Raw genomic sequence first — 112,245 nt, 5'->3', positions numbered from 1 at the left:
ATCTGATCGGCGTTGCGCTTCAGCGCCGCGGCCGAGCGCAGGCTCTCGCGCACGCCGGTGACGACGATATCGTCTCCGCTGCCGCCCGCCGGCGCGCCGTCCTGCTGGGCAAAGGCCGGCGCGACCCCGCCGGCAATTGCCAGCGCGAGCGCCGAGACGCCGAGCAACGAAGTACGATGGTGCATTCTCATGACAAACCTCCCCAAATCCGCTGACCCGAAATGCCGCATCTCCGTGCGGTGGCGGCCAGTTGTCTGACAACATATCCTGTCGTATTTGTAAGACAAGTGCTTTTCGCGCGGTGTGATTTGGGCTGGCGCAGCGTCTGAACTGGCTTCAAAATCGCCTCACCACACGGGGGCAAACCATTGATGGAACAGCGAAAGCGCAACCCTGCGCACCAATCGATTGCACGCGAGATCGGGGTAGCGATCGCGACCGGCCGATATTTGCCGGGCGCAATTCTGCCGGGCGAACTCGATCTTGCCGAATCGCGCGGCGTGTCGCGCAGCGTCGTGCGCGAGGCGCTGCGCATGCTCGCGGCGAAGGGACTGATCGAGAGCCGGCCCAAGGCGGGCACGCGGGTCCGCGCGCGGGCGGACTGGAACCTGCTCGATCCGGACCTGCTCGCCTGGATGTTCGAAGGCGAACCGCCAATGACGTTCGTCGAAAGTTTGTTTCAACTCCGTATGATCGTGGAACCTGCTGCCGCCGAGCTGGCGGCGCGCCTGCGCTCGAGCCGGCATGTCGGCCGGCTGGGCCATGCGATGGAAGTGATGGAGGAGTCCGGCTTGTCGAGCCCCGAGGGGCAGGCTGCGGACCAGCAGTTCCACAACATCATTCTGGAGGCGACCGCCAATGATCTGCTGATCAGCCTGTCGGGCAGCATCGGCGCAGCGGTGCGCGCGACCACGCTGTTCAAGCACCGCAAGGCGAAGCAGCTTCGCGATTCGATCCCGCTGCACCGGGACCTGTTCGCAGCAATCACCGACGGCGATCCGGCGGCTGCGCGCGCCGCGACGATCACGCTGATTCTCCAGGCGCAGGAAGACACGGAATCGTCGCTGAAAGGGTAACCGGCAAGCGTTGACGTCATCCTCGGTGCACTTATAGTCAGACAAAACAACGAGGAGACGCCGATGCCTGATACGAGCGAACGCCATGGGGAGATCGGCCGGCGCAGCGTGCTCAAGAGCGCGGCCCTTATAGGAGGCCTTGCAGCAGCTCCCCGAGCCGGCGCCGCGGCAAAGGCGCCGCTGCTTGCCCCCACGCCGCCGATGGGCTGGAACAGCTGGAACAGCTTCGCCACGACGATCACCGAGGCGCAGGCGCTGGAGACCGCCGCGATCCAGGCGCGCGAGCTGCTTCCCTTCGGCTACGACGTCTTCACCATCGACATCCAGTGGTACGAGCCCGAGGCGAGCAGCTACACCTATAACGCAAAGCCGGTGCCGACGCTGGACGGCCACGGCCGCCTGCTACCCGCGCCCAACCGCTTCCCCTCGGCCGCGAACGGCAAGGGTTTCGCGCCGATCGCTGCCAAGGTCCACGCGCTCGGCATGAAGTTCGGCGTGCACCTGATGCGCGGAATCCCCCGGCTGGCGGTGGAGCGCAACCTGCCGGTGCTCGGCATCAGCGGCATCCGCGCGGCCGACATTGCTGACACCGCGAGCATCTGCCCGTGGAACCCGGATATGTACGGCGTCGACATGCGCAAGCCCGGCGCCCAGGCCTATTATGACAGCGTTTTCGCGCTGCTCGCCTCGTGGGGCGTCGACTTCGTCAAGATGGACGACATGAGCCGGCCCTATGACGCGCACGCGCCGGAGATCGAGGCCGCGGCCAAGGCGATCAAGGCAACCGGCCGCCCGATCCTGCTGAGCCTCTCGCCCGGCGAAACCCCGGTACCGCGCGCGGAGCATGTCGCGGCCCATGCACAGATGTGGCGCATCTCGGACGATTTCTGGGACGACTGGAAGCTGCTCGAGGCCCAGTTCACCCGGTTGGAGAACTGGAGCCACTATGCCCGCCCCGGTGCCTGGCCCGATGCCGACATGCTGCCGCTCGGCCGCCTCGCGCTCGGCCAGCGCGACACCAAGTTCACCCCCGACGAGCAGCGGACGCTGATGACGCTGTGGTCGATCGCACGCTCGCCGCTGATCATGGGCGGCGACCTGCGCCACCTGGACGCCCCTACCCGCGCGCTGCTCACCAATCGCGAGGTGATCGCGGTCAATCAGGCGAGCAGCGACAATCGCCCCTGGTTCGTTGCCGACGACCGCCGCGTCTGGACCGCTCGCGCGGCCAAGGGCGGGCATTATGTCGCGCTGTTCAACACCGGCGACAAGCCGGGCGAGGCAGCGTTCGACCTGCGGCTGCTCGGCCTGTCGGGCAGAGCGCAGGTGCGCAACCTGTGGGAGGGCAAGGACGAAGGGCCGAGCCCGCTCCGCCTCGCCCGCACGCTGCCGCCCCATGGTGCCGCCCTTTACCGCGTGATCCCCGCATGATCCGCACGCTCACCCTGTCGCTGCTGCTGGCAGCCTCCCCCGCCGCGTTCGCCCAGACCAGCCTCCCGCCCCCTGCCGCCGAGCCGACGGTGACGCTGACGCTGCGACCCGATCTCCAGCACCCCGGCCAGCCCTTCGAGGGCTGGGGCACCGCGCTTGCCTGGTTCGCGCACGTCACCGGCGGCTATCCCGATCCGGTGCGCGAGAAGCTCGCCGACCTGTTCTACGGCCCGCAAGGGCTCGGCTGGACGATCGCCCGCTACAATATCGGCGGCGGCGACGCGCCCGAGACCAAGCCCTATCTGCGCCCCGGCGCCGACGTGCCGGGCTTCTGGCGCCGTCCGGCAGGCGCGACCGGCACCGACTGGTGGAACCCGGCCGATCCGGCGATGTGGGACTGGTCGGCCGACGCCAACCAGCGCTGGTGGCTGGATGCGATCAAGCGCCGGGTGAAGACGCCGATCTTCGAGGCCTTCTCCAACTCGCCGCCCTGGTTCATGACCGTCAGCGGCAAGGTCTCGGGCGCCGAGAAGGGTACCGACGACAATCTCAGCCCCGGCCAGGAAGCGCACTTCGCCGAGTATCTGGCGATCGTGGTGGACAGGCTGCAACGGGCCCACGGCATCACCTTCCGCACGCTGTCGCCGGTCAACGAGCCGAATACCGACTATTGGTTTGCCAAGAACACCCAGGAAGGCGCGCACTGGAGCCCTGCGCGCCAGGCGATGATGATCGACGCCTCGGACCGCGCGCTCAAGGCGCATGGCCTGAAGACGGTGATCGCCGCGCCCGACGAGACCAACTCCCACCTCTTCGTGCGCGACTGGGAGGGCTATCCGGTGGCGACGCGTGCGCGGATCGGCCAGCTCAACGTCCACAGCTACGGCACCGTCCACCAGACCGCGGTGCGCGACATCGCCCGGGCGCACGGCATCCGCCTGTGGATGAGCGAGAACGACACCCCGCTCGACAAGGATCCGGAAAGCTTCGACGGCATGGCGAGCCCACTCGCCTTCGCCGAGCATGTCGTCCACGATCTCAAGCGGCTGGAGCCGGTCGCCTGGGTGTTCTGGCAGGCGGTGGAGCGCCAGAGCAGCGACAAGGGCGACGGCAGCGCCGGCGGCAGCAACTGGGGCATCGTCAAGATGGCCTACACGCCGGCGAGCGCCGAGCATCCGATCCACGTCACGCGCAAATATTGGGCGATGGCGCAGTTCAGCCGGTACATCCGGCCGGGCTATCGGCTGGTGCCGGTGGACGATGAAGACACGGTCGGCGCGGTCTCGCCGGACGGCACGCGGCTGGTGCTGGTCCACGTCAATGGCGGCGTGGTGCCGCGGCGGCTGACCATCGGCGTGCCGGGGGCGCGGGTGGTCGAGCGGTTCGTCACCGACGCGAGCCGCGATGCCGCGGCAGTCTCGGCAGAGGCGCTGGCGGAACCCAAGGCGGTTACCACGCTGATCGTCGCGCTACGCTGAGGCTTGTCCCTACCGCCGCCCACCTGCCCCCCCTCCCGCTTGCGGGAGGGGACGGGAGAGGGTGAGAGCTGGAGGCAAGGGCGAAGCGTGAAGAAGCGCGGCTGAAGGTTAGAGGCGCACCCCGAACATCTCGCTCGCGACCCTCACGCACCCTCCCCTGATCCCTCCCGCAAGCGGGAGGGGGATTAGAAAGAAAAAGGGCCGGAACTTTCGTCCCGGCCCCTTTCAAATCACTCGGCGTCGGCCTTCTTCTTGGCCGCTGCCTTCTTCGGCTTCGGCGCGGCGTCTTCGCCCTCGCCTTCCGCCTTCGCGGCCTTCTTGGCCGCCGGCTTCTTCACCGGCTCGGCATCACCCTCGGCGGCCGGAGCCTCCTCGGCCTTGGCCTTCTTGGCCGCCGGCTTCTTGGCGGGCTTTTCTTCACCGGCCTCGTCCGAAGCATCGGCCTTCTTGGCGGCCTTCTTCTTCGGCTTGTGGTTGTCGTGGTCGTGGACGTGGGTGCCCGACGAGAAGCCGTCGTCGCTCTCGATCGCGGCTTCCAGCTCTTCCTTGGTCACTTCGCGGTCGGTGATCTCGGCCTTGTCGAACAGGAAGTCGACGACCTTGTCCTCGAACAGCGGCGCGCGCAGCTGGGCAGCCGCCATCGGCTCCTGCTGGACATACTGGATGAAGCGCTGGCGATCCTGCGGGCCGTACTGCTGCGCGGCCTGCGCGATCAGGCGGTTCATTTCCTGCGCGGTCACTTCGACGCCATTGGCGGTGCCGATCTCGCTGAGCAGCAGGCCCAGGCGCACGCGACGCTCGGCGATCGCACGATATTCGTCGCGCTCGCCTTCCAGCTCGGCCAGGGCCGCGGCGGGATCTTCCTCATGCTCGGTCTCGTGGACGAGTTGGTGCCAGATCTGGTCGAACTCGGCTTCCACCATCGACGGCGGGACCGGGAAATCGTGGCCGGCGGCGAGCTGGTCGAGCAGCTTGCGCTTCATGTGGGTGCGGGTCAGGCCGTTGAGCTGCTGCTCGATCTGGCCCTTCAGCAGGCCGGTCAGCTGCTCCAGATCCTGGAGGCCGAACGCCTTCGCCATGTCGTCGTCGATCTTGGTCTCACCGGCAGTCTGCACCGCGGTGATCTTGACGTCGAAGGTCGCGGCCTTGCCGGCCAGATCCTTGGCGCCGTAATCTTCCGGGAAGGTGACGTTGAGCTGCTTCTCGTCGCCGACCTTCACGCCTTCGAGCTGTTCCTCGAAGCCCGGGATCAGGCGGCCCGAGCCGAGCTCGACGGCCATGCCCTCGCCGGTGCCGCCCTCGAAGGCGACGCCGTCGACCTTGCCGGCGAAGTCCATGACGACCTGGTCACCCGTGGTCGCGGCATGGCCCTCGGCCGCGTCTTCCCAGCGCTTCTGCTGGTCGGCGAGCTGCTTCAGCTGCTCCTGCACTTCCGAATCCTGCACCGGCACGGTCAGGCGCTCGAGCTTCAGGCCTTCGATCGACGGAGTCGGGACGTCGGGAAGCACTTCCAGCTCGACCTTCACTTCCGCGTCGCCGCCGGGCGCATATTCGCCCTCGAGGCTGACCGACGGCTGCATGGCCGGGCGCAGCTTGTGATCGGCGATGAGCTTCTGGATGCCTTCCTGGATCGAGCTGTTGAGCGCGTCCTGGGTCAGCGCCTCGCCGTGCATCTTGCGGACCAGGTTGATCGGCACCTTGCCGGGGCGGAAGCCGGGCATGCGAATCTGCGGAGCGACCCGCTTGACCTCGGCATCGACCTTCGAGTCGATGTCCTGGGCGGTGATCTTCAGCGTGAAGGCGCGCTTCAGGCCCTCGTTCAACGTCTCGACAGTCTGCATTCTCACGCTTTCTCAAAGGAATCGGAATTGCGGTGTACCACACAACAGCCGCGAGGACTGGTGCGGGCGAAGGGAGTCGAACCCCCACATCTTTCGATACTGGAACCTAAATCCAGCGCGTCTACCAGTTCCGCCACGCCCGCAGGGGACACCGCCGGTCGGCGGGCTCTATAGCAGTCATGGGGTTGGGGGCAAGTACGAAGCAACGATTGGGTGTCGCAAGGCGTTGGGGCTGAAACGAACAGGAGATGTCCCATGCCGGTAGAGCCCCCCATCCAGCCTACCACGCCGCCGCCCGAAGCCCCGGCGCCCAACCCCGGCCAGCCCGGAGGACCGCCGCCGGAGATCGATCCGCCGGGCCCCGATATCGACGTGCCGGCGCCCGAGACCACGCCGAGCATCGATCCCGGCATCACCCCCGGCCAGCCGGTCGCCTGAACCAGGAGAAGCTTCCATGCCGAACATCACCACCGATCGCGACGATCCCCGCCCCGACATCCAGCAGGCGGTGGAGGCCCGCTCCGACGCCGCCGATGCCGCGGCCAAGGAGGGCACCCCGCGCACCAAGGCGGTGCCGCTGGGCGCCGGCGGCGAGAACGGCGCCGACGGGGTCGTGAAGAACCAGGACCTCAACCAGCAATAACCTCCCTTCCTAACCTGCGATGGCAGCGGCCCGACCCTAGCGTGGTAGAGCCGCTGTCACCTGTTGGAGATACTTGTCGCGATGATCGAACGCCACCTGCTCAAGCTCCGGCTCCGCGACACGATCGACGCGGCTGAAGAAGCTGCGCTGCGCGGGACGGTCGTCGACACGGTGACCCATCCCGCCGGTCGCACCATCGTGCGCGCGGGCGAGGAACTGAACTATTCCACCTTGCTGCTCGACGGGCTGGTCGGCCGGTACAAGGATCTCAAGAACGGCCAGCGCCAGATCACCCATGTGCATGTCGCCGGCGACTTCGCCGATCTGCATGGCTTCACCCTCAAGCGACTCGACCATTCGCTGCTTGCGCTGACACCCTGCACGATCGCACGCGCTTCGCACACGCGGCTCCGCGAGGTCACCGAGACGCTGCCCCACCTCACCCGCGTGATGTGGTTCTCCACCAATGTCGATGCCGCGATCCACCGCGAATGGGAGGTGTCGCTAGGCCGCCGCTCCGCGATCCAGCGGGCGGCGCACCTGTTCTGCGAGTTGCACGTGCGGCTGGGTGTCGTCGGGCTGGCGGAGGAGGACGGATATCGGCTCGCGCTCAGTCAGGCGGAACTCGCCGAGTGCCTGGGCCTGACCCCCGTGCATGTGAACCGCGTGCTGCGCGAACTGCGCGAGCGGGAACTCGTCGAGTTCCGCAATGGCCGGGTGTCCTTCCAGGACCTGCCCGGCCTGAAGCGGCTCGCCGAATTCGATCCGGGCTATCTCTATCTGGAGCGTCACCCGCTCTGAAGCGGCTCAGTCCTTGATGCGGTGCGCCGAGACGATCTTTACCGGCACTTCAGGCACTTCGCCCTTGAAGCTGCCGCCGAGCGTCTTGGTCGGCGAGGTCGGCGCGTCGAGGATCTTGAGCAGCACATCCTTGCCTTCGACCACGCGCCCGAACGCCGCATAGCCGAGATTGTCGCCCGGCTTGCTCGGATCCGCATCGAACGAGGGCTGGTCGCCCACCATGATGGTGAACTCGCCGCGGGCGGTGCCAGGGGCCAGCCGCGGCAGCGAGAGCGTGCCGTCGAGATGCTTGATGCCCGTCTCGGTCGTCGGCTCGTGCTTGATCGGCGGGAACATCTTGGCCGGCGCGTTCTGGATGCCGAACTGGACGAAGCCGAACTTTTCCGCCGGCTTGACGGTACGGTAGAAAACGACGCCGTCGAGCCGCTTGGCATCGACATAGCGCAGGAAGTTGCGCGCGGAGACCGGCGCCTTGTCGAGATAGACCTCGACCACCATCGGCCCCGCGCTGGTCTCGATCGCAACCGTGGGGTTTGCAGGCAAAGGCGGCGCGGAGGCGGTCTGCGCGGCCGCAGGCGACGCGAGCGCGAACATCATCATTCCAACCAGCATCTTGATCGTCATCACGCGTCTCCACCTCGTTCCGCAGACCATGCGAAGCGAAGCCTTGCTTGGCAAGTCACCCGCGCCCGTGCCCCGGCAGTCTATTGTTTCGCGGTTGTAATCACCATAAGGTCCGCCTTGCGGCCGCGAGACCGCCAAGAGGGGATGTCTAGGTGATCGGATTGTGTTTTCGGCGGCTGACGGCTGCCGGAGCCCTGGTGGTTTCGGCGCAGGCGCAGGCGCAGACCGACGCAGCCTGCGAGCTTCATGTCTGGCCGGCATCGACACCCATGAACCTGTATCTCGGGCTAGGGCATGGCGGCATCATCGACGGCAGCACCAAGGGCCGCGAAGGCTATCCGCCAGCGCCGGACAATCCCTTGTCCGCCGAACGACAGGCGCAGCTGCTTTCCGAAGCCGGACTGCCGGATCTGCTGAAACTGCCCGGTTATCGGGTCATGCTGCATCCGCAGCCGCTCGACAGCCGGACGATCCGCACGACGCGCGGTCGCATCGCGGACAGCGCGGCCCCCTGCTATGCCGAGCTGATCGTCGACGATCTGATCCTGAACCAGAACAGTGTGGGCGGCGGCAACGGGCTGCGGGGATCCTTCCGCTTCCGTACCTTCGGCACCGCCCCGGAGCCGATCCGCACGTTCGGAACCTGGACCCTGGTCAAGCTTGCCGCCTTTCCGCCCAAGCCCGACGAGGACCCTGCCAAGGGCACCGCCGAGGTCGTCCAGGCCTTCCGTACCAGCCTCGTCGACTTCGCCGCGGCCGTGACTCGGCCGCCGCGCACCAAGCGCTGACGCGCCGGCGAGAACCGCAGTTCAACGCGTACCAACAGGGAAAGACAACATATGCCGAAGAAGGAAATGCTGGCCGCCGCCGTGGCAGCCAGCCTTTGGATCGGTGCGGGCACCGCCGCAGCGCAGACGACGCCGTGCGAACTGCACGTCTGGCCGGCCGAGCGCATGCTGTCGATGACGAGCGGACTTCTGGGCGGCGGACTGCTCGACGCGGCGCTCCATGGGAAGAAGGATGCCCGCAACAAGGCGCAGATGGCCAGCGCGCTCGACAGCCCTACGCAGCTGGACGACCTCCAGTCGCTCGATCTCAAGACCCTGCTCTCGCTGCCCGCCGACACGCAGATCGTTCGCCATGAGCAGCCGCTCGAGCGGCACAGCATGAACAAGATCAAGACCCGCCGCTCGGATTCCAAGGCGGCCTGCTATTCCGAACTGATCGTCGCCGACGTGTTCTACCAGAAGGCGGCGATTTATGGCCGATCGCTCAAGACGCTGTTCATGGTTCGTGACTTCGGCGCCGACGACAAGATCGACTTCGAATACAAGGCATGGGGCGGCAACGGCCTCAAGCTTTTCCCGCCCAAGGAGGGCGAGGATTCGGTCGCCGCGCTCGACGAACTCGGCACCGTGTTCAAGAAGAACTTTGAGGAATTCGCCAGAAACGAGCGTACGGCCGTCGCCGCACGCCGCAAGGTTGCCGCGAAGTGATCGGGAGGGCATCCGGCGATCGCGCGTCGCCGGGTGCCCTGCCCCTCAGCTGAGCGCCTTCTTCAGCAGTTCGTTGACCACCGCCGGGTTGGCCTTGCCCGCCATCGCCTTCATCGTCTGGCCGACGAAGAAGCCGAACAGCGCCTCCTTGCCGCCGCGATACTGCTCCAGCTGGTTGGGGTTCTTGGCCAGAACCTCCGCGATCACCGCCTCGATCGCCCCGGTGTCGCTGGTCTGCTTCATGCCGCGCTCTTCGACGATCTTGCCCGGCGCATCGCCGGTCTCCAGCATGATCTCGAACACCTGCTTGCCGAGCGTGTTGGAGATGGTGCCGTCGGCGATCAGCGAGAGCAGCTCGGCACCCGCCTCGGGGCTGACCGGGCTTTCCTCGATGCCCTTGCCGAGGCGGTTTAGCGCCCCGTACAGGTCCGAAAGCAGCCAGTTGGCCGCGGCACGCGCGACTTCCTGCTCGCCCTTCTTCTGGATCCGCGCGCTCTCGGCGAGCAGCGCCTCGAACCAGCGCGCCGTCTCCGCCTCGGCGGTCAGCACCGCGGCGTTGTACGGCGTCAGGCCCAGCGACTCCTCGTAGCGGCGGCGCTTGGCGTCGGGCAGCTCGGGCAGGCTCTGGCGGCACTCTTCGAGGAAGCTGTCGTCGAGTTCGAGCGGCAGCAGGTCGGGATCGGGGAAGTAGCGATAGTCGTGCGCATCTTCCTTCGAGCGCATCGAGCGGGTCTCGGCGCGGTCCGGATCGAACAGGCGGGTTTCCTGGACGATGCGGCCGCCGCTCTCCAGCACCTCGACCTGGCGACGCGCCTCGACCTCGATCGCCTGCATCACGAAGCGGACCGAGTTGACGTTCTTGGTCTCGGTGCGCGTGCCGAACGGCTCGCCCGGCTTGCGCACCGAAACATTCACGTCGGCGCGCATCGAGCCCTGGTCCATGTTGCCGTCGCACGAGCCGACATAGCGCAGGATGGCGCGCAGCTTGGACAGATAGGCCCCTGCCTCGGCCGGCGAGCGCATGTCCGGCTTCGACACGATCTCCATTAGCGCCACGCCGGCGCGGTTGAGGTCGACATAGGAGCGGTTCGGGTGCTGGTCGTGGATCAGCTTGCCGGCATCCTGCTCGACATGGATGCGCTCGACACCGATCGTCTTCACCTCGGCCTCGGGATCCTTGTCGTCGAGGCTGATCGTGATCTCGCCCTCACCCACCAGCGGGTGGAAGAGCTGGCTGATCTGATAGCCCTGCGGCAGATCGGCGTAGAAATAGTTCTTGCGATCGAAGCGCGACCATTTGTTGATCACCGCGCCGATCGCCATGCCGGTGCGCACCGCCTGGCGGATGCACTCGCGGTTGGGCGTGGGCAGCATGCCGGGCATCGCCGCGTCGATCAGGCTCACCTGGCTGTTCGGGTCCGCGCCGAACGCCGTCGCCGCGCCCGAGAACAGCTTGGCGTTCGACGTCACCTGCGCATGGACTTCGAGGCCGATCACGACCTCCCATTCGCCGGTCTCGCCCTGGATTCGGTAGCTCGATGCAGTCTTGGTCGCCATGTGCTCTTCACAAGGTAATGGGAATATGCGTGCCTGTGCCTATCGCGCGTCGCGGCGTTCAGGTCCAGCGGGCAATTGGCGAAGACGGTTCGCCCGATTGTGCACCGCAACCAAAGACTGTGCCGCGAGGCGGTCCCGGAACGCGACAGACGGTTGTCGGAAGCATTTTGTTCGGCGTTGCACAACCACGATCGATCCACTACCCCACCGCGGCAATGTCGCAATCCGGCATGCGAGTATACGAGGGTAGCACCATGTCGCCGAATGACGCCCCGGGCGCCGGACGTTTCTCCGGGCTCAAGATCGCCGTGTTGCTTCCTTGCTACAACGAAGAAGTGGCGATCGGCAGGACGGTCGCGGCATTCAAGGCCGCGCTTCCCGAAGCGACCGTCTATGTCTACGACAACAACAGCCGCGACCGGACCTGCGCGGTCGCCGCCGAGGCGGGCGCGGTCGTCCGCTCCGAACGGATGCAGGGCAAGGGCAACGTGGTCCGCCGCATGTTCGCCGACGTCGAGGCCGACATCTACGTCCTCTCCGACGGCGACCTGACCTATGATGCCGATGCCGCCCCCGAGCTGGTGAACCTGCTGGTCGACGAGCAGCTCGACATGGTCGTCGGCGCGCGCAAGTCCGAGGTCGAGCTGGCCTATCGCCGCGGCCACCGCTTCGGCAATGCGATGCTGACGGGCATGCTGGCGCAGCTGTTCGGCCGCAGCTTCACCGACATCCTCTCGGGCTACCGCGTCTTCTCGCGCCGCTTCGTCAAGAGCTTCCCGGTGCTGTCGGCGGGCTTCGAGATCGAGACCGAAATCAGCATCCACGCGCTCGAACTGCGCATGCCGGTTTCCGAGATCGTCACCAACTATGCCGCGCGGCCGGAGGGGTCGACCTCGAAGCTCTCCACCTATCGCGATGGCTGGCGGATCCTGCGCACGATCGTGAACCTGTTCCGAATCGAGCGCCCCGTGCTGTTCTTCGGCATTCTGGGCGCAGTTGCGCTGCTGCTCGCGATCATTCTCGCGATCCCGCTGGCAATCACCTACGCCCAGACCGGCCTGGTGCCGCGCTTCCCGACCGCGGTGCTCGTCACCGGCCTGTCGATCGTCGGCCTGCTGAACATCTTCACCGGCCTGATCCTCGACACCGTGGTGCGCGGGCGGCGGGAGATTCGGCGACTGGCGTATCTGAGCGTGCCGGCGCCGCGCGCGTAAAGGAGCGCTTGCGGCGCGGACGAAACGCAGCCGCAACGGAACCAGGACGCGCGTGAAGGCTTTTCAAGGCAATACCGGAACCCGTGGCGAGTATTGCAGCCAGGGGGGATAAGGACAGAGTACGCCATGACGGTTGCACGATGGAAGCGAACCGACCTTCTCTTCGCGCTCGTCACACTGCTGTTGTTCCTGGTGCCCGCCGCGATCAATCACGGGCCCATTCTCTATCCAGACACGGTCGGATATTTCCAGGCCGGCAAGGCAGCCGCCGGCGCGGCCCATATCCCCCTGCCCTCCCAGGCCAAAGCTGCGCCCGGACAGCACGGCGCGGCCGCGAAGATGGGAATCGACACCGAGGACGGCGTCTCCGATGCCCGCTCGGTCTATTACGGTGCCGCCTTCGTGTTCAGCTGGGCGGCGGCAGGCCTCTGGGCGCTGCCCGTGCTTCAGGCACTGCTCTGCGTCGTCGCGCTCTATGCCGCGCTCCGGCACCTGGCACCCGATGCGCCGCAGCTGCAGCGCTGGGCGGTGGTTGCCGGCGTCGGGCTGATCGGCGGCGTCGGCATCTTCGCCACCACGATCATGCCGGACGTGTTCGCCGGGCTGCTGATCCTCGCGCTTGCGATGATCGCCATCTATCGCCCCGCGCTGTCGCGCCTCGAACTGCTCGGCTGGCTGGCACTCGGCGTCGCGGCGATCCTGTTCCACAAGTCGCACCTGCTGCTCGCGCTGGGCATGTTCTGCGCGCTCCTGCTGCTCGGGCTGGTCACGCGGCGGCCGCGCTGGAACAGCCTGGGGCTGATCGCGCTGCTGATCGCCGTCGGCGGCCTTGGCCAGGTCGCCTTCGGCATGGCTGCGCGGCATGCCGGGCTAACGGTCTATTCGCCGCCTTTCCTGCTGGCCCGCGTGATCGGGGACGGCACCGGTGAGCGCTATCTGCGCGAGACCTGCCCGCAGACCCAATATGCGACCTGCCGTTTCGTGTCGCGCATGCCGATGACGGAGAACGAGTTTCTCTGGAGCGGCGACGGCAGCGCGGTCAGCTTCGCATCGCTGCCCGCTGCCGACAAGGCGCAGATCTGCAGCGAGCAATGGCCGATCGTGCTCGGCACGCTGCGCACCCACGGCATCGAGCAGCTCGGCAGGAGCCTTGCGGGCGTGTTCCGGCAGATCGCCACCGTCGGCGTGACCGAATATGCGGTGATGCCGCGTGACACGACGACGACGCTACTCCACCCCGATATTCATTCGTACCGGCAGGCGAGCGGAGTCGCGACCCGCACCATGCCGTTGCGGCTGTTCAGCGGCCTGATGCTGGCCTGCTACGCACTGGGCGGCGGGGCATTAGCGATCCTGGCGGTGCGCCTGTCCCGCCAGGCGAAGGAGCCGGCCGCGGAAGCCTGGCCGACGCGGCTGCTCGAGGCGACGGTGCTGGTGGTGTTCGCCGTGCTGCTCAACGGCGCGGTCTGCGGCGCGATTTCGGGCGTCTTCGACCGCTATCAGGGCCGCGTCGCCTGGCTGATACCGCTTTTCGCGCTGGCCATCCTGATCCAGGCGCGCGGCACAGCGCCGCGGCGCGCACGTTGAGGTAGGGGGCGGCGGCTCCGGGCCCCCGCCCCCCTTCTCATCTTACCACCAGGCGTTGGGACGGGCGGTGAAGCCCGCGCGCTGCTCGAGCGCGAGGCCGGCGTTGAGGACGCCCTGTTCGTCGAACGGCTTGCCGATGATCTGCAGACCCAGCGGCAGCCCTGCCGCATCCAGACCACCCGGCACGCTCATCGCGGGAACGCCCGCCAGGCTGGCCGGCACGGTGAACACGTCGTTGAGGTACATCGCCAGCGGATCTTCCTGCTTCTCGCCCAGCCCGAACGCCGCGCTCGGCGCGGTGGGGGTGAGCAGCAGGTCGCACTGGCTCCAGGCATTGTCGAAGTCGCGCGCGATCAGCGTGCGGACCTTCTGCGCCTGGGTGTAATAGGCGTCGTAGAAACCTGCCGACAGCACATAGGTGCCGATCAGGATGCGGCGCTTCACCTCGTCGCCGAAGCCGGCGGCGCGGGTGGCGGCGTACATGTCCTGCAGGTTCTGGCCCTCGGCCAGCTCGCGCAGGCCGTAGCGCACGCCGTCATAGCGGGCGAGGTTCGAGGAGGCCTCTGCCGGCGCGATGATGTAATAGGCCGGCAGCGCGTATTTGGTGTGCGGCAGGCTGACGTCGACGATTTCGGCGCCCGCATCCTTCAGCCAGGCGATGCCCTGCTGCCACAGCGCCTCGATCTCGGCCGGGGTGCCGTCCATCCGGTACTCGGCCGGAATGCCGACGCGCTTGCCGCGCAGATCGGCGGAGAGCCCCGCTTCCCAGTGCGGCACCGGCATGTCGAGCGAGGTCGAATCCTTCACGTCGAACCCGGCCATTGCCTCGAGCATGATCGCGCAGTCGCGCACGTCGCGCGCCATCGGGCCCGCCTGGTCGAGCGAGGAGGCGAACGCCACCACACCCCAGCGCGAGCAGCGGCCATAGGTCGGCTTGATGCCCGAGATGCCGGTGAACGCCGCCGGCTGGCGGATCGAGCCGCCGGTGTCGGTACCGGTCGCCGCCGGGCAGAGCCGCGCGGCGATCGCCGCCGAGCTGCCGCCCGAGGAGCCGCCCGGCGCAAGCGGCGTGTTGTCGCCCTCGCCCCGCCGCCAAGGCGAGATCACGTTGCCGAAATAGCTGGTCTCGTTCGACGAGCCCATCGCGAACTGGTCGAGGTTGAGCTTGCCGAGCATGCCGGCGCCCGCTTCCCACAGCTTGTGCGAAACGGTGGACTCGTATTCAGGCTTGAAGCCTTCGAGGATATGGCTGGCGGCGGTGGTCTGCACGCCCTTGGTGGCGAACAGGTCCTTCATGCCGACCGGCACGCCGGCCAGCGGCTTGAGCGTCTCGCCCGCGGCGCGCGCCTTGTCGGCGGCATCGGCGGCCGCGAGCGCATGCTCGGGCGTCTTGACGATGAACGCGTTGAGCGCGTCGGCACCGGCCACGGCGGCGTTGAACGCCTCGGCGACTTCGCGCGCGGAGAATTCGCCGTCGCGCACGCCGTTGCGGATGGCGGCGACGCCCAGATCGGTCAGCGTGCTCATTCCACCACCTTCGGAACCGTAAAGAAGCCAAATTCGCCCTGCGGCGCGTTCGCCAGCACCGCCTCGCGCTGGTTGCCCTCGGTGATCACGTCGGCGCGCAGGCGCAGCGTGTTCGGGATCACGGCGGTCATCGGCGAGACATCCTTGGTGTCGACCTCGCCGAGCTGCTCGATCCAGCCGAGGATGTTGTTGAGTTCGGGCGCCAGGCGCTCGGCGTCGGCGTCGCTGATCGCGATACGCGCCAGGCTCGCCACTTTCTTCACGGTTGCGGTGTCTACGGACATGCGCCTGCGCCTATCAGCCGAGCCGCGCCCCTTCAAGCGCCTGCATCGCCAGATCGGCACTTGCGGTTGCATCCTTCGCACGCAACACTGGCCGGAACGCGATTGCGTCGCCGCCTTTTTATGCTGCATTGCACAATGGAGAGGCCGATTGGCCCGAAAGTTTCTTTATGCGGTTGCGATCCTGATCATGCTCGGCGTTGCGTCCATGTTCGCCTATCGGCTCTATGGCGTGCAGTTGATGCGCCAGTTCATGGTGCCCGCCGGAGACGCCGCGGACCTGCCGCCGGTTTCCCCGCGGGACTATGCCAGGGCCGAGATGTGGATCGCGCGGCCCGACAAGCCGGGCAATCCGGCGCTTTGGACGCCTGCCGGGCATGCGCCCGCGGCCAATCCCCGCGCGGCGCTGTTCTTCATCCACCCCACCTCGTTCCTCGACACCAAGCAGTGGAACGCCCCGCTCGACAACCCGGACGCCAATGCCCGCGCCGAGCTGTTCCTGCGCGGCCAGGCGAGCGCGTTCAACGAAAGCGCCGCGATCTGGGCGCCGCGCTACCGCCAAGCGACCTTCGGCGCCTTCCTGACCAGCAAGGCACAGGCGCAAAAGGCACTCGACCTCGCCTATCGCGATGTGGCCGCGGCGTTCGAGGAGTTCCTCCACGAGGCCGGCGACCGCCCGATCATCCTCGCCGGGCATAGCCAGGGCGCGCTGCACCTCTCGCGCCTCCTCGCCGAGCGAGTCGCCGGCACGCCGATCGCGCGCCGCGTGGTTGCCGCCTATGTGGTAGGCTGGCCCGTATCGCTCACCGCCGACCTGCCCAAGATGGGCCTGCCCGCGTGCACTGGCCCGGACCAGGCCGGGTGCATCCTCTCCTGGCAGAGCTTCGCCGAGCCCGCCGATCCGGCGCTGATCGTCGATACCTTCGATGCGACCAACGGCTTCACCGGACAGCCGCGCGCGGGCACGAAGATGCTCTGCACCAATCCGATCACCGGCAAGCAGAACGACTCGGCGCCGGCCAGCGCCAATCTTGGCGCGCTGATCCCGGACCTGAACCTGCAGTCCGCGCATCTCGAAGCCGGCCGGGTGCCCGCCCGCTGCGACGGGCGCGGCATCCTGACGATCGGCACCGCCCCGCCGGACTTCGGCCAATATGTGCTGCCGGGGAACAACTATCACGTGTTCGACTACAGCCTGTTCTGGGCCAATGTCCGTGCCGATGCGGCGCGCCGGCTGGCGGCCTTCGAGAAGCACGCCGGCTGATCCCGGTCAGGCAAGGACCGGCGTGCGCACGCGGCCTGCGGCGATCGCCGACCGCGCGAGGCTGTCGGCGGCGGCGTGCGGCGCCACGCCCTCGGCTTCGGCATGGTCCAGCACCGCTGCGAGGCGGGTGCCGGTCGCTTCGACACGCGCAGCCACGTCCTCGCGGGCCCAGCCCAGATATTCGCCCGCCACGTTGATGATCCCGCCAGCGTTCACGACGTAATCGGGCGCGTAGAGGATCCCCCGGCGCGCCAGCCGCTCGCCGTCGGCCGCCGTCGCCAGCTGGTTGTTCGCCGCGCCGCACACCACACGCGCTCGGAGAATATCTACCGTGTCGACGTTGAGGACGCCTCCGAGTGCGCACGGCGCGAGGATGTCCGCCTGCGCCGCCAGCACCTGGCGCGTGGAGGCAATCTCGGCCCCGGTCGCAACCGCGACACGCGCCACCCGATCCGAGTCGACGTCCGCCAGGATCAGCCGCGCCCCGACGCCGTGCAGCAGTTGGGCCAGCGCCTCGCCCACATGGCCGACGCCCTGGATGGCCACGGTGCAGTCGCCCAGCTCGCGCCCCAGTCGGCACCGCGCGGCATGCGCCATCGCCACGAACACGCCGAGCGCGGTGTGCGGCGACGGATCCCCGCCCGGCCGACCCGCCCGCTGGGGCAGCCCCGCGACATGCCGCGTCTCGCCCGCCACCGTCTCCATGTCCTCCACGCTGGTACCGACATCCTCGGCGGTAACATAGCGGCCCTCCAGCCGGGCGACGGCGCGGCCGAAAGCACGGAACAGCGCGACCCGGTCGAAATCGCCGTGCGGCCGGCGCAGCACCGCCTTGGCGCCGCCCAGCGGCAGACCCGCCATCGCGTTCTTGTAGCTCATGCCCTCGGCGAGCCGCGCGGCATCCGCGAACGCAGCTTCGCCATCGGCATAGTGCCAAAGCCGGCAACCGCCCGCACCCGGCCCCAGCACCGTGGAGTGGATCGCGATCACGCCGTCTAGGCCCGCGTCGGCGTCCTTCAGCACCATCACTTCGTCGACCATGCTTTCACCCCGCACTCGCAACACCATCTCGAACGCTCCCTTTTTCCGATGGCGGCAATCTCGCAGGGGCGGACCGGTGATGCTTGCCTGATTTGCGCCCTCCAGCGAAAAATCCAGGTTATATCTTCCCCGATATACCCCTATACAGGTTAATATGACCGATCTGGATCCTTATGAGCGAAAGATTGTCCGAGAGCTGCAGCGCGACGCGAGCTTGACCACCGCCGAACTGGCGGAGCGGATCGGCCTGTCCCCCTCCCCGTGCTGGCGCCGAATCGATCGGCTCGAACGGGAGGGCGTGATACGCAAGCGGGTGGCGCTGGTAGATCGACGCAAGGTGGGGCTGAACGCGCACATCTTCGCGCAAGTGAAGCTGAACGCGCACGGGCGCGCCAATCTCGATGAGTTCAGCGCCGCGATCCGCGGCTTCCCCGAGGTGCTGGATGCCTATGTGCTGATGGGGACGGTCGATTTCATGCTGCGTATCGTGGCGGAAGATATCGACGCCTATGAGCGCTTCTTCTTCGAGAAGCTGAGCAAATTGCCCGGCGTGCAGGAAATCAACTCGATCGTCGCGCTGTCGGAGATCAAGTCGACCACCCAATTGCCGATCTGAGGCCTCGCATGGGCGCCGCACACGCCGTATAGCCGCCCGGTGATCACGACCATTCCCAGCGACTTCCGCGCAGCCTTGCCGCAGGGCGGCCGCCTGATCGGCCTCGACGTCGGCACCAAGACGATCGGCACGGCGCTGTGCGATGCCGGCTGGAGCTTCGCCAGCCCCGCACAGCTGATCCGCCGGTCGAAGTTCACCAAGGACAAGGCAGCGTTGATCGAGCTGATCACGGCGCAGCAGGTGGTCGGCATGGTGATCGGCCTGCCGCTTAACCTCGACGGTACCGATAGCCCGCGCACCCAGTCGACTCGCGCCTTCGCCCGCAATTGCGAGGACATGGGCCTCCCGATCCTGATGTGGGACGAGCGCTGGTCCACCGTTGCAGTGGAACGCACCTTGATCGAGCAGGACGCCAGCCGCGCCAAGCGCGCCGAACTGATCGATAAGATGGCTGCCGCCTATATTCTGCAGGGCGCGATCGACGGACTGGTGAACGTCTGACCGGGTTGCGCGCCGCCGCCGCAGGGCTTAGGCGGCGGCTTTAATGCACACTTCCGATCATCGCCCCGGTGCCCAGATTCAGGGCAGCGCCGTTTTCCCGCACCGGCACCTCACCGGCATTTCGGGACTCCAGCCCCACGAGATCATGTTCCTGCTCGACGAAGCGGAACAATGGGTGGAGGCCAATCGCAGCCGCGCCAAGAGCGACAAGCGCCTGGAAGGCCTCACCCAGATCAACGCCTTTTTCGAGAATTCGACGCGCACCTTGTTGTCGTTCGAGATCGCCGGCAAGCGGCTGGGCGCCGACGTCGTCAACATGCACGCCGCGCAGAGCAGCGTGAAAAAGGGCGAGACGCTGATCGACACCGCCGTGACGCTCAACGCCATGCGCGCCGACGTGATCGTGATCCGCCATGCCAGTTCGGGCGCGGTCCGGCTGATCGCCGACAAGGTCGACTGCCCGGTGCTCAACGCCGGCGACGGCTGGCACGAGCACCCGACACAGGCGCTGCTCGACGCGCTCACCATCCGCCGCCGTCGCGGATCGGTGGCAGGGCAGCGCGTGGTGATTTGCGGCGACATCCTCCACAGCCGAGTCGCCCGCTCCAACATTCTCGCCCTCACCGCGCTGGCGGCCGAGGTGCGCGTGGTCGCGCCGTCGACGCTGATGCCGCCGGCGATGGACCGGATGTTCGTCACCCCCTTCACCGATTTCGATGCCGCGCTGGAAGGCGCCGACGTGGTGATGATGCTCCGCGTCCAGAACGAACGCATGGCCGGCGGCTACATCCCCTCCACACGCGAGTTCCACATGCGCTACGGCCTCACCCCCGAACGCCTCGCCCGGGCCAAGCCCGATGCGCTGGTGATGCACCCGGGTCCGATGAACCGCGGGGTCGAGATCGACTCGATCGTCGCCGACCACCCCGAGCGCAGCGCGATCACGGAGCAGGTAGAGATGGGCGTGGCGGTACGCATGGCGTGCCTGGACGTGCTGACCCGACGATCGCGCGGTGTGGAGGGCTGGGCATGAGCAGCATCCTCTTCCGCAACGCCAAGCTGGTCTGCCCGGAGGGCGGGGTTTCCGAAGGCGACCTGCTCGTCCGGGGCGACACCATTGCCGCGGTCGGCACGGTTGATGCGCCGGCCGATGCCGAAGTCGTCGACGTCGCCGGCAAGATGCTCGCCCCAGCGCTGATCGACCTTGGCGTGTTCGCCGTGGACAAAGGCGCCTGCCGCTTCGGCGGGATCGCCCGCGTCGGCCTGATGCCCGACCAGTCGCCGGTGCTCGACGATCCCGGCATTGTCCGCCGCGCCGCCGTCTCCGGCAAACCGCAGCTCTGGGTGCATCCGCTTGCCGCCGCGACGCAGGGGCTGAAAGGCGAGGATCTGGCCGAGATTGCGATTAATGCCTCGGCGGGTGCCCGTGCCATCGCCACCGGGCGGCGCTGGATCGCCAATGCCGGGACGATGCGCAAGGCACTGCTCTACGCGCGCGACCTGAACCTGACGGTGGTCGCCCATGCCGAGGACGGCGGGCTGGCCGACGGCACGGTCGCCACCGCGGGTGAAACCGCCGCGCGCCTGGGCCTGCCGAGCGCCCCCTCGATCGCCGAGCCGCTCGCGATCGCGCGGGACCTGATGCTCGCCGAGGAAACCGGCGCCAAGCTCCACTTCCGCCAGGTGACCACAGCGGCCGGCTTCGACCTGATCCGTGCCGCCAAGCGACGCGGCGTACGGGTCACCTGCGGCATCACGCCCGCGCACCTGCTGCTGTCGGACATCGCGATCAGTGACTTCCGCACCTTCGCCCGCCTTTCGCCGCCCTTGCGCGACGAAAGCGATCGACGGGCGGCGCTGGCGGCGGTTGCGGACGGCACGATCGACGTGATCGCCTCCGGCCATGATCCGCGCGGCCCCGAGGCCAAGCGCCTGCCCTTCGCCGATGCCGAGCCCGGCATGGCGGGTGCGGAGACGCTGCTGGCGCTGTCGCTGACGCTCGTGCGCGACGGCAAGCTGAGCCTCGATCGGCTGTTCGCGCTGCTCGCCGCCAATCCGGCAAAGATCCTCGGGCTGGAGAGCGGTGCGCTCAAGCCGGGGCTGCCGGCCGACCTGATCCTGCTCGATCCGGAAACCCCCTGGGTGATCGACGCGCGCAAGATGAACGCGCGCGCCGGCAACACGCCGTTCGATCGCCTGCCCACCCAGGGCCGGGTCCTGCAGCTCTACAAGGGCGGCGCCCTGGTCTGAAGGCTCAGCGCGCGGCGATGCCGACGCGATTGGCGGGTTTGTACCAGCTCGCCACCGCGTCACCCGCCGCCATGCGCACGAAGCAGCTGCCGCCGCCGGTCTTGACGGCGCGGCACACCCCATCGGCATCGTTGCGTGCAAAGCCGCCGACCGAGAGGCGATAGAGCGTCGCGGTGCCGCCCGGCACGGTGGCGCCCTGGGGCTTGAGCGAGCGAAGCGCTGCGACGCGACCGCTGAGCTTCTGCCAGGCGTCGCGTGCCACGCCGGCATTGGCGAAGGCGCCGAGCTGGACGACATAGGGCCCACTCGCCGCCGTGACCGGTGCGGGCTTGGGCGGCAGCGGCTTGACCGGCTTGGGCTTGGCCATGCGGACGGGCGCCGGCTTGAAGACCGGCACCGGCGCGGGCGCGGGTTCATTGACGGGGATCGGCTCCGGCTGGGGTTCCGGCTCCGCGGAAACCGTGGGCGTCGGCGTGGGCGTAAGGGCCGCAAAGTCTGGCTGCTTGGCGAGCGCGAGCGCGACCGGCTGCCCGCCGTCCTGCACCGCCTGCACGCCGAGGACCGCCGCGACCTGGTCATAGGCATTGGCCGGCCGCGCGAAGCTCGCCCATTGCAGCATGCGCGCGTTGAGCTGATCCGGCGCTACGTCCATCGCCGCGACTGCCTTGGCCTCGCCCCAGCGACCGGCAAGCGCCAGCGCCAGCGCGAGATTCTGCCGGGTGCGTGCGGTCGCGTCGGGCGCCCGCACCGCGGGTGCCAGAATCTCGAGCGCGGCGTTCGGGTCGCCCGCGAGCGCGGTCGCGAGGCCGAGATCGGCGGCGGGGATGCGCGCGGCATGGGCCTGAAGCAGCGTCCGCGCCCCGCCCCAATCGCCGTTGCCGATGCTGGCCAGCGCGAGGTTGAGCGCCGCGCGGCCGTCCTCGGGGTTCAGCGCCAACGCGTCGCGCAGCGCCTGGCCGGCCGAGGTGAAGCGACCCGCGAGCAGATAGGCCTGGCCGAGCAGGGTCCGATAGTCGCCGCGCTGCGGATCGTTCGCCACCGCCTGTTCGGCATGAGCGACGGCGGCTGCCGCCTTGTGCGCGGCGAGCGCCTTCTGCGCGGCCCTCGCCTCGCGCGCGGCCTTCTTGGCGTTGGATGCGACGCTGGCAAAGGCGGCGCCGTGCACCATCACGCCGGTCGCGGCGGTGCCGCCCAGCGCGAGCAGCGCCGCGCCGATCGAGAGGAGTTTGCGGAACTTCATGCGGTTTCTCGTCCTTCGAGCGCGGCGATCCGGCGCGCGAGCGGTTCCAGCTCGGCCATGTCGGCCAGCATCGTGTCGATCGCCTCGGTCACCAGCTGCTGCGCCGAGCGGCCGGTAACCGCCGCCGCCAGCCGCAGCCGCAGCCGGCGTTCGGCATCGAGGCGCAGGGTGAACGCGGCCTTATCCTTGGTTGCCCGCGCGGTGCGGGCAAGCTGCTCGGCCACGGCGTCGCGGTCGGTGAGTGCCAACACGGGTTTGCGCGCCAGTCCCTTGCGGGCGAGCAGACCGGCGCTCAGCGAGGCGATCGGCTTGTCCATCGGGCTCAATTCACCACCCGGCGACCGAAGCCGCCCGCGGGGCGCGCGGCGGCGAACGACGCTGCCGCGGCGGGGGCCGCGAACACGGTGCGGCGGAAATTCTTCTCGAGCCGGTCCGAGACATAGGCCCACAGGCTTTCCACCTCGGCAGCGGACTTGCTGCCGGCATCGACCTCCATCACCGTCCGCCCGTCGATCATCGAACCCGCAAAATCGGTGCGATGGTGGAGCATGATCGGCGCGACGGTGCCGTGCTGCGAGAGCGCCAGCGCCGCCTCGGCGGTGATCCGGGCATTGGCGGTCGCGGCGTTGACCACGAACAGCAGCGGCTTGTGGGCGCGCTCGCACAGCTCGACCGTGGCGCCCACCGCGCGCAGGTCATGCGGGCTGGGCCGCGTCGGGATGACGATCAGCTCGGCGACCTGGATGACGGTGAGGATGGCGGGGGTGATCGCCGGCGGCGTGTCGATCACCACCAGCTTGAAGCCCTGCTGGCGCAACAGCTCGAGATCGGCGGCGAGCCGGGCGATGCTGGTCTGGGCGAGCGCCGGCAGTTCGGCTTCGCGCTCGTTCCACCAGTCGGTCAGCGAGCCCTGCGGATCGAGGTCGATCATCGCCACCGGGCCGGCGCCGCTGCGCTGCGCTTGCACCGCCAGATGGCCGGACAAGGTCGTCTTGCCCGATCCACCTTTTTGTGAAGCCAGCGCCAAAACGCGCATCTACCCTCTCGACGTCGACGGATACTCGCAGCCTGTCTGCCACGACCGCGAATAAGATCGAGTTAACGGGGCCGCCCTAAGCCGCTAAGCCAAGGGCGCCGCGTCCGAACGGCCGCCAAAGAGGGGATTCGCCATGCGCCTGACTGCCGCCTTGTTGCTCCTTGCCAGTCTCGGCCTTTCCGCACCGGCGCTCGCGCAGGACGCGGCCGTCAAGGCCGGCGTCGAAGCCTATAACCGTGGCGACTATGCGGGCGCGCTGCTGGCCTGGCGCCCGGCAGCCGAAAAGGGCGATCCGGACGCGCAATACAATATCGGCCAGATCTACAAGCTGGGGCGCGGCGTGCCGGTCGACATGGTCGAGGCCGAGAAATGGTATCGCCTCGCCGCGCTGCAGGGGCATGATCTGGGCGAGGCCAATTACGGCATGATGCTGTTCGAGAACGGCAAGCGCGAAGCCGCCGTGCCCTGGCTGGAACGCGCCGTCGCGCATGGCGAGCCGCGCGCGCAATATCTGCTCGGCGTGATGCTGTTCAACGGCGACGGCGTCGCGAAGAACTGGGTGCGCGCCTATGCGCTGATGCTGCGGGCCTCGGCCGGCGGACTCGATGCCGCGACGCGCACGCTGGCGCAGATGGACCAGCACATTCCTGCGGCCGATCGTCAGCAGGCGCAGGCCCTGGCGCAGCGTTACGCCCAGGAGACGCGCACGGCGGCAAACCCGCCCGCCAAGAGCCCGTCCGCCCGACAAGCCCCGCTCGCAACCGTTACCCGCGCACCCAAAGCGGCGGTCGCCGCCGCGCCGCCGGAGCGGGCCACCGGCAGCTGGCGCCTCCAGCTCGGCGCTTTCGCGACGCCGAGCAATGCCGAGCGGCTCTGGGGGCAGGTCCGCACCCGCTTCCCCGGCCGCCAACCCGCTTACCCCAAGTCCGGCCAGCTCACGCGCTTACTGATCGGACCCTTCCCCTCACGGGCCGAGGCTGAAAAAGCGTGTGGCACGATCAAGCCCTGCATGGCAGTGCAACGTTGACGGGGAGAAAATACATGCAACGATCGATCTTGTGCCTGGGCTTGATGCTCGCGTTCGTGACGCCTGCCCATGCGCAGTCCGATGCGGGGGACAAGCCGCCGCGCCGCTATCGCATCGCCGTCGGCGCACAGGCCACGCCCAGCTATCCCGGCGCCGATCACAATGCAGTGCGCCCGCTGTTCGACTTCGCCAGTGCCCGCGGCGACGACCAGTTCGAGTTCGAGGCAGCGGACGAAAACCCCAATGTCGCGATCTACGACCGCCACGGCCTGGAGGCCGGCATCGTGGTCGGCTTCCAGAGCGCCCGCACCCGCAACCGCGCCGATGCGGATCTCACCAAGGTCAACTTCACCGTCGAACCCGGCGTGTTCGCAGGCTATTATCTCGCGCCCAAGATTCGCGCCTATGCGGAGCTGCGCAAGGGCGCAGGCGGGCACGAAGGCGTGGTCAGCATGCTTGCGCTTGATTACATTGAGCGCGACGGCGATCGCTGGCTGATATCGATCGGCCCGCGCTTGGGCCTGTCCGACGCCAAATACCGCCGCGCCTATTTCGGCGTGACGCAGCGCGACGCCGCCGCCGCCCGCATCCCGGTCTACCAGGTCGGCGACAATGTCGTGCACAGCGTCGGCCTCGCCGCGACCGGCATCCGCCAGCTCACCACGCGCTGGGGTCTGTACGGCTATCTCGCCTATGACCGGCTGACCGGCGACGCGTCGCGCTCGCCCATCACCGAGCGCTATGGTTCGAAGAACCAGTTCTCCGGCGGGCTCGCGCTCAGCTACACCTTTGGACGCGGGGTCCGCTAAGGCCTCAGCCGGTCACCCAGTCGGCGCGTGCGATGCCCTGGGCGTAGAGCAGCGCCGTCAGGTCGCCATGGTCAACGCGCGCGCCCGCCGCTGCCGCGACGATCGGCTTGGCGTGGTACGCGACGCCCAGCCCGGCCTTGCGGATCATCGCCAGGTCGTTGGCGCCGTCGCCCACCGCCATGGTCTGCTCCGGCGCGAGGCCCAGCTCGGCCATTGCGCCGAGCAGCGTGCTTTCCTTGATGCTGCTGTCGACGATCGGCTTGGTGACGGTGCCGGTGAGCACCCCGCCCTCGATCTCCAGCACATTGGCGATGCGGCGATCGAAGCCGATCCGGGTGCCGACCGGCTCGGCGAAGCGGGTGAAGCCGCCCGAGACGAGGATCGTGTGGGCACCCCGCGCGCGCATGGTCTGCACCAGCGCCTGGGCGCCGGGCATCAGCCGCACGCGCTCTTCGAGACACTGGTCGATGGCGGTCTCGGGCAGGCCCTTGAGCAGCGCGACACGCGCGTCGAGCGCCTCGGCAAAGTCCAGCTCTCCGCGCATGGCCCGTTCGGTCACCTCGGCGATCTGCGGCTTGATGCCGGCATAGTCGGCCAGCTCGTCGATGCACTCGACGGTGATCATCGTCGAATCCATGTCGGCGACGAGCAGCTTCTTCTCGCGGTGTGCAGCAGGCTGAGTGATGACGTCGGTCCGCTCGAAATACGGCGCGAGAACGCCGCTCGCCCAGTCCGGGTCCTCGCGGAATTGGATGTCGGCAGCGCGGCCCTCATCAAGCCAATTCCAGCTGACCACGCCACAAAGTGGGTTCAGCTTCTCAATTGCATCCAAAATATCGCGTTCGACGATCGATTCGGCTGCTATCAGCGTCGCAATGAACATGATTTCCCCTGGGCTGTCGCGCGTCGCGCTCATTGCAGGGCCGACGGCCAGCGGCAAGTCCGCGCTGGCGCTGGCGCTCGCCGAAAAGCATCGCGGCACCGTGATCAATGCGGATTCGATGCAGGTCTATGCCGATCTCCGCATCCTCACCGCCCGCCCTTCCGAGGAAGAAGAAGCCCGCGCCCCGCACCGGCTGTTCGGCCATATCGACGGCGCCGACGCTTGTTCGGCCGCGCGCTGGGCCACCGAGGCCCGTGCCGCCATCGCCGAGGCCCATGCGGAGGGCCGCCTGCCGATCCTGGTCGGCGGCACCGGCCTCTATCTCCGCACGCTGATCGACGGCATCGCCCCGATCCCCGAAATCGACCCCGCCATCCGCGCCGAGGTCCGCGCCCTCCCCGTCGCCGAGGCACATGCCGCGCTCGCCCTTGCCGACCCCGCTGCCGCCGCGCGGCTGCACGCGACCGACACCACCCGCGTCGCGCGCGCGCTCGAAGTGGTGCGCTCCACCGGTCGCACCCTCGCCGACTGGCAGGATCGCCGCGAGGGCGGCATCGGCGACAAGGTCCAGCTCGCCGCGATGATCCTGCTCCCCGATCGCGCCTGGCTGGGCGAGCGGATCGACCGCCGCTTCGCCACCATGCTCGCCACCGCCGAGGGCGAGGTTCGCGCCCTGCTCGCCCGCACCGACATCCCCGCGGATGCACCGGTGCTGCGTGCGATCGGCGTCGACGAGATCGGCAGGATGCTCCGCGGCGAATGGCAGGCCGAACAGGCGCAGGAAGCGGGCGCCACTGCCACCCGCCAATATGCCAAGCGCCAGTACACCTGGTTCCGCCGCCAGCCTCCCGGGGGGTGGGAGGTGACGACGGAGACGGATACGTACAAAAACCTGGAGCAATTTGAAAGGAAATTATTTCCTTAGGGGTTGACGCATCATTTTCGTGCGGCTAGCAGCGCGTCTTCGACGGAATCTTTCCGTACAGTAACCCATTTTCGCGAGTGCGTGGAGGTAAACGTGACCGAGAAGAGCGGCGCAGACATCCTGATCGAGGCTTTGACCGACCTCGCGGTGGAAGTCGTGTTCGGCTATCCGGGCGGTGCCGTGCTCCCGATTTACGACGCCCTGTTCAAGCAGGACCGGATCAAGCACATCCTGGTCCGCCACGAACAGGCCGCGACCCACGCCGCCGAGGGCTATGCGCGCTCGACCGGCAAGCCGGGCGTCGTCCTGGTCACCTCGGGTCCCGGCGCGACCAACGCGATCACCGGCATCACCGATGCGCTGCTCGATTCGATCCCGATGGTCGTCATCACCGGCCAGGTCCCGACGACACTGATCGGCACCGATGCCTTCCAGGAAGCAGACACGGTCGGCATCACGCGCCACTGCACCAAGCATAACTATCTGGTGAAGCGGCCGGAGCTGCTCGGCGCGACCGTCCATGAGGCCTTCCACATCGCCACTTCGGGCCGTCCGGGTCCGGTCGTGATCGACATCCCCAAGGACGTCCAGGTCGCCACCGCGCGCTACGAGGCGCCGGGCCCGATCCAGCACAAGACCTATCGCCCTCAGACCGAGCCCGAAGCGGCGAAGATCCAGGAAGCGGTCGACATGCTGGCGGCGGCCGAGCGCCCGGTCTTCTACACCGGCGGCGGCGTGATCAATTCGGGACCCGAGGCCACGCGCCTGCTGCGCGAACTGGCGGCGCTCACCGGCGCACCGGTCACCTCGACGCTGATGGGCCTGGGCGCCCTGCCCGCCTCGTCGGACCAGTGGCTGGGCATGCTCGGCATGCACGGCACCTATGAAGCCAACATGGCGATGAACCAGGCCGACCTGATCATCGCGGTCGGCTCGCGCTTCGACGATCGCGTCACCGGGCGGCTGGATGCCTTTGCGCCGAACAGCCGCAAGGTGCACATCGATATTGATCGTTCGAGCGTGAACAAGAATGTCCGCGTCGACCTGCCGATCATCGCCGATTGCGCGCGCGCGCTCGACGCGATGGTGGAGAGCTGGAAGTCGCGCGGCCATCCCAAGCCCGATCTCGGCGAGTGGTGGAGCCGCATCCAGGGCTGGCGCGCGCGCCGCTGCCTTGATTTCCCGGAGGCGGGCGAAGCGATCATGCCGCAGCGCGCGATCCGTGCGCTGTACGAGGCGACTAGGCACCGCGCGCCGATCATCACCACCGAGGTCGGCCAGCACCAGATGTGGGCGGCCCAGCATTTCGGCTTCGAGGCGCCGAACAAGTGGCTGACCAGCGGTGGGCTTGGCACGATGGGCTATGGCCTGCCGGCGGCGATCGGCGCGCAGCTGGGCAATCCGGACGAGCTCGTGATCGACATTGCGGGCGAAGCCTCGATCCAGATGAACATCCAGGAGCTTGCGACCGCTACGCAATATCGCCTGCCGGTAAAGATCTTCATCCTCAACAACGAATATATGGGCATGGTCCGCCAGTGGCAGGAGCTGACCTACCAGTCGCGCTACTCCGAGAGCTATTCGGACGCGCTGCCCGATTTCGTGAAGCTGGCCGAGGCCTATGGCTGGAAGGGCATCCGCATCGAGAAGCGCGCCGAGTTGGACGACGGCATCCAGGCGATGCTCGACCATGACGGCCCGGTACTGGTCGATTGCCGCGTGGCCAAGCTGGCCAATTGCTTCCCGATGATCCCGTCGGGCGCCGCCCATACCGAGATGCTGCTCCAGGCGAGCGAAGTCTCCGGCGAGATGGACGACGAGGCCAAGGCGCTGGTTTGACCGGATTTTGGATCCTCCCGGCGCGGGCAGGATCGAAGGGGTAGAAATGCACATCAAGGAAGAAGCCATCGAGCGCCACACGCTGGCAGTCATCGTCGATAACGAGCCCGGAATCCTCGCGCGGATCGCAGGCCTGTTCACGGCGCGCGGCTACAATATCTCGTCGCTCACCGTGTCGGAGATCAGCGACGACGATCTGATCAGCCGGATCACCATCGTCACCTTCGCGTCCGCGCCGGTGATGGAGCAGATCATCGCCCAGCTCGAGCGGCTGGTGCCGGTGCACAAGGTGGTCGACCTCACCACCAAGGGCGAGCATGTCGAGCGCGAGCTGGCGCTGGTGAAGGTGGTTGGCACCGGCGATCACCGGATCGAGGCGCTGCGCCTGGCCGAGGTGTATCGCGCCCGCGTGGTCGATGCGACCATCTCCAGCTTCGTGTTCGAGGTCACCGGCACGATCGACAAGATCGACAAGTTCGTCGAACTGATGCGCGAAGTGGGGCTGATCGAAGTCGCCCGCACCGGCATCGTCGCCATCTCGCGCGGCCGCGAAGCCGCCTGAATTTCTCCGCGCATCCGCGCACCGCAGATTTGAAAGGGAAAAATACCACCATGCGTGTCTATTACGATCGCGACGCCGATCTGAACCTGATCACCGACAAGAAGATCGCCATCCTCGGCTATGGCAGCCAGGGCCATGCCCATGCGCAGAACCTGCGCGACTCGGGCGTCAAGGAAGTCGCGATCGCGCTCCGCCCGGGTTCGGCCTCGGCCGCCAAGGCAGAAGCGGCAGGCTTCAAGGTGCTGCCGAACAAGGAAGCGGCCGCCTGGGCCGACATCCTGATGATCCTCGCGCCCGACGAGCACCAGGCGGCGATCTGGGAGGCCGATCTCAAGGGCAACATGAAGCCGGGTTCGGCGCTCGCCTTCGCCCACGGCCTCAACGTGCATTTCGGCCTGATCGAGCCGCCGGCGGACATCGACGTGATCATGATCGCGCCCAAGGGCCCGGGTCACACCGTGCGCAGCGAATATGTCCGCGGCGGCGGCGTCCCCTGCCTGATCGCGATCCACCAGGACGCCTCGGGCAACGCGCATGACGTGGCGTTGGCCTATGCGTCGGGCGTCGGCGGCGGCCGCTCGGGCATCATCGAGACCAACTTCCGCGAGGAATGCGAGACCGATCTGTTCGGCGAGCAGGCCGTGCTGTGCGGCGGCGCGACGGCGCTGGTCCAAGCCGGCTTCGAGACGCTGGTCGAGGCGGGCTACGCCCCCGAAATGGCCTATTTCGAGTGCCTCCACGAGCTCAAGCTGATTGTCGATCTGATGTACGAAGGCGGCATCGCCAACATGCGCTACTCGATCTCGAACACCGCCGAATATGGCGACATCAAGACCGGCCCGCGCATCATCACCGAAGAGACCAAGAAGGAAATGAAGCGCGTGCTCGCCGACATCCAGTCGGGCCGCTTCGTCAAGGACTTCGTGCTCGACAACCGCGCCGGCCAGCCCGAGCTCAAGGCCAGCCGCATCGCCGCCAAGCGCCACCAGATCGAGCAGGTCGGCAGCGAACTGCGCGCGATGATGCCGTGGATCACCGCCAACAAGCTGGTCGATCAGTCGAAGAACTGATCACAAGCGGAAACACTCGGTTGCCGGCTGCGCACTAGCTTTGCGTGGCCGGCGGCCTCATTACGGGAGCGACGCAACCACCCCGAAGGGAACATCCATGCGCGCTCTCCTTGCTCTCGCTCTTTTCGCGGCCGCCCCGGTCGCCTTCGCTCAGGAACTGCCCGGCCAGGCCGACGCTGCCCGCGTTCCCGCCGGCACCTATGCGGTCGATACCGGCCATACCCAGGTCGACTTCACCGTCAATCACTTCGGCTTCAGCCAGTTCACCGGCCAGGCCGGCGGCGCCACCGGTTCGCTGACGATCGATCCGGCCAAGCCGAACGATGCCAAGCTGGACATCACCATCCCGACCAGCGGCATCGTCACCACCGTCGCGGCGCTCGACAAGCACCTCGCCTCGCCGGACTTCTTCGACGCCGCCAAGTATCCGACGATCCGCTTCGTCTCGACCAAGGTCGTCGTGAGCGGCACCAAGGCGCAGATCACCGGGGACCTGACGCTGCACGGCGTCACCAAGCCCGTCACGCTCGAGACCAGCCTGGTCGGCGCGGGCACCAACCCGATGATGAAGAAGCTGAACTTCGGCTTCGAGGCGACCACCACGATCAGCCGCAGCGCGTTCGGCATGGACAAGTATGTGCCCTTCGTCTCGGACGAAGTGAAGCTGCACATCAACGCGGCGTTCTCGGCCAAGTAAACCCTTGGTTTAGTTGCCCTGCCCTCCTGCCTGCGCCACCACCGGCGCGGGCAGGAGATCAGATATGCAGGACCAGGAAGGCCGCGACGGCGCCAAGCGTGTCGAGGCGTTTTCGGATGGCGTCATTGCCATCATCGTGACCATCATGGTGCTGGAGCTGCACGCGCCGGAGCGACCCGGGTTAGCGGCGCTGGCAGCGCAATGGCCCGTCTTCCTCGCCTATGCGCTCAGCTACGCCTATGTGGCGATCTACTGGGTGAACCACCACAAGCTGTTCCAGTTCGCCACCCGCGCCGGCAACGCGCTGCTCTGGTCGAACATCGTGCTGCTGTTCACCCTGTCGCTGATCCCGTTCGCGACCGCTTATCTGGGCGAACAACATTTCAGCGGCGAGGCCACGCTGATCTACATGGCAGTGATGCTCCTCCCCTCCTTCGCCTATAACTGGCTGCAGCGGGTGATCCGGCGCACCGGCGCGCACTCGGCGGAGGCGGAGCGCTACCACCGCCGAACGCTGCGCAAGAGTACGCTGGCCTGCGGTCTCTACCTCGTCGGACTTGCGCTCGCGGTGGCCTCCCCCGCCGCCGGCCTCGCCTGCGCTGCACTCGTCGCGCTGCTCTGGTGCCTGGCCGACGGCCCGCTCGATCGGCTGTTCGAGCGCTGACCCCGGGTTGCACCGGTAGCCACTTTGCTGTTTCTGCAGTCCGAACCCGCCACGCGCGGCGAAAGGACAGACAGACATGCACGATCCTCACCATGACCCCGTAGACGGTGACATCGTCGCCCCCCCGCCCAAGATCCCCGTGCCCGAGCATGTCGCCGAGGCGATCCGCACGCTGATCCGGTGGACCGGCGACGACCCCGATCGCGAGGGCCTGCTCGACACGCCCCAGCGGGTCGCCCGCGCCTGGAAGGAATATTGCGCGGGCTATGGCGAGGATCCGGCGCACCATCTCGCGCGCGTGTTCGAGGAAGTCGGCGGCTATGACGAGATCGTGCTGCTGAAGGACATTCCCTTCCAGTCACATTGCGAGCACCACATGGCACCGATTACCGGCAAGGCATCGATCGCCTATCTGCCCAGGAATCACGTTGTCGGCATCTCCAAACTCGCGCGCGTCCTCCACGCCTTTGCCCGTCGCCTGCAGGTGCAGGAGCGGCTTACCGCTGAAGTGGCCGACTGCATCTGGAATCACCTGCATCCGCAGGGCGTCGCGGTGGTGATCGAGGCACAGCATGGCTGCATGACCGGCCGCGGCGTGCGCACGCCGGGCGTAGGCATGGTCACCAGCCGGATGATGGGCGTGTTCCGCGAGGACGAGCGCAGCCGGGCCGAAGTGCTCAAGCTGATGGGCTATTGATGCCTGGGCGGGTGCTGGTCACGGGCGGCGCGCGGCGGATCGGCGCGGCGATCAGCCGAGGGCTGGCTGCGCGCGGCTGGGCCGTGGCGATCCACCACCATCACGCGCCCGAGCAAGCCGAGGCCTTTGCCGCCGAACTCCGCGCGGGAGGCGCTACGGTGGTGGTCGTCTGCGCCGAGCTTGCCGACCCGATATCACCCGCCGCGCTCGTGGAGGCGTGCCGCGGCGCGTTCGGCGCCCCCCTCGATGCGGTGGTCAACAACGCTTCGTTGTTCGCCTATGATCAGGCGCCGATCGCCGACTATGCCCTGCTCGACCGGCACATGCATGTGAACCTCGCCGCCCCCGTAGGCCTCGCCATGGCACTCGCCGCACAGGCCGATCTGGCGGAGGGCGCCGTCGTGAACCTGCTCGACCAGAAGGTGGGCAATCTCAACCCCGACTTCTTCAGCTACACCTGCTCGAAGCTTGCGCTGCAGGGCGCCACCCATATGCTGGCGCAGAAGCTCGCGCCGCGCGTGCGGGTGAACGCGGTGTCGCCCGGCCTCACCCTGCCCAGCCTGGACCAGACGGAGGAGGAGTTCGCCCGTACCGGCAACCAGAACCTGCTCCGCCGCCCGGTCGACCCGGCCGATATCGCCGCCACGGTCGCGCACCTGCTCGAATGCCGCAGCATCACCGGGCAGAATGTCTATGTCGATTGCGGCCAGCATTTCCTCACGCGCGACAGCGACGTGATGTTCGAAGGACGCGAGCACCGCCCCGATGCCTGACTATGTGATCCATCTCGAAGCGCTGGAGGTCTCGATGGGCCTCGGCATCCATGCGCATGAGCGCGCCGCCCCGCAGCGCGTGCGCATCGATGTGGCGATGACCTGCCGCTACCCGGCGGTACCCGAGGACCGGATCGACGCCGTGGTCGATTACGACTTTCTCCGCGAGGGCATCCATGCCCTTGTCCGATCGCGTCATTTCGAACTTCAGGAAGTCTTGTGCGAGCAGGTCGCAGCGCTGGCGATGCGCGACCCCCGTGTTGTCGAGGTACGCGTCCGGTCCGCCAAGCAGGATATCTACCCCGATGCCCGGGTCGGCTGCGAGGTGATCCGTATTCTTACGAATATGCAGGAATAATCCCGATTCGGGGCAACCCGCTTCGATCCTCCCCCCTATAATCTACCGAAAGACCCTCCTCGCCGGAGGTCCGCTTGGGGGACGCGTGCGCCTGTCACCAGAGGATCGTGGATGTCGATTGCTAGTTTCGTTCGCAACAGCGCATTGGCCATGATGGCGCTTCTGGTGGTCGGCGGCTCGCTGGCGGCCTGGCGGCTCGATCGCATTCGCATGGGCGGCGACGTGCAGTTGCACCAGCAGGTCAATGCCGACCTGATTGCGGACATCCTTCCTCCCCCCGAATATATCATCGAACCATTTCTCGAAGCGACGCTGATCGCCCGCAACCCGGAGACCTTGGGCACCCACGCCGAGAAACTGGCAGACCTGCGCAAGCTCTATCTGGACCGGAACAAATTCTGGCAGACCGCCCGCGTCGACGAAAGCCTGCGCAGCCAGCTGCTCCAGCAGGCACACCCCGCGGCCGAGGCCTTCTGGAACGAGCTGGAACAGGGCTTCCTCCCCGCGGCGCGCAAAGGCGACCGTGCGGCGCTCGACGCCAGCTACGCGAAACTGAAGGGCTTGTACGACAAGCATCGCGCCGCCGTGGACAGGCTCGTCGCGATGACGCTGGCCGAGCAGCAGCGCGTGGCGGCCAATGGCGTATCCGAATTCTACCTTGCGATCGGTATCGTCGTGGTGCTGGCGCTGATCGTCGGCGGCCAGGCGGCGCATTTCTACATCACCATGTATCGCCGGGTGCTGGAACCGGTCGGCACGCTCTCCGCGCTGACGGATCGCCTCGCCAAAGGTGAAGTAGCGACGATCCCCTACCAGGATCGCACCGACGAAATGGGCCGCATCGCCTCGGGGCTGGAGCATTACCGCGCCGCCGCGGCCGCCCAGAGCGAAGCCGATGCGCGCAAGCTGGAGGAGCAGCGCGAAGTCACCGAAGTGCTCGGCAACGGGCTGCTGGCGCTGCGCGAGGGCGATCTCAGCCGCACGATCGACCAGCGCTTCCCGGCCGAATATGAGGTGCTTCGGCAGAACATCAACGAGGCGATCGCCTCGCTGCGCGCACGCGTGCAGCTGGTCAGCGAGAGCGCCGACAATATCCGCAACACCTCGTCCGAGGTCGCGCACGGCTCCGAGGATCTGGCCCACCGCACCGAGAAGAGCGCGGCCAATCTCGCCCAGGCCACTGAAGCGCTGGCGAAGATCGAGGAGCGCCTGCGCGCGACGATGATCGCCGCCGACAACACGGTGAAGCGGGCCGGCGAGGCGACCACGGCACTCCGCGACGGCCGCGGCACCACCGCCCGCGCCGTGCAGGCGATGGACCGCGCGAGCGGCAGTGCCAAGAATATCGACGGCGTGATCGAGGGCCTCGACAAGATCGCCTTCCAGACGCGCGTGCTCGCGATGAACGCGGCGGTCGAGGCCGGCCGCGCCGGCGAGGCGGGCCGCGGCTTCATGGTCGTCGCCGACCTCGTGGCCGCACTGGCACTCCGCGCCGAGGACCAGGCCAAGCAGGCCCGCGACATGCTCAGCGAGACCCAGGCCGACATCCTCCAGGCCGCCGATGCTGTGCACGACACCGACACGGCACTGGATACGATCTCCGGGGACGTCGAGGCGGTGCACAACCTGATCGCCGCGATCGACCATGACAACCATGCGCAGTCGGCAGCGGTGAGTCAGGTGTCGACCGCAATGAAGGGGATGGACTTGGTGACGCAGCAGAACGCGGCGATGGTCGAGGAAACCTCGGCGGCGATCCGCAACCTGTCGAGCGAGGTCAACGCCCTCGCCCAGCGCGCCGGCGCCTTCCGCTTTAAGCGGACCACCGGCACGCGTGCCGCTGCCCAAATGGGCGAGCTGGCAACGGTGCACTGATAGGAGAGGAAGTCCCTGCCCTTCCGAGGGCAGGGACTTTTACGTCACGCCCGGTTGGCGGCGCTGAGGACCGCGCGCACCGAGGCGGTTGCAATATCGGCGTCGATACCCACGCCGAACACCGTCCGGCCATCCTCGGTGCGGCACTCGACATAGGCCGCCGCCTGCGCGTCCGCGCCTCCGCCGATCGCGTGCTCGCTATAGTCGACCACGTCGAAGCGCGGGCCGGTGGAACCCGCCAGCGCATCGACGACGCCGGAGATCAGACCGTTGCCCCGGCCCGAGATCGACTGCGCGGCACCGTCGATCGAGATGCGACCGACGAACACGCGGCTGCCCGCGCTGCCGGTTTCCTCATAGTCAACCAGCGTGATCCTGTCCTTGTCACCGGGCAGATACACGCGCTCGAACAGCGCCCAGATATCGGCGGCGTTGAGCTCGCGGCTGGTCTCGTCGGCCAGCGCCTGGACGTGCTTGGAGAACTCGGCCTGCATCCGCTTGGGCAGCTTGAGCCCCTTGTCCTGCTCGAGTACCCAGGCGACGCCGCCCTTGCCCGATTGCGAATTCACCCGGATCACCGCCTCGTAATCACGGCCGAGATCCTTGGGATCGATCGGCAGATAGGGGACGTCCCACACCTGGTCGTTGCGCGCCGCCTGCGAGGCGAAGCCCTTCTTGATCGCATCCTGGTGGCTGCCGGAGAAGGCAGTGAACACGAGGTCGCCGGCATAGGGGTGGCGCGGGTGGACGGGCAGCTGGTTGCAATATTCGACCGTCTGGATCACCTCGTCGATGTCCGAGAAGTCGAGCCCGGGATTGAGCCCCTGAGTGTACATGTTGAGCGCGAGTGTCACCAGGTCGACATTGCCGGTGCGCTCGCCATTGCCGAAGAGGCAGCCTTCGACACGGTCGGCACCTGCCAGAAGGCCCAGCTCCGACGCGGCGACGCCGGTGCCCCGATCGTTGTGCGTGTGCAGGCTGATGACCACGCTCTCGCGATTGCGGATGTTGCGGCAGAACCATTCGATCTGGTCGGCATAGATGTTGGGCGTCGCCGCCTCGACCGTCGCAGGCAGGTTGAGGATCAGCGGGCGCTCCGGCGTCGGACGCAGAATGTCCATCACCGCCTCACAGACCTCGACCGAGAAATCGAGCTCGGCGGTGGAGAAGGTCTCCGGGCTATATTCGAAATGCCATTCGGTGTCGGGCTGCTTGGCCGCCTCGTCGCGCAGCACCTTGGCGCCTTCGATGGCGATCTGGCGGACTTCGTCGCGGCTCATGCCGAACACGATGCGGCGCCACGCCGGCGACACCGCGTTGTAGAGGTGGACGATCGCCTGCTTGGCGCCCTTGAGCGATTGGAAACTGGTCTCGATCAGGTCGCGGCGGGACTGGGTGAGCACCTGGACGATCACGTCGTCGGGCACCTTGCCCTCGCGCACCAGCCCGGAGATGAAGTCGAACTCGGTCGCCCCCGCGCTCGGGAAGCCGACTTCGATTTCCTTCAGGCCCACCTTCACCAGCAGCTCGAAGAAGCGGGTCTTCTTCTCGCCGTCCATCGGATCGATCAGCGCCTGGTTGCCGTCGCGCATATCGGTGGAGAGCCAGCGCGGCGCATTGGTGATGGTGCGGCTAGGCCATTGGCGATCGGGCAGATCCACCTGGGGGAAAGGACGATATTTGACGCTGGGGTCGCGCAACATGGGCCGTGTCTCTCTTCAAGGTCTGGCCGCGCCTAGCGCAGCCGTGATGCGATAGGGAAGTTCCAGTTTGCCCTTAGGGGAGACGCGCGCGTGCGAAATCGGCCCCTAAGGGCGGATAAGTCGCAGGGTAAGGCGCAGGGCGTCGATCACGGCCGCCTTGATGCCGGAATTATACGATCTTGTCCAGCTTGGACTAAACACCTGAAAAACAAGCGCGCGCCTGCGTTCTTTATCTGCTATTAACCACGCGACGCTGAAAAAGCGCGCTCGCAGGAGAGGATTTTCATGCTGCAGCTCGTCTATGTCAGTTCCACGAACCCGGCCGCACCCTGCCCGACCCAGGACATCCTGACCGTCTCCCGCCGCAACAATGCGCGCGATCGGATCAGCGGCCTGCTGTACGCGGACGGCGGCCGCTTCCTTCAGGCGCTCGAAGGTCCTGAGGATGCGGTGGAGAGCGCCTATGCCCGTATACGGCGCGATCCGCGGCATCGCGCGATTGTATTGCTCTCGCGCCGCATCGTCGATCGCCGGGAGTTCGGGCACTGGGAGATGGCGCATCGTGCGCCGGGCGCCGACGCCGCGGGCTTCCTGGCGGACGTTCAGCGGCTTACGGCCGACGCGGCGCCGGACGTGCGCGGGACGTTCGAAGGGCTTGTCCAAAGCAGGGTTCTGGCCTGAACGCGCAATATTGCTGCGTCTTTGCCGCAAAGTGTTGCCCGGCTGCACCACCGCAGCGCCGCAAAACAGCGGTTCGCCGCGCTTCGGTGCGGTCTGCGCTGGACAGAAGCCCTTTCCCGCAGTCAAAGGCGTACAGGGGCGTGCATCACCGCACGAACCGCAGTACATCGTTGGTCGCGACAAGGGGGAGGAAGCCTCTCAATCCCGAGGCGCTGACGAAGGAATAGCCCCAATAAGGGGTACGAACAGGAGTTAGACACGATGGCCGAGACCAAAGCACGCGGTGGCATTGCCAAGCCGGTTACCCCGTCGCCCGAACTGGCGAAGATTGTGGGCACCGCCGATCTGCCGCGCAGCGAGATCGTCAGCAAGGTGTGGGAATACATCAAGAAGAACAACCTGCAGAACCCTGCGAACAAGCGCGAAATCCTGGCCGACGACACGCTGAAGCCGATCTTCGGCGGCGACAAGGCCACCATGTTCGAAATGAACAAGCACCTCGCCAAGCACGTCAAGTAAGCGAGGTCGCCGCGGCCGTTTCGAGCCGTGCGAACAAGAAAAGGGGCAGGCATCCAGGGTTGCCTGCCCCTTTTCTTTTGATGACGGGCAAGAGCGCTCGCGATTCGCCCGCGTCAGTGCGCCAGCAGCAGCGGCACCGGGCTTTCCGCGAGCATCCGCCGCGTCACGCCGCCGAACGCCGCTTCGAGGAAGCGGCTGTGGCCGAAGCCGCCCATCACCAGATAGGCTGCCTTGAGCGCCTCCACGACGGCGAGGATCGCGCCGCCCGCCGTATCCGTCTTCGGCACCACCCGCACCTCGGGCCGGATGCCATGCCGCGACAGATATTCCGCCGCCTCTGCCGCCGGCAGCCGCAAGGATCCTTCGTCGACCACCAGGATCGTCACCGTGCCGGCATGCTTGAGCAGCGATACCGTCGCCTGCAGCGCAGCTTCCGCCGTGCGCGAGCCGTCCCATGCCACCACCGCATGGCCGTACAGATCGAAGCCAAGCGCCTTTTCCGGCACGGCAACGATCAGCTTGCCGGTCTTGAGAATAGTGTCGCAGATCAGGTCGCGCATGTCGGGATAGTCGACCTTGTCGAGCTCGCGATTGAGCACCACCAGATCGGCGAGCGCGGTCGCGTCGCGCAGGCATTCGCGGGCGAAGCCGGTCGCATCCACCCAGTCATAGGGCACGTTCTCGCCCTTCAGACGGCCTTCCATCCGCACGCGGTTGGCGGCTTCGCGGGTTTGTTCGTCCGCGAGCAGCGCCGCACCGCCGCCGAATTCGACATAATCGCCGACATAGGCCGGCACCATCGCGATATCGACGCAGCGCAGATGCCCTTCCAGCCCCCGCGTCAAGTCGAGTGCCGCTTGGAACCGCGCCTCCTGTCCGGCGTCGTCATGCATCAGAACGAGTACATTCTTCATGGTCGCCTCCATTTCATCCGGTCTTCTTCGTGGATGAACCCAGGCTAGGCAGATGCACTGCGCGCCGACATGCGGTTAGTTACGGAGTCTCGGCCGCCAGCACGGCGAGCGCCGCGGCATCGAGGATCACGAAGCTGCGCAGATCGGGCAGCGCGATCACGCCGTCGCGCTTCATTGCAGTCAGCTTGCGACTGACAGTCTCGATCGTCAGCCCGAGCAGTTCGGCCATCTGCTGGCGGGTAAGCGGCAGGGCAACCGGAGCGCCAGAGCTGCAGGTACCGCGTGCCGCGAACTGCAACAACAGGCTGGCCACACGTTCCTCGGCAGACTTGCGGCCGAGCAGCAGCATCCATTTCCGCAGCTGGTCTAGCTCGTCATAGGCGCGGGTCAGCAGCGCCTGGCCGATCTCGGGATGCGCCTCGACCAGGCTCGGCAGCGCGCTGCGCGGGAAGACGCAGAGTTCGGTCTCGGTCAGCGCGGTGACGCAGTGGCTCGACGGCCGCTCGCCGATCGCGCCGACGAAATCCGCCGGAAAGGCCAGCCCCAACATCTGCTCGCGACCATCCTCCAGCGACGCAGAGAGCTTGACCAGCCCGTGGTGGAGGATGCCCACTTGCTCGGCGACGTCGCCCTGCCAGATCAGGGCCTCGCCCCGGCGCAGCACGCGCTTTCGGCCGATACGATTGAGCGCCTCGAGCGCGCCCGCCGAGATGCCGCCGCAGAGCGACGCCATCCGCACGCCGCACGCCGCACAGCGCGCCGGCAGGCTCCATTCCGCAGCACCCACGTCCGGCTGGTTTCGATCCATGTACATATCCGCCTCCGCGCGCTGCATGCCTCGCGCGCGGGCGGCGTGTCGTTACGTATTGGTCCCAGGCAGGCGAACGGACCAGCTTGGGAACATTACCTACGCGCAACGTTGCGCCCGATCAAAACCGGGCGAGATGCTTGCCGCTACCCGATGCCTCGTCGAACACGAGGAGAAATGAACCATGCGTACTTCGCTTTTTGTCGGTCTAGCCGCTGCCGGTCTGCTGGCCTCCACCGCGAGCGCCCAGGCACAGGACCGAGCGGGCATCGCGGCCGGCGACTGGCTGGTCCGCCTGCGCGGCATCGTCGTCGCCCCCAATGAATCGTCCACCGGCATCACCCCCGCCCTGCCCACCGCCAAGGTGGGCGTCGGCGACGCGGTGATGCCCGAGGTAGACTTCACCTACATGGCCACCGACCATATCGGCGCCGAGCTGATCGTCTCCAGCACCCGCCACGACCTCCAGGGCCGCGAGGCGATTTCGTCGCTCGGCAAGGTCGGCCACACCTGGGTTCTGCCGCCGACGCTGACGCTGCAATATCACTTCCTGCCCAAGGCAGCGGTGCGCCCCTATCTCGGCGCGGGCATCAACTACACCACCTTCTATTCGGCCAAGACAAGCGCCTCGCTCAACAAGGCGCTGGGCCAGACCAGCCTCTCGCTGAAGGACAGCGTTGGCTATGCGCTGCAGGCGGGCGTGGACATCGATCTGAACAAGAAGTTCTTCCTGAACCTCGACGTGAAGTACATCGACATGAGCACCACGGCGCGGCTGAACACCGGCGGCGCGATCAACCAGACCAAGGTAGACATCAACCCGCTTGTGTTCGGCTTCGGCGTCGGCACCCGCTTCTGATCCAAGCCTTCCCCGCTTGCGATCGCCTATTCTCCGGCGGGGACCTGACTGGGGAGGCGCGTGCTAGGGCGCGCGGCTCCCCTTCTTCGTTCCGAACCGTCTTCGCACCTTCGGGACATCAATCAGGCGCCCGATGCGGCGTGGGGATCCTGGCCCTCGTTGCCGTCGATCCCTTTGAGCCGGCCGAAACGCTCGGTCTCGATCCCGCGGCGCACGATATGGGCCGGGCTACCGACGGCAATGCAGCCGGCTGGGATGTCGTCGTAGACCACGGCACCTGCGCCGATCACGCATCCGTCGCCGATGGTCACTCCGGGCAGGATCGTCGCGCCGCCGCCGATCAAACAGCGCGCGCCGATGCGGATCGGACGGACCCGGCCCGCGCCGTCGCGCGCAAGGAGCAGGGTCTTGAAGGCGATCACCGAATGTTGTCCGACCACAATCGACCCGGGACCGCCAGAGACGATCCGTGCCTGCAGGGAAATACGCGTACTCGGATGGGTTACGACGCCGTAGCGCCGCTGCAGCCACCATCGCCGCAACGCGTAGAGCGGCAGACGGATGAAATCCAGTTGATCGAGCGACCGCAACATGCTGCGGCAGCATATTGCGGGTTGAGGCGAATCGGGAAGAGGCTTACGCACATTCTTGATATTCTGGAGGGGGGCCAGATCACATGTTCGCTCGCAAATGGCGGCGCCTCGTTCAAACGCGTGTCTGGGGGATGGATATTCATCCAAGCGCCGACATTGCGAGCAGCGCGCTCATCGACCGTACCTTTCCCAAGGGAGTCCACATCGCCGCCCGTGCGGTGATCGGCGAACAGGCCGTCGTGCTGACCCATGACATCGCCACCAGGGTCTGGTTGCACACCTATATCGGTGAGGGCGCAACCCTCGGTGCCCGCGCGATCGTCTTGCCCGGACTGAAGGTCGGCAACGGCGCGGTGGTGCTTCCCGGCACCGTTGTCACCGAAGATGTGCCCGACGGCGCGACGGTGCGCGGAAACCCGGGAAAGCTGATCGCGGCAGCCAGCGACGCGGCCTGACCCGGACAGCATTATCAGCTGTCAGCATCCGCCGATGTCCAACGGTCGAGGATCGCTACCCATCTCCTCGCGGTCACAGAAATCCCGACAGCCTATCCAAATAAGTCAACGACCGGGTCGCAATCTCCCCAGTGAATGCATGCACCATTCACCCATTCTCAACATAAAGGGTTTGAAGACATGATCGTTGTGGTCCCATCCAATCGCTCGGTATCCCTGGAATATCTGGCACCCTTGATCGATTCGGGCGCACGCTTCGTCGTCGTCGACGATTCTCCCGGCACGGTCACGGTCGATCATCCGAGCTTCCGCATCTATACGTGGGAAGATCGGAAGCGGATGCTGGGCGACGCCGACGAATGGTTCCCGCGCCGCAATGGTGCCTGCCGCGACTTCGGCTTCTACGTCGCCTGGCACGAGAGCGACGACGACGAAATCATCGTCGCGCTGGACGACGACTGCGAGGTCACGTCGCAGAACTTCTTCGCCGAAGTGACCGACGCCCTCACCGCGAAGCAGCGCCCGGTGCTCGGCGAAGGTCTGCGCCACCTCAACATCCTCGACCTCTACGAAGGCACGCCGGACAATCTGTTCCCGCGCGGCTTCCCCTATGAGTGCCGCGGCGCCTACCAGCGTGCCTCGATCGGCACCGCGACTAATGCAGCGGCGCCGATCTTCAACCTCGGCCTGTGGACAGACGCGTTCGACGTCAACGGCATCGACAAGATCAACGGGCCGCAGTGGCGCTGGCCCGAAGTCGACCTCGCCATCCCCTCCGCCGCGATCGCGCCCGGCGCGCTGGTGTCGGTCTGCTCAATGAACATGCAGTTCCGTCGCAAGGTAACCCCGGCGGTCTACCAGCTGCCGATGCACGTGCCGGTGCTGCCCCACTGGATGATCGACCGCTATGGCGACATCTGGGGCGGCTTCATTCTGAAGATGCTGGTCGACCGCGCGGGTGACACGCTGACCGTCGGCGCCCCGATGATCGGCCACCGCAAGGCCGGGGACATGCAGCGCAACATCTGGCAGGAGCATATCGCGCACATGGTCAACCAGGAGGCGATCGAGATCTTCAGCCTTTCGGCCGAGGTCGCGCCTGCCGACTATCTGACGATGATGGCCGAGTTCACCGAGAATGTGGCGGCACGCGCCGGCGGCGCCAGCGGCATGCTGCGCCCCTATCTCGAGCACCTCGTGCCCTGCCTGCGCACCTGGTGCACCGCGCTGAAGTAAGGTCAGCCAAGCGCCGCTGACAGGTGGCGGCGATAGTCGAGGGCGATGCTGCGTGGCGCAAACCGCGTCAGCGCGCCCTCGGCTTGCAGCCGCGCGATCGATTCCTTCAAGGCCTGCTGGTTCGCCATCACGTGCCGCAGGCCCGCGGCGATATCGGCGGGATCGTCGGCGCGGCAGGCATAGCCGATCCGTTCCGGCGGCAGATAGCCGTCGATCGCCCACCCGGCCGGATAGAGCACGGGAATTCCGGCGAACAGCGCCTCGACGAAGACCATGCCGAACGTCTCCTGCTGGCTCGGCAAGGCCAGCATCGCGCTGGCGGCCAGCAGTTCGCGCACCGATCCGTTCGGCACCGGCCCGCGCAGTTGCACCCGCGCGCGCGCGCCGGCACGCGCGATCAGCCGGTCTACTTCAAGATGGCTCCGAGCGTTGCCCCCGCCGACGATGTCGAGGTGCCAACCTGCGCCTGCGTCGGCGGCCGCCTGCATGGCCGGGATCAACTGGGTGACACCCTTCCGCCGCCAATGCGCAAGGTGGAAGAGCGACACGATGCGATCGCTGGAGACGGTCGACAGGGTCGGCTCCGCCACTCCGCCCATTACCGGCAGCACGGCGATCGCCTGCGGCGGCAGGCGCAGCATTTTCGAGAAGCGCTCAACCGCCCATGGCGCGGTGGCAATGAGCGCGCGCGCCGACACCGCGATTTCGCGCCACTGGCCGTGCAGGTCGGGGCGTCCGCGCCACACCCAGCCGTCGGCATCGCCCCAGATGCTGCACAGGTAGGGCACGCCGAATTGACGGGCGAGCAGGCTCGCGACCATGCCATCGGTTGTCAGCTTGTGCGCGTGGATCAGGTTGATGGCGATACCCTGGCCACGCAGATCGGCGGCGATCCACTGCGCCAGTCGAGCCATCGCGTGGCGCAAGCCCAGCCCCTTGGGCATCGCACGATAGGCGATGGCGACCCGATCGGGTGCGTAGCGCAGGGCAGCGATCTCGCGACCGAGAGTCCCGACCCGCGTCATGCTGTAGACGATGTTGCGAAACCCGTCGGCGCTGTCGACCAGCCGCTCCACCGCACGAGTCATATGGGGAGCTGCCAGGGGGCTGGGAAAATCGAAGCTGATGTGCAGGACCGTAGGCGCGCTCATCTCTTTACCGATCCCCCGACGGCCAGTTTGATGCTCCCAGATCGTCCCCAGCCGACCTGGTCGGGGCGTCGTTGAGAGTGGGCGCCCTGAAGGAAAATGCAACTAGCTGTTCGCGACCGGTCGTCAATAGCCGGGATACGGCGGGCCCGGCCCGTCCTCTGCCACCATTCACAAAGATACGCGTTCAGAGTGCACTTATGCTGAAAAGTGCAATCAACCCTCGCGTCTTCTGGGGCGCCTCGGCGCTCATCCTGGGATTGCTCGGCGTCACCATCGCCATGCCTGGCACCGCCGACCTCGCCTTCAAGGCGGCACAGGCCTGGACGATCGACACGTTCGGCTGGTTCTACATCGCCGCCGTCGCGCTATTTCTCGTCGTCGTTCTCGCGCTCGGCTTCGGGCCAGCGGGCAAGCTGAAGTTGGGGCCGGACGATGCGGAGCCGGACTTTCCCTATCTCTCCTGGCTGGCGATGCTGTTCGCCGCCGGCATGGGGATCGGCCTGATGTATTTCGCGGTAGCCGAGCCGATCCAGCATTACACCTCGCCACCCGAGGCGAAGAGCGGCACGATTGATGCGGCGCGCGAGGCGATGGCGATCACCTTCCACCATTACGGCGTCCATGCCTGGGCGATCTATGCGCTGGTCGGATTGAGCCTCGCCTATTTCACCTATCGCAAGGACCTGCCGCTCACGCTGCGCTCGGGCTTGGCGCCTATCCTGGGCAAACGCATCAACGGGCCGCTCGGCGACGCGATCGACATCTTCGCGGTGTGCGGCACCGTATTCGGCGTGGCAACCTCGCTCGGCTTCGGCGTATCGCAGATGACCGCGGGGCTCGCCTATATCTATGCCCTTCCCGATACGCTGACTGCCAAGATCACCGTGATCGTGCTGGTAATGGGCGCGGCCACGCTGTCGGTACTGAGCGGCGCCGATCGCGGCATCCGACGACTGTCCGAACTCAACCTCACGGTCGCCGTGCTGTTGATGCTGTTCGTGCTGGCGATCGGCCCCACGCTGTTCCTGCTGCGTGCCTTGGTGCAGAATTTCGGCTTGTATCTCGACCATTTCGTGCGGCGAACCTTCACGCTCTACGCCTATGAGCCGCGGGCCTGGATGGCGGACTGGACGCTGTTCTACTGGGCCTGGTGGATCGCCTGGTCCCCCTTTGTCGGCATGTTCATCGCCCGCATCTCGCGCGGTCGGACGATCCGCGAGTTCGTCATCGGCGTGCTGTTCGTGCCGACCGCCTTCACCTTCCTGTGGATGACGGTGTTCGGCAACACCGCGATTTCGCTCGACCTGGGCGCGGCATCGGGGGGCATCGCGCAAGCGGTGCAGGCCAACCTCTCCACCGCGCTGTTCAAGTTCCTGGAGTATCTGCCGGCCGCGAGCGTCACCTCTACCCTGGCCATCGTGCTCGTGGCGGTGTTCTTCGTCACCTCCGCGGACTCCGGCGCACTGGTGATCGATACCCTGGCCTCGGGCGGCAAGGAGGATACGCCGCGCTGGCAGCGTATCTACTGGTGCATCCTGCTCGGCGCGACCGCGACGCTGCTGCTCGTCGCGGGCGGTCTGGGGGCACTGCAGGCGGCAACGTTGCTCGCGGCGCTGCCCTTCTGCTTCATCATGCTGCTGCTCGCCTTTGGACTGGTGCGGCAGACCAACGCGGATCTGGCCGGCGTCGCCCTGTCGGACCAGGCGCCGGCGATCAGTGAGCGGCTGAAGCGGCTCGTCGCGCCCGCGCGCCGCGCGGAGATCCTGCGCCAGATGAACGCCAATGGCGAGCCGGCGTTGCGCGCCGTCTACCAAGGCATGCAGGCGGAAGGCTGGACCGATCTGCGGTTGGAGATCGAAGAGGATCAGCTCACGCTCACCGTGGGCGGACAGAGCGATCGGCCTTTCACCTATCGCATCCTGCCCCGATCCCGCCCGCTGGCCGCCTATACCGCGCTGGAAGCCTCCGAAGCGCGGCGCAGCATCGCCTGGACCCTAGCAGTGCAGACCAGCCAGACTGCCCGCATGCGCAACATCACCGGCTTCTCGACCGAGCAGCTTACCAGCGACCTGTTGAGCGAGCTCGAGCGCTGGCGGACCGCGTGAACCTGCCGCTTCCTTAGTGCTCCGCATCCGCCGCGCCGGTCAGCTTCCAGCGGCGGAGCAGCGGCGGCATGGTAAGACCCTGGGCGAAAATCGAGAAGGCGACGACACCAAAGGTGACCACGACGATCGACGCGCGCTCCGCTACGATTGGCGGCACCGCCAGCGCCAGTGCGAGGCCGACGGCGCCGCGCAGCCCACCCCAGACCAGCACATGCTGGTAGGTAGCGGGCAGCCGCAGCTTGGTACCCGCGAAGAGTGCCGCCAGCGGATAGACCGCCGCGGCGCGCCCGAGCAGCGTGAGCAGGATCCCCGCAACCAGCGCTCCGCTCACCAGCGCGATCGGCTGGTGCGCCTCGTGGCTGCCGATCAGCAGGAACAGGCACGAATTGGCGAGGAAGGCGGCATAGGCCCAGAAATCCTGGACATGCTGGCGGCCTGCCACCGAGATCGATCCGCGCGGACCGATGGCGCCGACGATGATCCCGGCCGCCAGCGCCGCGAACACGCCCGAGGCATGGACATGCTCGGCCAGCAGGAAGCTTGCCCAGGCGATGACCGTGGTCAGCGTCACCTCGACAAGATGGTCCTCGGTCCGCCCGGCCACCGTCAGCACCACGAACGCGATCGCGCCGCCGATCGCAACGCCGCCGAACACCGTCCAGAACAGCGAGGTCGCAACGCCGCCGACGCTGAGCCCGCCGCCCTCGGCAACCGCGATCAGGATGGCAAAGCCTACTGCGGCGACACCGTCGTTGAGCAGACTTTCGGATTCCACCACCATGCTCAGGCGAGGCTCCGCCCGCATCTCCTTGAAGGCGGCGATCACCGACACGGGATCAGTCGCGGCGATCAGCACCCCGAAGAACGCCGCGCCCAGCCAGCTCCAGCCGAGGAGCCAGTGCATGCCCGCGGTGACCAGCAGTGCCGAGATCGCGACCCCGAGGAACGCCAGCACCATGGTCAGCGGCAGTTCCTCGCGGAAGCGCCGCCAGCGTAGCTGCAACGCCGCCTCGAAGATCAACGGTGGCAGAAACACATTGAAGATCAGCTCGCGCGACAGCGGCAAATTCGCGCCCACCGGCAGAAACGCGAGGGCGATCCCGGCCAGCACCAGGCCGGCGGTGTACGGAAGCCCAATGCGCCGCGAGATCATTGCCACCAGCGACGCGACGATCAGCAACGTGCCGAGTTCGGGAAGACCGATTTCGTTCAACGCAAGCTCCTCAGCCAGGGGGTGGCCGGACGAGACCAGGACGATCCGCGCCGTAGACACGACGCACGATCGGCGCCGCGGGCGAGCCTAGACCGATTTCCGCCGCGAGGCGAAGGGCGGGCTCACCCCGCCGTTCGAATTACCGCACGCGTCACGTCGCCCATCAGCCGCATCCGCACCGGGATCGGCTCGCGGGTGCTCGCGATCAGCACGGCAATCGCATAGCGGTGCCCGTTCGGACCCGTGAGCAGTCCTACATCGTTATAGCCGGTTGCGAGGCTGCCGAGTTCCTGACCAGTGCCGGTCTTGTGCGCCATCTTCCAGCCCGGGCGCAGGCCGGACTTCAGACGCATTGGGCCGGTCTTGCTCGCCAGCATGATCCGGAACAGCCTGTCCGTTGCACCCTGGCTGAGCAGCTTGTTCTGCGCGAGCAGCGACAGGCCCAGCGTGATGCCGTTGGCGCTCGCGCCGTCATAGGGCGCGGCCAGGTAGCGATCGAGCGCCTTGCGGCGTTCGGCGGCGGGCAGCGCCGCGCGTGCCTGGAGGAAGCCCCAGCCCCCGGCCCATTCCCTGCGCCAGACCAGACCCGCGGTCTTCGCCTGCAGCTCGCGCTCGCCGGGGCCGAAGCCGACGCCGATGACGCCCTTGTCCTGCAGCATCCGGCGGATCGCAGCGGGACCGCCGACCTTCCAGAGCAGCACGTCATTACAGGTATTGTCGCTGCGGGTCAGCGCACATTCCAGCAGTGCGCCCACCGTCGTGCGATAACCGTTCGGCCCGAGCAGCGCGCGGATAGGCTGGTGGAAGACGGTGAGGTCCGCAGCCGTCACCGTCACCGGCGTGGCAAGCGACAGCCGCTGGTAGTCGATCGCGTCGAAAACCGCAATAGCGACCCACAGCTTGCTTACGCTCTGCTGGGGATGTGGTCGCTCCCCGTTCCAGGCGACAATCCAGCCGTGATCGACATCTCGCACGGAGATCGCAACCTGCCCCCGGAACCCGGCGCCCAAGGCTTGCACTGCGTTGAGCAGCGCCGCCGGCGGCTCGTCAGATCGTTTGGGCCTCGGTGTCGCGGAGGTTGCGAGGATAGGCGGCGCCGCCGACCCCGGGCGCGACAGCGGCACCGCCGGCGCGGGGCGGGACCGCGACGACGGGGCGTGGCCAACAGCGGAGGGGGCGGCGGGAACGCAGGCGGCAAGCAGGGCGACCGGCGCGAGAAGCGCGCCGATGTGGGCGACAGTGGCGGTACGCAGCAAGCAACTCTCCCTTTGCCGACCGCTTACAGGCGAACCCCGCGCGATGCAGGGTGAATGGCCTCGGCTCATCGCCTTCTGGCGTTGATTCGTCGCCGAAAGCGACGTGTCTGCCGGACCTTGATCGGCATTGCCGCCGATGGAACCGGCTGTGGCACGACGACACTGCGCAAAGTTTCCGCGTCAGCAAGGCGGGACCGATATGTCGCCGAGCCGTTCCGCGCCGAACGCAGGCCTTGAATCGCGCACGGCAGGTGCGCCGCGTATGGTAGCAAAAATCCTTGAAATTCTAGGTGTTGGTGAAGGTTGATGGTGACCCGGAGAGGATTCGAACCTCCGACCTCTCGATTAGGAATCGCTTGCTCTATCCTGCTGAGCTACCGGGCCACGGGGGTGCTCGTACCGGCCTATGCCGCCCAAATCAATTGCGCGCCTCGGGCGGGACCACGGGAACCAGCAGCGGCGCGACCGGCACGCCATCTTCCACCAGCGCCTTCGCCTCGGCCAGCGTCGCCTGGCCATGGATCGGTGCCTCCGGCGCGTCCCCCAGGTGCATTGCCCGCGCCTTCTCCGCGAACGCCCCGCCCACCCAGGTCGAGGTTTCGAGCTGCTTGGCCTGGAGCTGCGCGATCGCAGCCAGCGCGGCCTTGAACGCTTCGGGGGGGACGGGCGGCGTCTCCGGTGCCTGGTTGCCCTTCGCACCCACCGCCGGTGCCATCACTGCCTTGGTGATCGTGACGTTGCCGCAGAGCGGGCAGGCAATAAGCTCCTGCGTGCGCTGTTCCTCATAGGCGCCGCTCGACTTGAACCACGCCTCGAACACGTGGCCCCTGCCGCACTTCAGATCGAAGACGATCACGCGACGGTAGCCTCCGGGATCGCACGGCGATGGCGCAGCACCGGCACGCGGGTACGCACATCCTGGAGCCGCGCAGTGTCGAGATCGGCGAACCCGAGCCCGGCCGTCTCACCCATATCGAGCAGCACGTCCCCCCAAGGATCGATAGCGAGGCTGTGGCCATAGGTGGCGCGGCCGTCCTCGTGCTCGCCGGTCTGCGCGGCGGCAATCACGAACGCAGCCGCCTCGATCGCGCGGGCGCGCAGCAGCACGTGCCAGTGCGCCGCGCCGGTCGGCCGCGTGAACGCCGCCGGCACTGCGAGAATCGTCGCGCCGGCATCGCTCATCGTGCGAAACAGGTCCGGGAAGCGCAGGTCGTAGCAGATCGCGAGGCCGAGCTTGCCCAGCGGCGTCTCAACAACCACCGGCCCGGCGCCCGCCGAATAGCTGTTCGATTCGCGCCAGCTCTCGCCGGTCGGCAAGTCGACATCGAACAGGTGCATCTTGTCGTAGCGCGCACGGATCGCTCCGGTATCGTCGATCACAAAGGCGCGGTTGGCGAGCTTACCGTCCTCGCGCAGCACCGCGAGGCTGCCCAGATGCACCCACAGCCCGTGCTTGGCAGCGTTGTCGCGCACCGCCGCCAGCACGGGATCCTCGCTCTCCAGCCGGTAGTGCGGCACCGCGCGTTCGCGGTTGCCGTCGACCAGGCCGGACATTTCCGGCGTGAACAGCATCGCCGCCCCGCCAGCCTTGGCCTGCGCCACCGCCTCGACCAGCGTGGCCGCGTTCGCCGCGGGGTCGATCCCGCTGGTCATCTGGAGCAGCGCGGCGCGGTTCATGCGGCGAGCAGCGGGTCCAGTCCGCCCTTGCGGTCGAGGGCCGCGAGGTCGTCCGACCCGCCGATATGCTGCCCGTCGATGAAGATCTGCGGCACCGTCGTGCGACCCGGCGCGCGCTCCAGCATCTCGGCGCGCTTGGGCCCGCCCATGGTGATGTCATACTCCTCAAAGTCCGCGCCCTTGGCGGTGAGAAGCTGCTTGGCGCGCGTGCAATAGGGGCAGAACGCCTTGGTGTAGATTTCGACCTTTGCCATAATGCCTCCTGAGGTGTGCGCGGGGTCCCGGCTTGTCAATCCATCGCGTCCTCGGCGAGGACGCGCGCCCAGCAAAGAACCACAACGCGCGAAGCCCCGCCGCGTTTGAGCAGCCGGGCGCACGCATCCCCCGTTGCGCCGCTGGTGTGGACGTCGTCGACCAGCAGCACCGTCCGCCCCTTCAGCCGCGCCCGCGCATCGGGCGCCAGCGCGAAGGCTCCCGCGACCACCTTCGCCCGCGCCCGCCGCCCCAGCCCCTGAAGCTTGGGCGTCGCCTTCACCCGGCGCAGCAGATCGGTCTCGACCGGCAGCCCGTGCCGCTTCGCCAGCCCCCTCGCGATCAGCACCGCCTGGTTGAACCCGCGCGACCAGAGACGCCAGCGATGCAGCGGCACCGGCACCACCAGCTCGGCGCCTTCGGGCACAAGCCGCGCCATCGCCCGCGCCATCGTCTCCGCGACCGCTAGCCGACCGCCATATTTGAGCTTGAGCGCCAGCCGCCGCGCGACCTCGCCATAGGCCACCGCCGCGCGCACCCCGTCATGCGGCGGCGGATCGCAGAGGCAATCGCCGCACTGCGCCCCCTCCCCGCGGTCGTATTCAAACGGCAGATGGCAGGTCGCGCACCACGGCGGCCCGAGAAATTGCAGGCTGTCCCAGCAGCTTGCGCAGAAGCGGTGATCGGCTTCGACGATCGCGCCGCAGCCCGGGCAGCGCGGCGGCAGCGCCAGGTCGAGGATGCGGAGGAAAGGCGCGCGCGGATCCACGCCCCTCTTGTTCCAAGCGCCGCGCCGCTGCACAAGCGCGCCGTGTCCGACTCCGAAATCTTCGATCGCGCGCTGCGCCGCAAGCGCCGGGATCGCGCCGCCCGCAGCTATGAAAGCTTCCTGCGCGATCACATGCTCGACGGGCTGTACGAGCGGCTGGAGGGCGTGAAGCGCGAATTTCGCACCGTCCTCGACCTCGGCAGCGCCGACGGCAGCTTCGTCTGGCCCGGTGCCACCATCACCCGTCTGGAGGCCGGCGCCGCCTTCGCCGCCACCAGCGGCGCGATCCACGCCGACGAGGACATGCACCCCTTCCCTGAGGCGAGCTTCGACCTGGTCATCTCCGCCGGCGTGCTCGACACGGTGAACGACGTCCCCGGCGCGCTCGCCCTCGCCCGCCGCGCGCTCAAGCCCGACGGACTGTTCCTCGGCGCGTTTCTTGGCGCTGGCAGCCTCGCGACGCTGCGCGCCTGCCTGCTCGCCGCCGAGGCCGACCGGCCGGTGGCCCGCTTCCACCCGCAGATCGACGTGCGCGCCGCGGGCGACCTGCTCTCCCGCGCCGGCTTCACCCTGCCGGTAGCGGACGTTGAGACGCTGACGGTACGCTATGGCGGCCTGGGCGGGCTGATCCGCGACCTGCGCGGCATGGCAGCGACCAATTTGCTGCCGAACACCCCGCCGCTCCGCCGCGAGACGCTGCTCGGCACCGCCGCCGCCTTTGCCGAACGCGCCGATCCGGACGGCCGCACGCCCGAGAAATATTCGATCGTCTATCTAACCGGCTGGGCCCCCGATCCCTCGCAGCCCAAGCCCGCCCGTCCGGGCAGCGCGACGGCGTCGCTGGCCGACGCGCTCAAGCCGAAGGGCTAGGCAACGGCTGGCGCGCTTACAGCCGTCGTTCGAGTAGCGCGTCGATCGCCGCGCCGACGCTGGCGAATTCCTCGTTCACGTCGCCCGAAACCTTGTCGCGCAGCACCGGCGAACGCCCATCCAGCGCAACCGTCAGCAGGTCCATGTCAGTTTCGCCCAGCACCAGATAGTGCTCGTGCCCCGGGCCGTCCCGCCACGCCGCGTTGCTGGCGACGAGCCCCTGCCAGAAGCCATTGGGGCCCGGCGCCGCCTCGCTCTGCGTCGCCCCGTAGAGCACGAGGCCGTTGTAATCGAGACCATTGCTGAGCGCGAGAAAGGCCGCGAAATCGGACGGCAGCGTCGCGCCGAAGTGCGCCTTCACCTCGGCTCGCACGCGCTCGATCTGCTCGGAGGTGGCGGGACCCTGCCGCGCCTCTCCATATTTCAGCTGATCCGCCGATACCTGCTCGATCACCGCCTGCATCCCGTGGGTCCTCACTTTCCGGAGGGATAGATTGTACCGCGCGGCACCGGGAAGTCGACTTGCCGGCTCCCGCCGACCGGAAGATCGCCGACCAGTTCGCGCTGCGCGTTGGTAAGCGCCGTATGATAGGGACTGTTCCGGATCAGGACGAGGTTCTCGGCTGCATTGGTGCCGCCGTCGTCGAGCGGAAGCTTGTGATGGACCTGCCATCCCTGCGGAATCTTGCCGTCGGCCAACCGCGCGATCGCTGCCTCGTCCAGTCCGGCCCGGCGTGCGGCCGCGACGCCCTCCGGCGTGGAGACGAGCCCACGCGCGAAAGTGGCGCGGGCACCGTTGTCGAACGCGCTCCGCAGCGCGGCATATTCGGTGCGGTCGCGCTTGGTGTAGGTTACCGGTACCGCATCGACATGCGGCAGCTCGACGGTCTTGCCGCCAACCGTCCCGCGATAGGGGGCAGCAGGCACCTCGGTCGATCGCGCGGCAGGCGCGAAGAACGCGTCGAGCTGACGTTCCATGCGCTCGATGGACTCGCGGGCGGCGGACGGCAGCGCATCGCGCGCGCCTTGGGGGATCTTGCCTACGGCGTCATGGATGGTTCGCAGCGCGGGCTCGATGCTCGCGCGCAGCGCCGGATTGTGTGCGATGGCGGCAACGCCGTCGGCAACCGTCTGGGCCCATTTGCCGATCTTGCCGGCCTTGGCGAGGTCGCCCAGTCCCGGCACGATCGCGACGGCCGAGATTCCCGCGTTCAGCAGGTGTCCGCCTGCGCCCGACCAATCCCCGGAGAACACGGCGCCGATCGAGCGGCCAACCGAAACGACGGCATTGGTGCCGTCCGAAACGGGCGTGGGGTCGACGATGCCGGTCAGATCGAGCGCCATCTGGCCAAGATCGAGGCCGAGCTGCACCGGGTCGGGCCCCGCGGCCGGAGCGGGCGCCGCCGTTTTATATAGCTGGCGCTCGATTTCGGCCGTGATCGTAGCGGGATCGCTGGTGCCGAGCGATGCGGCGGCTCCGTCCCAGCTCTGCCGATAGGGCGAGCCTTCCGGCTGCCGGCCCCAATCTGCGATGGCCGGCGCGGCCGGATCGCCGATTGCATAGGCTTGTCCGTTGACGCTCTGGATGCTTCCAGCCAGCCGCGCCGCGAACTGCCCGCGCTCGACCGGACTGAGGCGCGCGTCGATCTCCTCGATGAGAGCCCCCCGCTCGCTCGTCGAGAGGCCAAGCCCGCGTACCGCATCTGCCAGGCCCTGCATGTCGTAGCCGTGGGCTCCGCGATGCTGGGCCAGAAGCGCCTGCGCCGTTTGCTGCGACGGTGACGATCGGGAAGACGCGTTCCTCGGCAAGAAGCCGTTGCCATCAACCAGCATGGGGTGCCCTCGTCTGCCAATCTGATGCACGACTTAGAGCGGACCCTCAAAATGCGGACAATCAACGATTCGATTAGGCGATCGCGGCAATGTTGAGGGGCCGGTGCGAGGGCGGGCCAACACCTGGCCGCGCTGCCCATCGATTCCGGCCGCTTTCGATTCCCTGTGGGGAGCCCTAAACCGCCTCACCCCGAAGCAACGGCGTCAGCACCTCCAGGAACGGCACGTCCGCCGGCGGCATCGGCAGCCCCCGCAGCGCCGCCATGTCCGCCCAGGCGAGCGCGCTGGCGTGGCGGGCTTCCGGCACGCCCTCCCAGCGATCCAGCCGGTAGAGCAGCAGCACCAGGTGCCGGTCGGCGAGCGGCGCGCTGGCGAAGGTCAGCGGCACCAGCGCGGCGGGGTCGACGGTGACGCCCAGCTCCTCGTCGAGCTCGCGGGCGAGCGCGGCCTCGGGGGGTTCGCCGGGCTCGATCTTGCCGCCGGGGAATTCCCACAGGCCGGCCAGCGACGTGCCCTCCGGCCGCTGCTGCACCAGCACCCGCCCGTCCTCGATCATCGCCGCCGCCACCACCAGCAGCATCGGCCGCGTCTCGCGCGCCGGCCCTGTCTCGCTAATCACTTCGCAACCAAATCCTGACAGAATTCCCGGCGTTTATTGACTGAGATTGGTTGTCGATGCGAGCCCTGATCCACGCCCTGCGCGCGCTTTCCCGTGCCGATCGCGGCGCCACCGCCGTCGAATATGGGCTGATCATCGCGATGATCGTGCTGGCGATGGTCGGCGCGCTCAGCCTGTTCGGCAATACCGCGACGTCGATGTGGAACAATGTTTCCCAGCAGGTCCAGGACGCCGGCCACTAAGCCGCGTAAATCATTCGGTAAGCACGCGATTTAGCTCGTTCTTAACCCCTCTTCTCTACGGTCGCATGGCCGCGTCGGATCCCCGACGGGCCGGTGTTTGAAGTTTCTGGGACGATGGAGACGGCTATGCTTAAGATTCGCAAGTTCATCAAGAATTCCAAGGCCGCCACGGCCATCGAGTACGGCCTGATCGCCGCGCTGATCGCCGTTGCCGCGATCGCTGCGATGAAGGGTCTGGGCAGCAGCCTGAACAACACCTTCAGCAACGTCAGCTCGAACATGAAGGCTTCGTAAGCCCGGATTTCGATGACGATGGGACGGAGGCGCTGCCGGGCATCTCCGTCCGTACGGGTTTGAAGAAGGAGGGCTTCGGATGAAGACGCTTCGCAAGCTGGTGGCGAACCGCAAGGGCGCGACCGCGATCGAATATGGCCTGATCGCCGCCCTGATCGCCGTCGCGGCGATCGCCGCGATGCAGGGGCTGGGCTCCAGCCTCAACAACACCTTCACCAATGTCAGCACGAACATGAAGGCGTCGTAACCCGACACCTCCCTGACGGCTGCAAGAAAGGGGCTGCGCGCTGCGTCAGCCCCTTTCCCGTTTTCAGATCCGGCCCATCGCCAGGAACTTGGCGCGACGGGCCTGGCGCAGCGACTCCGGCGACAGTGCCGCGAGGTCGGCCAGCGCCTTCTCGATCGCGTCACCCAGCGCCTGCACGGCCTGACCGGGCGCGCGATGCGCCCCGCCCAGCGGCTCGGGGACGATGCCGTCGATCACCTTCAGCTCCTTCAGGTGCTGCGCGGTAACCTTCATCGCCTCGGCGGCGTCGGCGGCCTTATCGGCGGTGCGCCACAGGATCGAGGCGCAGCCCTCCGGCGAGATCACCGAATAGACCGCATGCTCCATCATCAGCACCTGGTTGCCCGCGGCCAGCGCCACCGCGCCGCCCGAGCCGCCTTCGCCGAGGATCGAGGCGACCAGCGGCACGCCGAGCGACAGGCAGGTCTCGGTCGAGCGGGCGATCGCCTCGGCCTGGCCACGCTCCTCGGCCTGCACGCCCGGGAAGGCGCCCGAGGTGTCGACCAGCGTGATCACCGGGATGCCGAACCGGTCGGCCAGCTTCATCAGGCGGATCGCCTTGCGATAGCCCTCGGGCTTGCCCATGCCGAAATTATGCTTGAGCCGGCTGGCGGTGTCGTCGCCCTTCTCGTGCCCGATCACCATCACCCGGCGCCCGCGGAACCGGCCGAGCCCGCCGATGATCGCATTGTCGTCGGCAAAGGCGCGGTCGCCGCCCAGCGGCATGAAGTCTTCGATCAGACCCGCGACATAATGCTTGAAGTGCGGACGCTCGGGATGGCGGGCGACCTGCGTCTTCTGCCACGGCGTCAGCCTGGCATAGGTGTCGAGCAGCAGCTTGTCCGACTTGGCCTGAAGCGGGGCGATCTCGGCGGCGATGTCCACGTCGCCGCCCTGGGCGGCGCTGCGCAGCTCGTCGATCTTGCCCTGGAGCTCGGCGATCGGCTTCTCGAAGTCGAGGAATGTCGTCATGCGCGCCGCGCTACCGGGCGCCGCGCTTCGCGTCAACGAGCGCCTCGCCGAGCGGGTGCCGCGCGTTGACCAGTTCGACCAGCCGGCGGCTGTCGACATGGGTGTAGATTTCGGTCGTCGCGATGTCGGCATGGCCGAGCATCGCCTGCAGCGCCCGCAGGTCCGCCCCGCCCTCGAGCAGATGGGTGGCGAAGGCATGGCGGAGGACGTGGGGGCTCGCCCGCTCGGGCGGGATGCCGGCCATCGCCGCGAGCGCGCGGACGATCTGGTAGAGCCGCACGCGCGTCAGGTGCTTCTTGCCCGAGGGGAAGAGAAAGGGGCTGTCCGGCGGCACCTGCCCGCGCCACAGCGCGACGGCGGCGCGCGCGCGATCGGAGATCGGCACCAGCCGCTCGCGCCCGCCCTTGCCCTTGAGGATCAGGAACGGCCGGTCGGGATGGATCGCGTTGCGCGGCAGCGAGACCAGCTCGGTCGCGCGCAGTCCCGAACCGTAGAGCAGCTCGATCAGCGCGGCGAGCCGCAGGTCGAGCGGATCGGGCGGCACCCGCGCCTGCCGCTCGGCGATCGCGGCGAACATCGCGTCGACATCGCCGGTACTGAGGATCTTGGGCAGCCGCCGCGCGGCGCCCGGGCGCGGGAGGGCGCTGCCGGGGTCGTCGGCACGGTGTCCCTCCTCCGCGAGGAAGGCGAAGAAGCGCCGCAGCGCCGAGGACTTGCGCGCCACCGTCGCCCGCGCGAGCTCGGCCCAGCCGCCGGCGAGCCGCTCGATCTCCGCGCGCCCCGCTTCCGCCAAGTCACCGCCCAGTGCCTCGGAGGAGAGGCGGAGATCGGTACCGTACGCCGCAATGGTGTTCGCCGCCGCCCCGCTCTCCGCGCGGAGCATTTCGAGAAAACGCTCGATCAGGTCGCGATCGGCGCTCATTCGGCGCGGGTGACCGCCTCCACGGCGATCATCCGGGCATAGTTGGCCATCCCCGCCGCCCGCATCGCCGCGACGATGTGGTACAGCGCCTCGGGCGTCACCTGGTCCCAGCGCGGCGACTGCATGCCCACCCCGGCGAGCAGCGCGACCATGCCGGGCTGGTTGGCAGCACCCGCACGATCGATCGCCTGCGTCCAGGCGTTGACGCCGCCGATGCCGACCTTGGTCGCCTCGGCGCCGCGCTGCGCATCGCTCCCCGACAGACGCCCGAGCCCCGCCAGCCCGGCGAGCAGCATCGCCGCCTTGCGCGGACTCGCGGCGCCGACATAGCGCTCGAAGTCGCTATAGCCGATCGGCCCGCCCGCATCGGCGAGCGCGAGCAGCGCCCAGCCCTCGCTGCCCGGCGCGACCACGCCGCGCCACTGCAGCGCGGCCGAATCATAGCCGGCGGAGAGCATCGCGGCGATCAGCCGGTCGGGCTCGGCCGCGTTCTTGTTTGCCGGGATCCAGGCGGCGGCCTTGGCGGTCAGCACCAGCCGGGCATAGCGCAGCCGCGGGCTTTCGGCGGCATCCCACAGGCTCTTCATCGCCTGCACCCGTTCGGCCGCCGAGCCGGTATAGGCGGCGCGCAGATCGCGCACCGTCTTCTGCAGCGGATCGGGAACGTCGCTCGCTTGGTCGAGCTCGGCATAGAGATCGACCAGCGCGGCGTTGGAGAGCACGCCTGCCGCCGCCGCCAGCTCGGCCGCGCCGGCACGATTTACAGGGGAGACCGCGGGCGACAGCGCCTGCCAGTAGCGGAACTCCGGCCCCACCGTGGCGAAGAGATTGTCGGGGATGTCCACCCCCGCCGCGGTCGCCATGCCGAAGCGCCAGGCGGAAAGCGCCGGCACGCCGACCCAATCGATCGTCACCGCGCGCCGCGAATCGGCGCCCATGCCGACCACCTTGGTGGCGAGCAGCGTATCGAGATCGTTGCGCGGCTTGCCCTTGCTCGCGGCATCGAGCCGCTGGTCGGCCTCGCTCGGCTTGCCGGCGAGCCCTGCGCAGATCGCCTGGGCAAGCGCCCAGCCGCGATCGGGAATGTTGGACGCCGCATCGTCGACGATCGGGCACACGGCCGCGGGATCACCGGTCGCCAGCGCGACCTGCATCGCGACGCGGTCGAGCGCGTTGGTATAGTCGTCGATGTCGACATAGCTGACGAGGCCGCGCGCAGCCGTCGCCTCGCCCATGCGGAGCAGCAGCCAGGCGCGCTCGGCGGCGTAATCGGCGCCGTCGATCCCGCGCGGGGTATCGAGCGGCGACATCAGCGCGCGGCGCAGCGCGATCGACACCCAGCGCGAGGCGACCGGCGCATCGAGCCGGCGCATCAGCGTCACCTGGGTGAAGCCCGCGACATCGCCGAATGCATCGGCCGGGAACGGCGCGTTGCCCGCGGCGAGGATGCCGATGCGGTTGAGCGGCCGACGCACGCCCTTGGGCAGATCATAGATCGAGAGATCGATCGCCGGTGCCACCGCGGCGACACTGGCGTTGCTCTCCTCCACGTCGAACGCGTCGGGACCCATGTCCCCGCCGACGGGCGCAACATCACCGCTCGGAGATGTCACTGCGGCGGGTGCCACGCTGGTCGGGCTCGGGCTCGGACGCGGCGAAGGCTGCGGCCGCGGCGCCGGTTGGTCGAAGCCGGGCGGCAACAGCGATTCGGGCGCTTTCTGCTGCTGGCTGAACGCCGGAACCCCGATCGCGGCGAGCAGGGCCGCCGCGATCGCGAGCCGGGACGCCCTAGTTGGCGAGGTTTTCAAGCGCGACCGCCTTCTCCATGCGCACCGGCTCCTTGACGGTGTTGCGGCCGGCCAGGGCGAACATGCCGCCCACCAGAACCACCAGAATCACGAGCAACACGACAAGCATACGCGGCATGAAAAACAGTCCATTCCTTGGAGACGGACGGGCCTTTTGCCCGAGACGGTCCCTCGCTGTATAGCCCTTCGCATAATGTTACAAACGCATGCGCAACTGAACAGCTGGACCGGCAAGCCCATCGTACTCGTGGGACTGATGGGTGCTGGCAAAACCACGGTAGGGCGCCGCCTCGCCCAGCGCCTGCGGCTTCCCTTCGTCGATGCCGACGCGGAAATCGAATCGGCGGCGGGCATGTCGGTCTCCGACATCTTCGCCAAATTCGGCGAACCGCATTTCCGCGACGGCGAGCGGCGGGTGATCGCCCGGCTGGTCGACGGCACGCCGAAGGTGATCGCCACCGGCGGCGGCGCGTTCATCAACGACGAGACGCGGGCGCTGATCCTCGACCAGGCAATCTCGATCTGGCTCGATGCCGAGCCTGCGGTGCTGGCGGACCGGGTGCGGCGGCGAGACACGCGCCCGCTGCTACGCGGCAAGGACCCGCTGGCGACACTGACGGAGCTCGCCAGGGCGCGAAACCCCTTCTACGCGCTTGCGCAGATCCGCGTCTCCAGCGTAGCCGCACCGCACGAAACCACCGTCGAAGCGATCCTGAAGGCCCTGCGCAAGTGACCACCATCCCCGTCGCCCTGGGCGCACGCAGCTATGACGTGCGCATCGAACCCGGCTTGCTCGCGCGTGCCGGCAACGTGCTCGCCCCGCTGTCACGCGGTCGGCCGATGCCAATCATCACCGACACCAACCTTTCGGCGCATTGCCAAACGCTGGTGGCGAGCCTCGCCGCCGCGGGCGTGACGGCGCCGGTGCTGACGCTGCCCGCGGGCGAGAGCACCAAGAGCTGGGCACAGCTCGAAGCGGTGACCGACTGGCTGCTCGAACAGGGCGTGGTCCGCAGCGATCACGTGATCGCGCTGGGCGGCGGCGTGATCGGCGACCTGGTCGGCTTCGCGACCAGCATCCTCAAGCGCGGCTGCAACTTCGTCCAGATCCCCACCACGCTGCTCGCGCAGGTCGACAGCTCGGTGGGCGGCAAGACCGCGATCAATTCCAAGGCGGGCAAGAACCTGATCGGGGCGTTCCACCAGCCGTCGGTGGTGCTGATCGACCCGCAGGTGCTGGGCAGCCTGCCCCAGCGCGAGCTGCGCGCGGGCTATGCCGAAGTGGCGAAATACGGGCTGATCGACGATGCCGGCTTCTTCGCCTGGTGCGAGGCGAATGCCGCGGCGCTGTTCGCGGGCGATCCTGAAGCGCGGGCGCATGCGATCGGCCATTCGGTGGCGGCCAAGGCGCGCATCGTCGCCGCCGACGAGCGCGAGACCACCGGCACCCGCGCGCTGCTCAACCTTGGCCACACCTTCGGCCATGCGCTGGAGGCCGAGACGGGGTTCTCCGACAAGCTGCTCCACGGTGAGGCGGTGGCGGCGGGCATGGCGCTGGCCTTCGCGTTCTCGGCCGAGCAGGGCCTGTGCCCGGCGGAGGATGCCGAGCGGGTGGCGGCGCATCTGCGGTCGGTGGGGCTGCCGGACGGGCTGGCGGCGGCCGGCGTGACGGCGGACGGCGCGACGCTGGTCGGCCACATGCTCCACGACAAGAAGATGGAGGGCAGCACCCTGCCCTTCCTGCTCGCCCGCGGCATCGGGCAGACCTATCTGGACAAGACGGTCGACCTGGCGAAGGTCGCAGCGTTCTTGGACACGCAACGCTGAAGCGTTCTCAAGCCCCTCCCCTTCAGGGGAGGGGTTGGGGTGGGGCTGTGTCTCACCGAGCCCAACTTCGGTTTTGGAATCCCTCCACCCCACCCCCTCCTGCAAGGAGGAGGGGCTTGATTACGCGTGCTCCCGCTCGATCACCGCGGTCACCAGCGCGATGCGTTCGACCTCCGCGTACGCCGCCGTCTCCAGCTCCTCGCCGAACACGTCGGGGTCGATCTCCTCGTAGCGCAGTCGGCAACCCTCGGCCGCGGCGAGCTGTACCAGCCGATCGTGCAGCGCATCCGCACCGCGCACGATCGCGCTGCCGGTGTAGAGCAGGAACCGCCCGCCTTGCGCCAACCTTGGCACCGCCTCGCAGGCCATGGCCAGCGCAACCGCGGCGCCGTGCAGGTCGCCGCCGTCGCGATAGGCGCGTCCAGCGGGATCGATGATGTAGGGCGGGTTGGCCAGTACCAGGTCGAGTGCGCCCGCAATTCCCGACAGATCCTCGCCCTCCACGAAGCGCGCCGCAACGCCCGCCGCCTGGGCATTCACCCGCGCCAGCCGCAGCGCCGCCGGGTTGATGTCGGTCATCACGATGTCGACCTCGCCGCAGCAATGCGCGGCGGCGATCGCCCCTGCCCCGGCTCCGGTGCCTATGTCGATCAGTGTCGAGCCTTCGCGTTCCGGGCAGCGCTTCAGCTCGTCGGCGATGAAGCGGGCGAAGCGATAGCTGTCGGGTCCGAAGAACACCGCCTGGGTATCGTCGGTGGGGTATGCGGAGTGTACCAGCAGGTCAGGCCCGAGGGTCGAGACGCGGATTTTGCTCCGTAGCAGATCACCGTAGGCCTCGATCAGGTCCGCTGCCTCCAACGTCTCCAGTACCGATGCCTCGAGCAGCGCACGCGCGAAGGGTAGGCTCCAGCCGAAGACGTCGCGCAGGTCGGTGGCGCGCTGCCGGTCCGCCCGTGCAAGCACCCGCGAATGGGTGGCGGGCGTCGGCGTGATGAAGCGGTAGTCCTGCTGCTTGAGATGGGCGATCAGGTCGCGCAGCGCCGCCGCCTCGCCGTCCGCCGTCGCCGGCCGCTCCGCCACCACACATTCCATGCGCATCCCCCTTCGAATCTCCCGCATCAACGTTACGGGTGTGCAGAGGGTCCGGCGCGATCTGATTGATCCATGGCAACCGCCTTGCCCCGTGCGGCGGCAGCGCCTAGCTCCTTGCCATGCGCATTCTAGCCCTGGCCCTCGCCGCTTCGACGATGCTCGTCTCCCCCGCCCTCGCCCAGCAGACCGCCCCTGCGCCGATCCTCACCACGCCCGAGGCGAAGGATGTGTGGACCTATGCGCGGCCGGAAGTCGCCCGCGTCACCCATGTCGCGCTCGACCTGCGCGCCGATTTCGCGCGCAAGACGCTGTCCGGCACCGCCACGCTCGACATCCTGGCAGCACCGGGCGCGACCGAGATCGTGCTCGACGACGACGGGCTGGTGATCGCCAAGGTAACCGACGCCGCGGGCAAGCCGCTGCCCTTCGCGGTCGGCGCGGCCAAGCCCGATCTCGGCGCGCCGCTCACCGTACAGCTGCACGGCGCGCGCAGGATCGTGCTCCACTATGCGACCGCGCCCGGCGCCTCCGCGCTGCAATGGCTCGCGCCTGCGCTGACCGCGGGCAAGAAGAAGCCGTACCTGTTCAGCCAGGGCCAGCCGATCAACAACCGCAGCTGGATCCCCACCCAGGACAGCCCCGGCATCCGCCAGACCTGGTCCGCGACGCTGACCGTCCCGGCCGATCTCGTCGCGGTGGCGAGCGGCGAGCGCGTCGATGGCGCCAAGGGCGTGCCCGCGGGCAAGGGCTGGCACAAGTTCCGCTTCCGGATGGACAAGCCGGTGCCGCCGTACCTGATCGCCTTCGCGGTGGGTGACCTCGCCTTCCAGCCGGTCGGCCCGCGCGCGGGCGTGTGGACCGAACCGAGCATGCTCGCGGCCGCCGCCAAGGAAGTCGCCGATGTCGAGAAGATGATCGACGCGGCGCAGGCGCTGTACGGCCCCTATCGCTGGGGCCGCTACGACATGCTCGTCCTGCCGCCGAGCTTCCCCTATGGCGGCATGGAGAACCCGACCCTCACCTTCCTGACGCCGACGATCCTCACCGGCGACCGCTCGAACGTCGACGTGGTCGCGCACGAGCTAGCGCATAGCTGGTCGGGCAACCTCGTGACCAACGCGACCTGGTCGGATTCGTGGCTCAACGAGGGGTTCACGACGTACTTCGAGAACCGCATCATGGAGGCGGTGTACGGCAAGGAGCGCGCCGCGACCGACGCCGATCTCGAATGGGATGGCCTCGAGAAGGACATCGCCGATGCCGGCGGCATGGAGGCCCCGACCACCCGGCTCCACGGCGAGCCGGGCGCGACCTTCGGCCAGCTCGATTATTTCAAGGGCTCGACCTTCCTGCGTACGATCGAGCGGACCGTCGGCCGCCAGCGCTGGGACGTCTATATGCGCGGCTATTTCGATCGCCACGCCTTCCAGCCGCAGACCACCGCCGGTTTCCTCGCGGACCTGCGCGCCAACCTCGTGAACGGCGATGCCGGGCTGGAGGCCAATCTCCAGCTCGACAAATGGGCCTATGCCGCCGGGCTGCCGAACAATGCGGTGCACGTCCAGTCGGCGACGCTGAAGGCGGTCGATTCCGCGCTCGCTGCGGTGAACGCCGGCGGGCCGATCTCGGCGGTGCATCCGCAGGGTTGGGCGACCCAGCAATGGCTGCGCTTCCTCAACGGGCTGAACCGCCAGCAGACCCCGGCGCGGCTCAAGGAACTGGACGATACGCTGGGGCTGTCGGCGTCGAACAACGCCTATGTCCGCTCGGCCTGGGGCGAGCTTGCCATCGCCAATCGCTATGACCCAGCGCTGCCGAGCATCGAGAAGCTGGTCGGCAGCGTCGGTCGCGGGCTGCTGATCTACCCGATCTACAAGGACCTGATGGCGCAGGGCGACTGGGGCACGCCGATCGCGCGGCGCTTCTACCAGGCCTCGAAGGCGAGCTACCACCCCACGGTCGCGGCGGGCGTGGCCAAGATCGTCGGCGCGGACTGATCCCATGCCGCGCGGCGTCGCCAAGCGGGACCTTCCCACCAAGACCTGCCCTGTCTGCCAGCGCCCCTTCGCCTGGCGGAAGAAGTGGGAGCGGGACTGGGAGAATGTGATCTATTGTTCGGACCGCTGCCGGCGCACGCGCCCTGGCGGCCCCCAAGGCTAAGGCAGCGGATCGCTCGACCAAATCGAACGATCCCTGCCCCACCGCCCGCCTTACTTGGTGATGACCACCGATCCGGCGAAGTCCGGCAGCGGTACGAACGCCACGCCGGCTTCCGCCACGAATTCGTCCACCGCCTTGCGCACGCCAAGGTACCGAACATTGTTGTAATCGTGGACGAAGAGGAACCCACCCGGGCTCAGCCGCTCGTAGAACCAGTGCAGGCCCGCCCGAATGGGATCATACAGATCGACGTCGAGGCTGACGAACGCAAAGGTTTCATCCAGGCCTTCGGCGGTATCGGGGAAGAAGCCCTGCATCACGCGTGTCTTCTCGCGATGGGGCAACTTGTTCAGCACCAGTTCCACGCTGGTGTTTTCGAAATCGCCGGTTGCTGCTCCCGACAGCCCGTTGTCCCGCTCGGCGCCGAGATCCTGCGCTGCAAAGCCGGTAAAGGTATCGAAAAGATATAGCGTCCTGTCCGGGAACAGGCGATTGATTAGCTGCGCCTGGTAGCCGCGGTACACGCCGAGTTCAGCAACGGCGCCCCCGATCTCACGGTCCAGAATTTGCCGTGCAGCCAAAGCAAACGCCTTATTTCGTACGAAATCCGCAGCCTCTCCCTCGCCCGAATCCATCGAATCAAGCGGCGCGGCGCGATCAAGATACATCGTGGCGAGGCCAATCGGCGCGATCGGCACCCCAATCTTGTTCAGCAGCGCTATATCGCGATTCGCTTCAGCAGCCAGGGACCTACTATAGCTCGGATAAAACGCCACAATTCTATCTTGCGGAACATTTTGATCGACTAGCTGCTGACGTATTCCATCAACATCGCGCGCAGCAATGACTACGTACTCCGCACCGCAATCATTGATGCTCTCCGGGGACAGAATCAAATTCCCTTCCGCCAGAGAGCCATGCTTCACGGTATCGTTGTCGAATAGACCAACAATTTCTACGTCATCGGGAACGATGCTCAATAAGTCTTTAGCAGCACTTCCGACACCAAAAACAGCGATCTTCATAACTGCATACGCTCCACCCTACCGCTCACAACGCGGTCGACGAAGACATACACTCGACGAAAGATGAAACAGAATCAATGACTATGTCATTACACTTGTGACACGATAATCTTTTGATACAATTGGCTTAACTTTTGTTATTTTTCAGACGCAGGAATTATTGTTGAAATGAATTTCTTGAAGACAGTGTCATCGTGACGCGGCCTGCCCTTTGACGTTCCCACATTGCGCTCACTGGTAGCGCAACATTTTGCCGAAACCGGTGTTGCTGGCGGCCATCTTGATCAGTTTGCGCAGATATGCCTTCACCTCCCGCTCGAAACGCTTGTCGCTACGTACCCCCGCGCGGTAGAAATCGTCCCTCGCCAGCAGCACCTTCAGCGCCTCGCCCAGTCGCACCTGATCCTCGACCGCATCGCTGTGGCGGAACTGCTCGCACACCCATTCCTCGGCGGCAGCCTTGTCATAGTCGTCCTCGCGGTCACGGCCGTAGCGGTCGGCCACGTCCTGGTCCGCGCGCGCGGCCTTGATCCGCCGTTCGAGCCAGAGGCGGACCTGCGCAGCGTCCCAAGGCGCCTGCGGCTCGCTCATTTCGCGACCCTCGACGCGAGTGTCCATGCCAGCCAGAGCCAGCCAACGATCAGCGCCGCCCCGCCGATCGGCGTCACCGCGCCCAACCAGCGCGGCAAGCCCAGCGCCATCAGGTACAGCGTGCCCGCAAAGACAAAACCGCCGCCGACGAACAGCGCCGCGGGCCCGCGCGCACCCAGTTGAAGGGCCACCAACGCCGCCACCGCGTGCACCAGCTGATAGTGCCCGCCTGTCTTCAGCCACTCGACGGCCGCCCCCTGCGCGCCATGCGCGCCGAACGCGCCTGCCGCCACCGCCATCGCCCCCGACAGCGCCGCCAGCACGGCGATCCAGTTCATGCGCCTACTCCCCGATCAGCCATCGCCGCGATCCTCCACTGCCGCCGTCGCGGCCGCCGCCTGGCTGAACAGGCCATCGCGCCCCGCATAGATGTCGCCGGTTTCCTTCTGGGCTTTGAGCCGGGCGATGTCCGTGCGGCGATATTCGGCCTCGGTCCGGTCGATCTCGGCGCCGTCGACGCCCACCGCGTCCATCGCCCGCCGAGCCATCACGATCGCGCTTTCCAGCACCTCGCGCACCACGCCGGACAGCGGTGCGCCGTTCAGCTTCATCACGCTGCGCCGGTCGTAGGCGCGCACGAAGATGCTGGCGTTCGGGAAGGCGGCATGCACGCCCTCCACCACCTCGGTGTCCATCGCGTCGCCGTCCTGGCAGAACAGGATCAGCTCGGCCTCGCCTGCCCCCGCCTGGCGCAGCAGGTCGATGCGGGTGCCGTCGCCATAATAGACCTTCATGCCGAAGCTGCCGGCGGTCTCGATCATCTCCACGTCGCGGTCGATGATCGTCACCGGAATGCCTTGCGCGATCAGCATCTGAGCCACCGTCTGGCCGAAGCGGCCATAGCCGACCACCACAGCGTTGGCGCCTTCCTGTCGCGGCCCGTCGGGCGTGGCACCCGCCCTGACAGGCTCGGCGCGCAGCCGCCTGGTTGCCATCATCAGGAACGGCGTGGTCGCCATCGAGACGGTGACGATCGCGCTGAACACGCTGGCCGCCTGCGGCTCGATCAACAGCGCCTTCTGCGCCTGGGCGAACAACACGAAGCCGAACTCACCGCCCTGGGACAAGAGCACGCCGAGGGCGAAAGCGCCCCGCGGCTTCATCCCGAACAGCAGCGCGAGGCCCATGATCAGTACCGCCTTGGTGGCGATCAGCGCCAGCGCCATGCCGGCAACGAACAAGGGCCGCTCGGCGATCGCGTGGAGGTCGAGCGTCATCCCCACCGCAACGAAGAACAGCCCGAGCAGGATCGCGCGGAACGGCTCTACGTCCGCCTCGATCTCGTGCCGGAACGGCGAATCGGCGAGCATCACGCCGGCGATGAACGCGCCGAGCGCCGCAGAGAGCCCCAGCGCCTCCATCACCGCAGCGCTGGCGATCACCGTCAGCAGGCCCGCAAAGACGAACATCTCGCGCTCGTCGAGATTGCCGATTAGCCGGAACAGCGGCCGCAGCAGGAAGCGTCCCGCAACCACCAGCCCGACGATCGCGCCGACGGTGTACAGCCCCAGCAGCCAGCCCGGCGGGCCGCCCTGATCGGCCGGGTTGCGCGACAAGGCCGCAACGATCGTGATCAGCGGCACGATCGACAGATCCTGGAACAGCAGGATCGCGAAGGCGCGCTCGCCGAACGGCGTGCGCAGGCGTCCCGCCGATTGCAGCAGCGGCAGCACCTGTGCGGTCGAGGACAGTCCCATCGGCAGCCCCAGCGCGAGCGCCGCGGCGAGCGTGGAGCCGGTGACCGCCCAGACTATCGCGGCGACCGCAATGCCGCACAGCGCCACCTGCAGGAAACCAAGCCCGAAGATGTCGCGCCGCATTCGCCACAGTCGCGACGGGCTCAGTTCCAGCCCGACGAGGAACAACAGGAGCGCGATGCCGAGCTCGGCAATGCCCATCTTGCCCTCGGCATCGCCGACCAGCCGCAGCACGTGCGGTCCGACCAGCGCGCCGGCGACCAGGAAGCCCAGCGTCGCACCCAGCCCGAGCCGCCGGAAGAGCAGCACGAAGAACAGCGCGAAACCGAGCATCGGCACCGCATCGGCTAGAATGGAACCTCCGCTTGCATGCTCCATCAGACGCGCGCCTCCGCCGCCAGCGCCGCTGCCTCGGCCGCGGCCTCGAAGGCCAGCCGGATCGAAGCGTGACGGCCGCGATGCGGCAGCGCGGGAACGAACAGCTCCATGCCGGGCCAGTCGGGCGACAGGTCGCGCTCTCCGGCGAGCCAGGCGGTAAGCTGGTCGCGCGCGACCGCGATCTCGGCGGGCGTGCGGCCGACCACCGCCTCGCCCATCAGCGCCGCCGAGGCCTGGCCCAGCGCACAGGCTCGGACCAGCATGCCGACCTCGGCCACCTTGCCCGTTTCGTCGACGGCGATGTCTACCGTCACCCGGCTCCCGCACACCGGCGAGCGCTTCTCGGACGTGCCGCCGGGCCGCTCCAGCCGTTTGTGATGCGGGATCGCGGCTGCCAGACGCAGGATTTCCATATTGTAAAGCGGGGCGTTCATGTCCCTTGATCTAGGGTAGCCGTCCCGCAGTTGCGAGCGCCAATTGCCCGTCTTTCGTATGGGTTGCACGCCTGATCCTGAGGGGGACCATGCAGCTGCACCGCGCGCGCTCGTGTCGGGGAGGATCAGTCGCGCCTGCTGCGGCGGGGGCGCTCCGCGCTCGAAGTCCTTGGTGCATCCTCGCTGGCATTATCCCCACCGAACACCGGCTCGCCCTTGCGGCGGCGGTCGACGAAATCGCCGATCGCGGCGCTGGTGGTGTCGAGCAGCGGATAGGTGACCGACTTGGTGATCCATTTCGGCCGGTGCGTGCGCCCGCCCTCAAAGGTGTCGAGCACCAGCATCAGCACCAGGAAGCCCATGCTGACCAGGATCAGCCCCTTGGCGACGCCGAAGCCGACGCCGAGGGCGCGATCGATCGGTCCCAACATCGAGTTGCGCATCTGCCCGCCCAGCGTGTTGGCGATCAGCCGCCCGCCGAAATAGCTGGTTCCGGCGAGCAGCGCGAAGGCCAGCACCGCCGCGCCGCCTGCGGTGCCGATCATCGGCGCGAGCAGCGCGGTGAAGCCGGCATGGAAGAACTTCACCGCAACGACCACCAGGATCCAGGCAAGGAATGCCAGCACCTCGGTGGTGAACCCGCGCAAAAAGCCAAGGATCGCCGCGCCGGCGATGATGAGTAGCGTGACGATGTCGAGCCCAGTCATGCCAGTTCCATAGCAGCCCCGCGCATCGGGGAAAGAGGCGGTATGCGGGTGCCGAGCAGCATGCCCCGTTCCCTTTTCGTTTCCCTCACGCTACATCGGTGCCATGGCAAAACTCCAGAAGCGCTATGTGTGCCAGGCCTGCGGCTCGGCGACCTCGAAATGGGCGGGGCAATGCGCCGATTGCGCGGAATGGAACACGCTGGTCGAGGAAGCCTCCGGCCCCGCCACGCCGTTCCAGGCCAAGCACCACCTCCAATCGGGCGGCCGGATGATCCTGCTGTCCGGGCTCGATGCCGAAGTCGCCCTGCCCGAGCGGATGCCGAGCGGCATCGCCGAGTTTGATCGCGCGCTGGGCGGCGGCTTCGTCGAAGGTTCGGCAACGCTGATCGGCGGCGACCCCGGCATCGGCAAGTCGACGCTTCTGCTCCAAGCCGCCGCCAAGATCGCCAGTCGCGGGCTGTCCGTCGCCTATGTCTCGGGCGAGGAAGCCGCCGACCAGGTACGGCTTCGTGCCCGGCGCCTCGGGCTTGGCCAGGCGCCGGTGCAGCTCGCCGCCGCCACCTCGGTGCGCGACATCCTGACGACGCTGAGCATGACCACCCCGCCCGACCTGCTGATCATCGATTCGATCCAGACGATGCATTCGGACCTGATCGAAGGCGCGCCGGGCACGGTGAGCCAGGTCCGCGCCAGCGCGCAGGAGCTGATCCGCTTCGCCAAGGAGCGCGGCACCGCGCTGGTGATGGTGGGCCACGTCACCAAGGACGGCTCGATCGCCGGCCCGCGCGTGCTAGAGCACATGGTCGACACCGTGCTCGCCTTCGAGGGCGAGCGCAGCCACCTCTACCGCATCCTGCGCGCGGTGAAGAACCGCTTCGGCGGCACCGACGAGATCGGCGTGTTCTCGATGCAGACCGAGGGGCTGGCCGAAGTCGCCAACCCTTCCTCGCTGTTCCTCACCCAGCGCGACGAGAGCGTGACCGGCACGGTGGTCTTCCCGGCGCTGGAAGGCACGCGGCCGGTGCTGGTCGAGGTGCAGGCGCTCACCGTGCGGCTGGCGTCGGGCGCGACTCCGCGGCGATCGGTGGTGGGCTGGGACTCGCCGCGCCTGTCGATGGTGCTGGCGGTGCTGGAGGCGCGCTGCGGGCTCAGCTTCTCGGCATGCGAAGTCTATCTCAACATCGCCGGCGGCTACCGGGTGCAGGATCCAGCGGCGGACTTGGCGGTGGCTGCAGCGCTGGTCTCGGCGCTGTCGGAGCGCCCGATCCCCGCCGACGCAGTGGTGTTCGGCGAGATCGCGCTTTCCGGCGAAGTCCGCCCGGTCGCCCATGCCGCCCTGCGGATGCGCGAATCCGCCAAGCTGGGATTCGAACGCGCGCTCGCGCCAGCGGCGCCGCACGCAAAAGCTGGCGAGCCGCTGCCGCTTCGTGTATCCGATTACCGGAATCTCAACAGCTTGGTCGATCAGCTCTTGGGAAAATAGCTCCATACCTGCGCAATTGCGTAATTACGCTGGTACGGGCAAGACCGTTTTGATACAGCTGGAAAGAGATCGAGGATGCGGCATGCCACTAGGGTGTTGCCGTCATCGCTCGAAGGAACTATTTAGCTGCGACTTGGTTTAATCTCGTTAATATTTGCGGCATTTGCAAAAGAGTTAAGGGGGCTCTTCGCAAGTGCGAGCAACAGGGGGTGGGAGCAGTAACTTGAAGACAGGGAAGGAAACCTTTGGATCACGTGCGCTTCGCAGGCTAAGCGCCTCTGCGGCAACCATTTCGCTTCTGTCGGCAACCTCAGCCGGGATCGCGGTACCTGTGGTTGCTGCCGCAGTGCAAGACGCCTCTAAGGCGCTTTCGGTCCTTTCGGCGCGCTCGCCGGGCGTGCGCGACGTGGGCGCGCACAGCGTCAAGGGCAAGCGCAAGTACAGTCGAGTCGCAAAGAATCCGCGCGAGGCGCTGACGCCCGACTCCTTGGCCAAAAACGGTGTCGCGACGCCCAAGGCCTTCGATCTCTCTGCCGACCAGGCACCGGTCCCGGCATCGCTGCCACTGCCGTCGGACGCCCCGCCGGTCGAGTTGGCGGGTCTGCCTTCGGGGTTCGGGTCGCTGTCGCCTTTCGCTGACGTGGTGCCCGCGCCGGGCCCGGCGAGCTTCACCGGCAACTCGCTCGTGCCCAGCGGCATTGGTGGCGGCCCTGTCGGCAGCGCGCCGCCGCTCGGCATCGAGACACCGGCGCCGACGCCCACGCCGACACCCACGCCGACGCCGACACCCACGCCGACGCCGACGCCGACATCCACGCCGACGCCGACGCCGACGCCGACACCCACGCCGACGCCGACGCCAGTTCCGACGCCTACGCCGACACCCACTCCACCGCCACCGCCGCCGCCGCCCACACCGACGCCGACGCCTACCTCCCCGATACCCGAACCCGCGGAGTGGATGATGCTGGTGACAGCATTCGGGTTGATCGGTGCTGAAATGCGCCGGCGGAACCGGATCGAAGCCAAGGCCTGATGCGCGGTCGACCGAAGCTCGGCATCTGGATTTCGCTGGGCGCAGCCTCGTTGCTGCTTGTCACGCTGGCGGCCAAGGCGTTCGTTCCGCGGTACGTCAAGCAGGACAGCCCAGCGGGCCGCATGATCCCCGCCGTGAGCACCGAACGTATTCGGTTTTCCGACGGAGACCAGCAGCAGTTGCGCATGGGCGACGGCAGCACGCGGGTCATCCGGAGCCTGTTGCGCGTGCCGGACCGCATGCAGTTCGGCGAGTTCGCGTGGAATGACAACGGCATTCCCCCGGGGAGGATCTGGCTACGCGTCGATCTGACGCGCCAGATCCTCTCCGTGTTCCGTGGCGAGGACGAGATCGCGACCAGCGTGATTCTCTATGGACAGGATGAAACTCCGACGCCGATCGGCAATTTCCCGATTCGCGGCATGGAGAAGAACCATCGCTCGAATACCTATGACGCGATGATGCCTTACACGCTGTGGTTGACCAGCGATGGAGTCGCCATCCATGGCAGCAATGTGCGCCAGGGGCTGGCAACGCATGGCTGCATCGGCGTGCCCCAGGATTTCGCACAACGGCTGTTCGGCGTGGTCAAGCGCGGCGACCTCGTAACGGTGGTTCGCTGATCTCGGCTCCCACGGCCGAGGAGACGTACCGCTCGGTGGCGCTTGTTGCGATCCCGCACTTTGCGCCGGTGGCAGCGATCGCCAGATCAGGTTTGCCTTCCGGATGAGAAAATGCTGCTGGCAGTGAAAGAACCACGCAACGCACGTGCATCGGCAAACTAGCTTCTGCCCGATATGCGGGGCAGTACCTCGTCCGCCCACGGCAATTGTCACAATGTGGTCGCGCAGTGCTCGATCGATGACGTCGGGCATATCCAAATCTGCCTACATACAATTTCGGTTTGCGCAGCCACCCGCACAAGACGCTGCGTTTGCATTACTTTGCCAAGGCTACGCTCCGATAGGCCGCCAGACATGTTGGACCTGGCCAGTGCCTGCCGACGGAATCGCCTTCAAAGCTGGCAGGGTAGCAGGTCGCACTGCCGCTCCGGCGCGGGAGCCCCTAGAAGGATCAAAACAATCGCCGCATAGGCCATTTACCATTCGGCAGGCGGGCGAAGACAATCTGCCGCGCTCGATAGGCGTCGGAAACTCGTCAGCGCCTTGAGCCGGCATCAGCGCTGTAGAGCGCCCGCACGCACAGGAGGCACGGCGGCCACGCACCGCCCCGCGCTCGAAAGGCTGCGCCCGCGGTTTGGGCTAGCGGCCCTCGTTCTGCGCCAGGGTGGCATAGACCGACATCCCGTTGCGGGTGCGACTCACATCGATCACGCACATATGGCCGTAGGCGCTGTGGCTGCCGCAGCCGACGCCGGCGTACCGCAATTCGCGGTTGAACAGCAGGTCGCGGTGGCCGCGATCGGGAACGCCATCATCGATTACCAGCTGTCGCACCACCTCCTCGGCATCGGCATAGCCATAGGAGATGTCCTCCCCCACCAGCCGGCCGCCACCGCGGCGCTGCACCCGATCGCCGGGAGAAGCGCCATCGGGCGAGAAATGGCCGCGGGTGCCGAGCGCGCCCTGCACCACAGCATGGTCGCGCGCCGCGAGGCCGAGCAGCTCCGCCCGACTGAGCGGCGGCAGCGGCGCCTGAAGCTCGAGGAAAGCGATCGCCTCTTCGACGGCCTCGACGCCTTCGCGCGTGATCAGACCGCGCGGTCGCCCGGGCAGGTACAGCGTGTTGCCGCGAAAATGCGGCCGCAACTGGCGAAGACGGTCGGCATAGGCGGCAGGATTGGCGCGGAGATGGTTGATCCGGTCGAGCACCTGATCTTCGAGAGTCGGCGCATCAGTAGCCGCGCCCAGCATTAAAGCCGCGGCAGACAAGATACAGCAACAAGTCAAACGCACAGGATACACAACAGGCTCCACACGAACCGGCCGTCGTCAGCCGAACAAGTGTGGTTGTTCTCTCGCGTATGGTGGAAATATCTGGTTGAAGACTATCGTTATCGGGTACGGATAACCGCTCGTTAACTATAAATTCCCCGGCGTTTACGGGTAAGTAGGAGACTCGTTACGGTATTTCACCGATCCTTGAAACGCGTCTGCCATGCGGTTGCACTGGCTTGAGAGGGCGCCGGCTGGCACAGCCAGATGCATGTCGGCACCGATCCTCATTCCGCTGCGACCACGCCACCTCCCCGCGGCGCTCGCGCTGCAGGCGCAGGTCTATCCCGCCTTTCTCGTCGAACCCGAGCCGGCATTCGCCAGCCGGCTCGACGTCGCTGCGCCGTTCAATCTGGCGGCCGAGCGCGATGGCAACCTCGTCGCCTATCTGCTGGCGCATGGCTGGAAGCGCGAGTCGCCGCCACCGGTCGGCGCCGTACTTGACCGAGCGACGGCCGGCGACACGCTGTATCTGCACGACCTCGCCGTCTCGGACGCCGCGCGCGGCACGGGCATCGGCCGTATGCTGGTCGAAGCTGCCTTCGAAGCCGCCGCAGAGGCGGGCATCGCACGCGCCGAACTGATCGCGATCGACGGCGCAGCGGACTATTGGCGCCGTTTGGGATTTCAGGCGGGCAGCCCCTCTCCGGATCTTGCTGCCAAAGTCGCCCATTACGGGCCGGCGGCGCAGTGGATGTGGCGCGTTTTGTAAGACGAGCCCCATAGATTCGGCCGGGGGCCGCCGCTAGGCTGCGGCATCAACCATCACCGGGGGACCTGTTCTTGCGCCACAGCATTCTGATCACCGCGTCGCTTGCCGCCCTGCTCCTCGCCCCGCAGGCACCTGCGCAGGACAAGAAGGACGACGCCGCCGCCACCGAGAAAAGCGAAGCCAAGAGCGACCTGCCGCCGCTGCCCGACGACAAGACCATCGCGCAGACCGCGGTGATCGGCGGCAAGCCGATCCGCTACCAGGCAACCGTGGGCAAGCTGCCGGTATATGACGCCAAGGGAAAGAAGATCGGCGAGGTGGTCTACACCGCCTATGTTGTCCCCGGCGGGGGCGCGCAGCGGCCGGTGACCTTCGCGTTCAATGGCGGCCCCGGCGCGTCATCGGTCTATCTCAACCTCGGCGCGGTGGGTCCGAAGCGCGTGCAGTTCGGCGACAAGGGCGATTCCCCGTCCGACGCGCCACTGCTGGTCGACAATCCCGCCAGCTGGCTCGACATGACCGATCTGGTGTTCATCGACCCTGTAGGTACCGGCTTCAGCCGCAGCTTGATCGACGAGGATGCGACGAAGAAGGCGTTCTACGCCAACGAACCCGACATCAAGTATCTGTCGCGCATCGTCTACGACTGGCTCGTCAAGAACGAGCGACTGCGCTCGCCCAAGTTCGTGATGGGCGAAAGCTATGGCGGTTATCGCGCACCGCGCATCGCCTATGAACTGCAGACCCAGCTGGGCGTAGGCGTCAACGGCATCGTGATGGTCTCGCCCTATCTGGACCCGGCGGCTACCGCGGGATCGGACGCTCTGTCCCCGCTGCCCTGGATGATCACCCTGCCCTCGATGGCCGCCGGGCATCTCGAGCGCACCGGCAAGCTGACGCCGCAGGCGATGGCAGGCGTGGAGGCCTATACCCGTGGCGGCTTCGCGACCGACCTGCTCGCAGGGCGCTCGGACCCGCAGGCGACCGCGCGGCTGAGCGACAAGGTGACCGAGTTGACCGGGCTCGATCCCAAGCTGGTCCGCCGGCTTGACGGGCGGGTCGACGAAGGCACCTATCTGCGCGAAGTACACCGCGACGACGGCAAGATCGGCAGCGTATATGATTCGAACGTCGACGCGTTCGATCCCTTCCCCAATGCTGCCGAGCGCAAGTCGGGCGATCCGATCCTGGAAGGCATCATCGCGCCGACGACCAGCGCGATGGTCGACTTCATCACCCGTGAAGTGGGCTGGAAGACGAGCGCGCGCTACAATGCGCTGTCTTTCTCGGTGAATTCAGCCTGGGACCGCGGCACGCCCGACGATGCGCCGGTGAGCGACCTGCGCAAGGCGGTGGCGAACGATCCCAAGATGGGCGTGCTGATCGTCCATGGCTATAACGATCTGTCCTGCCCCTATTTCGGGTCGCGGCTGATCATCGACCAGATGCCGCGCTTCGGCGTAGAGCAGCGGGTCAAGCTGGGCGTATATCCCGGCGGGCACATGTTCTATTCGCGCAAGGCGAGCGCGGAGGCATTCAAGGCCGATGCGCGGGTGCTGTATACGCGGTGATACCTACACTTAAGCCCCTCCCTTTCAGGCGTATCAGGTCGGCGCTGCCCCCGGGCAGCGCCTGAACAGCGCGGAGCGCTGCTCACCTGATGCGCGGTTGGGGTCGGGCTGTGTACCAACAAGCATTCTGTAATCCCGCCACCTCAACCCCCTCATCCGAGGAGGAGGGGCTAACAAGCGGGATCACCCCGCGTCCAACTCGCTCTCCAGCTTGAGCGCGCGGCCGCCATCTTCCTGCTCGACCAGATACGCGGGATTGTCCTTGGTGCCGTTGCGGACGATCTTCTCGCCCTTTATCGTTCGCTGCACGCGTCGATCGAAACGCTCCGCCACTTTGCCTTCGGCATGGCTGCTGCCCCAGTTCCAGCGCACCGCGGCGCCCTTCGCGAAATGCTTGCTCATGACGGCATAATCGCACCATCCGGAACCATGTTCCGCGCATGGGACAAGTCGTCCGCTTGCCCACCCCGCAGCAGGCGGATAAGGCCCGAAGCCAAATGCAACCCTCGGATCTTCGCGTCGCCCTTTTCAGCGGCAATTACAACTATGTTCGCGATGGCGCGAACCAGGCGCTCAACAAGCTCGTCGGCTATCTGCTCGACCAGGGCGTAAAGGTCCGAATCTATTCGCCGACCACCGATACCCCTGCCTTCAAGCCGACCGGAGATCTGGTGAGCGTGCCCGCCTGGCCGGTGCCGGGCGGCCGCGCCGAGTACAAGTTTGCCACCGGCCTGCCGAAGAGCATCCGCACTGATCTGGAAGCGTTCGCGCCCAACATGGTGCACGTCTCGGCGCCCGAATTTCTCTGTCACGGCGCGGTGACCTGGGCACGCAAGCACGACATCGCCACCCTCGCCTCGCTTCACACGCGGTTCGAGACCTATCCCGCTTATTATCATCTCGGCTTCGTCGCGCCGGTGATCATCAAGCTGCTGACCCGCTTCTACAACCGCGTCGACCAAGTGGTAACGCCCGGCGATTCCACCGCCGAACTTATCCGCGGCTGGGGCGTGAACACGCCGATCCGCATCTGGTCACGCGGGGTCGACCACGACCGGTTCAACCCGAGCCGCCGCGATCTCGCCTGGCGCCGGTCGCTCGGCATCGGCGATGACGAGTTCGCCGTCGGCTTTCTCGGCCGGCTGGTGCTGGAAAAGGGGCTCGATATCTTCGCCCAGGTCTGCAACCGGCTGACCGAGCGCGGCGTGCCGCACAAGGTGCTGGTAATCGGCGAGGGCCCGGCGCGACAATGGTTTGCCGATCAGGTGCCCGGCGCGGTGTTCACCGGCTTCCAGCGCGGCGACGATCTCGCCCGCGCGGTCGCTTCGATGGACGTGCTGTTCAATCCTTCGGTCACAGAAACCTTCGGCAACGTCACCTCGGAAGCGATGGCCTGCGGCGTACCGATCGTGGCGGCGCGCGCCACGGGCGCGATCGACTTGGTCGAGGAAGGCGTCAACGGCTTCCTGGTGCCCCCGCGCGACGTGGATGCCTATGCCGGCGCGATCGCCAGGCTCATTGAAGATCCGGCCCTCGCCGCCTCGGCTGGTGCAGCGGGCCACGAGAAAGCCCAGGCCTATGTATGGGACCGGGTGAACCATGCGGTGCTGGACAGCTATTTCGAGGTACTCGCCCGCCGCGGGCGCTGAGCTAGGCCGCGGTTTCGCGCGCCGCGAGCACGAAGCGTAATCGCGTGCCGCCTGTAGCAGGGCTTTGCAGATCCAACGCGGTTTCATGCGCTTCGAGGATGCGCCGGGTCACCGCGAGGCCGATTCCCTGCCCGCCGCTGGTCGACCGTCCGCGCTCGGGAAAGACCCCGCCGGGGAAGCCGGGGCCATTGTCCGCGACCGCGATCTCGACCCCGTCCTCGATAGCGCGCGCCGACACGAGAATGCGGGCGTCTTCAGTGTCGCGCAACGCCTGCGCTGCGTTGCGCAACAGGTTGGCCAGTACCTGGCCGATCTGCACCCGATCGGCGAGCAATGCGCCCAGCCCGTCCGCGATCTCAACGGTAATCTGCGGCGACGGGCCACTCCACGCAGCCTCGAACAATTCGCGCGCTTCCTCGAACAGCGTCTCGGCCGGCACGAACTCGGCATTGACTTCGCCGTGCTCGACCAGCGCCCGGGTACGCGCAATGACCTGCGACGAGCGACTGATCTGCGCCCGCGCCCGCGCCAGCTGCCGCAACACGTCGGGCCCGCCGGTGCCGCGCAGCGCCATTTCCACTGTTGCAATGTAGTTCGACGCGGCCGAAAGCGGCTGCACCATCTCGTGCGCCAAGATGGCCGCGGTCGCCGCTTCTTCCTCCGCAGCGCTGCGCGAGATGCTGCCGATCAGCGCACGCTGCGCCTTTTCTAGCGCGTCGCGCGCCTTCATCGCCGCCAGCATCTCCGCTTCGACCAACAGCCGGTTCTTCGCCACCGCGACATAGCTGCAGATGGTGCGCAGGAAACGCAGTTCAATCTCACTGAAGGGCACGCCGCTGCGCCGGCCGAAGCCGAGCGTGCCGAGCAGCACCTCGCCGTGGAGAAGCGGCGTGCAGGCATAGCTGTCCAGCCCGACGTCGCGGATGAAGTTGGTCATCGGATTGTCGCTGCCCTGCACCTGTGCGACGACGCGCGGCGTGCGGTCACGCGCGACCATGCCGCACACCGCCTGGCCGAACTGCAGCCGCGCCCCGGCCGCCTTCTGCGCCTCGGACAATCCGCCGCTCGCCTCGAGGACCAGCAGGTGATCCGGCTCGGCGCGGTAGTGGAAATAGACGTCGAGCAGCAGCTCGTCGCGGACCATTTCGAACAGATAGTCGATCATCGCCGTCGGATCGGATGCCCCCAGCATGTTGCCGGCACAATCCGCCAACAGCCCGAGCAGTCGTGCCTCATTCGGTACGCCTATACTCTCGTGATGCTCCCGGTCGCGCGATTCCATCATTGCCACACCCCTCCCCTATGCACATTCACTGCTCGCTTGCTCCCGAATATACGAGAGAATGCTCGATACGGACGCAGGAATAAAGAGTTTCGGCACCCGCTTGGCAAACGTTCGCATTTTCCCGGGCCCTGCCACGTACTTGTACCTACCCCTTCCCTTTCAATACCTTAACTGCCCATCCCCCAGTGCGTCCGCAGAAACATTTGAGACAAAGGGTTGTGATGAACACTCGTTTCCGTTTGGCGCTGGCGCTCTCTGCTGCGGCGATCGCACTGCCGGCGCATGCCCAGCAGGCTTCTGCCGGTCCCGATACGCCTGTCGCGCACAACAGCGACTCGGCCGAGGCGAAGCCGCAGAAGCAGGCCTTCACCACCGGCGTTGCCAAGGGCCGCGATCTGCTCGATTCGGCGATTTCCGCGAGCTCGATCGACGAGGAGCAGATCCAGAAGATCGGCACCCGCTCGATCGCCGAAGTCCTCGGCAACATGCCGGGCATCCGCGCCGAAACCGCGGGCACCGACGGCCTGACCGCGGTCACCATCCGCGGCCTGCCGATGGCGGCGGACGGCTCCAAGTTCCTGCAGATCCAGGAAGATGGCCTGCCGGTGCTCGAGTTCGGCGACATCCACTTCGCCTCGACCACGGCGTTCCTGCGCACCGATCTCAGCCTCTCGCAGGTCCAGGCGATCCGCGGCGGTTCGGCGTCCACCTTCGCCTCGAACTCGCCGGGCGGCCTGGTCAACTTCATCTCCAAGACCGGCGAGGAAGACGGCGGCACGCTGCAGCTCTCCTCGGGCATCGACCATGAACTCGGCCGGGCCGACTTCAATTACGGCGGCCATCTCAGCAAGACGGTGCGCTTCAACGTCGGCGGCTTCTATCGCCAGGGTGAAGGCCCGCGCGCGACCGGCTATGACGCGTTCAAGGGCGGCCAGATCAAGCTGAACGTCACCAAGACCTTCGGCAACGGCTATATCCGTCTGTACGGCAAGTATCTCGACGACCGCGAGCCCAACTACGCCAACGTCCCGGTCGCGGTCCGCGGCACCAATGCCGACCCGAGCTACAGCACGATCCCGGGCTTCGATCCCCGCAAGGACACGCTCTATTCGCGCTACAAGACCTCGATCCTCGCGCTCGACGGCAACAACAACGTGCAGAATCTGGACCTGCGCGAGGGCGATCGCAGCAAGGTTGCCTCGATCGGCCTGGAGGCACAGTTCGACATCGCCGGTTGGACGTTCAGCGATCGCATGCGCTACGCCGCGATTTCGGGCACCTATAACGAGAGCAGCTCGATGGCGCTGCTGCCCGCCGCGGCGCTGGCACCGACCTTTGCCGGCCCCGGCGCGACGCTGCGCTACGCCACCGGCCCCAATGCCGGCAAGACCATCGCCAATACCGCGACGCTGAACGGCAACGGCCTGCTGATGTACGGACTGGAGATCCATTCGGACATTGAGAAGCTCGACAACTTCACCAATGATTTCCGCGGCAGCCGCGTGTGGAATGTCGGCGAGGGCAAGCTCACCACCACCGCCGGCTTCTATGCGTCCTCGCAGGCGATGGTGCAAAACCTGAACCTGCTGACCGACGTGTTCGACATCGCCCCCGGCGGCAATTCGGCCTATGTCGACGTGCTGACCGCCGGCGGCGTTCCGGTGACCCAGGGCGGTGTGGTGAACTACGGCATTCGCGGCACCGCCGCCTATCGCCGCCGCTACGACCTCAGCTACCGCGTGTTCGCACCCTATGGCTCGGTCAACTACCAGATCGGCGCGCTCTCGGTGGGCGGCAGCCTGCGCTATGACTTCGGCAAGGTCAGCGGCACGCTGTACGGCGCCGATCTCGGCGGCAACCGCGTCGGCGTGGCGCCGGTGGACATGAACCGCGACGGCGCGATCTCGCTGCCCGAGCGCAGCGTCGCGGTGCTGCCGCTGTCGCAGCCGGGCCTGGCCGACTATAGCTACAAATACGCGTCGTACTCGGTCGGCGTGAACTATCGCTTCGCCGAGCCGCTGTCGGTGTTCGCGCGCTACAGCCGCGGTGCCCGCGCCAGCGCCGAGCGCCTGTTCTTCTCGCCCGCCGTCAACTCGAACTCGGGCGCGCTGACCGACCCGGCAATGGCCTATGGCCCTGTCAAGCAGGCCGAGGCGGGCGTGAAGTTCCGCAAGGGCGGCGTGACGCTGTTCGCCACCGGCTTCTGGGCCTCGACCACCGACAAGAACCTGCAGATCGGCGCCGACGCCACCGGGCAGACGGTGGTGCTGCAGATTGACCGCGACTACAGCGCCAAGGGCGTCGAGCTCGAAGGCCTGTTCGAGCATGGCCCGCTCAGCCTGCGACTGGGCGCCACCTACACCAAGGCCAAGATCGACGCGGACAAGGCCGACAAGACGCTGGTCGGCAACACCCCGCGCCACCAGCCGGACCTGATCTTCCAGGCGACCCCGCAGTTCGAGGTGAAGCGCTTCACCATCGGCACCAATTTGATCGGCACCACCAGCAGCTTCGCGCAGGACGGCAACCTGCTCAAGCAGCCGGGCTACACGATCGTCAGCCCGTTCGTGCAGGTCCGCCCGGTGAACGGCCTGCAGATCGGCCTCAACGTCTACAATGTGTTCGACAAGCTGGCCCTGGTCTCGGTCAACTCGGCGGCGATCCCGGCCTCGGGCGTCGCCACCGCACAGACGCTGACCGGCCGCACGGTCACTGCATCGGTCCGCTTCAGCTTCTGATCCGGACGACGCGCAAAAAGGGGCGGGAGCCACACGGTTCCCGCCCCTTTTTCGTGGGTTACTGCCAGTCGAACGTCAGCTCGCCCTCGCGGAAGGCGAAGCGATCGAGGTGCCGGGCGACCGCGCCCTTCAGCCCTTCCAGCTGCTCTTCGGACGTGGCGTCGACCCGGATCTCGAGGCCCGTCTCCGCGACATCGAAGGTCACCACCGCGTCCCCGGGGTGGTTCGCGCCACGTGCGTCCCTGGGGAAGATCACCGTGCCGTTCTCGGGCGTGAACTCCACCTGCAGATTGTGCTGCCAGTGCTTGCACAGCTGCTGGAGGTAGCGGCTGGCATGCTCGGTCGGTACAAGGGCATGGCTGGTGTAGCGGGCAATCGTCATTCTTCTCTCCTTGGCCGCGATGGGGACGAGCCCCAGCCGACGGCGTAACACCTCGATCCGGGGCATCGTTGCTTACAGCCGCTCGATCTTGCGCGCGGCTTCGTCGAGGATCTCGGCGATCGCGTGCAGGCGTTCGGGATCGACCTCCTCGTCGAACACACTGGCGGCGAGCACGGTCTTGAGGTTGTGCATCGCCCGGCGCACCGGCCCGCCGCTGGTGCGGGCATGGCGCTCGCCGAGGTCGGCCAGCCGCTGGAACAGCGCTCCGACTTCCGTTGCATTTTCCGCGAGATGGGCGGTGCCGGCCTCGGTAATCGCGAACTGCTTCTTGGCGCCCTCGCTCTTGTGCTCGGCGATCAGGTCCATGTCGTCGAGCATGGTTAGCGTCGGGTACACGACGCCGGGACTCGGCGCATAGGCGCCGTTGGAGCGCGCCTCGATCTCGCGGATCAGGTCATAGCCGTGGCGCGGCGCCTCCTCGATCAGCTTGAGCAGGATCAGGCGGAGCTCGTCGCCACCGAACATCCGCCGGCCGCGCCCGCCAGGCCCACGCTCGCCCATGGCGAAGGCCATGTCGAAGCCGCCGGGAAAGCCCCCGCCCCAGCCGCCGCGTCCGCGGGGGCCGAACTGATGGCCGTGATGATGGTGATGGTGATGATGGCCGTGACGGCCGAAGGGAGAAAACATGGCGATGTGCATCCTGTGCGAGTCTTGATGCACACAAGATATATCTTGAAAGAGATTGCGCAAGGGGGCTTGGGCAACATCAATCCTACCCCAGCGTGCTGGGGGAGGGGGACCGCGCACCGCAAGGTGCGTGGTGGAGGGGCCGCGCCGTCAGGCGCGGGAGCGGCTGATTGCGAAGACAACCGCCGCGTGCCGCGGCGGCCCCTCCACCGCACTGCGCGCGGTCCCCCTCCCGTGCCGTGCAGGCGAGGAATAGTAGGTCAATGCGTCAGCATCGCCCGCACCGTGGGCCGCACGAAGGGCAGGCCCGCCCCCAGCCGCAGCACCGCGTGCCGCATTGCGCGCGCCGGCAGCCGCTCGTCGGTGAACAGCCGCACCAGCAGGTTCGTGCCCGTATAGAGCGGCTTGCACGCAGCGCGGTGGCCGTTCTCGAACCGCCGAAGCACGGCGGGCAGCGCCGGGTCCATGCCCCGCCGCACCGCGTCCCGCACTTCCGCGGCGAGCAGCGCCTGCCCGCTCAGCCCCAGGTTGAAGCCGTGCGCGGTCACCGGATGCATTCCCACCGCCGCGTCGCCGATCAGCGCGGCACGGCCGGTGACGAACTGATGTGCCCAGGTGGTGACCAGCGGATAGACATTGCGATCGCTCACCACCTCCATCCGCCCCAGCCGCTGGCGGAAGCGGCGGGTGAGGTCGCGGCCGAGCGCGGCATCATCGAACGCCGCCACGCGCCGCGCCGCCTCCTCGGGCAGGGTCAGCACCGCGCCGGCCATGTTGCCATTGAGCGGCAGCAACGCCAGCGTCTGGCGATGGTCGAACCATTCGAGCGCGGTGGCGCCGTGGGGCAGCTCGTGACGCACCCGCACCACCATCATCGAACGGCCGAGCGGGTTGATGTCGGTATCGATCCCCAGCGCCTCGCGCGTCCTGGAAAGCCGCGAGTCGGCCACCACCAGCAGCCGCGCCCGCACCACCTCCCCCGAGGAGAGCAGCACTTCCGCGCGCGGGCCGGTGGCGCCCGAGCGGGCATGGACCACCTCCGCCCCGGTCACCAGTTTCAGGCCGGGCTGATCCTTCACGGCATCGTACAACGCAGCGCGGATGCGATGATTTGGCACCAGATAGCCGAGCTGGTCGTCCGCCCCGCCCCCTGCGGTGAAGTTGAGCGCGAAGGGCGAGTCGCCGTTGAGCACCTTGGCCGCATGCATCGGCGCGATCTCGTCGACCGGCAGCCGCCCCCAGGCGCCGAGTGCCTCGAGGATCCGCTTCGAGCCATGGGTGAGCGCGATCTCGCGCCCGTCGAAGCGCGGGCTCGCCAGCGCCTCCAGCGGCGCACGCTCCAGCAGCACGATGCTGAGGCCGCTGTCTTCCAGCGAGCGCGCGAAGGCGAGGCCCGCCGGCCCTCCCCCGACGATGACGACGTCGCAGTCCATGCCCGATCCTCCTCTTGCTCATGTCCCCCTTCCGCTTGCGGGAGGGGCTAGGGGAGGGGCTGAACGTGCGCGGACATGCCATGACGTCACCCCCTCCCCCGACCCCTCCCGCAAGCGGAAGGGAGCGCAGGTGGCACGCGCGGTGCGCCCCATCGCGCCGGGACAAAGGGTGTTTGGCCGCCGGCTGGCGCCCGGACCTTGCGCCCGATCAACCAGCGGGATGCAAAATGCACCACAGCCGCCTATCTTGGCCGCAATGGCCGACCTTTTTGCGACCCACGAACAACCCGCCGCCGACTCCACCCCAGCAGGCGGCCCGCTCGCCGATCGCCTGCGCCCGCAGAAGCTCGACGAAGTGGTCGGGCAGGAGCATCTCACCGGGCAACAGGGCGCGATCGGGCGGATGGTCGCGGCGGGCAAGCTCAGCTCGATCATCTTCTGGGGACCGCCGGGCACCGGCAAGACCACCATGTCGCGGCTGCTCGCCGATGCGGTGGGCTTGCGCTTCGTCGCGATCTCGGCAGTGTTCTCGGGCGTCGCGGACCTCAAAAAGGTGTTCGCCGAGGCACGCGACCATGCCCGGATCGGAAAGCGCACCCTGTTGTTCGTGGACGAGATCCACCGCTTCAACCGCGCCCAGCAGGACGGCTTCCTGCCTTATGTCGAAGACGGCACTGTCACCTTGGTCGGCGCGACCACCGAAAACCCCTCCTTCGAGCTCAACGCCGCGTTGCTCAGTCGCGCGCAGGTGCTGATCCTGCACCGGCTCGATCACGCGGCGCTCAGCCAGCTACTCGACCGCGCCGAGGCGCTGGAGGAACGCCCCCTGCCCCTCACCCCCGAAGCGCGCGACGCGCTGGTGGCAAGCGCGGACGGCGACGGGCGCTTCCTGCTCAACCAGGCCGAAACCTTGTTCTCGGTGCAGTTCGAGGCGCCGCTCGACCCCGCCGGGCTCTCCGCCTTCCTCCAGCGCCGCGTGGCGGTCTACGACAAGGACCGCGAGGGGCATTACAACCTGATCTCGGCGCTGCACAAATCGGTGCGCGGCTCCGATCCGCAGGCGGCGCTCTATTATCTCGCGCGCATGCTTACCGCCGGCGAGGAGCCGCTGTACCTGCTCCGCCGCCTCGTTCGCATGGCGGTGGAGGATATCGGCATGGCCGATCCCAACGCGCTGGTGCAGTGCATGGCGGCCAAGGACACCTACGACTTTCTCGGCTCGCCCGAGGGCGAACTGGCGATCGTTCAGGCATGTCTCTACCTGGCGACAGCGCCCAAGTCGAACGCTGCCTACAAGGCGCAGAAGGCGGCGTGGAAGGTCGCCAAGGAAACCGGCTCGCTGATGCCGCCGCAGAACATCCTCAACGCGCCGACCAAGCTGATGAAGCAGATCGGCTATGGCACCGGCTATACCTATGACCATGACGCCGAGGGCGGCTTCTCGGGCGACAATTACTGGCCGGCGGAGATGGAGCCGCAGACCTTCTACACCCCCACCGATCGCGGCCATGAGAAGCGGGTGGCGGAGCGGCTCGCCTGGTGGGCGGCCATGCGAGAACAGCGCCGCAATGGATGATTGGGACGATGCCTGCGCCTTCGCGCTGACGCTGCCCGACGTCGAGATTGGCAGCTGGTGGAACACGCCCTGTCCCAAGATCAACGGCAAGGGGCTGATGTCGCCCGGTCGCGAGCCCGGCAGCTTCGCGTTGATGATCGCCAAGGACGAGAAGCCGCTGCTGCTCGAGACCGATCCGGAGACCTTCTGGCAGACCGACCATTATCGCAACTTTCCGATGCTGCTGGTCCGTTACGGCACCCCGGCGCGCGAGCGGGTCGAACTCTACATCCAGCGCGCCTGGTGGGATCGCGCTAAGAAGGCGCAGCGGCTCGCTGCCGGCATGGGAACGCGCCCCTGACTTTCACCGATTTCATTGCGATCGACTGGTCCGGCCAGGCCGTCGAGCGTCCCAAGGGGCTTGCCGTCGCGCATGCCCCAACAGGCGATGCCGCGCCGGTGCTGATCGATCGCCCCTGGTCGCGCGCCGATATTCTGGCGTTTCTGGAAGACCTTGCCGATAGCGGCACGCGCGCGCTGGTCGGGCTCGATCTCTCGCCCGCATTCCCCTTCGCCGATACCGGCGCCTATTTCCCCGGCTGGTCGGAGAGCCCTGCGGACGGGCCTGCGCTCTGGGCGTTGGTCGACCGGCTGTCCGCCGCCGACCCACATCTCGCCGCGACCAGCTTCGTCCAGCATGCGGAGGCGCGGCGGCACTTCCGCCAGATGGGCGATTGCGGCGACCTCTTCCCCGGCGGGCGCGGCCGGTTCCGGGTGTGCGAGGTCGGGCAGGAGGCGATGGCGCTGTCGCCCTATAGCTGCTTCAACCTCGTCGGGGCGAGTCAGGTCGGCAAGTCCAGCCTGACCGGCATGCGCGTGCTGCATCGCCTGCGCGGCCGAGTGGGGCTGTGGCCGTTCGACCCGCTGCCGGAGACCGGCCCGGTCTTGGTGGAAATCTACACCTCGCTTGCCGCGCGGCTCGCGGGGATGCGCAAGGGCATCTCGAAGATCCGTGACGCCGAGACGCTCGACACGATGCTCGCCGCCTTCGGATCGGCGCCGCATGCGCCGCTGCCGCGCTATGACGATCACGCGACGGATGCGATCCTCAGCGCCGCATGGCTGCGCGTGGCGGCTGGGCAGCCGGACCTGTGGACTCCGGCGGGCCTGACGCCGGAGCTCGCCCGCACCGAGGGCTGGACGTTCGGCGTGCTCTGAGGAATAGGACTTTTCTAGAACCTTGGTCCCGGGGGCAAATACCTGATGCGTCGCTTGCTCGAAGTCTGCGTGGAAGATGTCCCCGGAATCGATGCCGCAGTTGCAGGCGGCGCGGATCGAATCGAGCTGTGCTCCGCGCTGGCTGTCGGCGGCCTGACCCCGCCCGACTCGCTGATCGCTGCGGCCGCGGCGGCGCCGATCCCGGTCCACCTGCTCGCCCGCCCCCGCGACGGCAACTTCGTCTATACCGCCGCCGACGCCGCGCTGGTCGCTGCCGACATCTGCGCCGCTGCCGAGGCGGGACTTGCCGGCGTGGTGATCGGTGCCAGCCGCGCGGATCGCCAGCTCGATGCCGAGATGCTCGCGGCCTGGGTAGCGGTTGCGCGAAATGCGGGGCGCAGCCTCTCGCTGACGCTGCATCGCGCCTTCGATCTCTGCCCCGATCCGCTCGCGGCACTCGAAACCGCAATCACTCTCGGCTTCGACCGGATTCTCACCTCAGGCTGCACGCCCAAGGCAATCGACGGGCGCGAGACAATCGCCGCGCTGGTACAGGCTGCCGACGACCGAATCACCATATTGGCCGGCAGCGGGGTCGACGCGACGACGCTGCCGCCGATCCTGGAGACGGGCGTGCGCGAGGTTCATGCCTCGTGCCGCAGCCCGCAAGGCACCGCCGATACCCGCGAAATCGCCTTCGGATTCCAGGCCGGCCCGCGCCTCGCCACCGACCCCGCGAAAGTTTCTGCCCTGCGTAATTTGCTCGACGCACGCAGCTAGCGCTTGAACAATACCAATATGTAACTTATCCCTGATTCCATCATAGCCAGTGGAGGCATGGGGGACGATGATCGCTGAAATCGAAAAGCCCGCAGGTGGTCAGACGCTGATGGCGTCCGAGGCTGCCGAGGCCGGCGCCGCGGTCCGCCGCCTGCTCGACGCCAACGGCCCGGCGCTCGCCGCGCTGGCCCGCGACCTGCGCGCGGATCCGCCCGCGTTGGTCGTCACCTGCGCCCGCGGTTCATCGGATCACTCCGCCACCTATGGCAAATATCTGATCGAGACGATGCTTGGCGTGCCGGTCGCCTCGGCGGCGCCGTCGGTCGCGTCGGTTTTCGAGGCACCCGTCTCCACCGCCCGCGCGCTGTGCATCGCGGTGTCGCAGAGCGGCCGCAGCCCGGACCTGCTCGCCACCGTCAAGGCGTACCAGCAGGCCGGCGCCCGCGTCGTCGCGTTCGTCAACGACGAGGAGTCGCCGCTCGCCGAAATGGCTGACACCACGATCGGCCTCAAGGCAGGCCCGGAGCGCTCGGTCGCCGCCACCAAGTCCTACATCACCGCGCTCGCTGCCTTCGCCGCGCTGGTCGCCGAATGGGCGCAGGACGAAGCGCTTGCTACTGCCCTCACCGCTCTGCCCGAACAGCTTGAGAAAGCGCGCGATTTCGACTGGTCACCGGTCGTGGACACGCTGCGTAACGCAACCAACCTGTTCGTGATCGGCCGCGGCTACAGCTTTGCGGTCGCGCAGGAGGCCGCGCTCAAGTTCAAGGAAACCTGCAGCCTGCACGCCGAGGCGTTCAGCGCCGCCGAAGTCCGCCACGGCCCCATGGCGATCGTCGGCGACGGCTTCCCGGTGCTTGCTTTCGCGACCTCGGACATCGCCGGCGACAGCGTTCGCGAAGCCTCGGCCGAATTCGCCGAGCGCAGCGCCCGCGTCTGCCTGGCCGATGCCAAGGCGGGTGACGCCTCGCCGCTGCCGGTGCTTGCCGGCCACCCGGCGGTGGAGCCGATCCTGATGGTCCAGAGCTTCTACCCGATGGTCAACGCGCTCTCGCTGGCGCGCGGCAACAATCCCGACGCCCCGCTGTATCTTCGCAAGGTGACCGAGACTCGATGAGCAGCTTTCGCTTCGTCAACGGCCAGATCGTCACCGCCGCCGGCACGCTGCCCGAAGCGGTGATCGAGGTCGACCAGGGCCGCATCGTCTCGATTGCCACCGAGGGGAGCGGCACCGACACGATCGACCTCGACGGCGGCTGGATCGTTCCCGGCTTCATCGACGTCCAGGTCAATGGCGGCGGCGGCGTGCTGTTCAACGACGCACCGACCGTCGAGGGCATCGCGGCGATCGGCGCGGCGCATGCCAAGTTCGGCACTACCGCCTTCCTGCCGACGCTGATCAGCGACGTGCCCGAGGTGATCGCCAGGGCGCTCGACGCCACCGATGCCGCGATCGAGGCCGGCGTGCCCGGCGTCGTCGGCGTGCACATCGAAGGCCCGATCCTCAACAAGGCGCGCAAGGGCATCCATGACGCGGACAAGTTCCGCGGGCTGGACGCTGCCATGGTCGAGCTGCTCGGCCGCCCGCGCCGCGGCAAGGTGCTGGTGACGCTGGCTCCCGAGATGGTCGACCTCGCCGATGTCCGCCGCCTCGCCGATGCCGGCGTGCTGCTCGCGATCGGCCATAGCGACGCCACTTACGAGACCGCGGTCGCCGCCTTCGCGGCGGGCATGACCGGCGTGACCCACCTGTACAATGCGATGTCGCCGCTGCTCCACCGCGCGCCCGGCGTGGTGGGTGCCTCGCTGGAAAATCAGACCGCCTATTGCGGCATCATCCCCGACGGCTTCCACGTCCATGACGCAGCGCTGCGTATTGCGCTGGCGGCCCGCCCGCACGACCGCTTCCTGCTGGTCACCGACGCGATGCCCAACGTAGGATCGGACATGACCTCGTTCGACCTGCACGGCCAGCACATCCGCGTCGAGGGCGGGCGACTGCTCGGCGTCGACGGCACGCTGGCGGGCTCGGCGCTCGATATGACCGGCGCGTTCCGCCACATGGTCACGCGCGTCGGCACCTCGCCCGAGGACGCCGCGATGATGGCTGCCGCCAGCCCCGCCGCTTTCCTCGGCCTGTCGCACGAACGCGGTGCGCTCGCCCCCGGGCTGCGCGCCGACTGGGTGCAGATGACCCGCGACTTCCAGCCCGCCGGGTGCTGGATCGGCGCAACCCGCTTCCCCTGATCGCACGGAGACCCGCCCTGAGCACGATCGCGCCGCCCTCTTCTTATGACGACGCCTCGGCCGGGGCCCTTGCCATCGGCGCGCCGATGGCCGGCTGGCTGATGCCGCTGGAGGAGGTTCCCGATCCCGTCTTCGCACAGCGGATGCTGGGCGACGGCGTGGCGATCGACCCGACCGAGGGGTGCCTCTACGCGCCTTGCGACGGCGAAGTGACGGTGCTCCAGCCGACCGGCCATGCGATCACGCTGCGCGCCGGCGACGGCGTCGAGCTGCTGATGCATATCGGCATCGATACGGTGCAGCTGGCTGGCACGGGCTTCGATCCGCAGGTGAAGGTGGGCGATCAGGTGCGCATGGGCGACGTGCTGATCCGCTTCGACCTGGATGCGGTGGTGTGCGGCGCGCCCTCGGTGGTGACGCCGGTGCTGCTGATCGGCCAGTACGGCCTGACGCTGACGGGCAAGCGCGGCAGCGGGCTGGTCGCGCCGGGCGAGCCGATCTTCACCATCGCGCGCGCGGGCGCGGTTGCCGAGGCCGCCACCGATATCGTCGGCGAGACCGCGACGCGCACCGTGGTCGTGCCGCTCGCGCATGGCATCCATGCCCGCCCCGCCGCCAAGCTGCGTGAAGTGTTGGTCCCGTTCGCCGCCAAGGTGACGATCACCAAGGGCGAGCAGAGCGCAGATGCGCGCAGCCCGGTGCGGCTGATGACGCTGGGCATCAAGCTGGGCGACACGATCCGCATCACCGCCGAGGGCGGCCGCGCCGACGAAGCCGCGGCAACGCTCGCCGCGCTGATCGAGAGCGGCATGGGCGAGAAGGCCGATCCCGCTTCGGCACCTGCCCCGGCTCCCCCCCCTGCCCCCGTCGCCGCGCCGGTTTCGGACGAACCCGGTGTGCTGGCGGGCGTCACCGCCGCGCCGGGCCTTGCGATCGGCACCGCCCGCTTCTTCCGCCTCCCCGAACTGACGATCGACCCGATCGGCAAGGGGGCGAGCCTGGAGCGCGCGCGGCTGGAGGACGGCATCGCCAAGGTGGTGCGCGCGATCGAGGCCGATCTCAGCCACGCGGCCGGGCCGATGCGCTCGATCCTTTCCGCGCACCGGTCGATGCTCGACGATCCCGAGTTGCTCGAAGCCGCGCGCGCCGCAGTGCTCGACGGCGCGAGTGCCGGCCAGGCCTGGCGCCAGGCGATCCGCCCGCAGGCCGAACTGCTTCGCCAGAGCGGCGACGCGCACCTCGCCGAGCGCGCCGACGACATGGTCGATCTGGAGCGCCGCGTCGTCTCGGCGATTGAGGGCGTGCAGGACGCGACCTTGGTGTTCCCGGAAGGCACGATCCTGCTCGCCGACGACCTGCTCCCCTCGCAGGTCACCGCGATCGATCCGGCACAGGTCTCGGGCTTCGCCACCGTGCGCGGCGGTCCGACCTCACATGTCGCCATCCTCGCGGCCAGCCTCGGCATCCCCGCGCTGGTCGCGATGGGTTCGGCGCTGCGCACCGTGCAGGAAGGCGAGACGCTGATCCTCGACGCCGGTGCAGGCACGCTCCGCGTCGCACCGAACGAGGCGCAGCGCAGCGAGGCGCAGGCCCGTGTCGACGCCCGCACGGCGGCGCTCGCCGCTGCCCGTGCGGCGGCGGGGGCCGAAGCCCGGCTCGCCGACGGCACGCGTATCGAAGTTTTCGCCAATCTCGGCTCGGTCGGCGATGCCGAGCGCGCCGTCGCGGCGGGCGCCGAGGGCAGCGGCCTGCTGCGCACCGAGTTCCTGTTCCTCGATCGCGAGACGCCGCCCAGCGTGGCCGAGCAGACCGCCGAGTATCAGGCGATCGCCGACGCGCTGCAGGGCCGCCCGCTGATCATCCGCCTGCTCGACATTGGCGGCGACAAGCCCGCGCCCTATCTGCCGATCGCGGCAGAAGAGAACCCGGCGCTGGGCCTGCGCGGCATCCGTGTCGGCCTGGCCCATCCCCAGGTGCTGGAGGACCAGCTCCGCGCGATCCTCGGCGTGCGCCCGATCGGCATCGCCAAGATCATGCTGCCGATGATCGCCAGCGTCGGCGAGCTGCGCGCCGTCCGCGCGGTGCTCGACCGCCTGCGCGGCGAGCTGGGCATCGGAGAGAAGGTGGAGCTCGGCATCATGGTCGAGACGCCGGCTGCGGCGGCAACGGCCGACCTGCTCGCCGCCGAAGCCGATTTCCTGTCGATCGGCACCAACGACCTCACCCAGTACACACTCGCCATGGACCGCGGGAACCCGGCGGTCGCCAGCGGCATCGACGGGCTCCACCCCGCGGTGCTGCGCCTGATCGCCGATACCTGCCGGGGCGCGACCGCCCGCGGCCGCTGGGTCGGCGTCTGCGGCGGCCTCGCCTCCGATCCGCTGGCGGTGCCGATCCTCGTCGGCCTCGGCGTGACCGAGCTTTCGGCCACCGTCTCGGTGTTGCCGGAAGTGAAGGCGCTGCTCGCCACCCTCACGCTCGAGCGCGCCCGCGCCCATGCCGCCGCCGCGCTGGCCTGCGCCACTGCCGCCGATGTCCGCCGCCTTGCCCGGGAATTCACCGCATGAAGCAGATCCTCGAAACGCTCCAGCCGCTCGGCCGCGCGCTGATGCTGCCGATCGCGGTGCTGCCGGTGGCCGGCCTGCTGCTGCGGCTCGGCCAGCCCGACCTGCTCAACATCGCCTTTGTCAGCGCCGCCGGCGACGCGCTGTTCTCGCATCTCGGCCTGCTCTTCGCGATCGGCGTGGCGACCGGCTATGCCAAGGACGGCAACGGCGCCGCCGCACTGGCCGGCATCGTCTGCTTCCTCGTCTCGACCGAGGCGGGCAAGAGCCTGCTCGCGGTGCCCGACACGATCGGCGCGGGGCTCGACAAGGACCAGGCGGCGCTCGCCGTCGCGGCATGGAAGGCCAAGGCGGTCGCCCGGCTCGACGTGCCGATCGGCATCGCCTCCGGTCTGATCGGCGGCGGCTTCTACAACCGCTTCTCGGCGATCAAGCTGCCGGCCTATCTCGCCTTTTTCGGCGGCCGTCGCTTCGTGCCGATCGTCAGCGGGTTGGCAGGCCTCGCCATCGCGGTGATCGTCGGCGTCGGCTTCCCGCACATCAGCGCGGGCGTCGATGCGCTGAGCCATGGCATTGCGGGTGCGGGCAGCTTCGGCCTGTTCGCCTTCGGCCTGCTCAACCGCGTACTGCTGGTGACCGGCCTGCACCACATCCTCAACAACGTGTTCTGGTTCGTGCAGGGCGATTACAACGGCGCGACGGGCGATCTGCGCCGCTTCTTCGCCGGCGATCCGAGCGCGGGCGCGTTCATGGCGGGCTTCTTCCCCGTCATGATGTTCGGCCTGCCCGCCGCCTGCCTCGCCATCTACCGCGCAGCGCTTCCCGAGCGCCGTCAGGCGGTGGGCGGCCTGTTGTTCAGCCTTGCACTCACCTCGCTGCTCACCGGCGTGACCGAGCCGATCGAATATAGCTTCATGTTCCTCGCCCCGGCGCTCTACGTCGTCCACGCGGTGCTGACCGGCGTGGCGATGGTGGTGATGGACCTGCTGGGCGTGAAGCTCGGCTTCGGCTTTTCCGCCGGGCTGTTCGACTATGTCCTGAACTTCGGCAAGGCGACCAAGCCGCTGCTGCTGATCCCCGTCGGGCTGGTCTATTTCGCGCTCTATTACGGCATCTTCAGCTGGGCAATCCGCCGCTTCGACCTGAAGACGCCGGGCCGTGAAGCCGAGGCGCCGGTCGTCGCGGACGCGGGTGCTGTCGCCCCGTCGAGCCGCGGCGAGGCCTTTGCCCGCGCGCTGGGCGGCTCGGCCAATCTGGTCGAGATCGGCGCCTGCACCACGCGCCTGCGCCTGATCGTCGCCGACCAGGGCGTGGTCGACGATGCCGCGCTCAAGGCGCTCGGCGCGCACGGCATCCTGCGTCCTTCGGAGCGCGCGCTGCAGGTGGTGCTCGGCCCGATCGCCGATGTCGTGGCGGTCGAGATCCGCGACGCGACCGCGCGCGGCGGCGTGACAGCGCCTGCCGCACCGGCCGCAGCCCCGATCAGCGCGGCGACGGTGGCGCTCCAGCCGGCGGCGCTGGCGGCGCTGGGCGGCGCGGCGAACGTCCGTGCGGTGAGCGCCCACGACAATCGCCTGCGCGTCGAGCTCGGCAACCCGGCCGAAGTGGATGGCGACGCACTGCTGGGGCTTGGCCTGCGCGGCCTCGCCCGCCCCTCGACGAACGTGGTGCACCTGCTGGGCGACACGACAGTGCTGGCGACGCTGCGGGGCTGACCCCGCGGCGTCGCGCTCAGGCGGTTCGCGTGCGGCGCGTTCGCCGACAGAAGTTCAGGAAGTTTAGGCTCGCGCGCTTTTTGAGCTGGTTCTCGCCGGGCCAGCACGGGCACGTCAAATTCAGGAAGTTTAGGATCGTGAACCTGCGGCGGGAGCTACGCGCCGAGGAAAGCCGAGCTCGCGAAGCGCATCGGCCCACGCGCAGGAATACAACAGTAGCGGGGTCAAAGAGCGGTCGCTTGCACCTTGCGATCTTAGTACATATGGGGAACATTGCGGAGGTCGCAAGGCGCCGACTGCGGCGTTCGAATTGCGGCCGACGATTGACGCGAACGGGCGAAGTTGGATCTGGCGCGGACGTTCACCCTCGCCGCGCTATCTCGGACTCCAGCCAATGAACGCGCTTATCCCATCGCTTTGCCATTTTAGTCGACGGGGCAATAGCTTGACGAGATCGCGAGCGATCAAGCTCCGCTTGGAGCTCTTCGAGACCGAGCCGCTCCAATGCATCGTCGCGGTGTGGAACACCTGATCGCTTTCCCATCGTCGCAATCTGGCGTTATTCGCGAGTGACCTCAACCGGGGCGTTCGGCGACGTTCTCCGCACGCTGCGTCACAACGTCGAATAATAGGTTGCTGGCCGAGTGTGTTCTCACGAAACGGATCGCTTCCTGTTCGGCCGCTTCGGGCGTGATGCCTTGCGCTGAGAGATCAAGGATAAGATCGAGCCGACCGATCCTGCGTCCGGCAGATGCCTCGATCCCGTCCACGCCGAGCACGATTTCGCCGGTCGCGGCGCACAGTTTGATCCGCGCGATGGCATCGTCGGCGGTCAGCAATTCAATTGCCATCGGCCCTATGCTCCCCTCCGCTTTCGAGAGATTGGCGGTGCTTATCCATGGCCTCGAGTGAAGCGCTAGTGCGCATTCACCTTTCTTCCGTTTGGATGACCGGAGATCGTTACGCTCCGCTCGGGCTTACATAAGCGGGCGGAGGGTTGGCACGCGATGCCGATGTTAGAACAACGCTGTTTCCCGTCGATGGTCGCGCAGGCACGGCATTGCTGTTTGACCTCGACGCACCGCTCGGTTGCGGCGAACGACAGTACAAGGGCCAAAAGCATCATTTTCTCCCAACTGGAGGAGCATTGACCGCGGTCAGCTTACCGGCTCGCTTGTGGACGTCCAGCGTCCGTTGTTGTGCGTAAGCAGATGGGCGCAACGGATTAACCCCTCCAATCAAGCCGGGCAATCCGCCTTCCGCGCCGCCCGCGCGGCAGCGAGCGCCTGGAGGATGCGGATGGTCTGGTGCTCGGCCTGCGCCTTGAGGTGGCTCGGGGCGGAGATCCAGAAATCGGGGTGATATTGCTTGAGCAGCGCCCGCCCCTTGGCTTCAACCTCGGCACCGCTGGCGTCAGGCGCGACTTCGAGGACGACCCACCAGGCATCTTCCACCACGACCGGCGGCGGTGCGGCGGCTTCCTCACGGTCCGATGCCTGCCGCTCCGCCTCACGCCAGCGCAGCCGCGCCTTGCCCTCGCGCTCCAGCCGCAGGCGATCGGCAGCGAAGATCCCGCTCACCGCGATCGTCACACTCGCTCCGGCGACGAACAGCAGCGAGGCGAATTGCAAGCTCTGCCAGGGCAGCCCGGCGAGGCCATGCGCCTGCACCTCGCCATAGATCGCCGCGCAGACGATGCGCAGTGCGACATAGCCGGCGCTGATCGCCATCACCCAGCGTGCGCTATAACCGATCGCGTTGAGCATCGCCTGCTTGACGCCCGAGGCGAGCGGCCGGCGCAGGCACAGCAGCAGCGCGCCGCTCATCGCGCCGATGCAGCCGGGCAGCACCCAAGCCTTGCCGAGATTGTAGAAGGCGGCGGTCGCACCGAGCCAGCCGACTGCCCACCACAGGAACAGGCCCCATAGCGCATTGCCCCGCGCGAAATCATGCGCGCGAAAGGCACGCCCGACGCGCTCGCCGACCAGCCACCCGATGAGAAGATTCATGCCGCCCCCCTGGAGGGGAAGCCCTATCGGGCCTCCCCAAACCAGGCGTGAACGGCCTTGGTTAACGCCCCACCCCGATCCGGTCAGCGCGGCGTGAGGGTAACCTTACCGAGCAGCCCGGATGGCTGCCCCGCCGGGGCCTGGACGATCAGCTCGACGGTGCGCTGCCCGCTGCCGGCCGGGAAGGCCGCCTCGAGCGGTGCCGGCGCGGCATCGGTCTTCTCGGCGAGCTTCTTGCCGTCGACCCACAGTTCCGCACGCCCGCCAACGCTGGCGAAGCGCAGCGTGCCGCCGCCCGCGGCGATGCGCTTCCAGGGCGTGAGGCGGTTGTTGTAGACGCGCCAGCCCGGCTGCGGCTCGGCCGGGGTCGGCATCGCGCTGCGCAGGAACGCCCAGCTGTTGTTGTCCGGCACCAGGCCCGGCCTGGGCTTGTCCGCCGTCTGCCCCGAGCGACGCCAGTCGCCCAGCACCATCAGCGGCGGGGTAACGCCGACCTGCGGGCGCGCGGCGATGTCGGCGCGGTCGATGGTCAGCAGCGCGGGCTTCAGCCCCTCGGCGGTCGCCTTGACGGTGATCTTGCCGCGGCCGGTGCCCGCCTGCACCAGGATCTGCGCGAGGCCGTTGAACAGCGAGCGGGCATTGCCCTTCTCGGGCTCATGGCTGTTCGGATCGCCATTGCCGACGCCGATGATGCTCGCCCCGTCCACCGTGAAGTTGGTCATCAGATTGGCGGTCGGCACGTGGCGGCCCTTGGCGTCCACGGCATCGATGGTGATCGGCTGCACATCCTCGTCGTCGCCCGCCATCACCGTGCGCGCGGGCGTGAGCCGCAGCGCGACCGGCTTGCCGGCGGTCTCGTGCACCATGCGCGCGACGACCTTGCCGCCGCGCATCGCCTGCGCTTCCAGCCGGCCCGGCGCGTACGGCACCTGCCATTCATTGCCCTGCAGCCGGTCGACCTTCTGGGTGCCAACGACCTTGCCGTTGAGCAGCAGCGTCACGCTCTCGGCATTGGAGGCGACGAATATCTTGATGTTCTGCCCCTCCTTGCCCGGCCAGGTCCAATGCGGCGCGAGCCAGACGACCGGCGCATCGTCGATCCAGGCAGCGCTGTGGATGCCGAACGCGGTCTTGGGGAAGCCGCACAGGTCCATGATGCCGAAGAAGCTGGCGATGGTCGGCCACTCATAGGGCGTCGGCTCGCCATGATAGTCGAAGCCGGTCCAGACGAACCCGCCGGCGATGAACTCGCGCGCGGCGATCAGCTGCCACGCCTTGCGGTGGGTGTTGCCCCAAGAAGCAGCTTCGTCGTCATAGGAAGTGATGACATGGGAGGCCGGATCGCTGGCGAAGGCGCCGCGCGTCTCGAACGCGCTGGTATCCTCCGAGCTGGTGCTCGGCCGCGTCGGGTTCAGCGCGTGCCACTTGTCGTATTCGCCCTGGTAATAGTTGAACCCCATGACGTCGACGACCGAGGAGACGTTCTGCGGGTTGTAGAAGGACCCGTTCATCGCCGAGGTGACCGGCCGGCTGTCGTCGAGCTTGCGCACTGCCGCTTCCATCCGGCGGACCATCTCGATGCCCGCCTCGGTGCCCTGCATCGGCTCCTCGTTGAACACCGACCAGAGAATCACGCTCGGATGGTTGCGATCGCGCCGCACCATCCAGCTGAGCTGGGCGAGATAATCGGGCGCCGGGTTGAAATGGCGGTTCTCGTCCATGACGAGGAAGCCCATCCGGTCGCACCAGTCGAGCAGCTCGGCGGTCGGCGCGTTGTGCGACATGCGGATCGCGTTGCAGCCCATCGCCTTCAGCCGCTCGAGCCGCCAGCCGAGCAGCGCATCGTACTGCGCGACGCCGGTGCCGGCATGGTCCTGGTGGATGCACACGCCCTTGAGCTTGACTGGCTTTTCGTTGACGAACAGGCCCTTGTCGGCATCGAAGCGGACGGTGCGAAAGCCGATCGCGGTGCGCCGCTCGTCGATCAGCTTGCCGTCACGCAGCAGGCGGGTGTGGACGGTGTAGAGCGTCGGCGTCTCGACCGACCAGAGCTTGGGATTGCCCAGGCTCAGCGTCATCGAAAGCTCGGCACGGTCGAGCACCGGCACGCTGCCCGCGGTGGTGGCGAAGGCGACGCGCTTGCCGCTGGGATCGAGCAACGCCGCTTCGACCGCGACGGCCACCGGCGCCCGCTCGATATTGCCCGCGGTCACCGTCACCGGCACGTTCCAGCCGGTCTCGGTCTTGCGCGGATCGCAATGTACCCCGTCGGTGACGATCGACACCGGCCCGCGGCGCACCAGCCAGGCGTGACGGTAGAGGCCGGCGCCTTCATACCACCAGCCTTCCATCGCCTCGGCATCGACGCGGATGGCGATGACATTGTCCTCGTCGCCGAAGCGCGCGAAGGGCGTCATGTCGATCAGGATGCTGGCATAACCTGACCAGCTGTGCGCGACCACGCTGCCGTTCACCCACACGGTCGCATTGGTGGCGACGCCGTCGAGGTGGAGCTCGATCGTCTTGCCATGATCGGCGGGATCGAGCGTCAGGCGGCGGCGGTACCAGCCGATGCCGCGCTTGCGATAGCCCTGCGAGACATTGGCGGTCTGCTCGAAGGGCTGGAACGAGGCCCAGTCGTGCGGCAGGCGGACCTCGGCCCATTCGCTGTCGTCGAAATCGCGCGCGGCGGCGCCGCGGGCGTTGCCGGCTTTCACGCTGCCATAGGTATCGTCATGGTCCTTGAGCGGCGTCGGCAGCACGTCGCCCTCATGGAAGCGCCAGCCGCGCTCGATGCGGGTGCGGGTGGGATCGCCGTCGGGCAGGCGCGGCATCAGTGCGGTCTTGGGCGCGGGCATCGGGAAGGCATCCCCCTCCACCGCGCGCGCGGCGGCCGCCTCGGCCTCGGGCAGCCCCAGCGAGGCAAGCGCCCCCAACCCCGCGCTGCCGAGCAGCAACTGGCGACGATCCATGCAGCAATCTCCGAAATTCAGGCAGGTAGGGGCGGCTCAGACGTCGCTGAGTTCCGCCACGAAATCATAGGCATCGCCCCGATAATAGGAGCGGGTCACTTCGGCCGGGCGGCCGTCGCGGAGGAAGGCGCGGCGCTCGATCAGCAGCCCGGCATGGCCGGGATCGACGCCGAGCATCTTGGCGTGTTCGCCCAGGAACGGCACCGCGCGCAGCCGCTGGAGCGCGCGCACCGGGCGGTTCCCGGCGGCTTCGAGCGCGGTGTAGAGCGAGTCCCCCACCGCATCGACCGAGGGCAGGCAGTAGCCGGCGATGGTCGAGAATTCGAGCGCCATCGGCTCGCCATCGGCGAAGCGGATGCGCGAGAAGCGCAGCACCGCCGCGCCCGGCGACAGGCCAAGCGCCATCGCCTCCTCGGGCGTCACCTGCCCGGTGGAGCGCGCGATCCAGCTGCTACTGGCGGCGCGGCCGCGCGCGGCCATGTCTTCGGTGAACGACGAGAGCTTGGAAAAGCTCTTCTCGACGCGCTCTGCCACGAAAGTGCCCGCGCCGCGGCGGCGGGTGAGCAGCCCTTCCTCGACCAGACCGCCGATCGCCTTGCGCACGGTGATGCGCGACACGTCATATTCGACGGCAAGGTCGCGCTCCGGCGGGATCGCGTCGCCCTGGTTGAGGATCTTGCCGCTGATCGCCTCGCGGATCAGTTGCTGCAGCTGCAGATAGAGCGGCGACGGATTGCCCTCGCGAAACCGGCCGATCTGGTCCGAAAACGTCATCATCTCTCCCCCTTGCCCGACACCGTTGCCAAAGCCCCGACAACCGCATCTACGGCAGGTTTCCCGCAGCGCGAACCCGCTTCTCTACGGACTTACATTGGTACGATGATACCAACAGCCTCAACGGTAGAGGTCAAGAGGCTAAATGCAAAGAACTATGTCCGGCCAAGCAAGCCTGTTGCCCGATAGGATCTAAATTGGTTACACCCTTGCTCCGGCCCCGCTCGGCGGCCGCGACAAGAGGGGAGTTTCCGATGCGCGCGTTCCTGAAAACGGCAAGGCATTCCGGCTGGGCGGCACTGCTGCTGTCCTCGACCGCTTTCGCCCAGACCGTACCGCCGCTCACCCCCCTCCCCGCCAGCGTGACGCTGGGCAAGGGCAGCTTCACCGTGGCGAACGGCACCGCGATCGCCGTGCCCGCCGGCGACACCGCCGCTGCCGGCGCCGCCAAGCTACTCGTGGCACACGTAAAGGTGGAGCGCGGCCTGATGCTGGGTGCGACGGGCACCAGCGGCGCGATCCGCTTCGAGCGCGATGCGGGGATTCAGGGCGCCGAAGCCTATCGGATGACCGTCGACACCAAAGGCGTGCGCATCGCCGCCTCGGGCGATCGGGGGCTGCTGTACGGCGCCATGACGCTCGCCCAGCTGCTCAGCCCCGATCACGGCTTCGGCAAGCCGGTGAAGCTGCCGGCGCTCAGCGTCGAGGACGCACCGCGCTTCGGCTGGCGCGGGCTGATGCTCGACGTCGCTCGCCACTTCCAGCCGATCGAGTTCGTCTATGGCGTGGTCGACCAGATGGCCTCGGTGAAGCTCAACACGCTCCACCTCCACCTTACGGACGACCAGGGATGGCGCTTCGAGGTCAAGCACTATCCCAAGCTCACCGAGATCGGCGGCTGGCGCACCCCGCCGAGCACCGGCGGCGCGCCCGGCCCCAAGGTCGGCGGCTTCTACACGCAGGAGCAGCTGAAGGCGCTGGTCGCCTATGCCGCCGAGCGCGGCGTGACGATCGTCCCCGAGATCGACCTGCCCGGCCATGCCCAGGCGCTGGTCGCCGCCTATCCGGAACTCGGCATCTTCGGCGACCATACCGAAGTGTCGCACGACTGGGGGGTGAACCCGTATCTCTTCAACCCCGGCCCCAAGGGCATCGCCTTCGTCAAGGAAGTGCTCGACGAGCTGATGGCGGTGTTCCCGGGCACCTATGTCCATCTCGGCGGCGACGAGGCGGTGAAGGACCAGTGGGAGCGCTCGCCCGAGGTCCAGGCGCAGATCAAGGCGCTGGGCCTCAAGGACGAGAATGCGCTGCAGAGCTGGATGATTGAGCAGTTCGGCGCCTACCTCGAGCAGCATGGCCGCCGCCTGATCGGCTGGGACGAGATCCTCGAAGGCGGCCTGCCCAAGTCTGCCTCGGTCATGTCGTGGCGCGGCGAGAAAGGCGCGGTGGATGCGGCCAACCAGGGGCATGACGTGGTGCTCTCCCCCGCCCCCACTCTCTATCTCGACAGCCTGCAGAGCGACCGCCGCGACGAGCCGCCGGGCCGCCTGTCGATCCAGACGCTGGCCGATGTGTACAAGTACGAGCCGATGCCGGTGGGCATCGACGCTGCCAAGGCGAGCCATGTGCTGGGCGCGCAGGGCAATGCGTGGAGCGAGTATCTGATCACGCCCTACCAGGTGCAGCACATGCTGTTCCCGCGCGCGGCGGCGATCGCCGAGATCACCTGGTCGGGCAAGGACAAACGCGACTTCACCGGCTTCGTGCAGCGCCTCCAGCCGCAGATGGCGCGCTGGCGCCGTTCGGGCATGGAAGTCGCCGACAGCGCCTTTGCGGTCGATTACAAGCTGCAGGGCACCCGCGGCGAGGCGCTGCGCGCGAACCAGGCCAAGGTGGCGCTTACCACCCAGACCGGCTTCGGCACGATCCGCTACACGCTCGACGGCAAGCAGCCGACCGCCAAGTCGCCGGTCTACAAGGCACCGCTGACGCTCAAGCCCGGCACGACGATCACCGCCGCCGCCTTCGACTCTGCAGGCGTGACGACGGCGACGCCGCGCGCTTTCGACACCAGTCGGACCGCGCTGCTCACCCGCACCAGCTCGGACATGGTGGCGTGCCCCAAGGGTGCGCTCGGCCTGCGCGTGCCGCTGAACAGCGAAGCGCAGGAGAATGCGCCGGTGTTCAACGTCAACCTGTTCGACACCTGCACCGCCTATCCGGCCGCGCCGCTTGACGTCGCGACGGGCTTCACCGTCGACGTCGCCCGCACGCCGCGCAACTATGGCTTGGCGCACGACTTCAACAAGGTGCGGGCGCATTACAATGTCAGCACCTATGGTGAGCTGATCGTCCGCGCGCGCTGCATCGCCGCCGCCAAGGATCCGTCGATCAAGCCGATCGTCGTCGCCACCTTCCCGTTGCCCGATCCGGCCAAGGCGCCGCAGCAGTTCCGCTTCTCCGGCACGCTGCCCAAGCTGGGCGGCGACGAGGATCTGTGCTTCCAGTTCACCTCACCGCTCAGTGACCCGTTCTACACGGTCGAGCGCGTGGTGCTGACGGAGAACGCGAAGTGAAGGCCGCGAAGCCTGCGCTCCCCTTCCGCTTGCGGGAGGGGTCGGGGGAGGGGCTGCACCGTGTCGGCACTTCTTCCACGTCAGCCCCTCCCCTAGCCCAGTTTCAGGTAAACGATGCCCCGCATCGTTTAGGTCAGGCCGGGGGCCTGACCGACCTGAAACTCGCAAGCGGGAGGGGAACGCGTAGTCGATACGCTCTTGCTCTGCTTCCCCTGCTCGCCCTCGCCACCCCAGCCTGGGCTGATCCGCGCCAGTCGGTTTCGCTCAACGGTGCTTGGCAGGTCCGCATCGATCCCAGCGACGCCGACGCCACCAAGGCGCACCCGAAGGAAGCCGCCTGGTTCCCCGCCAAGGTGCCCGGCAGCGTCCAGCAGGACCTGATCGCGGCGAAGCGCGTGCCCGATCCCTACAAGGGCATCAACGAGGCGCCGATCCAATGGGCCGGCCTCACCCGCTGGCAGTTCCGCCGTACGCTCACCGTCACGCCCGCGATGCTGGCGCGCGACCATCTCGAGCTCGTGTTCGACGGGCTCGACACCTTCGCCACGGTGACGCTCAACGGCCAGAAGCTGATCGAGACCGACAACGCCCATCGCCGCTGGCGGGTCGACGCCAAGCAGGCGCTCAAGGCCGGTGCAAACGAGCTGGTCGTCACCATCGCCTCGCCGATCAAGACGCTGCAACCGATGGTGCTGGCCGAGAAATTCCCGCTCCCCGGCGAATATGATTCCGCCTTCGGTGACGAGCCCAAAGGCAAGCAGACCTCGCCCTATATCCGCAAGCCCAAATATGATTACAGCTGGGACTGGGCGCCGCGGCTGGTGAAGATCGGCCTGTGGCGCCCGGTGCGGCTGGAGGCCTGGGACGACGCCCGCATCGACGGCTTCCGGGTCGACCAGGAAGCGCTCAACCCCGCCGAGGCCCGCCTCGTGGCGCGCTGGAAGCTGCTCGGCGACCGCGCGCGTGCCGTCACGGTCCGCACCCGCATCACCGGCCCCGACGGCCAGACCGTCGAAGCCGCGCGCACGCTCACCCTCGGTGCGGGCGAGAACGCCGTCAGCGTGCCGCTCACCCTGGCCAAGCCGCAGCTCTGGTGGCCGGCGGGCTATGGCGCGCAGCCGCTCTACAGGGTCGAGGCCACGCTGGAGGAAGACGGCGCGGTCAGCGACCGCGTGTCGCAGCGCATCGGTCTGCGCACCGTCGAGCTGCTCACCCAGGGCGGCGGCTTCGGCTTCCGCGTCAACGGCCTGCGCATCTTCGCCAAGGGCGCGAACCTGATCCCCTTCGACATGTTCCCCAACAACGTGTCCGAAGCGCGCATGCGCCGCATGCTCACCGACGCGCGCGACACCAACATGAACATGATCCGCGTCTGGGGCGGCGGCTATTATCTCGACGACGCCTTCTACGCCGCCGCCGACGAGCTGGGCCTGATGGTGTGGCAGGACTTCATGTTCGGCGGCTCGATCACCCCGCCCGACGCGGCCTTTCGCGAGAATGTCCGCATCGAGGCCGAGGAGCAGGTCGCCCGGCTCCAGCCGCATCCGTCGATTATCGGCTGGAACGGCGGCAACGAGATCCTGTCGGGCTGGGAAAATTGGTCCGATCGCAAGGCGTTCAAGAAGAATGTCGGCGCCGACGAGCAGGAGCGGATCGGCGCCGCTATGGCGGTGTTGTTCGATCGCACCTTGCGCGACGCGGTGCTGAAGGAAGCGCCCGGCACCACCTATTGGCCGGGCTCGCCGTCGAACGACTATACCGGCCCGGTTGATACCGACGCCACCGGCGACCGCCATTTCTGGGACGTCTGGTCGGGCTCCAAGCCGGTCGAGAACTACCTGAACGGCTGTGCGCGGTTCATGTCGGAATATGGCTTCCAGGCGATGCCGAACCTGTCGACGATCCGCGGTTTCGCCGGCAACGGCCCGCTGGCGATCGACAGCCCGGTGCTCAAGGCGCACCAGAAGTTCCTGGCCGGCGAAGGCAATAGCCGCCTCCAGCTCTATCTCGACCAGCGGCTGCGCAAGCCCGCCGACTTCGCCGATCTCGTCTACCTGACCCAGGTGAACCAGATGCAGGCGATCGGCATGGCCGCGCGCCACCACCGCGCCTGCGCGCCGATCACGATGGGCTCGCTCTTCTGGCAGCTCAACGATGCCTGGCCCGCGATCAGCTGGGCGAGCATCGACTATGACGGCCAGTGGAAGCTGCTCCAGTATGAGGCGCGCCGGATGTTCGCGCCCCAGGCGATCGTCGCCGAGCACAAGGACGGCGCGACCCGCCTCGCCGCGGTGTCCGACGCAACCAAGCTGATCGCCGCCGAATGGCGCGTGCAGGGCTTCACCATGGACGGCAAGCCGCTGGGCACGAAGGCGGAGAAGGTCGACCTTTCGCCGGGCGCGCTCGAGCTCGCCAAGATCACCGACGCCGACCTGTTCGGCACCGCAACACCGGCCGACAGCTACGCCGTCGCCGAGCTGTGGATCGACGGCAAGCCGGTCTCGCGCGCCATCCTCGAACGGTCGCTGCCCAAGGACATGGCCTATCCGGCCCCGCGCCTATCGGTGCGCTGGCAGGGCAAGCAGGTGACCGTCACCGCCGGCGCGCTCGCCCGCGCGGTGATGCTCGATTTCGGCGCCACCGTCGCGCAGCCGAGCGACAATGGCTTCGACCTGCTGCCCGGCGAGAGCCGCACCCTCACCATCACGTCGGATGCGAATGCTGCTACGCTCGCCCGCGCCCTCACCCTTCGCACGCTGGGACCCCGTTGATGCCCCTCCTCCCCCTGCTCCTCCTGGCCGGCGATCCCGATCCGGTCGCCGCCGCCATCGCCAAGATGACGATCGAGCAGAAAGCCGCGCAGCTCCAGAGCACCGCCCCCGCCGATCCAACCATCGGCCTGCCCGCCTATGACTGGTGGAACGAGGGCCTGCACGGCCTCGCCCGCGACGGCTACGCCACGGTGTTCCCGCAGGCGATCGGCCTCGCCGCTACCTGGGACGTGCCGCTCCTCCACAAGGTGGGCGATACCGTCGCCACCGAGGCCCGCGCCAAGTTCAACGCCAGGCCGGTGAGCGCCGACCGCAAGATCTATGAGGGGCTGACGATCTGGTCGCCCAACATCAACATCTTCCGCGATCCGCGCTGGGGCCGCGGCCAGGAAACCTATGGCGAGGACCCGTTCCTCACCGGCCATCTCGCGATCGGTTTCATCCAGGGCCTGCAGGGTCCCGACCCGGCGCACCCCAAGGTGCTCGCCACGCCCAAGCATTTCGCGGTGCACAGCGGCCCCGAGGCGGGCCGCGACGGCTTCGATGTCGATCCCAGCCCGCAGGACCTGGAATCGACCTACACCCCCGCCTTCCGCCTCGCGATCACCGAGGGCAAGGCGCAGTCGCTGATGTGCGCGTACAACTCGATCCACGGCACCCCGGCCTGCGCGTCGGGGGGGCTGCTCAACGACAAGCTGCGCAAGGACTGGGGCTTTACCGGCCTCACCGTCTCGGACTGCGACGCGGTGGCGAACATCCATAGCTTCCACCACTACAGCCTCGATGCCGCCGAAGCCGCGGCGGTCGCGATCAAGGGCGGCAACGACCTGAACTGCGGCACCACCTATGCTGCGCTGCCCGAGGCGGTGAAGCGCGGGCTGGTCAGCGAGGCCGAAGTCGATGTAGCGCTGAAGCGTGCGCTCGACGCTCGCCGTGCGCTCGGCATCGCCTTCGGCGGCGCCAATCCGTGGAGCAAGATCAAGCCCAGCGAGCTCGGCACCCCGGCCCGCCGCGCGCTGGCGCTGGAAGCCGCGCGCAAGGCGATCGTGCTGCTCAAGAATGACGGCGACCGCCTGCCGCTCACGCCGGGTGGCCGCATCGCCGTGATCGGCGCCAATGCCGATGATCTCGGCGTGCTGGAGGGCAATTACCACGGCACCGCCAAGGATCCGGTGACCCCGCTCGACGGCATCCGCCGCCAGTTCGGCGCGGACCGCGTCCTGTACGCGCAAGGATCACAGCTGGCCGAGGGCGGCGCGGTGATCATGCCGGAAACCGCCTTCCGCGCCGACGGCAAGCCGGGCCTCAAGGCCGAATATTTCGCCTCGCCGACGGTGACCGGTACGCCCGTCACCACCCGGCAGGATCGCCGCATCGACTTCAACTATGCCCGCGCCGTGCCGGTGCCGGGACTGAATCCCACCGGCTTCGCGGTGCGCTGGAGCGGCGAGTTCGTGGCCCCGGGCGCAGGCGAGTATGAGCTTGCGGTCGACATCCCCGCCTGCTGGAAGGATTGCACCACGCACGACGCGGTGCGGCTATGGGTAGACGGCAAGCTGCTCCATGACGGCCCGCTCGGCAAGGCGCGGGTGGCGGTGAAGGTCGCCAGCGACGGCAAGCCGGTGCCGTTCCGCATGGAGATCGACCATCGCAGCGAGGATGGCGGCGTGCGCCTGATGTGGCAGCCCCCGGCCGAGCCGATGCTCGCCCAGGCGCTCGACGCCGCGAAGAATGCCGATACGATCGTCGCGGTGCTCGGCCTGTCGCCGGATCTCGAGGGCGAGGCGCTCAGCGTCTCGATCCCCGGCTTCGTCGGCGGCGACCGGACCGACATCGCGCTGCCCCGCCCGCAGCTCGAACTGCTCAAGGCACTGCGCAAGACCGGCAAGCCGCTGGTCCTCGTCCTCACCAGCGGCAGCGCGGTGGCGGTGGATCCGTCGCTGGCGGACGCGATCCTCGAGGCCTGGTATCCGGGCGAGGAAGGCGGCACCGCGATCGCCGAGACGCTGGCCGGCAAGAACAACCCCTCGGGGCGCCTGCCGCTGACCTTCTACGCCTCGGTCGACGATCTTCCCGCCTTTGTAGATTACGGGATGAAGGAGCGCACCTATCGCTTCTTCACCGGCAAGCCGCTCTGGGGCTTCGGCCATGGGCTGAGCTACACCAAGTTCGCCTATGCCGACGTGGCGGTGAAGGCTACGGGCATCGGCCAGCCGGTGCAGGTCAGCGCCAAGCTCACCAATGCGGGCAACCGCAGCGGTGAGGAAGTGGCGCAAGTCTATGTCGTCACGCCCGACGCAGGCAAACCGGGCGGGTTCACTACGCCGGTGCTCCAGCGCCAGCTCGCCGGCTTCCAGCGCGCCGCGCTCGCGCCGGGCAAATCGGCCAGTCTGTCGTTCAGCCTCGATCCGCGCAGCATCAGCAGCGTGGCACGAGACGGCACCCGCCGGGTGTTGCCGGGCACCTATCGCGTGTGGATCGGCGGCGGCCAGCCGGGCGACGGCGTCGGCCAATGGGCCGAATTCACCCTGAACGGCGATGCGCAGGTGCTGCCGAAATGATGGACCGCCGTACCCTGCTCGGCTCGGGCCTCGCGCTCGCCGCCACGCCCGCCTTCGCCGCCGACACGCCCGCGTTCGTCAGCAAGCGCCCCGCGCCCGCGGATCGCCGCTTCGTCAGCAAGGCGGTAGAGCGTGAAATTGTTCGTGTTTCCAGCAAGATCGCCGATCCCAAGCTGCGCTGGATGTTCGGCAACTGCTACCCGAACACGCTCGACACCACGGTGAAAATGGGGGTGGTCGACGGCAAGCCCGACGCCTTCGTCATCACCGGCGATATCGACGCGCTGTGGCTGCGCGACAGCTCGGCGCAGGTGCGGCCCTATCTGCACCTCGCCAAGGAAGATGCCGACCTGCGCCGCCTCTATCAGGGCCTGATCGCCCGCCAGGCACGCTGCATCCTGCTCGATCCGTACGCCAACGCCTTTCTCGAAGACACCAACGCCCGCACCGAACTGAGCTGGGCGCTGCACGACAAGACCGAGATGAAGCCGGGCGTTGCCGAGCGGAAATGGGAGATCGACAGCCTCTGCTATCCCATTCGCCTGGCCCATGATTATTGGAAGGCCACGGGCGACGCGACGCCGTTCGATGCGCAATGGGCGGAAGCCGCGCACACGACGATCCGCACCTTCCGCGAGCAGCAGCGCAAGGACGGACCCGGCCCCTATCGCTTCCTCCGCAGCAGCGACCGGCCGACCGAAACGCTGATGCTCGATGGCTATGGCCCGCCCAGCCGTCCGGTGGGGCTGATTCATTGCGGATTCCGGCCTTCGGACGATTCCTGCGCCTACCCGTTCCTGATCCCGTCCAATCACTTTGCAGTGACCGTCCTTCGCGAACTTGCTGCGCTTGCGATGGCAGCGCGGCGGGATTCCGCACTTGCGAACGATGCGACGTCCCTCGCCGGTGAAGTCGAGGCCGCGCTGCGCGACTACGGCACGATGCGGCTGCGCGACGGGCGCGAGGTGATCGCCTATGAAGTCGACGGCTTCGGCAACGCGATCTTCATGGACGACGCCAATGTCCCGTCGCTTTCCAGCCTTGCCTACCTCCGCTGTGTCGATCGCACCGACCCGTTGTGGCAGCGCACCGCCGCCGCGGCGTGGAGCGAGGCCAATCCCTATTGGTCGCGTGGCAAGGTCGTAGAAGGCATCGGCGGCCCGCATGTCGGGCTGGGCCAGGTCTGGCCGATGTCGTTGATCATGCGCGGTTTCAGCTACGATAGCGATGTGCGAACGCTTCGCAATATCCTGAGAATGCTTAGCAATAGCGATGCGGGCACCGGCTTCATCCATGAGGCCGTCAACCAGGACGACCCGTCCAAATTCACCCGCGACTGGTTCGCCTGGGCCAATGGCCTGTTCGGCGAACTGCTCGTCCATCTCGCTGGGGTACAACCCAAGCTGCTCCAGGAAACGCTGTGATCCTCTCCCGCCGCCACCTGCTCGGCTCCAGCGCGATCGGCCTCGCCGCCGCCTCCATTCCCGGTCCCCTGTCGGCGACATCGCCGCGCCGCACTGCACCCAATCTGTTCATCGGCACCGGCGGCACTGGCCACACCTATCCTGGCGCGACGCTGCCGTTCGGCATGGTGCAGCTGAGCCCCGATACCGGCGTCGAGCGCTGGGAGACCTGCTCGGGCTATTATGACAGCGACGGCTCGATCCTGGGCTTCTCGCATACCCATCTCTCGGGCACGGGCATCGGCGACATGCTCGACCTGCTGGTTGTCCCCGCCCGGGGACCCGTAGTGCTTGAGGCCGGCACGCGCGAAAAGCCCGAGACCGGCTATCGTCAGCGCTATCATGACGAGCATGCCGAGCCCGGTTATTACCATGTCGCGCTCGACAACGGCGTGCGGGCGGAGCTGACCGTTACCGAGCGAACCGGTTGGCATCGCTATACTTTTCCCTCCGGTGCCGGGCATATCCTCCTCGATCTGTCGCACCTGGTACTCGACAGCTCGGACAGCCCGCCGCTGATCGCCGACGCGCTGATGGAAGTGGAGCCCGACGGCACCATCACCGGTCGGCGACAAGTCTTCCGCTGGGCCAAGGGCCGCAAGATCTTCTTCGCGCTCCAGCTCTCGCGCCAGCCCGATCGCATCACCTTCTACGGCGATGACGATGCCGAACAGCCCGCCAGCAGCCGCAAGGTCACCGGACGGCGACTGAAGGCGGTCCTGCACTATGCGGATGCAGGAAAGGCCCCGATTCTCGTGCGTTGCGGCATTTCAGGCGTCGATGTCGCCGGTGCCCGCGCCAATCTGGTCACCGAGGCGGGACATTGGGACTTCGATCGCACCCGCCGCAATGCCACCGCCCGGTGGCAACCGGCGCTGGACGCGGTGAAGGTCGATGGCGGCACGGCGGACCAGCGCACGATCCTCAGCACTGCGCTCTACCACGCCCAGCTCGCGCCGACGCTGTTTTCCGACGCGGATGGCCGCTATCTCGGCATAGACGGCCAGGTCCACAGCGTGCCCAAGGGCGGCGCGGCCTACAGCACCTATTCGCTGTGGGACACGTATCGTGCGCTCCACCCCCTCCTCACCCTCATCGCGCCCGATCGCACCAAGTCGCTGGTCCACGATTTGATCCGCCAGACCGCCCAATCCCCCTATGGCCCACTGGTCTGGCCGCTGCAGGGCAAGGAGACGGGCACGATGATGGGCTGGCACGGGGTCGTGCCGCTCGCCGAGGCGCAGGCCAAGGGGGTCGAAGCCGATTACGCAGCCGCCTGGCCGGCGATCCGCCGCCGCAGCTTCGATTTCACCACGCCCGACAAGGACAACAGCAAGGGTCGCGATCTCTACGATCGCATGGGCTATGTGCCTGCGGACAAATGGTTCGAGAGCGTCAGCCGGACTCAGGAATATGCCTATGACGACTGGGCATCGTCCCACCTCGCCGCCGCGATCGGCCAAAAGGGCGATGCCGAGCGGCTGCGCACGCGCTCGGGCAACTGGCGCAACGTAATCGACGGCTCGATCGGCTTCGCGCGCCCGCGCTTCGCCGACGGCAGCTGGTGGACGCCCTATGATCCGGTTCAGCTGGGCCACATGCCCAAGCCCTGGTGGCGCGACTATACCGAGGCGAACGGCTGGCAGGCGACCTTCCTCAATCAGCACGACATCTACGGCCTGATGGAGCATATGGGCGGCGAGGCGAAATTCGAACGCCAGCTCGACGCCTTTTTCACCGCGCCCTCGACCTTGCCCGCCAACGCGCCGCCCGACATCGCCGGCCTCGTCGGCCAGTACGCGCACGGCAACGAACCCGACCAGCACGCCGCTTACATGTACGCCTACACCGGCGCGGCGTGGAAGACGCAGGCGATGGTCCGCCGCCTGTGTACCGAGATGTACAAGAACGATCCCGACGGCATCATCGGCAACGACGATTGCGGCCAGATGAGCGCGTGGTTCGTACTCTCGTCGCTCGGCTTCTATCCGGTCGATCCGGTCGAGGCGGTCTATGTCTTCGGCTCGCCGCTGTTCGCACGCGCGCGGATCGCGCTGCCCGGCGGCAAGCAGCTGACGATCGAGGCGCCGGGCAACACCGCCGACACGCCCTATGTCCGGTCGATCACGCTCAACGGCCGCCCCTGGACCAAGAACTGGATCGCCCACGCCGACCTGATGAAGGGCGGCCGCCTGGTCTTCACGATGAGCAAGACGCCCGTGCTACGGACGCTGGCCCGCTGATGGCGGCCACAATGCTCCCCCACTCCCCCCGTCACCCCGGACTTGGGTTCCCATCAAAGTATTACTTTGATGGGGTCCCTGTTCCGGGGTCCACTCCGCGGCGAGGGGGGTGGCAAGAGGCTCGAACGCTGCCCCCGCGGCCCGGTGGACCCCGGAACAAGTCCGGGGTGACGAA

107 protein-coding genes and 2 tRNA genes (1 of these 109 only partly in view) are annotated in these 112,245 nt (G+C 67.6%); 61 read left to right on the top strand and 48 right to left on the bottom strand.

Annotation, left to right across the window (positions count from 1 at the left end; translation table 11 throughout):
* Positions 1-185 carry the beginning of a TonB-dependent receptor gene (locus tag QZ670_RS03525; RefSeq protein ID WP_294252327.1) on the bottom strand. It extends 2,602 nt beyond the left edge of the window, so 185 of the gene's 2,787 nt are visible here — the first part of the coding sequence; it begins with the start codon at positions 183-185; its stop codon lies off the left edge, out of view.
* Between the two features lie 186 nt (positions 186-371).
* Here QZ670_RS03525 and QZ670_RS03520 point away from each other — a divergent pair, with 186 nt between their 5' ends.
* From QZ670_RS03520 to QZ670_RS03510, 3 genes are all read left to right on the top strand, one after another.
* Positions 372-1,076, top strand: a complete 705-nt coding sequence (locus tag QZ670_RS03520) for a FadR/GntR family transcriptional regulator (protein ID WP_294252325.1) — start codon at positions 372-374, stop codon at positions 1,074-1,076.
* A gap of 63 nt (positions 1,077-1,139) precedes the next feature.
* A complete protein-coding gene (locus tag QZ670_RS03515) occupies positions 1,140-2,507 on the top strand; it encodes a glycoside hydrolase family 27 protein (RefSeq protein ID WP_294252323.1) in 1,368 nt (455 codons plus the stop codon).
* A complete protein-coding gene (locus QZ670_RS03510) occupies positions 2,504-3,985 on the top strand; it encodes a glycoside hydrolase (RefSeq protein ID WP_294252321.1) in 1,482 nt (493 codons plus the stop codon). The genes QZ670_RS03515 and QZ670_RS03510 overlap by 4 nt, the downstream gene beginning before the upstream one ends.
* Positions 3,986-4,215: 230 nt before the next feature.
* Here QZ670_RS03510 and tig read toward each other — a convergent pair whose 3' ends face one another.
* Positions 4,216-5,826 carry a trigger factor gene (gene tig / locus QZ670_RS03505; protein WP_294252319.1) on the bottom strand — a complete coding sequence of 537 codons (1,611 nt, stop codon included), beginning with the start codon at positions 5,824-5,826 and terminating at the stop codon, positions 4,216-4,218.
* 58 nt (positions 5,827-5,884) lie between these two features.
* Positions 5,885-5,969: transfer RNA gene (locus QZ670_RS03500), tRNA-Leu, on the bottom strand.
* A 112-nt stretch (positions 5,970-6,081) separates the two neighbouring features.
* Here QZ670_RS03500 and QZ670_RS03495 point away from each other — a divergent pair.
* From QZ670_RS03495 to QZ670_RS03485, 3 genes are all read left to right on the top strand, one after another.
* Positions 6,082-6,264, top strand: a complete 183-nt coding sequence (locus tag QZ670_RS03495) for a hypothetical protein (RefSeq protein WP_125973437.1) — start codon at positions 6,082-6,084, stop codon at positions 6,262-6,264.
* Positions 6,265-6,280: 16 nt separating this feature from the next.
* Positions 6,281-6,469: a hypothetical protein gene (locus QZ670_RS03490; protein ID WP_294252314.1), complete on the top strand. Its 189-nt coding sequence runs from the start codon at positions 6,281-6,283 to the stop codon at positions 6,467-6,469.
* 81 nt (positions 6,470-6,550) lie between these two features.
* Positions 6,551-7,270 (top strand): Crp/Fnr family transcriptional regulator, encoded by a 720-nt coding sequence (locus QZ670_RS03485; RefSeq protein ID WP_294252311.1) that lies wholly within the window; start codon positions 6,551-6,553, stop codon positions 7,268-7,270.
* 6 nt (positions 7,271-7,276) lie between these two features.
* On the opposite strand, the gene QZ670_RS03480 is transcribed toward QZ670_RS03485, so the two are convergent.
* Positions 7,277-7,894 (bottom strand): peptidylprolyl isomerase, encoded by a 618-nt coding sequence (locus QZ670_RS03480; protein WP_294252309.1) that lies wholly within the window; start codon positions 7,892-7,894, stop codon positions 7,277-7,279.
* Between the two features lie 197 nt (positions 7,895-8,091).
* Here QZ670_RS03480 and QZ670_RS03475 point away from each other — a divergent pair, with 197 nt between their 5' ends.
* On the top strand, positions 8,092-8,682 hold the full coding sequence (locus QZ670_RS03475) for a hypothetical protein (RefSeq protein ID WP_294252307.1): 591 nt from the start codon (positions 8,092-8,094) through the stop codon (positions 8,680-8,682).
* Between the two features lie 51 nt (positions 8,683-8,733).
* Positions 8,734-9,390, top strand: coding sequence for a hypothetical protein (locus QZ670_RS03470; protein ID WP_294252305.1), 657 nt, complete (start codon positions 8,734-8,736; stop codon positions 9,388-9,390).
* Positions 9,391-9,435: 45 nt separating this feature from the next.
* On the opposite strand, the gene gatB is transcribed toward QZ670_RS03470, so the two are convergent.
* Positions 9,436-10,947, bottom strand: coding sequence for an Asp-tRNA(Asn)/Glu-tRNA(Gln) amidotransferase subunit GatB (gatB, locus tag QZ670_RS03465; RefSeq protein WP_294252303.1), 1,512 nt, complete (start codon positions 10,945-10,947; stop codon positions 9,436-9,438).
* A 254-nt stretch (positions 10,948-11,201) separates the two neighbouring features.
* Here gatB and QZ670_RS03460 point away from each other — a divergent pair, with 254 nt between their 5' ends.
* Both QZ670_RS03460 and QZ670_RS03455 read left to right on the top strand, forming a co-directional pair.
* Complete coding sequence (locus QZ670_RS03460) at positions 11,202-12,161, top strand: glycosyltransferase family 2 protein (protein ID WP_294252301.1); 960 nt, start codon at positions 11,202-11,204, stop codon at positions 12,159-12,161.
* 126 nt (positions 12,162-12,287) lie between these two features.
* Positions 12,288-13,748 carry a hypothetical protein gene (locus QZ670_RS03455; protein WP_294252300.1) on the top strand — a complete coding sequence of 487 codons (1,461 nt, stop codon included), beginning with the start codon at positions 12,288-12,290 and terminating at the stop codon, positions 13,746-13,748.
* A 42-nt stretch (positions 13,749-13,790) separates the two neighbouring features.
* Here QZ670_RS03455 and gatA read toward each other — a convergent pair whose 3' ends face one another.
* Both gatA and gatC read right to left on the bottom strand, forming a co-directional pair.
* Entirely contained in the window at positions 13,791-15,275 is a 1,485-nt protein-coding gene (gene gatA / locus QZ670_RS03450; RefSeq protein ID WP_294252298.1) for an Asp-tRNA(Asn)/Glu-tRNA(Gln) amidotransferase subunit GatA, read from the bottom strand.
* The gene (gene gatC / locus QZ670_RS03445; protein ID WP_294252296.1) at positions 15,272-15,559 is read right to left on the bottom strand and encodes an Asp-tRNA(Asn)/Glu-tRNA(Gln) amidotransferase subunit GatC; all 288 of its coding nucleotides are present in this window, start codon (positions 15,557-15,559) and stop codon (positions 15,272-15,274) included. Before gatC ends, gatA begins: the two co-directional genes overlap by 4 nt.
* Before the next feature lie 148 nt (positions 15,560-15,707).
* On the opposite strand from gatC, the gene QZ670_RS03440 reads away from it, so the two are divergent.
* Positions 15,708-16,820, top strand: coding sequence for a DUF3089 domain-containing protein (locus QZ670_RS03440; protein WP_294252294.1), 1,113 nt, complete (start codon positions 15,708-15,710; stop codon positions 16,818-16,820).
* Between the two features lie 6 nt (positions 16,821-16,826).
* Here the strand turns inward: QZ670_RS03440 and QZ670_RS03435 are convergent, their stop codons facing one another.
* On the bottom strand, positions 16,827-17,888 hold the full coding sequence (locus tag QZ670_RS03435) for a Glu/Leu/Phe/Val dehydrogenase dimerization domain-containing protein (RefSeq protein WP_294252291.1): 1,062 nt from the start codon (positions 17,886-17,888) through the stop codon (positions 16,827-16,829).
* A 127-nt stretch (positions 17,889-18,015) separates the two neighbouring features.
* Here QZ670_RS03435 and QZ670_RS03430 point away from each other — a divergent pair, with 127 nt between their 5' ends.
* The 4 genes from QZ670_RS03430 to QZ670_RS03415 are packed head-to-tail and all read left to right on the top strand — an operon-like array spanning position 18,016 to position 21,228.
* Positions 18,016-18,477 (top strand): Lrp/AsnC family transcriptional regulator, encoded by a 462-nt coding sequence (locus tag QZ670_RS03430; RefSeq protein WP_294252285.1) that lies wholly within the window; start codon positions 18,016-18,018, stop codon positions 18,475-18,477.
* 39 nt (positions 18,478-18,516) lie between these two features.
* The gene (gene ruvX / locus QZ670_RS03425; protein WP_294252282.1) at positions 18,517-18,978 is read left to right on the top strand and encodes a Holliday junction resolvase RuvX; all 462 of its coding nucleotides are present in this window, start codon (positions 18,517-18,519) and stop codon (positions 18,976-18,978) included.
* A gap of 43 nt (positions 18,979-19,021) precedes the next feature.
* Positions 19,022-20,011, top strand: a complete 990-nt coding sequence (locus tag QZ670_RS03420) for an aspartate carbamoyltransferase catalytic subunit (protein ID WP_084581839.1) — start codon at positions 19,022-19,024, stop codon at positions 20,009-20,011.
* Complete coding sequence (locus QZ670_RS03415) at positions 20,008-21,228, top strand: dihydroorotase (RefSeq protein WP_294252275.1); 1,221 nt, start codon at positions 20,008-20,010, stop codon at positions 21,226-21,228. The genes QZ670_RS03420 and QZ670_RS03415 overlap by 4 nt, the downstream gene beginning before the upstream one ends.
* Positions 21,229-21,232: 4 nt before the next feature.
* On the opposite strand, the gene QZ670_RS03410 is transcribed toward QZ670_RS03415, so the two are convergent.
* Genes QZ670_RS03410 through QZ670_RS03400 form a run of 3 tightly spaced genes read right to left on the bottom strand, consistent with a single transcriptional unit; the run spans position 21,233 to position 23,504 of the window.
* Entirely contained in the window at positions 21,233-22,468 is a 1,236-nt protein-coding gene (locus tag QZ670_RS03410; protein WP_294252270.1) for an SPOR domain-containing protein, read from the bottom strand.
* Positions 22,465-22,785: a hypothetical protein gene (locus QZ670_RS03405; RefSeq protein WP_294252267.1), complete on the bottom strand. Its 321-nt coding sequence runs from the start codon at positions 22,783-22,785 to the stop codon at positions 22,465-22,467. Before QZ670_RS03405 ends, QZ670_RS03410 begins: the two co-directional genes overlap by 4 nt.
* Before the next feature lie 5 nt (positions 22,786-22,790).
* Complete coding sequence (locus QZ670_RS03400; protein WP_294252264.1) at positions 22,791-23,504, bottom strand: ParA family protein; 714 nt, start codon at positions 23,502-23,504, stop codon at positions 22,791-22,793.
* A gap of 133 nt (positions 23,505-23,637) precedes the next feature.
* Here QZ670_RS03400 and QZ670_RS03395 point away from each other — a divergent pair, with 133 nt between their 5' ends.
* The gene (locus QZ670_RS03395; RefSeq protein WP_294252262.1) at positions 23,638-24,531 is read left to right on the top strand and encodes an SPOR domain-containing protein; all 894 of its coding nucleotides are present in this window, start codon (positions 23,638-23,640) and stop codon (positions 24,529-24,531) included.
* A gap of 14 nt (positions 24,532-24,545) precedes the next feature.
* Positions 24,546-25,340: a MipA/OmpV family protein gene (locus QZ670_RS03390; RefSeq protein WP_294252259.1), complete on the top strand. Its 795-nt coding sequence runs from the start codon at positions 24,546-24,548 to the stop codon at positions 25,338-25,340.
* 4 nt (positions 25,341-25,344) lie between these two features.
* On the opposite strand, the gene serB is transcribed toward QZ670_RS03390, so the two are convergent.
* The gene (gene serB, locus QZ670_RS03385; protein ID WP_294252254.1) at positions 25,345-26,223 is read right to left on the bottom strand and encodes a phosphoserine phosphatase SerB; all 879 of its coding nucleotides are present in this window, start codon (positions 26,221-26,223) and stop codon (positions 25,345-25,347) included.
* Between serB and miaA the strand changes: the two genes are divergently transcribed.
* The 10 genes from miaA (at position 26,216) to QZ670_RS03335 (ending at position 35,683) form a co-directional block, all read left to right on the top strand.
* On the top strand, positions 26,216-27,148 hold the full coding sequence (gene miaA, locus QZ670_RS03380) for a tRNA (adenosine(37)-N6)-dimethylallyltransferase MiaA (RefSeq protein ID WP_294252253.1): 933 nt from the start codon (positions 26,216-26,218) through the stop codon (positions 27,146-27,148). The two genes, serB and miaA, sit on opposite strands and share 8 nt — an antisense overlap.
* A gap of 93 nt (positions 27,149-27,241) precedes the next feature.
* On the top strand, positions 27,242-28,987 hold the full coding sequence (locus QZ670_RS03375; RefSeq protein WP_294252250.1) for an acetolactate synthase 3 large subunit: 1,746 nt from the start codon (positions 27,242-27,244) through the stop codon (positions 28,985-28,987).
* Positions 28,988-29,033: 46 nt separating this feature from the next.
* On the top strand, positions 29,034-29,549 hold the full coding sequence (gene ilvN / locus QZ670_RS03370; RefSeq protein WP_064309708.1) for an acetolactate synthase small subunit: 516 nt from the start codon (positions 29,034-29,036) through the stop codon (positions 29,547-29,549).
* Between the two features lie 50 nt (positions 29,550-29,599).
* On the top strand, positions 29,600-30,619 hold the full coding sequence (gene ilvC / locus QZ670_RS03365; protein ID WP_294252240.1) for a ketol-acid reductoisomerase: 1,020 nt from the start codon (positions 29,600-29,602) through the stop codon (positions 30,617-30,619).
* A gap of 97 nt (positions 30,620-30,716) precedes the next feature.
* The gene (locus QZ670_RS03360; RefSeq protein ID WP_294252237.1) at positions 30,717-31,316 is read left to right on the top strand and encodes a YceI family protein; all 600 of its coding nucleotides are present in this window, start codon (positions 30,717-30,719) and stop codon (positions 31,314-31,316) included.
* A 64-nt stretch (positions 31,317-31,380) separates the two neighbouring features.
* On the top strand, positions 31,381-31,980 hold the full coding sequence (locus QZ670_RS03355) for a TMEM175 family protein (RefSeq protein WP_294252234.1): 600 nt from the start codon (positions 31,381-31,383) through the stop codon (positions 31,978-31,980).
* A 76-nt stretch (positions 31,981-32,056) separates the two neighbouring features.
* On the top strand, positions 32,057-32,677 hold the full coding sequence (gene folE, locus QZ670_RS03350) for a GTP cyclohydrolase I FolE (RefSeq protein WP_294252231.1): 621 nt from the start codon (positions 32,057-32,059) through the stop codon (positions 32,675-32,677).
* A complete protein-coding gene (locus QZ670_RS03345) occupies positions 32,677-33,450 on the top strand; it encodes an SDR family oxidoreductase (protein WP_294252229.1) in 774 nt (257 codons plus the stop codon). Before folE ends, QZ670_RS03345 begins: the two co-directional genes overlap by 1 nt.
* Positions 33,443-33,808, top strand: a complete 366-nt coding sequence (locus tag QZ670_RS03340; protein WP_294252225.1) for a dihydroneopterin aldolase — start codon at positions 33,443-33,445, stop codon at positions 33,806-33,808. Before QZ670_RS03345 ends, QZ670_RS03340 begins: the two co-directional genes overlap by 8 nt.
* Before the next feature lie 150 nt (positions 33,809-33,958).
* Positions 33,959-35,683: a methyl-accepting chemotaxis protein gene (locus QZ670_RS03335; RefSeq protein ID WP_294252222.1), complete on the top strand. Its 1,725-nt coding sequence runs from the start codon at positions 33,959-33,961 to the stop codon at positions 35,681-35,683.
* 44 nt (positions 35,684-35,727) lie between these two features.
* On the opposite strand, the gene leuA is transcribed toward QZ670_RS03335, so the two are convergent.
* Positions 35,728-37,386 carry a 2-isopropylmalate synthase gene (leuA, locus tag QZ670_RS03330; RefSeq protein ID WP_294252219.1) on the bottom strand — a complete coding sequence of 553 codons (1,659 nt, stop codon included), beginning with the start codon at positions 37,384-37,386 and terminating at the stop codon, positions 35,728-35,730.
* A gap of 285 nt (positions 37,387-37,671) precedes the next feature.
* On the opposite strand from leuA, the gene QZ670_RS03325 reads away from it, so the two are divergent.
* Both QZ670_RS03325 and QZ670_RS03320 read left to right on the top strand, forming a co-directional pair.
* Positions 37,672-38,067 (top strand): BLUF domain-containing protein, encoded by a 396-nt coding sequence (locus tag QZ670_RS03325; protein WP_294252216.1) that lies wholly within the window; start codon positions 37,672-37,674, stop codon positions 38,065-38,067.
* Between the two features lie 261 nt (positions 38,068-38,328).
* A complete protein-coding gene (locus tag QZ670_RS03320; RefSeq protein ID WP_010543335.1) occupies positions 38,329-38,586 on the top strand; it encodes an SWIB/MDM2 domain-containing protein in 258 nt (85 codons plus the stop codon).
* Positions 38,587-38,699: 113 nt separating this feature from the next.
* Here the strand turns inward: QZ670_RS03320 and QZ670_RS03315 are convergent, their stop codons facing one another.
* A complete protein-coding gene (locus QZ670_RS03315) occupies positions 38,700-39,500 on the bottom strand; it encodes a universal stress protein (protein WP_294252202.1) in 801 nt (266 codons plus the stop codon).
* A 79-nt stretch (positions 39,501-39,579) separates the two neighbouring features.
* Positions 39,580-40,314 (bottom strand): Crp/Fnr family transcriptional regulator, encoded by a 735-nt coding sequence (locus QZ670_RS03310; protein ID WP_294252199.1) that lies wholly within the window; start codon positions 40,312-40,314, stop codon positions 39,580-39,582.
* 178 nt (positions 40,315-40,492) lie between these two features.
* Between QZ670_RS03310 and QZ670_RS03305 the strand changes: the two genes are divergently transcribed.
* Complete coding sequence (locus tag QZ670_RS03305; protein ID WP_294252197.1) at positions 40,493-41,167, top strand: OmpW family protein; 675 nt, start codon at positions 40,493-40,495, stop codon at positions 41,165-41,167.
* Between the two features lie 122 nt (positions 41,168-41,289).
* Here the strand turns inward: QZ670_RS03305 and QZ670_RS03300 are convergent, their stop codons facing one another.
* A complete protein-coding gene (locus QZ670_RS03300) occupies positions 41,290-41,760 on the bottom strand; it encodes a DapH/DapD/GlmU-related protein (protein ID WP_294252195.1) in 471 nt (156 codons plus the stop codon).
* Positions 41,761-41,843: 83 nt separating this feature from the next.
* Between QZ670_RS03300 and QZ670_RS03295 the strand changes: the two genes are divergently transcribed.
* Together QZ670_RS03295 and QZ670_RS03290 are read left to right on the top strand one after the other, a co-directional pair.
* A complete protein-coding gene (locus QZ670_RS03295; RefSeq protein WP_294252192.1) occupies positions 41,844-42,215 on the top strand; it encodes an acyltransferase in 372 nt (123 codons plus the stop codon).
* Positions 42,216-42,395: 180 nt separating this feature from the next.
* Positions 42,396-43,451, top strand: a complete 1,056-nt coding sequence (locus tag QZ670_RS03290; protein ID WP_294252189.1) for a hypothetical protein — start codon at positions 42,396-42,398, stop codon at positions 43,449-43,451.
* A 2-nt stretch (positions 43,452-43,453) separates the two neighbouring features.
* Here the strand turns inward: QZ670_RS03290 and QZ670_RS03285 are convergent, their stop codons facing one another.
* The gene (locus QZ670_RS03285; RefSeq protein ID WP_294252186.1) at positions 43,454-44,539 is read right to left on the bottom strand and encodes a glycosyltransferase; all 1,086 of its coding nucleotides are present in this window, start codon (positions 44,537-44,539) and stop codon (positions 43,454-43,456) included.
* A 260-nt stretch (positions 44,540-44,799) separates the two neighbouring features.
* On the opposite strand from QZ670_RS03285, the gene QZ670_RS03280 reads away from it, so the two are divergent.
* Complete coding sequence (locus QZ670_RS03280) at positions 44,800-46,707, top strand: BCCT family transporter (RefSeq protein WP_294252183.1); 1,908 nt, start codon at positions 44,800-44,802, stop codon at positions 46,705-46,707.
* A 13-nt stretch (positions 46,708-46,720) separates the two neighbouring features.
* Here the strand turns inward: QZ670_RS03280 and QZ670_RS03275 are convergent, their stop codons facing one another.
* The 7 genes from QZ670_RS03275 to QZ670_RS03245 form a co-directional block, all read right to left on the bottom strand.
* Positions 46,721-47,920: a cation:proton antiporter gene (locus QZ670_RS03275; protein WP_294252178.1), complete on the bottom strand. Its 1,200-nt coding sequence runs from the start codon at positions 47,918-47,920 to the stop codon at positions 46,721-46,723.
* A 122-nt stretch (positions 47,921-48,042) separates the two neighbouring features.
* Positions 48,043-48,894, bottom strand: a complete 852-nt coding sequence (locus tag QZ670_RS03270) for a serine hydrolase (RefSeq protein WP_294252175.1) — start codon at positions 48,892-48,894, stop codon at positions 48,043-48,045.
* 589 nt (positions 48,895-49,483) lie between these two features.
* A tRNA-Arg gene (locus tag QZ670_RS03265) sits at positions 49,484-49,560 on the bottom strand.
* A gap of 34 nt (positions 49,561-49,594) precedes the next feature.
* On the bottom strand, positions 49,595-50,032 hold the full coding sequence (locus QZ670_RS03260) for a DUF1178 family protein (protein ID WP_294252172.1): 438 nt from the start codon (positions 50,030-50,032) through the stop codon (positions 49,595-49,597).
* The gene (locus tag QZ670_RS03255) at positions 50,029-50,853 is read right to left on the bottom strand and encodes a carbon-nitrogen hydrolase family protein (protein WP_294252169.1); all 825 of its coding nucleotides are present in this window, start codon (positions 50,851-50,853) and stop codon (positions 50,029-50,031) included. Before QZ670_RS03255 ends, QZ670_RS03260 begins: the two co-directional genes overlap by 4 nt.
* On the bottom strand, positions 50,850-51,107 hold the full coding sequence (gene grxC, locus QZ670_RS03250) for a glutaredoxin 3 (RefSeq protein ID WP_121076456.1): 258 nt from the start codon (positions 51,105-51,107) through the stop codon (positions 50,850-50,852). Before grxC ends, QZ670_RS03255 begins: the two co-directional genes overlap by 4 nt.
* A gap of 35 nt (positions 51,108-51,142) precedes the next feature.
* Positions 51,143-51,874, bottom strand: a complete 732-nt coding sequence (locus QZ670_RS03245) for a ComF family protein (RefSeq protein WP_294252158.1) — start codon at positions 51,872-51,874, stop codon at positions 51,143-51,145.
* Between the two features lie 42 nt (positions 51,875-51,916).
* Between QZ670_RS03245 and QZ670_RS03240 the strand changes: the two genes are divergently transcribed.
* On the top strand, positions 51,917-52,744 hold the full coding sequence (locus QZ670_RS03240) for a methyltransferase domain-containing protein (RefSeq protein ID WP_294252155.1): 828 nt from the start codon (positions 51,917-51,919) through the stop codon (positions 52,742-52,744).
* Between the two features lie 16 nt (positions 52,745-52,760).
* On the opposite strand, the gene QZ670_RS03235 is transcribed toward QZ670_RS03240, so the two are convergent.
* From QZ670_RS03235 to QZ670_RS03225, 3 genes are all read right to left on the bottom strand, one after another.
* On the bottom strand, positions 52,761-53,207 hold the full coding sequence (locus QZ670_RS03235; RefSeq protein WP_294252152.1) for a YrhA family protein: 447 nt from the start codon (positions 53,205-53,207) through the stop codon (positions 52,761-52,763).
* 11 nt (positions 53,208-53,218) lie between these two features.
* Entirely contained in the window at positions 53,219-54,577 is a 1,359-nt protein-coding gene (locus QZ670_RS03230; protein ID WP_294252148.1) for a hypothetical protein, read from the bottom strand.
* A 175-nt stretch (positions 54,578-54,752) separates the two neighbouring features.
* Complete coding sequence (locus QZ670_RS03225) at positions 54,753-55,157, bottom strand: (deoxy)nucleoside triphosphate pyrophosphohydrolase (RefSeq protein ID WP_294252400.1); 405 nt, start codon at positions 55,155-55,157, stop codon at positions 54,753-54,755.
* 95 nt (positions 55,158-55,252) lie between these two features.
* Between QZ670_RS03225 and QZ670_RS03220 the strand changes: the two genes are divergently transcribed.
* The 3 genes from QZ670_RS03220 to QZ670_RS03210 all read left to right on the top strand — a co-directional run bounded on the left by QZ670_RS03220 (position 55,253) and on the right by QZ670_RS03210 (position 55,979).
* On the top strand, positions 55,253-55,438 hold the full coding sequence (locus tag QZ670_RS03220) for a Flp family type IVb pilin (RefSeq protein ID WP_125973533.1): 186 nt from the start codon (positions 55,253-55,255) through the stop codon (positions 55,436-55,438).
* Between the two features lie 126 nt (positions 55,439-55,564).
* Positions 55,565-55,732, top strand: a complete 168-nt coding sequence (locus tag QZ670_RS03215; RefSeq protein ID WP_126002914.1) for a Flp family type IVb pilin — start codon at positions 55,565-55,567, stop codon at positions 55,730-55,732.
* Positions 55,733-55,811: 79 nt separating this feature from the next.
* Positions 55,812-55,979, top strand: coding sequence for a Flp family type IVb pilin (locus QZ670_RS03210; RefSeq protein ID WP_125973537.1), 168 nt, complete (start codon positions 55,812-55,814; stop codon positions 55,977-55,979).
* A gap of 63 nt (positions 55,980-56,042) precedes the next feature.
* On the opposite strand, the gene QZ670_RS03205 is transcribed toward QZ670_RS03210, so the two are convergent.
* The 4 genes from QZ670_RS03205 to QZ670_RS03190 are packed head-to-tail and all read right to left on the bottom strand — an operon-like array spanning position 56,043 to position 59,838.
* Positions 56,043-56,990 carry an acetyl-CoA carboxylase carboxyltransferase subunit alpha gene (locus QZ670_RS03205; RefSeq protein WP_294252130.1) on the bottom strand — a complete coding sequence of 316 codons (948 nt, stop codon included), beginning with the start codon at positions 56,988-56,990 and terminating at the stop codon, positions 56,043-56,045.
* Positions 56,991-57,000: 10 nt separating this feature from the next.
* Positions 57,001-57,912 carry a tyrosine-type recombinase/integrase gene (locus QZ670_RS03200; protein WP_294252128.1) on the bottom strand — a complete coding sequence of 304 codons (912 nt, stop codon included), beginning with the start codon at positions 57,910-57,912 and terminating at the stop codon, positions 57,001-57,003.
* Complete coding sequence (locus QZ670_RS03195) at positions 57,909-59,720, bottom strand: hypothetical protein (protein ID WP_294252125.1); 1,812 nt, start codon at positions 59,718-59,720, stop codon at positions 57,909-57,911. Before QZ670_RS03195 ends, QZ670_RS03200 begins: the two co-directional genes overlap by 4 nt.
* Complete coding sequence (locus QZ670_RS03190) at positions 59,701-59,838, bottom strand: hypothetical protein (RefSeq protein ID WP_164521922.1); 138 nt, start codon at positions 59,836-59,838, stop codon at positions 59,701-59,703. Before QZ670_RS03190 ends, QZ670_RS03195 begins: the two co-directional genes overlap by 20 nt.
* A gap of 75 nt (positions 59,839-59,913) precedes the next feature.
* Here QZ670_RS03190 and QZ670_RS03185 point away from each other — a divergent pair, with 75 nt between their 5' ends.
* Both QZ670_RS03185 and aroB read left to right on the top strand, forming a co-directional pair.
* Positions 59,914-60,453 carry a shikimate kinase gene (locus tag QZ670_RS03185; RefSeq protein WP_294252115.1) on the top strand — a complete coding sequence of 180 codons (540 nt, stop codon included), beginning with the start codon at positions 59,914-59,916 and terminating at the stop codon, positions 60,451-60,453.
* The gene (gene aroB, locus QZ670_RS03180) at positions 60,450-61,547 is read left to right on the top strand and encodes a 3-dehydroquinate synthase (protein ID WP_294252112.1); all 1,098 of its coding nucleotides are present in this window, start codon (positions 60,450-60,452) and stop codon (positions 61,545-61,547) included. Before QZ670_RS03185 ends, aroB begins: the two co-directional genes overlap by 4 nt.
* A 120-nt stretch (positions 61,548-61,667) precedes the next feature.
* Here aroB and QZ670_RS03175 read toward each other — a convergent pair whose 3' ends face one another.
* On the bottom strand, positions 61,668-62,645 hold the full coding sequence (locus QZ670_RS03175) for a methyltransferase (protein ID WP_294252109.1): 978 nt from the start codon (positions 62,643-62,645) through the stop codon (positions 61,668-61,670).
* A 113-nt stretch (positions 62,646-62,758) separates the two neighbouring features.
* On the opposite strand from QZ670_RS03175, the gene QZ670_RS03170 reads away from it, so the two are divergent.
* On the top strand, positions 62,759-64,636 hold the full coding sequence (locus QZ670_RS03170) for a M1 family metallopeptidase (RefSeq protein WP_294252106.1): 1,878 nt from the start codon (positions 62,759-62,761) through the stop codon (positions 64,634-64,636).
* 4 nt (positions 64,637-64,640) lie between these two features.
* On the top strand, positions 64,641-64,799 hold the full coding sequence (locus QZ670_RS03165) for a DUF2256 domain-containing protein (RefSeq protein WP_294252104.1): 159 nt from the start codon (positions 64,641-64,643) through the stop codon (positions 64,797-64,799).
* A gap of 50 nt (positions 64,800-64,849) precedes the next feature.
* Here the strand turns inward: QZ670_RS03165 and QZ670_RS03160 are convergent, their stop codons facing one another.
* The 6 genes from QZ670_RS03160 to QZ670_RS03135 all read right to left on the bottom strand — a co-directional run bounded on the left by QZ670_RS03160 (position 64,850) and on the right by QZ670_RS03135 (position 69,691).
* Complete coding sequence (locus QZ670_RS03160; RefSeq protein WP_294252101.1) at positions 64,850-65,824, bottom strand: TylF/MycF/NovP-related O-methyltransferase; 975 nt, start codon at positions 65,822-65,824, stop codon at positions 64,850-64,852.
* Between the two features lie 231 nt (positions 65,825-66,055).
* On the bottom strand, positions 66,056-66,415 hold the full coding sequence (locus QZ670_RS03155; protein WP_294252098.1) for a hypothetical protein: 360 nt from the start codon (positions 66,413-66,415) through the stop codon (positions 66,056-66,058).
* Entirely contained in the window at positions 66,412-66,753 is a 342-nt protein-coding gene (locus QZ670_RS03150; RefSeq protein WP_294252097.1) for a DUF423 domain-containing protein, read from the bottom strand. The genes QZ670_RS03155 and QZ670_RS03150 overlap by 4 nt, the downstream gene beginning before the upstream one ends.
* A gap of 15 nt (positions 66,754-66,768) precedes the next feature.
* On the bottom strand, positions 66,769-68,550 hold the full coding sequence (locus tag QZ670_RS03145) for a cation:proton antiporter (RefSeq protein ID WP_294252095.1): 1,782 nt from the start codon (positions 68,548-68,550) through the stop codon (positions 66,769-66,771).
* A complete protein-coding gene (locus tag QZ670_RS03140; protein WP_294252091.1) occupies positions 68,550-68,984 on the bottom strand; it encodes an iron-sulfur cluster assembly scaffold protein in 435 nt (144 codons plus the stop codon). Before QZ670_RS03140 ends, QZ670_RS03145 begins: the two co-directional genes overlap by 1 nt.
* Before the next feature lie 125 nt (positions 68,985-69,109).
* Positions 69,110-69,691 (bottom strand): CvpA family protein, encoded by a 582-nt coding sequence (locus QZ670_RS03135; protein WP_294252087.1) that lies wholly within the window; start codon positions 69,689-69,691, stop codon positions 69,110-69,112.
* 103 nt (positions 69,692-69,794) lie between these two features.
* On the opposite strand from QZ670_RS03135, the gene radA reads away from it, so the two are divergent.
* From radA to QZ670_RS03120, 3 genes are all read left to right on the top strand, one after another.
* Positions 69,795-71,174 (top strand): DNA repair protein RadA, encoded by a 1,380-nt coding sequence (radA, locus tag QZ670_RS03130; RefSeq protein WP_294252083.1) that lies wholly within the window; start codon positions 69,795-69,797, stop codon positions 71,172-71,174.
* Positions 71,175-71,520: 346 nt separating this feature from the next.
* Positions 71,521-72,210, top strand: coding sequence for a hypothetical protein (locus tag QZ670_RS03125; RefSeq protein ID WP_294252078.1), 690 nt, complete (start codon positions 71,521-71,523; stop codon positions 72,208-72,210).
* Entirely contained in the window at positions 72,210-72,833 is a 624-nt protein-coding gene (locus QZ670_RS03120) for a L,D-transpeptidase family protein (RefSeq protein WP_294252076.1), read from the top strand. Before QZ670_RS03125 ends, QZ670_RS03120 begins: the two co-directional genes overlap by 1 nt.
* Positions 72,834-73,472: 639 nt before the next feature.
* On the opposite strand, the gene QZ670_RS03115 is transcribed toward QZ670_RS03120, so the two are convergent.
* Positions 73,473-74,084, bottom strand: a complete 612-nt coding sequence (locus tag QZ670_RS03115) for a CAP domain-containing protein (RefSeq protein WP_294252072.1) — start codon at positions 74,082-74,084, stop codon at positions 73,473-73,475.
* 292 nt (positions 74,085-74,376) lie between these two features.
* On the opposite strand from QZ670_RS03115, the gene QZ670_RS03110 reads away from it, so the two are divergent.
* Both QZ670_RS03110 and QZ670_RS03105 read left to right on the top strand, forming a co-directional pair.
* Positions 74,377-74,877, top strand: a complete 501-nt coding sequence (locus QZ670_RS03110) for a GNAT family N-acetyltransferase (protein ID WP_294252069.1) — start codon at positions 74,377-74,379, stop codon at positions 74,875-74,877.
* Between the two features lie 71 nt (positions 74,878-74,948).
* Positions 74,949-76,448: a peptidase S10 gene (locus tag QZ670_RS03105; protein WP_294252066.1), complete on the top strand. Its 1,500-nt coding sequence runs from the start codon at positions 74,949-74,951 to the stop codon at positions 76,446-76,448.
* 183 nt (positions 76,449-76,631) lie between these two features.
* Here the strand turns inward: QZ670_RS03105 and QZ670_RS03100 are convergent, their stop codons facing one another.
* Complete coding sequence (locus tag QZ670_RS03100) at positions 76,632-76,850, bottom strand: DUF2945 domain-containing protein (RefSeq protein ID WP_294252063.1); 219 nt, start codon at positions 76,848-76,850, stop codon at positions 76,632-76,634.
* A 95-nt stretch (positions 76,851-76,945) separates the two neighbouring features.
* Between QZ670_RS03100 and QZ670_RS03095 the strand changes: the two genes are divergently transcribed.
* A complete protein-coding gene (locus QZ670_RS03095; RefSeq protein WP_294252060.1) occupies positions 76,946-78,097 on the top strand; it encodes a glycosyltransferase family 1 protein in 1,152 nt (383 codons plus the stop codon).
* A 1-nt stretch (position 78,098) separates the two neighbouring features.
* Here QZ670_RS03095 and QZ670_RS03090 read toward each other — a convergent pair whose 3' ends face one another.
* Positions 78,099-79,382 carry an ATP-binding protein gene (locus tag QZ670_RS03090; protein WP_294252057.1) on the bottom strand — a complete coding sequence of 428 codons (1,284 nt, stop codon included), beginning with the start codon at positions 79,380-79,382 and terminating at the stop codon, positions 78,099-78,101.
* A 221-nt stretch (positions 79,383-79,603) separates the two neighbouring features.
* Here QZ670_RS03090 and QZ670_RS03085 point away from each other — a divergent pair, with 221 nt between their 5' ends.
* Positions 79,604-82,120: a TonB-dependent receptor gene (locus QZ670_RS03085; RefSeq protein ID WP_294252052.1), complete on the top strand. Its 2,517-nt coding sequence runs from the start codon at positions 79,604-79,606 to the stop codon at positions 82,118-82,120.
* Between the two features lie 58 nt (positions 82,121-82,178).
* Here QZ670_RS03085 and QZ670_RS03080 read toward each other — a convergent pair whose 3' ends face one another.
* The 3 genes from QZ670_RS03080 to ubiM form a co-directional block, all read right to left on the bottom strand.
* Complete coding sequence (locus tag QZ670_RS03080) at positions 82,179-82,502, bottom strand: DUF2218 domain-containing protein (RefSeq protein WP_294252050.1); 324 nt, start codon at positions 82,500-82,502, stop codon at positions 82,179-82,181.
* A 72-nt stretch (positions 82,503-82,574) separates the two neighbouring features.
* Positions 82,575-83,189 carry a PadR family transcriptional regulator gene (locus QZ670_RS03075; protein ID WP_294252047.1) on the bottom strand — a complete coding sequence of 205 codons (615 nt, stop codon included), beginning with the start codon at positions 83,187-83,189 and terminating at the stop codon, positions 82,575-82,577.
* A 260-nt stretch (positions 83,190-83,449) separates the two neighbouring features.
* Positions 83,450-84,622 carry a 5-demethoxyubiquinol-8 5-hydroxylase UbiM gene (ubiM, locus tag QZ670_RS03070; RefSeq protein WP_294252044.1) on the bottom strand — a complete coding sequence of 391 codons (1,173 nt, stop codon included), beginning with the start codon at positions 84,620-84,622 and terminating at the stop codon, positions 83,450-83,452.
* Between the two features lie 256 nt (positions 84,623-84,878).
* Here ubiM and QZ670_RS03065 point away from each other — a divergent pair, with 256 nt between their 5' ends.
* From QZ670_RS03065 to nagE, 8 genes are all read left to right on the top strand, one after another.
* A complete protein-coding gene (locus QZ670_RS03065) occupies positions 84,879-86,198 on the top strand; it encodes a replication-associated recombination protein A (RefSeq protein WP_294252041.1) in 1,320 nt (439 codons plus the stop codon).
* Positions 86,191-86,538 carry a hypothetical protein gene (locus QZ670_RS03060; RefSeq protein ID WP_294252038.1) on the top strand — a complete coding sequence of 116 codons (348 nt, stop codon included), beginning with the start codon at positions 86,191-86,193 and terminating at the stop codon, positions 86,536-86,538. The genes QZ670_RS03065 and QZ670_RS03060 overlap by 8 nt, the downstream gene beginning before the upstream one ends.
* Positions 86,535-87,395: a hypothetical protein gene (locus QZ670_RS03055; protein WP_294252397.1), complete on the top strand. Its 861-nt coding sequence runs from the start codon at positions 86,535-86,537 to the stop codon at positions 87,393-87,395. Before QZ670_RS03060 ends, QZ670_RS03055 begins: the two co-directional genes overlap by 4 nt.
* Positions 87,396-87,440: 45 nt before the next feature.
* Positions 87,441-88,175, top strand: a complete 735-nt coding sequence (locus QZ670_RS03050) for a copper homeostasis protein CutC (RefSeq protein ID WP_294252036.1) — start codon at positions 87,441-87,443, stop codon at positions 88,173-88,175.
* 67 nt (positions 88,176-88,242) lie between these two features.
* Positions 88,243-89,292 carry an SIS domain-containing protein gene (locus tag QZ670_RS03045; RefSeq protein ID WP_294252033.1) on the top strand — a complete coding sequence of 350 codons (1,050 nt, stop codon included), beginning with the start codon at positions 88,243-88,245 and terminating at the stop codon, positions 89,290-89,292.
* Entirely contained in the window at positions 89,289-90,422 is a 1,134-nt protein-coding gene (gene nagA / locus QZ670_RS03040) for an N-acetylglucosamine-6-phosphate deacetylase (protein WP_294252030.1), read from the top strand. The genes QZ670_RS03045 and nagA overlap by 4 nt, the downstream gene beginning before the upstream one ends.
* 86 nt (positions 90,423-90,508) lie before the next feature.
* Positions 90,509-92,989 (top strand): phosphoenolpyruvate--protein phosphotransferase, encoded by a 2,481-nt coding sequence (gene ptsP / locus QZ670_RS03035; RefSeq protein WP_294252027.1) that lies wholly within the window; start codon positions 90,509-90,511, stop codon positions 92,987-92,989.
* Entirely contained in the window at positions 92,986-94,701 is a 1,716-nt protein-coding gene (nagE, locus tag QZ670_RS03030; RefSeq protein ID WP_294252024.1) for an N-acetylglucosamine-specific PTS transporter subunit IIBC, read from the top strand. Before ptsP ends, nagE begins: the two co-directional genes overlap by 4 nt.
* 575 nt (positions 94,702-95,276) lie before the next feature.
* On the opposite strand, the gene QZ670_RS03025 is transcribed toward nagE, so the two are convergent.
* The 4 genes from QZ670_RS03025 to QZ670_RS03010 all read right to left on the bottom strand — a co-directional run bounded on the left by QZ670_RS03025 (position 95,277) and on the right by QZ670_RS03010 (position 100,456).
* Positions 95,277-95,552, bottom strand: a complete 276-nt coding sequence (locus QZ670_RS03025) for a hypothetical protein (RefSeq protein ID WP_294252020.1) — start codon at positions 95,550-95,552, stop codon at positions 95,277-95,279.
* A 387-nt stretch (positions 95,553-95,939) separates the two neighbouring features.
* Positions 95,940-96,710, bottom strand: coding sequence for a hypothetical protein (locus tag QZ670_RS03020; protein WP_294252017.1), 771 nt, complete (start codon positions 96,708-96,710; stop codon positions 95,940-95,942).
* Positions 96,711-96,793: 83 nt separating this feature from the next.
* The gene (galA, locus tag QZ670_RS03015; RefSeq protein ID WP_294252015.1) at positions 96,794-99,682 is read right to left on the bottom strand and encodes a beta-galactosidase GalA; all 2,889 of its coding nucleotides are present in this window, start codon (positions 99,680-99,682) and stop codon (positions 96,794-96,796) included.
* Between the two features lie 36 nt (positions 99,683-99,718).
* The gene (locus tag QZ670_RS03010) at positions 99,719-100,456 is read right to left on the bottom strand and encodes a GntR family transcriptional regulator (protein ID WP_294252395.1); all 738 of its coding nucleotides are present in this window, start codon (positions 100,454-100,456) and stop codon (positions 99,719-99,721) included.
* A 254-nt stretch (positions 100,457-100,710) separates the two neighbouring features.
* Here QZ670_RS03010 and QZ670_RS03005 point away from each other — a divergent pair, with 254 nt between their 5' ends.
* The 5 genes from QZ670_RS03005 to QZ670_RS02985 all read left to right on the top strand — a co-directional run bounded on the left by QZ670_RS03005 (position 100,711) and on the right by QZ670_RS02985 (position 112,070).
* Positions 100,711-103,032 carry a family 20 glycosylhydrolase gene (locus tag QZ670_RS03005; RefSeq protein WP_294252013.1) on the top strand — a complete coding sequence of 774 codons (2,322 nt, stop codon included), beginning with the start codon at positions 100,711-100,713 and terminating at the stop codon, positions 103,030-103,032.
* A 155-nt stretch (positions 103,033-103,187) separates the two neighbouring features.
* Positions 103,188-105,803 carry a glycoside hydrolase family 2 protein gene (locus QZ670_RS03000; protein WP_294252393.1) on the top strand — a complete coding sequence of 872 codons (2,616 nt, stop codon included), beginning with the start codon at positions 103,188-103,190 and terminating at the stop codon, positions 105,801-105,803.
* The gene (locus tag QZ670_RS02995; RefSeq protein ID WP_294252010.1) at positions 105,803-108,364 is read left to right on the top strand and encodes a glycoside hydrolase family 3 C-terminal domain-containing protein; all 2,562 of its coding nucleotides are present in this window, start codon (positions 105,803-105,805) and stop codon (positions 108,362-108,364) included. The genes QZ670_RS03000 and QZ670_RS02995 overlap by 1 nt, the downstream gene beginning before the upstream one ends.
* Entirely contained in the window at positions 108,361-109,788 is a 1,428-nt protein-coding gene (locus tag QZ670_RS02990) for a glycoside hydrolase family 125 protein (protein ID WP_294252007.1), read from the top strand. The genes QZ670_RS02995 and QZ670_RS02990 overlap by 4 nt, the downstream gene beginning before the upstream one ends.
* On the top strand, positions 109,785-112,070 hold the full coding sequence (locus QZ670_RS02985) for a GH92 family glycosyl hydrolase (RefSeq protein WP_294252004.1): 2,286 nt from the start codon (positions 109,785-109,787) through the stop codon (positions 112,068-112,070). Before QZ670_RS02990 ends, QZ670_RS02985 begins: the two co-directional genes overlap by 4 nt.
* The last annotated feature ends 175 nt before the right edge of the window (positions 112,071-112,245 follow it).

The sequence above is a fragment of the uncultured Sphingomonas sp. genome (assembly GCF_913774285.1).
In the GTDB taxonomy this organism is placed as follows: domain Bacteria; phylum Pseudomonadota; class Alphaproteobacteria; order Sphingomonadales; family Sphingomonadaceae; genus Sphingomonas.
Note: the sequence above shows the minus strand (reverse complement) of the source record. Positions and strands in the feature narration are given on the sequence as shown.

Bases quoted from the DNA above. Each gene is read 5' to 3' on its own strand.
- QZ670_RS03520 (WP_294252325.1), top strand. From the start codon at position 372: ATGGAACAGCGAAAGCGCAACCCTGCGCACCAATCGATTGCACGCGAG.
- QZ670_RS03515 (WP_294252323.1), top strand. From the start codon at position 1,140: ATGCCTGATACGAGCGAACGCCATGGGGAGATCGGCCGGCGCAGCGTG.
- QZ670_RS03510 (WP_294252321.1), top strand. From the start codon at position 2,504: ATGATCCGCACGCTCACCCTGTCGCTGCTGCTGGCAGCCTCCCCCGCC.
- tig (WP_294252319.1), bottom strand. From the start codon at position 5,826: ATGCAGACTGTCGAGACGTTGAACGAGGGCCTGAAGCGCGCCTTCACG.
- QZ670_RS03495 (WP_125973437.1), top strand. From the start codon at position 6,082: ATGCCGGTAGAGCCCCCCATCCAGCCTACCACGCCGCCGCCCGAAGCC.
- QZ670_RS03490 (WP_294252314.1), top strand. From the start codon at position 6,281: ATGCCGAACATCACCACCGATCGCGACGATCCCCGCCCCGACATCCAG.
- QZ670_RS03485 (WP_294252311.1), top strand. From the start codon at position 6,551: ATGATCGAACGCCACCTGCTCAAGCTCCGGCTCCGCGACACGATCGAC.
- QZ670_RS03480 (WP_294252309.1), bottom strand. From the start codon at position 7,894: ATGACGATCAAGATGCTGGTTGGAATGATGATGTTCGCGCTCGCGTCG.
- QZ670_RS03470 (WP_294252305.1), top strand. From the start codon at position 8,734: ATGCCGAAGAAGGAAATGCTGGCCGCCGCCGTGGCAGCCAGCCTTTGG.
- gatB (WP_294252303.1), bottom strand. From the start codon at position 10,947: ATGGCGACCAAGACTGCATCGAGCTACCGAATCCAGGGCGAGACCGGC.
- QZ670_RS03460 (WP_294252301.1), top strand. From the start codon at position 11,202: ATGTCGCCGAATGACGCCCCGGGCGCCGGACGTTTCTCCGGGCTCAAG.
- QZ670_RS03455 (WP_294252300.1), top strand. From the start codon at position 12,288: ATGACGGTTGCACGATGGAAGCGAACCGACCTTCTCTTCGCGCTCGTC.
- gatA (WP_294252298.1), bottom strand. From the start codon at position 15,275: ATGAGCACGCTGACCGATCTGGGCGTCGCCGCCATCCGCAACGGCGTG.
- gatC (WP_294252296.1), bottom strand. From the start codon at position 15,559: ATGTCCGTAGACACCGCAACCGTGAAGAAAGTGGCGAGCCTGGCGCGT.
- QZ670_RS03435 (WP_294252291.1), bottom strand. From the start codon at position 17,888: ATGGTGTTGCGAGTGCGGGGTGAAAGCATGGTCGACGAAGTGATGGTG.
- QZ670_RS03430 (WP_294252285.1), top strand. From the start codon at position 18,016: ATGACCGATCTGGATCCTTATGAGCGAAAGATTGTCCGAGAGCTGCAG.
- QZ670_RS03420 (WP_084581839.1), top strand. From the start codon at position 19,022: ATGCACACTTCCGATCATCGCCCCGGTGCCCAGATTCAGGGCAGCGCC.
- QZ670_RS03415 (WP_294252275.1), top strand. From the start codon at position 20,008: ATGAGCAGCATCCTCTTCCGCAACGCCAAGCTGGTCTGCCCGGAGGGC.
- QZ670_RS03410 (WP_294252270.1), bottom strand. From the start codon at position 22,468: ATGAAGTTCCGCAAACTCCTCTCGATCGGCGCGGCGCTGCTCGCGCTG.
- QZ670_RS03405 (WP_294252267.1), bottom strand. From the start codon at position 22,785: ATGGACAAGCCGATCGCCTCGCTGAGCGCCGGTCTGCTCGCCCGCAAG.
- QZ670_RS03400 (WP_294252264.1), bottom strand. From the start codon at position 23,504: ATGCGCGTTTTGGCGCTGGCTTCACAAAAAGGTGGATCGGGCAAGACG.
- QZ670_RS03395 (WP_294252262.1), top strand. From the start codon at position 23,638: ATGCGCCTGACTGCCGCCTTGTTGCTCCTTGCCAGTCTCGGCCTTTCC.
- QZ670_RS03390 (WP_294252259.1), top strand. From the start codon at position 24,546: ATGCAACGATCGATCTTGTGCCTGGGCTTGATGCTCGCGTTCGTGACG.
- miaA (WP_294252253.1), top strand. From the start codon at position 26,216: ATGAACATGATTTCCCCTGGGCTGTCGCGCGTCGCGCTCATTGCAGGG.
- serB (WP_294252254.1), bottom strand. From the start codon at position 26,223: ATGTTCATTGCGACGCTGATAGCAGCCGAATCGATCGTCGAACGCGAT.
- ilvN (WP_064309708.1), top strand. From the start codon at position 29,034: ATGCACATCAAGGAAGAAGCCATCGAGCGCCACACGCTGGCAGTCATC.
- ilvC (WP_294252240.1), top strand. From the start codon at position 29,600: ATGCGTGTCTATTACGATCGCGACGCCGATCTGAACCTGATCACCGAC.
- QZ670_RS03360 (WP_294252237.1), top strand. From the start codon at position 30,717: ATGCGCGCTCTCCTTGCTCTCGCTCTTTTCGCGGCCGCCCCGGTCGCC.
- QZ670_RS03355 (WP_294252234.1), top strand. From the start codon at position 31,381: ATGCAGGACCAGGAAGGCCGCGACGGCGCCAAGCGTGTCGAGGCGTTT.
- folE (WP_294252231.1), top strand. From the start codon at position 32,057: ATGCACGATCCTCACCATGACCCCGTAGACGGTGACATCGTCGCCCCC.
- QZ670_RS03345 (WP_294252229.1), top strand. From the start codon at position 32,677: ATGCCTGGGCGGGTGCTGGTCACGGGCGGCGCGCGGCGGATCGGCGCG.
- QZ670_RS03340 (WP_294252225.1), top strand. From the start codon at position 33,443: ATGCCTGACTATGTGATCCATCTCGAAGCGCTGGAGGTCTCGATGGGC.
- QZ670_RS03335 (WP_294252222.1), top strand. From the start codon at position 33,959: ATGATGGCGCTTCTGGTGGTCGGCGGCTCGCTGGCGGCCTGGCGGCTC.
- leuA (WP_294252219.1), bottom strand. From the start codon at position 37,386: ATGTTGCGCGACCCCAGCGTCAAATATCGTCCTTTCCCCCAGGTGGAT.
- QZ670_RS03325 (WP_294252216.1), top strand. From the start codon at position 37,672: ATGCTGCAGCTCGTCTATGTCAGTTCCACGAACCCGGCCGCACCCTGC.
- QZ670_RS03320 (WP_010543335.1), top strand. From the start codon at position 38,329: ATGGCCGAGACCAAAGCACGCGGTGGCATTGCCAAGCCGGTTACCCCG.
- QZ670_RS03315 (WP_294252202.1), bottom strand. From the start codon at position 39,500: ATGAAGAATGTACTCGTTCTGATGCATGACGACGCCGGACAGGAGGCG.
- QZ670_RS03310 (WP_294252199.1), bottom strand. From the start codon at position 40,314: ATGTACATGGATCGAAACCAGCCGGACGTGGGTGCTGCGGAATGGAGC.
- QZ670_RS03305 (WP_294252197.1), top strand. From the start codon at position 40,493: ATGCGTACTTCGCTTTTTGTCGGTCTAGCCGCTGCCGGTCTGCTGGCC.
- QZ670_RS03300 (WP_294252195.1), bottom strand. From the start codon at position 41,760: ATGTTGCGGTCGCTCGATCAACTGGATTTCATCCGTCTGCCGCTCTAC.
- QZ670_RS03295 (WP_294252192.1), top strand. From the start codon at position 41,844: ATGTTCGCTCGCAAATGGCGGCGCCTCGTTCAAACGCGTGTCTGGGGG.
- QZ670_RS03290 (WP_294252189.1), top strand. From the start codon at position 42,396: ATGATCGTTGTGGTCCCATCCAATCGCTCGGTATCCCTGGAATATCTG.
- QZ670_RS03285 (WP_294252186.1), bottom strand. From the start codon at position 44,539: ATGACTCGTGCGGTGGAGCGGCTGGTCGACAGCGCCGACGGGTTTCGC.
- QZ670_RS03280 (WP_294252183.1), top strand. From the start codon at position 44,800: ATGCTGAAAAGTGCAATCAACCCTCGCGTCTTCTGGGGCGCCTCGGCG.
- QZ670_RS03255 (WP_294252169.1), bottom strand. From the start codon at position 50,853: ATGAACCGCGCCGCGCTGCTCCAGATGACCAGCGGGATCGACCCCGCG.
- grxC (WP_121076456.1), bottom strand. From the start codon at position 51,107: ATGGCAAAGGTCGAAATCTACACCAAGGCGTTCTGCCCCTATTGCACG.
- QZ670_RS03235 (WP_294252152.1), bottom strand. From the start codon at position 53,207: ATGCAGGCGGTGATCGAGCAGGTATCGGCGGATCAGCTGAAATATGGA.
- QZ670_RS03230 (WP_294252148.1), bottom strand. From the start codon at position 54,577: ATGCTGGTTGATGGCAACGGCTTCTTGCCGAGGAACGCGTCTTCCCGA.
- QZ670_RS03225 (WP_294252400.1), bottom strand. From the start codon at position 55,157: ATGCTGCTGGTGGTGGCGGCGGCGATGATCGAGGACGGGCGGGTGCTG.
- QZ670_RS03220 (WP_125973533.1), top strand. From the start codon at position 55,253: ATGCGAGCCCTGATCCACGCCCTGCGCGCGCTTTCCCGTGCCGATCGC.
- QZ670_RS03215 (WP_126002914.1), top strand. From the start codon at position 55,565: ATGCTTAAGATTCGCAAGTTCATCAAGAATTCCAAGGCCGCCACGGCC.
- QZ670_RS03210 (WP_125973537.1), top strand. From the start codon at position 55,812: ATGAAGACGCTTCGCAAGCTGGTGGCGAACCGCAAGGGCGCGACCGCG.
- QZ670_RS03205 (WP_294252130.1), bottom strand. From the start codon at position 56,990: ATGACGACATTCCTCGACTTCGAGAAGCCGATCGCCGAGCTCCAGGGC.
- QZ670_RS03200 (WP_294252128.1), bottom strand. From the start codon at position 57,912: ATGAGCGCCGATCGCGACCTGATCGAGCGTTTTCTCGAAATGCTCCGC.
- QZ670_RS03190 (WP_164521922.1), bottom strand. From the start codon at position 59,838: ATGCCGCGTATGCTTGTCGTGTTGCTCGTGATTCTGGTGGTTCTGGTG.
- QZ670_RS03185 (WP_294252115.1), top strand. From the start codon at position 59,914: ATGTTACAAACGCATGCGCAACTGAACAGCTGGACCGGCAAGCCCATC.
- QZ670_RS03175 (WP_294252109.1), bottom strand. From the start codon at position 62,645: ATGCGCATGGAATGTGTGGTGGCGGAGCGGCCGGCGACGGCGGACGGC.
- QZ670_RS03170 (WP_294252106.1), top strand. From the start codon at position 62,759: ATGCGCATTCTAGCCCTGGCCCTCGCCGCTTCGACGATGCTCGTCTCC.
- QZ670_RS03165 (WP_294252104.1), top strand. From the start codon at position 64,641: ATGCCGCGCGGCGTCGCCAAGCGGGACCTTCCCACCAAGACCTGCCCT.
- QZ670_RS03160 (WP_294252101.1), bottom strand. From the start codon at position 65,824: ATGAAGATCGCTGTTTTTGGTGTCGGAAGTGCTGCTAAAGACTTATTG.
- QZ670_RS03155 (WP_294252098.1), bottom strand. From the start codon at position 66,415: ATGAGCGAGCCGCAGGCGCCTTGGGACGCTGCGCAGGTCCGCCTCTGG.
- QZ670_RS03150 (WP_294252097.1), bottom strand. From the start codon at position 66,753: ATGAACTGGATCGCCGTGCTGGCGGCGCTGTCGGGGGCGATGGCGGTG.
- QZ670_RS03145 (WP_294252095.1), bottom strand. From the start codon at position 68,550: ATGGAGCATGCAAGCGGAGGTTCCATTCTAGCCGATGCGGTGCCGATG.
- QZ670_RS03140 (WP_294252091.1), bottom strand. From the start codon at position 68,984: ATGAACGCCCCGCTTTACAATATGGAAATCCTGCGTCTGGCAGCCGCG.
- QZ670_RS03135 (WP_294252087.1), bottom strand. From the start codon at position 69,691: ATGACTGGGCTCGACATCGTCACGCTACTCATCATCGCCGGCGCGGCG.
- radA (WP_294252083.1), top strand. From the start codon at position 69,795: ATGGCAAAACTCCAGAAGCGCTATGTGTGCCAGGCCTGCGGCTCGGCG.
- QZ670_RS03120 (WP_294252076.1), top strand. From the start codon at position 72,210: ATGCGCGGTCGACCGAAGCTCGGCATCTGGATTTCGCTGGGCGCAGCC.
- QZ670_RS03115 (WP_294252072.1), bottom strand. From the start codon at position 74,084: ATGCTGGGCGCGGCTACTGATGCGCCGACTCTCGAAGATCAGGTGCTC.
- QZ670_RS03110 (WP_294252069.1), top strand. From the start codon at position 74,377: ATGTCGGCACCGATCCTCATTCCGCTGCGACCACGCCACCTCCCCGCG.
- QZ670_RS03100 (WP_294252063.1), bottom strand. From the start codon at position 76,850: ATGAGCAAGCATTTCGCGAAGGGCGCCGCGGTGCGCTGGAACTGGGGC.
- QZ670_RS03095 (WP_294252060.1), top strand. From the start codon at position 76,946: ATGCAACCCTCGGATCTTCGCGTCGCCCTTTTCAGCGGCAATTACAAC.
- QZ670_RS03090 (WP_294252057.1), bottom strand. From the start codon at position 79,382: ATGATGGAATCGCGCGACCGGGAGCATCACGAGAGTATAGGCGTACCG.
- QZ670_RS03085 (WP_294252052.1), top strand. From the start codon at position 79,604: ATGAACACTCGTTTCCGTTTGGCGCTGGCGCTCTCTGCTGCGGCGATC.
- QZ670_RS03080 (WP_294252050.1), bottom strand. From the start codon at position 82,502: ATGACGATTGCCCGCTACACCAGCCATGCCCTTGTACCGACCGAGCAT.
- QZ670_RS03075 (WP_294252047.1), bottom strand. From the start codon at position 83,189: ATGTTTTCTCCCTTCGGCCGTCACGGCCATCATCACCATCACCATCAT.
- ubiM (WP_294252044.1), bottom strand. From the start codon at position 84,622: ATGGACTGCGACGTCGTCATCGTCGGGGGAGGGCCGGCGGGCCTCGCC.
- QZ670_RS03065 (WP_294252041.1), top strand. From the start codon at position 84,879: ATGGCCGACCTTTTTGCGACCCACGAACAACCCGCCGCCGACTCCACC.
- QZ670_RS03060 (WP_294252038.1), top strand. From the start codon at position 86,191: ATGGATGATTGGGACGATGCCTGCGCCTTCGCGCTGACGCTGCCCGAC.
- QZ670_RS03050 (WP_294252036.1), top strand. From the start codon at position 87,441: ATGCGTCGCTTGCTCGAAGTCTGCGTGGAAGATGTCCCCGGAATCGAT.
- QZ670_RS03045 (WP_294252033.1), top strand. From the start codon at position 88,243: ATGATCGCTGAAATCGAAAAGCCCGCAGGTGGTCAGACGCTGATGGCG.
- nagA (WP_294252030.1), top strand. From the start codon at position 89,289: ATGAGCAGCTTTCGCTTCGTCAACGGCCAGATCGTCACCGCCGCCGGC.
- ptsP (WP_294252027.1), top strand. From the start codon at position 90,509: ATGGCCGGCTGGCTGATGCCGCTGGAGGAGGTTCCCGATCCCGTCTTC.
- nagE (WP_294252024.1), top strand. From the start codon at position 92,986: ATGAAGCAGATCCTCGAAACGCTCCAGCCGCTCGGCCGCGCGCTGATG.
- QZ670_RS03025 (WP_294252020.1), bottom strand. From the start codon at position 95,552: ATGGCAATTGAATTGCTGACCGCCGACGATGCCATCGCGCGGATCAAA.
- QZ670_RS03020 (WP_294252017.1), bottom strand. From the start codon at position 96,710: ATGAATCTTCTCATCGGGTGGCTGGTCGGCGAGCGCGTCGGGCGTGCC.
- galA (WP_294252015.1), bottom strand. From the start codon at position 99,682: ATGGATCGTCGCCAGTTGCTGCTCGGCAGCGCGGGGTTGGGGGCGCTT.
- QZ670_RS03010 (WP_294252395.1), bottom strand. From the start codon at position 100,456: ATGACGTTTTCGGACCAGATCGGCCGGTTTCGCGAGGGCAATCCGTCG.
- QZ670_RS03005 (WP_294252013.1), top strand. From the start codon at position 100,711: ATGCGCGCGTTCCTGAAAACGGCAAGGCATTCCGGCTGGGCGGCACTG.
- QZ670_RS02995 (WP_294252010.1), top strand. From the start codon at position 105,803: ATGCCCCTCCTCCCCCTGCTCCTCCTGGCCGGCGATCCCGATCCGGTC.
- QZ670_RS02990 (WP_294252007.1), top strand. From the start codon at position 108,361: ATGATGGACCGCCGTACCCTGCTCGGCTCGGGCCTCGCGCTCGCCGCC.